We start from the raw sequence: 92,163 nt of genomic DNA, 5'->3' as shown, positions 1-92,163 counted from the left end.
AGGTATGAAGCTAACTACTACTAATATGTCGAGGGCTTAACTTAATCTAAGATGTTCAACGCAAAGTAATTCTTCTGTATAGTTTTGAAAGAGCAATCTTTCAACTGAATATCTGGTGGCGATGCCTGAATGGATCCACCTGTTCCCATTCCGAACACAGTAGTTAAGCATTCAGAGGCCGAAAGTACTTGCCTGGAGACGGGCTGGGAGGATAGGAAGCTGCCAGTTTGATTCCTCGATAGCTCAGTCGGTAGAGCGTCTGACTGTTAATCAGAATGTCACAGGTTCGAGTCCTGTTCGAGGAGCCAATTTTAAAAATAATCTGGGGAGCCCCCCATAACTAATTGGGGTATCGCCAAGTGGTTAAGGCACGGGACTTTGACTCCCGCACCGCTGGTTCGAATCCAGCTACCCCAGCCATGTTGGTTCACTAGCTCAGTTGGTAGAGCACCTGACTTTTAATCAGGTTGTCCCGGGTTCGACCCCCGGGTGAGCCACCAATATAGATAGTATTCCCCTTTTATCATGACTCACTAGCTCAACTGGCAGAGCAACTGACTCTTAATCAGTAGGTTCACGGTTCGATTCCGTGGTGGGTCACCATTTATGGGCGATTAGCTCAGCTGGGAGAGCGCTTGCCTTACAAGCAAGATGTCGGCAGTTCGATCCTGTCATCGCCCACCATATTATGGCCCCATAGTTTAGTTGGTTAGAACGCCGCCCTGTCACGGCGGAGGTCAGGAGTTCAAGTCTCCTTGGGGTCGCCACTTGATTATAACGCGAAAGCGTTTATAATATAAATTTTCAACTTGTTTTGATGAAATGCCTCGGTAGCTCAGTTGGTAGAGCAGGGGACTGAAAATCCCCGTGTCAGTGGTTCGATTCCGCTCTGAGGCACCATTTATCAAGCTGGTGTAGCTCAATTGGTAGAGCAGCTGACTTGTAATCAGCAGGTTGGGGGTTCAATTCCTCTCGCCAGCTCCACTTAGCTTTTACGCGGGTGTAGCTCAATGGTAGAGCTCCAGCCTTCCAAGCTGATCACGTGGGTTCGATTCCCATCACCCGCTCCACTTTATTGAATAAGCTGCCGGGGTGGCGGAACTGGCAGACGCAACGGACTTAAAATCCGTCGGTTGGAGACAACCGTACCGGTTCGATTCCGGTCCTCGGCACCATTTTCCCTTATTTCGCTAAAAATTATATATTGCGGTCGTGGCGGAATTGGCAGACGCGCTACTTTGAGGGGGTAGTGTTCACAAGACGTATGGGTTCAAGTCCCATCGACCGCACCATCTCTTGACAAATCCATATAATTGATATATAATACAAACATGCGGTCGTGGCGGAATGGCAGACGCGCTAGCTTCAGGCGCTAGTGGTAGCAATACCGTGGAGGTTCAAGTCCTCTCGACCGCACCATTTTTTTATCTAAATGAAATTCATGATACGCGGTTGTGGCGGAATTGGCAGACGCGCTACTTTGAGGGGGTAGTGTTCACAAGACGTATGGGTTCAAGTCCCATCAACCGCACCAGTTGAACTTACAGCTCAAGCTTAACGGCTTGGGCTTTTCTTGTTTTTGAAGGAGGATTAGGAATGAATTTGAAAAGGATATGTGCATCGCTATTGCTGGGCTCTATAGTCATGCTGAGTGCCTTTTCGGCAGAGGCTGGCAGCGGCCGTTTTGGCGTTGAAGCTGCTCCTGGCTACTGGCTTTCACGTACTACCCATGCCCAGGAAGTTATCCTGACACCGGAGCAGATTTCTGCCCAGAATCAGGACTTGCAGCTGCGGGATACCTCTCTTATAGACCTCACAGCCTCTCCTGACCGTTTGCCGGGGCGGGAGGTAAGGCAGCATATCATGGCTGCCATGCAGGACTTTTGGCAGGAGAAGCTGCCTGAGGAGTATGTGGGAGGAGAATTGCTTACCTGGGACAGCTGGCAGCAGGCCCGCAGGAACTGCAAGCTGGTTGATTTGCCAGAGGAGGCAGAGGCAGAGTATGCTGTCACCGTCCAGCGGGCTGCTCTGCGCTTGTTGCCTGTGTCTGAGGCTTGGAATGACGAGCCTGATGAGCATTATGACGACCTGCAGGGCACGGTGCTGGACCCGGCGGAGGCGGTGCTGATCTGGCACAGAAGCCTTGATGGAAAGTTTGCTTTCGTGCAGGCAGAGGATTACCAGGGCTGGGTGAGCCTGGACAGCCTGGCTCTGGCTGAAAGAGAGGACTGGCTGAGATATGCAGCTCCCGCTCAGGTGGCTGTTGTCACCCAAAATCGCAAGACTTTGGAAGCGGGGGGCATTTCCCAGCTCTATCAGCTGGGGGCAGCGATTCCTCTGGGCAAGGTCCATGGCAGCACCGGCAGCCTGGAAGCGGGGACGAGGGGCCTGCTGCTTCCTCAGCGGGACGCTGAAGGCTGGCTTTATATAGACAACTGCCCTGCTGATTTTGATGAAACCCTCCACGAGGGCTATCTGCCCTGCACCCGCGGTAATTTCATCGCCATGGCCTTCAAATGCCTTGGCGATACCTACGGCTGGGGTGGGCAGGATAATAGCGTGGATTGCTCCTCCTTTGTGCAGGATGTTTATCACACCATGGGCCTGAAGATTCCCCGGGATGCCGATCATCAGGAACTGGCACTCTTGAAGCAGGTGAAAATGGGCGGCCTCTCCACAGAGGCACGTTATGCAGCGCTGCGACAGCAGGCTGAGCCGGGAGACCTGCTTTTCAAACCCGGCCATGTGATGATGTATCTGGGCACGGATGCCAGCGGCACACCGCTCTGCATCCACAGCACCAGCGGTTATTTCATCAATGAAGGCACTGGCCAGTATGTGCAGGGAGTGCTGGTGTCGGATCTGACCTATCATAACTCAGCTGGGGAGGAGGCCATAGATGGTCTGACGAGTTTTGCAGGGGTGTGGCATTGAGGCGTGTTGATAAATTTCCTTATAAGGTGTATACTGTAAACTTGTAAACGTTCTTTACCAGAATACAGTTAGCAAAGGGGATATGTCAAAGTGTTCAAGCCACATAAATTAGCCATCATTGGGCTGGGCCATGTGGGCTCTGCTGTACTGGCCCGTGCCATTGCCTGCCAGCTGGCAGCAGATATCGTCTGCATTGATATCAAGAAGGAAGTGGCCCATGGGGAGGCAGTGGATGCGGTGCATTCCCTGTCCTGCGATTACGTGCCTGGGATTCGCGTCCATTCCGGCGGTTTCGAGGAGTGCGCTGATGCAGATGTGATTATCTGCGATGCCGGTCCCAGCATCCTGCCAGGGCAGAAGATGGACAGGTTGACCCTGGCCAAGGAAAACATCGGCGTTATCCGTGAGATCATGGGCGAAGTCACGAAATACACCCGCGAGGCTGTCTTTATCATGATTACCAATCCTCTGGATATCACTACCTATGTGGCAGCCACGGAGTTTGGCTATCCCGAAGGACGGCTTTTTGGCACTGGCACCACCCTTGAAACCATGCGCCTCAAGAGCATCATCGGCAGGCACTACAAGGTGGATGCTTCCTCTGTCCAGGGCTATATGATGGGGGAACACGGCAACTCTGCCTTCCCTGCCTGGAGCACTGTCAGCATCGGCGGCGTGCCCCTCTCGCAGCTTGACGAGTTTTACGACCATGAAGGCAAGCTGGATTTGGAAGAAATCGGCCAGGAAGTTGTGAACACTGCCTATGATGTAGTGCAGTCCAAGGGCTGGACCAACACGGGCATCGCCATGGGAGCCTGCCGCCTGGCCAAGGCTGTGCTCTTTGACGAGCGTGCCGTCTGCCCGGTGTCAATGCCTCTCCACGGGGAGTATGGCCTCCATGAGGTGGCCCTTTCCATGCCAAGCATCATTGGCCGTCACGGCGTAGAGAAGCGCATCCCCCTGCATCTGCCTGCTGAGGAAGAAGAGATGATGAAAAAGAGCGCTGAGAGCGTCAAGGCCGTGATGAGGGCCAATGGGGTAATTGATTGACGAATGTTTTTTGAGCCTTCCCTCCCCAGGGGAAGGTTTTTTATTGCAAAAAAAGCCCCGGCAGGGCCATGCCTTGCCGGGTTGAGAGAATTGAAAGAAAGGAGAAAATGAGAATTAGGGAAATATGGTAATTGGAGGACGGCTTAGTATTGGAACTTGTGCAGGGAATCCTGCAAGTTCTGGGCCAGTTCTGCCAGAGCCTTGGAGGCACTGGCAATCTCGCCAGCAGAAGCGCTCTGCTCTTCGGAAGCGGCAGAGACGCTTTCCATTTCCTCGGCCACCTGGCGGCCCTTGGAGGAAATGCTGCCAGATTTCTCGCTGATATTGCTGGCATCTTCGGCCACAGTCTGCAAATCGTTGATCATGCGCTGGGCGCTGGAAACCACGCTGCCGGAAGCTGTGCGGATGGCCTGGAAGGCATCACGCAGCTGCTCCACAGAGGCTGAACCTTCCCGCACTGCCGTACTGCCCTTCTTCATGGAGCTGACGGCGTCGTCGGTATCTTTCTGAATACCTGCAATGAGGGTTGTAATCTGCTGGGCGGCAGTCTGGCTGGCTTCAGCCAGCTTCCTGACCTCGTCTGCCACTACGGCGAAGCCGCGGCCATGCTCGCCTGCCCGGGCTGCCTCGATGGCGGCATTCAGGGCCAGCAGGTTGGTCTGTTCGGCAATGCCGGAAATGGTTTCCACAATCTGGCCGATTTCCTGGGAACTCTGGCCCAGTTTGTCCACCGTGGCGGCAGATTCACTGACAATCTCCTCTACAGAGAGAATCTGGGATACGGCGTTCTCGATGGACTTGGCACCGGACTCGGCTTCGTCATTGGAGGACTGAGCCTGGCGGGCCACGTCATTGGCAGCTGCGCCCAAAGTGTCTACGGCCTGGCTGGAATGGTCTACAGATTCCTGCATGACAGCCAGGAGCTGCTGCTGTTCCACCACGGCTCCTGCGGAGCTGGTGACGTTCTGGGCCACCTGCTCGGCGGCCTGGGCAGACTGGCCGGAGGAAGCATTGAGCTCCTCGGCGGCAGCTGCCAGCTGCTCGGCAATGCGGCCGGTGTTCTTCATCATGGCATTGAGGGCTACGCGCACGCCCGCCACGGCATCGGCCATTTCACCGAATTCGTCACCACGGATAATCGAGCGTTCCCTGTCGCGGAAATCACCTTCCTTGAGGCGTTCGCAGGCGCCGATGGTCTGGCGCAGGGGATTTACCACTTCGCGGGTGATCCAGAGGGCGGAAACCACGAGGACGATCAGGGCTATGATGCACTCTGCCAGCATCTTGAACTTGGCAGCTTCGCTGTCCTCATCGTTCTTGGTATTCAGGGCCTCAGCTGACTTGGTGGCGGCATCAGCCAGCTCCTCCAGGTCCTTGGCTACCTTGGTGGCCTCGTTGGCATGCTGGTTGTAGACATTCATGCCCTCGTCCTGCTGTCCCGAGAGGGATAGACTGGTGGACTTCTGCAGACTGGCTTTCATGCTGTTCCAGTCCGTCAGGGTTTCTTCGAACTTCGCCTGCACATCTGTGTTGCCGGCGGAAACTTCCTTGAATTTGGCCAAAGCTTCATCGGTGCCCTTCACACCTGCTTCGAACTTGCCGGCCAGATCTTTCATGCGCTCGGGCGTGACGGTTTTGTTGGTCATGATGACCGTCATGGTCTGGGCAGAGCGCATACCCTGGCGGGCATCGCCCAGATGGCTGAGACTGCGCACATCCACCATATACATTTTTTCCATGTCTATCTGGGCTTCCAGGATAGCGGAGTAACCTGAGAAGCCGATAAAGGCCATGCCGACGAAAGCGATGACGGCCAATATCAGCAGTTTGTAGGCTACTTTGAGATTGTCCATGAAACGCATTTAAAATCCCCCTTTTACGTCTATTTATTTTGTAATAGACATATTCGTCAAAGGGGGATTTTTTCCTGCTATATAGTTTTTTTCTATCGGACTATTTTATTTGGTAATGTAGAGGCCTACTTTCTTGCGTGCCTTGGTGAGGGTGCGGCTGGAAATCTTCGTGGCAATCTCTGCTCCCTGCTTCATGAGACGCTCAAGCTCAGCCTTGTCGCCCATGAGTTCATTGAAGCGCTCACGCACGGGGCGCAGCTCCTCAGCTACGGCTTCACCCACAGCGGCCTTGAAGTCGCCGTAGCCTTTGCCTGCAAATTCGCTGGTGATGCCGTCGAGACTCTTGCCCGTGATGGCAGAGTAAATAGTCATAAGGTTGTTGATGCCGTCCTTGCCCTCACGGAAGACCACTTCCATCTCGCTGTCGGTGACAGCCCGCTTGAACTTCTTGATGATGACATTTTCTTCATCGAGAATGGAGATGGTAGCGTTGGGGTTGGTGTCGGACTTGCTCATCTTGGAGGTAGGCTCCTGCAGGCTCATGACCCTGGCACCGAGCTTGGGGAAGTAGCCCTCAGGCAGCTTGAAAGTCTCCCCGTAAACATGGTTGAAGCGGGTGGCGATGTCACGGGTGAATTCCAGGTGCTGGGTCTGGTCAGCCCCTACCGGCACATAGTCTGCCTGATAGAGCAGGATATCCCCTGCCATGAGGGAAGGATAGGTGAAAAGGCCCGCATTGATATTCTCCGGGTGCTTGGCGCTCTTGTCCTTGAACTGGGTCATGCGGCTAAGCTCACCGAACTGTGAGCAGCAGGCCAGGATCCAGCCCATTTCTGCATGGGTGGGCACATGGCTCTGGACGAAAATAAGGCTCTTTTCCGGGTCGATGCCGCAGGCCAGGAGCAGGGCAAAGGCCTGCAGGGACTGCTGTTTCCTGAGTTTCGGGTCAATGTGTACCGTCAGGGAATGAAGGTCGGCGATGAAATAATAGCATTGATAGTCTTCCTGCATCTGCTGCCAGTTTTTCACTGCTCCCAGGTAGTTGCCAAGGGTGAAGACGCCCGTGGGCTGGATGCCGCTGAGGATGATTTTTTTCTTTTCCTGTGCTTCTGACATAGCAATTGCTCCTAACTATCAATAATATATGAATTCAAATAAACTAAAGTCTAGCATAGTCTATTGTCGTTAATTTGTCAATAAAACTGAAAAGTGCAAATAGAGGTGTAACAGGTGGAAGGACGGGGCAGGATATGGTAGAATGGGGAAGTGTCTTATATTAGTTGAGTAGTGAATTTTTCCATTCGGGAGATTTACGCTTCTAGCAGACCTTACCTCCACCGCTTGCGGGGGAGGGGGACCGTCGAAGACGGTGGAAGGGGGATTATATATGAAAAGCGGAAAAATAATGGCTGCCCTGCTGGCGGCAGCTGTGCTGGCGGCACCGGGGAATTTCGCTCTGGCTGAGGAGGCGACACCTGCTGTTTCGGCAGAGACTGAAGCAGGGCAGGGGCGTCTGTATGAGAGCCAGGGGCTGAAGCTGCGGATTCCTGAGGAATACGATGAGCTGCTGCTGAAAGATACTACCGCCCCGGAGGGCAGCTTCTTTGCCGTTTCTGAGAAGGCTTCTGTGGAAGCTGCCCAAAAGGCAGGGGAGACTGAGTCAGGCGCTGGCTGGATTTTCAGCCTGGGTAGGTTGACGGCAGAGCAGCTCCACGAGAAACTTCGCCATGATATGTCCGGGGCTGAGCTGATTGCCAAAGATTCAGAGGGCGGGTACTACATTTACTACCACCCCACTGATGTGCGCTATGTGCGTGAAAGCCAGGAGGATATGGTGCGTGACCAAAGGCAGTGGACCAAGCTGAATGCCTGGGGTTGGGATTATGTGCACGGTGATTTCATCAAAGACAACGGCCTTACGCCTGTGACTGCTGATAACAGCAATATTGGCATCTATCTGGCCAATTTCATCTACGGCCAGCCGGAGGCCTATACTCTGGGCAAGAATGGTGAGGCTCCCTCCACGGCAGATGGTTTTTCTCCGCTGCCCTACGTTGAGAAACTCCTTTACGGGGCCAGCTACAGGAGCGCCAAAGATATTCAGATGCGCAAGTTCAAATACTACACCCTGGTGCTGCCCAGGGAGGGTGTGCGGCTGGATTTCTTCACCGGCAAGGACGGGGAAAACTATGTGCAGGAAGTGCATGAAGGATGGACCAACTACCTTTACCATGCCACTTATCAGGACAAGAGCTTGAAGGCCTATAATGTGATGGCAAAGTGGCTGGAGGACCTGAAGGCCTATCACGAAAAGACCGGTACGGCAGCTACCCTGGAAGCTGCGAGTGCCTGGGGAGAACCAAAGAAAAATAAAAAATAAAAAGAGAGGGAAATGCTTCGGTGTGAAACATTTCCCTCTCTTTTTAGCTTTCCAGTGGGCAGCCTGCAGCCTTTGGGGGAAATTCTCCCCGGCTGGCTGTATGCTGGCCCTCAAAGAGTGCCTGGCTCATGCGGCGGGCCAGTTCCTCCTCCTCAGCGGCAGCAGAGAATACCAGCCCTGCTTCAGCGGGAAGCAGCTGGTTGAGTTCTCCGGCTTCCGTGATAGCCAGCTGCAATCTGTGCTCCTTGTCCTTGCGGAAGGAGTACTTGCGGCGGGTGGCCAGCCATTCAGTAATCATTTCGATGTTCTGGAAGGAGGCGTTCTTGTTGTAGTCCTTGTAGACCTCTGCAGCCAGAGCAGCTGCCTGCTGCTTGTCCTCGGTGATGCCAAGCAGGGAAAAGGTCTGACGGCCTTCTTCGGTAATCAGGGAATTCACTATATAAAACATGGAATCTTCCTTTCTTTTAGCGTATACATTTATTGTAGCAAACTGATTAATCATGTCAATAAGGGGAATATATCAGATGTATACACTCTGTGGACATTGTGGTCGAATGTCCTTATTGATATACATGATTACAAAAGCAAAAAAAACTTTGTTTTATTTTCAGGACCATGTTCACAGAGAATGAACACCAAAGGCACAATCAACTTTTTATAATCCATACTTGATGCACATTTGTGCATAATATATAGAGAAGATAGGCCCAAAAGCCCAATATTAACAGTCTTTACAGTCACTTGGCCTTTTATTGTGCGTAAGAATATGGTAAAATGTCCATCAGTGTGATACATATTAGATTCCGGGAGGAGCAAGACACTCCCGCAGAGAGATTGGAGTTTTACTTATGTCAGATGCACATCCTATTAACAGGAAGAGCGCATTCAATATGCTGTTCTTCATAGAGTTCTGGGAGCGCTTTGGCTACTACGGCCTGCAGGCCGTGCTGGCTATGTTCTTCGTGAAAGCGCTGAACATGGGGGACGCGCAGTCCTTCATCGTCTTCGGTGCTTTCTCCGCCATGGTGTACGGCTATGTGTCCATCGGCGGCTATATCGGTGACAAGGTGCTGGGCACCCAGCGCACTATCGCCCTGGGGGCTATTGTCCTCATGATTGGTTATGCCATTATGGCTTTTGCTGCCAGTGGCGACCAGGTTGAGGAGTACCTGGTATTCGTGGCTCTTGGTGCCATTGCCTGCGGCAACGGTATCTTCAAGGCTAACCCTTCCTCCTTGCTGTCCAAGATTTATGAGGGTGATGAGCAGCATCTTGATTCTGCTTTCACCATGTACTATATGGCCGTGAATATCGGCTCCTTCTGCTCCATGCTGCTGGTGCCTATCGTCGGCTCCATGTATGGACTTTCCCTGGGTTTCTCCATCTGTGCCATGGGCCTGGTGGTGGCTATCGGCGGTTTCTTCAGCTTCCGCTATCTGGTGAAGGGCGTTGATTCCCCCGCTGGCAAGGCACCTTTGTCCGCTACGAAAATGGCTCTGGTGGTAGCCGGTGTCATTGTCATGACCTTCGTTTCTGCCTGGATGCTGAGCCATCTGGAAGTGGCTCATGTGCTGCTGTGGGGCATTGCTGCTCTGGTGTACGGCGTGTTCTTCAAGATGATTTTCCAGTCCCGTGGGGCTGAGCGCAGCAAGATGATTGCCGCCCTGATCCTCATTGTGGAGGCTATTGTCTTCTTCACCCTGTATCAGCAGATGCCTACTTCTCTGAATTTCTTCGCTATCAACAACGTGGAGCACAGCATCATGGGCATTGAGATTCCCGATGCACAGGTGTTCCAGACGCTGAACCCCTTCTGGATCATGCTGGCCAGCCCCATCCTTGCCTGGATGTACAGCCACTTCGGCGATAAGGGCACTGACCTTTCCATGCCCGCCAAGTTCGCCCTGGGCATGTTGCTGACGGCAGGTTCCTTCCTGGTGGTTGGCTTCTCTGCCAAGTTTGCCAGCGAGGCCGGCATTGTGTCTGCCTGGTGGCTGGTTGGTTCCTACTTCCTGTCCTCCATTGGCGAGCTCCTGATTTCCGGCCTGGGCCTGTCCATGATTTCCAAGCTGGTGCCCCAGCGCCTGCTGGGCTTCCTCATGGGGGCCTGGTTCCTCACCACCGCCATTGCAGCTGTGCTGGGCGGCAAGGTAGCAGCTCTCACCGCTGTGCCAGAGGGCATGACGAATTCCGTGGAGACTCTCGGCATCTACACCGGCGTCTTCACCGATATCGGCCTGGTGACTCTGGGCGTGACGGTAGTCATGGCCTTCATGGTGCCTGTGCTGAACAAGCTCATCAACAAGACTGATGAGGCAGAAGAAATTCTTGCCACGAACAACTAAAATATCATACAGAAGCATGCGAAAGCCCCCGGATTTGTTTTTCCGGGGGCTTTCAGCGCTCTTTATTGTAATTACGCTTCCTTCAAATTGTGCTCGACAGAGGCTTCGTCTACTGTCCTGAACCTGTCCACAATGGTGGCGCAGGCAGCGTCGCCGGTGATGTTCACGGCGGTGCGCAGCATGTCGAAGATGCGGTCAACACCGAAGAGGATGGGCAGGGCATCGATGGGGATGCCGCCGGCTACCAGGACGGCCACTACCAGAAGCGTGGGGCCGGGAACGCCTGCCTGGCCCACAGCGCCCAGGGTGCTGGTGACGATGATGGCGATGTACTGGGGCAGGGAAAGCTCCATGCCGTACATCTGGGCGATGAAAGTGGCGGCCATGGCGTAATAGGCGGCGTTGCCGTTCATGTTGATGGTGGCGCCCAGAGGCAGGGCAAAGGAAGTGGTTTCTTTGGATACACCAAGTTCTTCACGTACCGTGTTCATGTTCAGCGGCAGGGTGGCGATGGAAGAAGCGGTGGAGAAAGCAAAGACCTGCACTTTCCACATGCTCTTGAAGAACTGCTTGTAGTTGGTGCACTTGGAGAACATGGCCACAGTCCCGCCAATCATGCCGTAGGTGACGATGGCCAGCACTGCCACGTACAGCACGATGAGGTATAGAATCTTGGTGAGCACCGCATAGCCGAAGGTGCCCGTGGCGTCAGCCATGAGGCAGAAGACGCCGATAGGTGCGGCATACATGATGCCGGTCATGACCTTGATGAAGAGCTCAGTGAGGTAGTTGAAGAAACTCAGCACGAAATTCTTCTTGCTTTCCTCAAGATGGGTGGCGGCAAAGCCCATGAACAGAGCAAAGACGATAATCTGCAGGATATTGCCTTCCACCAGAGCCTGGAAGGGATTGGTAGGCACGAAGCCCAGCACCGTATCCCAGAAGCCGGGAATATGAGTGCTTTCTTCCATGTGTTCCACCTGGATGGCAGCCTCAGAGAGTGCTGCCATCTCGATACCGCGGCCCGGCTGGAAAATCTCGCTGGCAGCAAGGCCCAAAGCCACTGCCACAGCCGTGGTGATGCCGTAGTAGCCAAAGGTCAGAAGACCTATCTTCCCGGCGCTGCTGGAGTTTCCCAGAGAGGCAGCCCCGCCAATCAGGGAAAAGAGCACCAGGGGTACAACCACCATCTTGATGAGGCGCATGAAGAGGTCGCCCATAGGCGCGAACATATGGGCGTTCGGCCCCATGATGAGGCCCACCACAGCGCCCAGCACCGTGGCGATGATAATCCATAGCCCCAGCTTGTCAAGGTTGGTTTTCGTTTTTTCTGACATGAAATTCCCTCCCAAATTTTTCTCGAAACCCGTTCTTACGCACGAAGCCGCATACATATCCTATGGGACATATATGCGGCTCCTTTGCGCGGTTTCTATGTTTACATTTTAACACTTTCGGTTTAAGATGTCTACTACTGAGAGAATTTTTTGAATGTATACATATAAGATGGACTTTTTCAGCAAATTACCATTTCCGTCAGGAAAACCACGGCACAGCAGGCCGCAGCTACCTTGAAAAGGCTGGCGCCCCACCAGGCGAGAAGCAACCCTGAGAGCAGGGCGAGAGTGCCGCTGACGGGGCTCTGGGTGGCCTGAGTCATGGCAGGGAAGGTCATGACGGCCAGGGTCACATAGGGGACATAGTAAAGGAAGGATTTCAAAAAGGGGCTTTTTACCTCTCCCCGAATCAAGGTCAGGGGCAGGATGCGGATGGCCAGAGTCACGGCGCTCATGACCAGAAGATATGTGAATATGCTTGGCTCCATCATGCAGCCTCCTTGTGGGGGAAGAAATAAGCGGCCAGGCCTGCAATAAGCACCGTGAGGATAATGGTGCGGGTGCCGGCGGACAGGTCAGAAATCATAGGGGCAAGGCTGGCCCCGAGGCTCATCAGCATGCTGATGACGATGAGGACGGCGATGATGCGGTCATTTTTCCCTTGGGGTACGATGACCCAGATAAACATGCCGTAGAGGGCCACAGACAGGGCCGATACAGCTGACAGGGGCAGCACAGAGCCTGCCATGATGCCCAGGGCTGTGCCCACGGACCATCCGGGCAGGGCCACCAGCATGGCCCCGTAGTTGTAGTAGGGATTCAGCGGACCGGGCCGGGCAATGGTGATGCCGAAAATCTCGTCCGTCACATCAAAGGCCACCAGGATGCGGTGGTAAAGGGGCAGGTTTTCCGGGCATTTCTGGGACAGCACAGTGCTCATAAGCATATAGCGGGCATTGGCCACCAGGGTGAGCACTGCCATAGTGAGGAGCGTCCCCCCCGAGGCGATGACGGTAAAACCAGCGTATTCCCCCGCCGAGGCATTGTTGAACAGGCTGGCAAAGAAGCCTTCCAAAGCGTTCAAGCCAGCATTCTTGGCGGCAATGCCCAGGGTAAAGGAAACCACGAAATACCCCAAAGCAATAGGCAGTCCGTCCCGCATGCCCTCCAAAAGCACCTGCCGACGGTTGATAGTCCATTCCGGCTGCATTAAAAATCACTTCCGTTTGTAAAATTTACAATATATTATCCTAGTATAGAGTAAAGAAGCGCCCTTAGCAAGAGCGCTTCCTTACATTGTATTATTTTCCGGGGAAGAACAGGGCGAGAGTTTCTTCCTTGGTGGGCTTCCCCTTATATGCTCCGATAATGAAGCAAATCAGGGAAACCGCCAGTCCCAGCACAATCCTGTGCAGGCCGAAGGGGGACCAGTTCAGGGCTTCGGCAAAGGCGGTTGCCCATTCGGCTGAGGTGAGGAGCAGGAGCATCTTGCCCAGCATGGGCAGGACGTAGATGAAAGTGCCTCCTGCCATGGCGAGAATTGCTCCGGCTTTGTTGGCTTTGCGCCAGAAGAGGCCCAGGAGCAGTACCCAGAAGAAGGCTGTCTCCAGTCCGCCGAAGGCGAACATGTTGATGATCCAGATGAGGGAGGGCGGGGTAACGGCGATGAAGAACACCAGCACGCCGATGACGCCTGTAGCTGCCATGGACAGCAGCCTCAGTTTCTTATCCGAGACCCTTTCCCCATTGGCCTTCTTGGCATGGAGGTAGACGTCCTTGATGATGGCGGAGGAGGCCACTATCAGGAGGCCTGAGATGGTGGAGATGGAGGCCGCCAGGGGGCCGATGATGGCAAAGCCTACGAGAGAAGGCGGCATGGCGGTGACAATGGTCTTGGGGATGATGTTGTCCACGCCGCCGTAACTTTCCAGGGGGCCTGTCAGCACTCCGTGAGCCAGGATTCCCGTGAAGTTGATGCCGATATTCATGAAGCCCACGACAACAGTGCCAATGAGCATGGCCTGATGGAGGCCCTTGGTGTCCTTGTAGCTGATGCCGCGCACCACGGACTGGGGCAAGGCGATGGTACAGATGCCCACCAGAATCCACTGGGTGAGGTAGAGGGTCAAAGGCATGTGGCCTGCCGACAGAGGCTCGAACATCTCCGGATGGTCAGCGTGGAGAGTGTTCATGATGTTTTCATAGCCGCCGCCTGCCTGCAGCACATAGTAGAGCAGCAGCACGATGCCCACCATCATGACAATGGCGCAGCAGGTGTCCGTGAGGGCCACGGCCCGGAAGCCGCCGATGGCTGTGTAGAGTACCACTGTGAGGCCGAAAAGCAAGAGCCCCATCTCATAGCTGTACCCTGTGACGGCGGCAAAGAGCTTGGCTCCGCCCACGAACTGGGCTGTCATGGTGGCGCAGAAGAAGAGCACGATGATGAAGGCCGCAAGGCCTGCCAGCCTGTCGGAGTTAAACCGCGCCCTGATGATGTCCACCACGGTGACGGCCTCCAGCCGCCGGGACAACAGGGCCACCCGCTTGCCGTAGACACCCAGTACCAGGAAGATGGCTGTCACCTGTACTACCGCCATGTAAATCCAGCCAAAGCCTATCTGCCAGGCCATGCCCGGACCTCCCACGAAGGAGGAGACGGAGCTGTAGGTGGCTACGGTGGTCATGGCCAGCACGAAGCCGCCCAGATTATGATTGCCGATAAAATAATTTTTTACAAAGCCCGTGCCGGAGCGGGAGCCTTCCCGCCGCACATAGAAGCCGATGCCGATCATCACGCCCATGAAAATCAGCAAGGGCAGCAAGGCAGATAGATTTCCCACTGCAGTCACTCCTTAGTCTCTTTCTCAATATAATTCTTGTCAAAGGGCTGTGAAAGGGCCATGTCCTTGAAGATGAATTTCACCAGTATAAAGGTGAGGAAGATTGCCAGCAGCCATATCCCAACGGTGCCGGCCACCGCCCACAGGGGCAGTCCGAAAATCAGCGTATCGGAGCCAGAAAGTCCAAAACCCAGCACGCACCACATGATGATGAGCAAGAGCAGCACCAGCCCCGTGGCGCCCGCCTCCCGGCAAATCTGCCTGTATTTTTCTTTAGGGGTCATAATTGCCTCCTTATGAAATTAAGTCAGGGGCAGGCAGGAGGCAAAAGCGTAACGTGTGAAATTTTGCCGCCTGCCTGCCCCGAACGCTTCAGCATGAAAAAAGCGCCTCATAGGCGCTTTATATTTTAACCCAAATGTCCTTTTTTTTCCACATTTATTCCCCAACGTTGAAGAATAACTCTATTTCCACCGCATGCCCTGTGCCGACGCGGCGGAAGTTCAGGGAGCCACCCATCAGCTCTGCCAGGTGCTTGGCGAAGGGGAGATCCAGCGAAGGCATCTGTCCCTCAACTTCGATATTGGCATGAGAGACCAGGGAGGCTCCCAGAGGGTCGAAAAGATGCTCGCTTTCGGGCAGGTCGAAGTCTGTGACGCTGTCGGAAATCTGCAGCCAGGTGACCACGCGCCCTTCTCCTGAGCGGATGGCTTCGGCGGTGAAGTTGATGGTGCACCCTTCTGGCAGATAGCTGGCAATGCCGTGGGCCAGATGCCCAAGCATGGAACAGAATTTACCCCGGTCCACGATGATGTTCTGCTCGTGCCAGCTGTTGATATCCAGCAGCAGATGCTGGTGGCTGGAGGAAAAGAAAGCGCGCATGGTGCTGATGGCTTCTTCCAGCAGTTGGCGGCTGGACACAGACTCCTGCTTCAGGGTCAGTTCCCCCAGCTCCAGATCGGCAAAATCTTTTAGATTGGCAATGGACTTCAGCAACAGGCGGCTTCGGGCTTCCAGACGGCTGGCTGCTGCATGGGCCGAGTTTATATCCTTGCTTTGGGAAATTTTCTCCGTCAGCTCATTGATGTCTTTGGTGGGAGCTTCCAGATATCTCACATAGCGGGAAATGAAAAAATGCTGCCTTTTGATGACCTGCCTGGCCGTTTCAGAGCGCACACGACTGGCCCGGCTTTGCTCAGAGAGCACTGCCAGGCGCTGGCCTCTGCGCCACCGCTTGTAAAAAATGACGGCAGCCAGACAAAAAGCTGTGTTGGTAACTATCAGTAGAATGATGATAAGCGTAGCTGCAAAGTCCATAGGCATTACCTGACCTCAATCCTTGTCTGCATTTTTTTCCTTGCTGGTCCCTTCCGGGGAGGGGGCTTCTTTGGCTACATAGCAGTTGCGGCCATTTTCCTTGGCCTCGTAAAGGGCCTGGTCAGCCCGGTCGTAGGCGGTGAGGAAGTCGTCGAAGGTGTGGAGCATGGTGGCACCAATGCTGATGGTCACAGGGGCTTCGATGCCCTCGGAGGCAGCTGCCACCGTGACGCTGCTGTTCAGCCGCGAGCAGAGGCCGTTCAAAAAGCCGATGCTGGAAAGTCCCGGCAGGTAGGCGCAGAATTCATCACCGCCCAGACGGCCAATCACATCATTTACCCGCAGACTTTCCCTCAGTACTCTGGCCACAATGCGCAGCACCTGGTCTCCGGTCTGGTGGCCGTAGAGGTCGTTGAATTTCTTGAAATTGTCGATATCCAGAATCAGGAAAGCTCCCAGGTCGTACTCATTGAAGTCCGACATGGAGTCGGACAGCAGCCGCCGGACGGTGCCGCTGTTGTAGACATGGGTGAGGCCGTCGATTTGGGCATGGAGAGCCAGATGCTCCTCCCGGCGGGCTTCCTGGGTGACATCTGTGAGAATGCCGATGATGTAGTCGATTTCTTCATTCTTTGTATAGTAGATGCGGTTGGTGACCCGGTAGGTGCCGGAGGCACCGTTGGGCTGGGTTAGCTGCATACGCTGCTGGTCAGCTTCCGGGGTCATGGCCTCCAGAAGCGTTTGGTAGGAAGTTTTCTGACCGCTTTCTTCATGGCAGGCCTCCGTGAAATTGTCAATGAGCTCCGGCAATCCCAGGAGTTTTGCACAGGCGGCGGAAAGCCTCATGGTGTCCTTGCGCATATCAAAGACAAAAGTGCAGAGGTCGGTAAAGGTTAGAAGATGCCCCATGCCTTCCTTGAGTTTCCGCTCCCGTTGGATTACCCGATGGAAATAATATACCGTGCCCAGCAGGGAAAGCCCCCAGAGAATCATGATAAGGAAGATGAGCAAAGGTATATGGATTTCTGTAGGCATCATGTGCATACCTTCCTTCTTGGGAGACATCCTGCAAAATCCATTCACGTGCATATTCGTCAAAAATCGGCCTTTTCCTGCCCGTTTCTTCCTTTTTATTTCTTTGAGGGATAGATGCGTTCATGGAGGTGGCTGGACCGCAGCACATCATCCATGGCTTCTTTGGCCATGTTGAAAGCAGTGCCCATGGCAGAGCTTTCGTCGTCATAGAAGCGGGAAGCACCTTTTTTCACCACTTCATCGGTGCGGGCATCGTAGACATAGAGCATCACCGAGGCGTAGCTGTGGTAGATCGTGCCCCTGTGCCAGCTCATGCGCTGCCATTCCTGGTAGCCGTCCAGTATGGGCAGGACCACCATGTCGGCCTTCAGCCGGGCGGCCAGGGGGCGGAGCAGTTCCTTGTCTTTGGCTTTTGCCCCCATTTCCTGCCGGACAGCCCTCATGGCAGAAAACAGTTCCTCCTCCGGTAGGTACTCCACCGTCTTGAGGTAGCCGTTAAGGGGCACATGGGTGGCCCGTGAAACCTGCGAATTGAGAGTCATCAGCACATCGGCAGGACACCAGGCCCGGTCGATGACTGGATATTGTGCCAGCCGCAGGGGGGCGGCGGAGGCGAGGGAGGAAAGGCTTATGAGAAGCGTAACAAGTAACGGTAAAATGAAACGTACCTTTTTCATGATGAACACCTCGACTTAGTGGATAGCCTTCTTCTTGAAGCGCCCGCCTATAATGTCATGGACGGCGTTGATGGTGACGAAGGCATTTTCGTCTTTTTCAAGCACGATTTCCTTCAATTTGTCAACTTCCAGCCGCGTCACCACGCAGTAGAGCACTTCCTTGCTCTCCCCGGTGTATCCCCCTGCTCCGTGGAGCAAAGTGACGCCGCGGCCCAGGCGGTCATTGAGGGCTGAGGTGATGTCATCATGACTGTTGGTGACGATCATCACCGCGTAGGACTCGTCCAGACCTTTGATGACCACGTCAATCATCTTGGAAATGACGAAGTAGGCCACCAGTGAGTACATGGCCTTGTCCCAGCCGTACAAGAGGCCTGCGCTGGAAAGGATGAAAAGGTTGATGAACATGACCACTTCGCCCACGGAGAAGACGGATTTCTTGTCCATGATGATGGCTACAATCTCCGTGCCGTCCAGGCTGCCGCCTGCCCGGATGATGAGGCCCACCCCCAGGCCGTCTATGATGCCGCCGAAGATGGCAGCCAGGAAGGGGTCAGTGGTTAGGGGAGGGATGGGTTCCATGACCTTCGACCAACCGGACAGGAAGAGGATGGCCACCAGAGTGGCGATGGCGAAGTTCTGGCCTATCTGCTTGTAGCCTAAATAGAGGAAGGGCAGGTTGAATAGGATGAGGAAGATGCCGATGCTGAAACCGGAAAGGGTCTGAGCCATGATGGATAGGCCCACCACGCCGCCGTCAATGACTTCGTTGGGGATGAGGAAAATCTCCAGCCCTACGGAGGCAATGAGGGCGCCTATGAAGATGGTGAGGTACTTCTTGAAGTAAAAGGAGGCTTTGCGGTGCTGTACTATCTTTGGCTTGGATTCGGTCATAGGGTCACGCTCCGTTCTGTAAAAGGTTTTCTTCTATAATACATTATACCCTAAAATGTTACGTTTCGGCCTTACTTTTTCTTTGGCGCAAAGAAAAAGTAACAAAAAGAAAACCGGACCTGAATAACTTCACGTTATTCAAAGGTCCGCGGGCGCCCATCCGTGGGCGCCAGGGGCGTGGGGAGCACCAGCAGGGACTCTGGACGTTTTTTGGATGAGGATGGTTGATTTTGCTTGTATGTAATCGTTTATACCAAAATTTTGCTTGCTTTCTCACGGTTTTGATTGACTTTGCTTATGTTTAGCTATATGATATTAATAACAAAATACATTAAAGGGGGGAAACTTATGCTCACGGAAGAGCGTTATGCAGCTATCCTGCGACTGCTCACAGAAAAGAAGGCTGTGACAGTCACGGAGCTCACTCGCCTTCTCAACACATCGGAATCCACCGTGCGGCGTGACCTCACCAGCCTGCACAAGAGCGGCAGGCTCTACAAGGTCTACGGAGGCGCCACCGCCATCGACAATCGCTACTCCGCTTCGGAGGAGGATATGCGCACCAAGAGTTCCCTCTTTACGGAGGAAAAGGTGGGCATTGCACGTCTGGCGGCAGGGCTGGTGAAGCGCCGGGATTTTGTCTATCTGGACGCAGGCTCCACCACCCTCCAGATGATTGATTTCCTGACGGAAAAGGGAGCCACTTACGTCACCAACGGCCTGCCCCATGCCTCCAAACTTTCCGCCAGAGGCTTCAAGGTCTTTATCCTGGGAGGGGCCATGAAAGCTACCACGGAAGCAGTGGTGGGCAGCGGGGCTATCAGAAGCCTGGAGGCGTACAATTTCACTAAGGGGTTTTTCGGCACCAACGGCATCAGCACCCAGTCCGGTTACAGCACGCCGGATGCAGACGAGGGTGAGGTTAAAGGGGAAGCCCTGAAGCGCTGCAAGCACGCCTATGTGCTGGCAGACCGTTCCAAGTTCAACAGGATTGCTCCCATTACCTTTGGCAGCATTTCCAGCGCCACCATCATCACAGGGAAGCTGGAAGACAAGAAATACCGGGACTTCACCACGGTCCTGGAAGATGGGGAGTAAATCGAGGAGGAAGCATAAATGATTTATACAGTTACTTTCAATCCGGCACTTGACTACATCGTGCGCTTGGATTCCTTTGCCGCAGGGCAGATCAACCGGGTGAACTACGAGCAGGTCCTGGGGGGCGGCAAGGGCATCAACGTGTCCATCGTCCTGGGCAACATGGGCATCAAGTCCACGGCTCTGGGCTTCCTGGCAGGCTTCACCGGCGAGGAAATCAAGCGCCAGCTGGAGGGCTTCGGCGTGGCTCATGACTTCGTGCAGCTTCCCGAGGGTTTCTCCCGCATCAACGTGAAGGTCAAGGCCGACAAGGAGACGGAAATCAACGGCCAGGGCCCCAAAATCAGCGAGGAGGCACAGGCAGAGCTCTTTGCCAAGCTGGACAAGCTGGTGGAAGGCGACACCCTGGTGCTGGCTGGTTCTATCCCCAACACCCTGCCGGATGACATTTATGAGCGCATCATGAGCCGCCTGGACGGCAAGGGTATCCGCGTGGTGGTTGATGCCGAGAAAGGTTTGCTCTTAAAGGTTCTTAAGTATCATCCTTTCCTCATCAAGCCCAACAATCACGAGCTGGGTGATATGTTCGGCGTGAAGCTCACCACTGACGAGGAAATCGTCACCTACGCCAAGAAGCTCCAGGAGCAGGGGGCCCGCAACGTGCTCATCTCCATGGCTGGCGACGGCGCTATCCTCCTGACCGAGGACGGCCGCCACTTCAAGAGCCCGGCCCCCAAGGGCAAGCTGGTGAACTCCGTAGGCGCAGGCGATTCCATGGTGGCAGGCTTCATCACCGGCTGCCATGAGAAGCCGGAAGACTTTGAGCACGCCTTCTACATGGGCGTAGCCACCGGCTCCGCCTCCGCTTTCAGCGAGAACCTGGCCACCAGGGAAGAAGCTGAGGCCCTCTACAAGAGCATCCGCAGCTGATTGTAGAAGAAGCAATGAAAGGGTTGACCATACCTCCACCGCTTGCGGGGGAGGTGGCAGCCCGAAGGGCTGACGGAAGGGGGAATCGAAGCCGAAGCGTTGCTTGCTCTCGTCCCCCCTTCCACCACCTTCGGTGGTCCCCACACCAGGGAGCCCACCGGGCTCCCGCGCTTACGCGCCCCCGCAAGCGGGGCAGGTAAGGCCTGCTACTGCGTTTCTTTACTAAACTTCAAGTTTCCTCATTATTATGTTCTCATATATTTTTTAACAAAGGAGAGATATCATGCGTATCACTGACCTGCTCAAGAGCGAGTCTATCCTCCTCGGAGCACAGCCGGCTGATAAGAATGCAGCCATCCGGCAGCTGACCGACCTGATGGAAAAGGGCGGCAACCTCACTGACAAGGAACAGTACATGAAAGATGTGCTGGCCCGCGAGGCTTCTGGCACCACCGGCCTGGGAGACGGCATCGCCACTCCCCATGCCAAGAGCGCTGGCGTCAAGGCCGCAGGCCTTTCGGCCATGACCGTGCCCGCAGGCATGGACTTCGAGTCCATGGACGGCCTGCCCTCCCGCCTGTTCTTCCAGATTGCCGCTCCGGACTCTGCCAATGACGAGCACATGGCCATCCTGTCCAAGCTGGCTACCATGATCATGGATGCTGACTTCAAGGAAGCCCTCATTGCCGCCAAGTCCAAGGACGAGTTCCTGAAGCTCATTGACGACAAGGAAGACGGCAAGTTCGTGGCTGCCGGAGCTGAGCCTGTGGCAACAGCTCCCAAGGCTGACCACATCCAGGTGCTGGCTGTCACTGCCTGCCCCACCGGCATCGCCCATACCTTCATGGCTGCCGAGTCCCTGGAGCAGCACGCCAAGAAGCGCGGCATCTCCATCAAGGTTGAGACCAACGGCTCCGGCGGCGCCAAGAACGTCCTCACTGTTGAGGAAATCGCCGCTGCTGATGCCATCATCGTGGCTGCTGACAAGAACGTGGCTATGGCCCGCTTCGACGGCAAGCCCACCATCATCACCAAGGTAGCCGACGGCATAAACAAGGCTGACGAGCTCCTGGACAAGGCTATGAGCGGCAAGGCTCCTGTGTACCATGCCACCGGCAGCGACGAGGCTGAGGGTGCAGCAGATACCGCAGGCGAGTCTTTGGGTCGTCAGGCATACAAGCACCTCATGAACGGCGTCAGCCACATGCTCCCCTTCGTGGTGGGCGGCGGTGTGCTCATCGCTTTGGCTTTCCTCTTTGATGCTCCTGAGCCGGCTGCTTCCTTCGGCAGCAACACCCCCTTCGCCAAGTTCTTCATGAGCGTTGGTGGCGCAGCCTTCGGCTTCATGCTGCCGGTATTGGCTGGTTTCATCTCCATGTCCATTGCTGACCGTCCTGGTCTGGCTGTGGGCTTCGTGGGTGGCGCTCTGGCTGGTACCACCGGTTCCGGCTTCCTTGGTGCCCTCCTGGCCGGCTTCCTGGGCGGCTGGATCGTGAACCTCCTCAAGAAGGCTTTCGCTAATATCCCCGCCAGCCTGGACGGCGTGAAGCCCGTCCTCCTCTATCCCTTCTTCGGCATCCTCATCATGGGCTTCATCTCCATGTACATCATTGCGCCTCCTGTCAGCGCCATCAACACCTGGCTCACTGACACCCTGGCCAACATGGATCCCTCTGCCCGTATCCTCATGGGCATCGTAGTGGCCGGCATGATGGCTATCGACATGGGCGGCCCCATCAACAAGGCTGCTTACGTCACCGGTACCGGCCTCCTGGCTTCCGGCGAATACCATGTGATGGCTGCTGTCATGGCAGGCGGCATGGTTCCTCCTCTGGCCATCGCTCTCTGCACCACCTTCTTCAAGAACCGTTTCACCGAAAGTGAGCAGAAGGCCGGTGTCGTGAACTACGTCATGGGTATGTCCTTCATCACTGAAGGTGCTATTCCTTTCGCAGCTGGTGACCCGATTCGCGTGATTCCCTCCTGCGTCATCGGCTCCGCTGTGGCAGGCGCCCTGACCATGGCCTTCGACTGCACCCTCCGTGCTCCCCACGGCGGCATCTTCGTAGTCCCCACCATCGGCAACCCGGTGATGTACCTCGTCGCCATCCTCATTGGCGCCGTAGTCGGCTGCGCAGTGCTCTCCGTGCTGAAGAAGCCCCTGAACAAATAATTTGATACCTTGAAAGCAAAGCCTTGCGAGACTATGAACTCGCAAGGCTTTTTTTCGTTCAGGGCAGGATAATGGGGAGGGGGAGCGAAATATTTCATCTGTGTTGGTTAGGAACTTTGCAGGATAGGGGAGATGATTCACATGCCGTTAGTTAATAAAATCATCAAAGACCGCATCTGTTTTGTGACCATGCAGAACGGGAAGCATTACAACTGTCTCAGCGAAGAGATGTGTGAGGGGATTGCGGAGGCGCTGCTGTTTGCCTATAACAGCGAATGTGTGGGCATTGTGCTGCAGGCAGAGGTGAACAAGGGCGTGTGGAGTGCGGGCCACGATATGCACGAACTGCCCCAGGATGGCAGCGACCCCCTGGCCTTTGAAGTTCCCATGGAGAGATTGCTGCGGGATGTGCAGGATGTGCCTATTCCCGTGATTGCCTGCGTGGATGGCACGGTGTGGGGAGGAGCCTGCGACCTCTGCCTGTCCTGCGATATGATTGTCAGCTCCAAGAATGCCACCTTTGCCATCACCCCGGCCAAGATTGGCATTCCTTACAATGCCTCAGGTCTCTTGCACTTCATCAATCAGCTGGGCATGAACAAGGCCCGGGAGATGTTCTTCCTGGGGATGCCCATCGAAGCGGAAGATGCACTGAACGTGGGCCTGATAAACCGCGTGACTGAAAAAGACGAGCTGGAAGAGGTGCTGGAAGAACAGTTCCTCAAGCCCCTGCGCCGCAACAGCGTCCTGTCCATCAGCGCCATCAAGCGCCAGTTCCGCATCCTGAGCCGTGCTTCCACGGTCATCAGCGCAGAAAGCTTCGAGCGCATCAACGCCTATCGCCACAAGGTCTATGGCGGCGAGGATTACAAAGAGGGCATCAATTCCTTCTTTGAGAAACGGGAGCCGAAATACAAGGGAAAAGCATCGGACCTTGATTGACATACAGAATAAATTCAGTTTGCAGGGCAGGAAAATGCTGTGGAGGGGGAGAAGTATTCCCTATTGTGAATTATTTTCTAAAATTAACAGCCCAACTGAATGAGAAAATGGGAAATTATGCAGCACTTTGCAACAATCGATTTGCATAAGCAGCAGGGAGGTTCGCAGATGAAATCTTACAGGAAACATGCAAAAGCAGCAGTGATGACACTTATCCTATGCAGCATCTGGGGGACGGCTTCGGCTGAGAGGCTGGACATGACCCTTGAGGATGGGGTGCAGATGGCGCTGGAACGCAACTATGACATCGAGGAAAGCGCAGCGGATCTGGACAACGCATACTGGGCGCTGAGGGAAGCCCGCAGGAAGACCGGCCCGACTTTGTCCTGGGCCTTTGAAGGGGATGCCGTAGGGGGCAAGGCCTATGAAGACTGGAAGAACCGCCTTTTCACCAATCAGGGACAGGTCAGCATGCCCATCTATAGCGGCGGCAAACTGGAAAACAACATCAAGGCAGCCAGGATGGGCCTGTCCGGGGCAGAGCTGACTCTGGAACGCACCAGGCAGAGCATCCGGGACACGGTGGCTCAGGATTATTATGAAATCTTGAAATGCAGGAGCCAGGTTGGAGTCTACGAAGAATCTGTAGGCAACCTGCAGGCCCACCTGGAAAATGTCAACAACAAATATGAGGCCGGTACAGTGGCTATGGCAGATGTGCTGAGTTCAGAAGTGAATCTGGCCCAGGGCCGGCAGAAGCTGGTATCGGCGCTGAGTGATTATAAAGTGGCTGTAGCTACCTTCAACAAGGAAGTGGGACTGCCTCCAGAGACAGATACCAACGCCCTTGACAAGCTCACTTATGAGCGCTTCCTCCAGGAACTGCCGGAATGCGAGGCTTATGCCCTGTTGCACCGCCCGGATCTCTTCCAGAAGGAATACAATTTCTTGGAAAAAAAGGCCTACAAGGAGGCCGCCAAGTCAGGCTACAGGCCCACGGTGGATGCAAGCGCCAGCCGCAGCATTGCGGGGGATGGCCCTTTCAAAAGCAATCGGGACAGCTCTGACAGCTGGAAGGCCGGCATTTCTGTCAATTGGAATATCTTTGACAATCAGGTCACCAAGGCCCAGGTGAAGCAGAAAGAGGCCTCTGTGCGTCGCGCTGAAGCAGAGCTTCAGGACAAGCTCAGTGATGTGAAGCTGGAAGTCCGTGAGGCTTATGTGAAGCTCAAGGCTGCCGAGGAAAATATCAATATCATGGCAGATGTGGTGAACAAGGCTGAGGAAGATTACCATATCGAAGAAGCACGTTATGCCGCAGGTGTGGGCACGAACCTGGAGCTCATGGATGCCCAGAACAAGCTGGTGGAGGCCAAAGGTGAGTACATCAATGCCCTCTACAGCTATAATGTCAACAAATCCAGCCTGGAAAAAGCTATGGGCGTGAAAGTGGAGCTGGATGTGGAGCCTTATCGGCAGGCACTTTACGAGAATAGCGAGAAGGGAGACAAGAAGTGATGGTAGCATATGGGAAAAAATCCGCAGCCTTGCTAAGCTCAGTGGTGCTGGCAGCCAGCCTTTTCCTGACGGGCTGCGGAGAGGAACAGGCACCGCCGCAAAGCAAGGCGTCAGTCAAGGCCATGAAGGTCATGAAGCAGGATACGCCGGTTTCCTATGCTTATCCGGGGCAGCTGGAGGGCACGGATGAAGTAGAGGTCCATGCCCGGGTGTCCGGCAGCGTCATGGAGAAATATTTCCAGGGAGGGGCCGAGGTGCATGCAGGCCAGCCTCTGTACCGTCTGGATTCCCGCCAGTACGAGTCTGCTGTGCTGGAAGCTCAGGCCAGCCTGCACAAGTCACAGGCCACTCTGAGAAATGCCCAGGAAGATCTGGCACGTGATGAGATGCTCTGGGCCAAAAAGGCCGTTTCTGAGCAGACCCTCACCAGCCAGAGGGCTACGGTGGCAGAGTATGAGGCAGAAGTGGAATCTGAGCGGGCAGCGGTGAGGAAGGCCCAGGAAAATCTCGACGATACCATTGTCTATGCCCCCATGGACGGCAGGCTGTCTGTGGATGATGTGGCAGTGGGCACTTATGCTACCGCTGGCGGCACCACGCTGGTGACCCTGGGCTCCATAGACCCCATCTATGCCAAGTTCAGCATCAGTGAGACTGAGTACCTGAACCTCCTGGCCAAGGCCATGGAAAAAGACGGCGACCCCGATGCATCTGACGAGCCGATGCCAAAAGTCAAAATCACTCTTTCCAACGGCCAGGTGTATCCTCTGGAAGGCGATATCATCGCGGCTGACAAGGGATTTTCCAACAATTCTGGCTCCCTTACCGTCAAGGCTCTTTTCCCGAATCCTCATGGTGTGATGCTGTCCGGCATGTTTGTCCGTGTGGGGCTTGTGGGCGTGACGGCAAAAGACGCTATCCTTGTGCCCCAGCGGGCCGTGCAGCAGTTGCTGGACGAGACCTTTGTGCTGGTGGTGGGAGATGATGGCAAATCTGTCTCCAAGAAAGTGGAACTGGGAGAGAAAGTTGGCAGCTACTATATTGTGAAGAAGGGCGTTACCACTGATGATACGGTGATTGTCGATGGCCTGACCAACCTTCAGTCAGGCAGGGAACTGGATGTCACTATGGTGACGGCAGAGGATATGGGCTTCTCCCTGACTGAATCTGCTGACATCGTAGACAAGTCATAAAGGGGGGCGGCAATCGTGGCACGATTTTTTATACATCGTCCTATTTTCGCCATTGTTATCGCCTTGATCATCGTCATCCTGGGCGTTGTGTCCGGCCTTAGCCTGCCAATCGCCCAGTACCCTCAGATCAGTCAGCCCACCATAAACGTGAGCACCACCTATACCGGGGCGAATGCTGACGTCATCAACCAGACAGTGGCCCAGGTCATCGAGCAGCAGGTCAACGGTACCCAGGGGATGGACTACATGAACTCCACTTCCGACGACAGCGGCAGCTACAGTCTGGATGTGAAGTTTGAGCTGGGTACGAATTCGGACATGGACACAGTGCTGGTGCAGAACAATGTGTCCATTGCCCAATCCAGCCTGCCGTCGGATGTGCAGACCACCGGCGTCACTACGAAAAAATCTTCCAGCGATATGGCATATATGTTCACCATGCTTTCTCCGAACGGCACCTTCGACCGCACGTTCCTGATGAATTATGCCAACATCTATATCGTGGATAACCTCAAGCGCATCAAGGGTGTGGGCGACATCAGCACCTTTGGCTCCACGTATTCCATGCGTATCTGGCTGAATCCTGATAGATTGTCTGAGCTGGGACTGACCATCTCTGATGTGAAAAACGCCATCAGGGAGCAGAATGTCCAGGCACCGGCAGGCACCATCGGCCAGCTGCCTGCGCCGAAAAACCAGGAGAAGCAGTATACAGGCAGTGTGGAAGGCCAGCTGGTCACGCCGGAGCAATTTGCCGACATCATCCTGACGGCGAACAGCAACGGCTCCTATGTGCGTATCAGGGATGTAGGCCGGGTGGAAACGGGCGCCAAGTCCTCTGCCATGATTTCTGATGCCAACGGCGCTCCCAGTGCCGGTTTTGGTGTCAAGCTGACGGACGATGCCAATGCCCTGGAAACCATAGGCCAGGTTGAAAAAGTGCTGGAGGAAGCCTCCAAGAATTTCCCCGATGATATGGAATACCGGGCTGTCATTGATAACAGCGAGTTCATCAATGAGTCCATCAGCGAAGTGGTGCAGACCTTCAAGGAAGCGCTGATGCTGGTTATTGTCATCGTGTTCTTGTTCCTGCAGAGCTGGCGGGCCACGCTGATTCCCGTGCTGGCCATCCCTGTGTCTCTGGTAGGTACCCTGGCCAGCTTCATACTGTTGGGCTTTACTATCAACACTCTGACCCTTTTTGCCATGGTGTTGGCCATCGGCCTGGTGGTTGACGATGCCATCGTGGTGATTGAGAACGTGGAATCCCACATGAAGAGGGACGGCCTTGGGCCGGTGGAAGCAACTGAAAAAGCCATGGACGAGGTGCAGGGGCCTGTAGTGGCCATCGCCTTCGTGCTGGCGGCCGTGTTTATCCCCGTTGCGTTCCTTTCCGGCACCACCGGCGTGCTGTACCGTCAGTTCGCCCTGACCATTGCCGTATCCATGGGTCTTTCCGCCTTTGTGGCTCTGTCCCTTACCCCGGCGCTTTGCGCTTTGCTGATGAAGCCACATGACCCCAATGCCAAGAAGGGACCCCTTGATAAGTTCTTTGATGCCTTCAACGACTGGTTTGACCGCACGCAGAACCGCTATACCGGCATCGTAGGCTGGTTTATCGGCCATGCCAAGGTGGGGGCAGCCTCCCTTTTGGTGATATGCGTTCTGGCAGGCTTCTTCTACAGCAAGCTGCCGTCAACCTTCGTCCCGGACGAGGACCAGGGGTATTTCATCGCCGCGGTGTCGATGCCGGATGGCACTTCCCTGAACCGTACCTATGACACTATGACTGCCCTGGAAAAGGAAATAGGCAACCTTACCGGCGTGAAGAATGTCATGAAGATTTCCGGTTATGATATGCTTTCCAGCGGTACCAAATCAAATGGCGGTACTTTTTTCGTGGGCCTGGAAAACTGGGATAAGCGTACCACGGAAGATCTTTCACTGGAAGGCATCGTCGGCAAGGTGAATGAACTGGGCAAGAACCATCCCGAGGCCAGTGTCATGGCTATTGTCCCCCCAAGCTTGCCAGGTGTGGGCATGGTGGGCGGCATCTCCATGGAGCTTCAGGACATGACGGGTCACACGGACAAGGAACTTGATGCCATCACCAAGGAAATCCTGGCGGCTGCCAACCAGCGGCCGGAACTGACGATGGCCTATACCACCTTTTCTGTGGATTCCCCCATTTGCAAGTTCGAGGTGGACCGTGAGAAAGTCAAGCAGCTTGGCGTGGAGCTCTCTGATGTGTTCACGGCGCTGCAGGTGAATTACGGCGGTGCCTATGTCAATGACTTCGTGCGGTTCGGCCGCAGCTATTACGTCATGCTGCAGTCCGATGCCCAGTACAGGAACGAGAGCGAGGCTCTGAAATTCTGCTATGTGAAAAATATCTATGGGACCATGGTGCCCCTGGACAGCCTCCTGATTCCCAAATTCTCAACTTCCACTTCCGTTATCTCCCGTTTCAACGGGGTGCGCAGCATCAGCATCAATGGCATTGCAGCGGAGGGTTACAGCTCCGGTCAGGCCATGGCTGCCATGGAGGAAGTGGTGAAGGAGAAGGCCGGCAGCAGTTTCGCTGTTGAATGGTCCGGTCAGACCCGCGAGGAGAAAAAGTCCGCCGGTACCACCGGCAAGGTCCTGGCCCTTTCGGTTGTCTTCGTATTCCTCTGCCTGGCAGCTCTTTACGAGAGCTGGAGCGTGCCTTTCGCCGTGCTGCTGACTGTGCCGACGGGCATTTTCGGGGCGTTCTTCGTCCTGTTCAGTTTGCTGATGATCGGCGGCATGCGCGGTCATGCGAACATGGGACTTTTGAACAGCGTCTATGTGCAGATCGGTGTCATCATGCTCATGGGTCTGGCAGCCAAGAATGCCATCCTCATCGTGGAGTTCGCCAAGGCCAGAGTTGATGCCGGCATGGAGCCGGTGAAGGCTACCATCGAGGCAGCTGGCCTGAGACTCAGACCTATCATCATGACCTCCCTGGCTTTCATCATCGGCTGCCTGCCTTTGGCCATGGCCTCTGGCGCAGGTTCTGCAGCCAGAAACGGCATGGGCACGGCAGTGGTAGGCGGCATGCTTTTCGCTACCTCCCTGGGTATCTTCCTTATCCCCGTAATGTATTGCATCGTCGTCTGGCTGACGAACAAGCTGAAAGGAAATAAGGAAGCTGCTGCCCAGACGTCTAAATAATCGGGAACAGAAATTCATAGAAAAAGGGCCTCCCTGTGCCAGGCTTTTGGCATAGGGAGGCTTTTGGCATAATCAGCAAAGGCCTTGTACGTCACATAGAGGCCCTGCAGATCGAAGAGGGGCTGGCCTGTGCACAGGGTTTCCATGTCGATGAGCATGAGGTCTTCATGGCAGAATAGCACATTCTTCATCTGGAAATCACCATGCACCACATGCAGGTCATCAGGCAGGGCCTTTCCCGGAAAGTCCTGTGCGCTTCAACAACTTTGGTGAGTCCTGTCATTTCCAGGATATCATATACTTCCCTGGAGGTTCTGATAATGGTAACAGGCTCATGATGTTGCACCTTTTCTTCTTTGATTACTTGCAGGAGAATACGCAGTCCTGCCGAGGAAACGAAGGTCAGGTTCTGGGCATCGAAAACCAGCTTCCTATGCTTTTGGGCGTTCCGCTGTCGGGCAATCTCCTGTCCTACAGCCATCGCATTGAGGGTATTGATCTGGCCCTCAAGAGGAATGATCAGCATGGATTCATCCATAAAAATACCCCCTTCCAATGCTGGTCTGTCTTAAGTAGGTTCTACCCGGTTTGGCATAATTCCTGCTTTGGGTTGTGTGGAAAGGAATCAGGAGGCTGTTCGCCAGGAATTTTATGGACTATTTAAGGGAACAGGAGGAAATCTGAGCAGGAAGGTAGAAGTTAGTAGCTGGGATAAAGCTGAAATTTGGTTGGCTGGCTTGGGAGCAGGAGGGTTCACGGCCAGGAAGATAAAGGAGGCAATGGAAATGGCTGTGAAGTGGAATCTGAAGAAGGCTGCCGGGGTGCTCATGGGATGCATGCTGGCGGGGGCTGTGCTGGCTGGTTGCGGGTCTGCCGGGGACAGTGGCAAGAGTTCGGCAGAAGGGCCGGTGAAGCTGGGCATGCTGGCAAACATGAATATCAGCGAGCAGCAGCAGGCGGAACTCCTGAAGCAGATAGGCGAGAAGGGCAATTTCCCTGTCAAGATGAGGTATGACGTCACCTATTATGACAGCTTGAATGCTCTGCAGATGGGGATAGAATCAGGCAGCGTCAAGGAAATGAGCACGTATCAGAGTGTGGCGGATTACCTCAAGGCCAAGAACGGCAAGTTTGATGAGACGGACTTTGGCCAGATGAAGATGGCAGACAGTTTCTGCCTGCTGCTGCGGAATGAAGATAAGGAACTGCTGGAAAAAATAAACGATAATATCAAATATATGACTGAGGATGGCACTCTGCATCTCTTCGCCCAGAAGTACATCGAGGGTGTGAAGGCAGGCCAGGAGCCTCCCTCTGTGCCTATGGAAAAGGTGGAGGGGCGCCCCACCCTCAAGGTAGGAGTCACAGGCGACCTGCCGCCCATTGACCTGGTCCTGGCCAACGGACAGCCTGCGGGCTACAATACGGCTGTGTTGGCAGAACTGGGCAAGCGTTTGAAGATGAATATCGAAATAGTGCAAGTGGAGAGCGGCGCCAGGGCGGCTGCTCTTTCGGGCAAGACTGTTGACGCTATTTTCTGGGCAGTGATTCCTGCTGATGATTTCAGCATCCGTAACAAGGACTTTGACCGCCCCAAGGGAACGGTCACCAGCGACCCCTATTTCAAGGATGAGATTGTCCACCTCGATATGAAGAAGTAATATTGGGCACACTAGATATCTGCCGGGTGGCTGCCGCCCGGCAGATGCTGATTAAAGGGGAGTCTGGCATGGGGCGCAAAAGCTATGAATTTTCAAAAGCCAGTTACTCAGACACCATGAAATGGCTGGAGGAAAGCCTGTCGGAAATGAAGGTGTCCCAGCAGGAAATCCTGGTGGCAGAACTGCTGCTGGAAGAAACTTTCCTGCGGCTGGAAGAAGCTTCGGCGCATCCGGAGGAATTTTTCGGAGAGGTGACCCTGAGGAAGCGCCTGGGTGATGTCAGCTTATATTTTTCTGCCAAAGGAGAAGCATGCAATCCCGTTGTGGGACTGGAGGAAGTTCCGGAGGATAAGGAAAAGTTTTATAACATGGCTATCCTGAAAGCCCATAGGGAAGATATGAGCTATTCCCGGAGGAACGGGAAGAATATCGTCTGTATCCGTGTGCATGCGTTCAGCGGCAAGGCTGCTCTGTACACTATGGCCGGCATGGCGGCTGGTTGCCTGATAGGGGTCTTGCTGAAGCAGCTGCTGGCGCCTGAGGCCTGTTCGTGGCTGGTGGCAAATATCTTTTCCCCTGTGGAGAACATGTTCATCCATGCCCTGATGATGCTGCTGGCTCCCATGATCTTTTTCTCGGTGATGTCGGGACTGGTCAGCATGTCTGACGCCACGGAAATTGGGCGGCTGGGGGGCGAGCTCATAGCTGTATCCCTAGTTAAGCTGGCAGCCAGCATAGCCATAGCTATAGGTTTTGGCATATGGCTGGGGGCACTGCCGGAGCTTGGGGCTATGGTGGGCTCTGTAGCTGCTGATAGCACAGCGACACTTTCGGTCAGGGATGTGATTGTGGGCATCATACCGGAAAACATAGTTTCTCCCTTTTCCTCCGGCAATCTGCTGCAGGTCCTTTTCCTTTCCTGTTTCTTCGGTCTGTTCCTGGTGAAGTCTGGCGAGCGGGCCGCTGTGGTAAGGGGGGGCATCGAGTTCCTCAATAGGTTCATCAATGATATCATGAAGGCGGTCATGGTTTTCATGCCTCTGGCGGTGGTAGCTTCCATGGCCAAGATGATGCTGAATACGGATTTTTCCATGCTTTGGGACTATGGCAGGGTCATTGGGGTGAATTATATAGCACAGGCACTGGTGCTGCTGGTGTTGTGTGTGTTTGTGTCTGCGGTGGGCAGGTGCTCGTTTGTGCCTTTCCTTAAGAAGATAGTAGTTTTCCTGGTGCTGCCTTTTTCCATTCGCAGTTCCAGTGCCTGCATGCCGGAAATGATGAAATTTTGTTCCGAGAAACTGGGCATAGAGGAAAAACTCCCCATGTTCTCCCTGCCTTTGGGCTTGCAGATAAATATGACCGGCAGCGCTGCCTATATCGTCATTCTGGCGCTGTCCATGCGGCTGACCTTCGGGCTGCCCCTGGATGCGGAGTTCCTGCTTTCATTCTTCTTTGCAACGCTGCTGCTGACCTTTGCCTTTCCCAGTGCGCCTGGGTCGGCTGTTATTCTGCTGGCCTCCGTCTTTGAGATGGTAGGGGTGCCGGAGGCGGCTATCATGCTTTTCGTAGGCATTGACCCCATCCTGGATTGCATGCGTTCGGCTATCAATGTGGCAGGCAATATTTCCTCATCTTTCATGCTGGCACGGCTGGAGGACAAGGTGGATGAAAAAATTTATCAAGGGAGTTGAGACAGCATGAAAACTAGTAAGATTGTGGTAAGCAGCAAGGGCAGCGGCATGGCAGCAGCCCTGGATGAAGTAGAGGCCTTCAGCAAGGAGATGGGCTTTGACAAGCGCAGCACTCTGCGTGCGCGGCTGCTGGCTGAGGAAACCATGAGCATGGTCAGGGCTATAGTGGAGGATTTTGAGGCGGATTTCTGGGTGGAAAGCACAGAGGGCTGCAGCTGCGAAATGCACCTGCTGGCTGTGGCTGAGCTGGATTACAAGAAAAGGCAGGACCTCATTGATGCCTCCACAGAGCATCGCAACGAAGCGTCCGTAGGCATCATGGGAAAAGTCAAGGACTTCATAGAGGGATGCATGTTCTACCTGGGCAGCGGCAGGACGGAGCCTTTGGGAGATTATCATCTGACAGGATGTGTGAGCTATGAAGAGATACAGATGTGGTCCTTGCAGCAATACCGCCTGTGCCTGGAGCAGGGGCAGTATGAGGGGGACGATGCAGATGAACTGCTGGATGAACTGGAAAAATCCCTGGTAGCTAACATTGCCGATGATGTGCGGGTGTCTGTGCAGGATAACAAGGTAGAAATGGTCATCCGCAAGAACTTTTGAATTGCCTGGATTATGCGGAGGTGCAGAGCGGCAAGTAGAAATAGATGCCTGCCGCAGCATTATAAACAAAGCTGGTGTCCCATCAAGGAAAGGAAAATCCTGCATGAAAAAGCTATTGCTGGTTGTCATATCATTGCTTCTTATGAGCACCTGCCTGGCTGCACCTTTGACTACAGAGGATGAGGTGGCCCATGGGCGCATTGGCACCTGGCCGGGGGCCATGGCGGAGGAATGTGCCCGGGCGAGGTTCCCGGAGGCTGAGATAGTTTATTTTGAAACTGTGGCAGATATGGCCCAGAACCTCAGGCAGAAAAAGATAGAGGCCTTTGCCATGAACCGCATTTTTGTGGACGAGTTGATGGCTTCCGGGCAAAATGACGTGGAAATTTTGGGGGATTCCCTGGGCAGGACCGGCTTCGGCTTTGTATTTCCCAACTCGGAAAAGGGCGGCAAGCTCTGCCGTGAGTTCAATGCTTTCCTGCAGGAAAGCCGGGATAACGGCAATCTCTACGCCTGGCAGAACAAGTGGCTGGCCGGGGAGGGGGAAGGCCGGGCGTTGGAGGATATTCCTCTGACCGGGGAGAATGGCAGTCTGAATATCGTGATGAACCCGATTTTTCCTCCCATGCTCTATATGCAGGACAATAAGATCTCAGGCTACGAGATGGAGCTGTGCATGCACTTCTGCGCGAAGTACGGCTATGACTGCAAGGTCACCGTGGCAGCCTTTGAGACGGGCATGGCAGGGGTGAGCACGGGGCAGTTTGACCTGGGGATCAGCGCCGTGGAATGCCGGCCGGAGAGGGAGGAACACTTCCACTTCTCGGACAAGACCTGTGAGGCCGACTGCGTGCTGGCAGTCCGCTCCGACGGAGGCGCGGGGTCGGGGTTCCTGGCCGGTCTCAAGAAGAAGCTCCACGACACCTTCATGCGGGAGAGCAGGTGGAAGCTTTTTGCCAACGGCCTGGTCACCACTGTAGTCATTACCTTTGCCTCTGTCCTCATAGGCACGGTGCTGGGTTTTGGGGAGTGCTTCGCCTATCGGGAGAAGAAGCCATGGCTGAACAAGGGGCTGGATTTCCTCTCCGGTCTCTTTGCGGGGATGCCCACGGTGGTTTTGCTGATGATTTTCTACTACATCGTCTTTGGCGGCTGGGATGTGAGCGGCACTATTGTGGCTATCGCGGCCTTCTCTCTGCTCTTTGGCTTCTCCGTCTTTGAAATGCTGAAAAATGCTGCAGCCAATATTCCCAGGGGGCAGACAGAGGGGGCTCTGGCTCTGGGCTTTTCGGAGCGGCAGACCTTTGTGAAATTCATTATCCCTCAGGCGGTGCGCCATGCTTTTCCCACTTATCAGGCGGAAATCGTGGGGCTTTTGAAATCCACCGCCATTGTGGGATATATTGCGGTGCAGGATCTCACCAAGATGGCGGATATCGTCAGGGCCCAGACCTTTGATGCCTTTGCGCCGCTGATTGTCATCACTGTCCTGTATCTGGCCTTTGTGTGGCTGCTGCAGAAAGTCACGGGCATGATCCTGGGGAAACTCAATCCCAAGTCCCGCACCAAAGAAGAAATCCTGCGGGGGGTGACACCATGAGTGAGAGCCTGCTGAGAATCGAGCATTTGCAAAAAGCCTATAGCAATGTAACTCCCCTGAAGGATGTGAATCTGACGGTAAGCCCTGGGGAGGTCATCTCTATCATAGGCCCCTCTGGCACAGGCAAGTCCACCTTGCTGCGCATGATCAACCGGCTGGAAGAAGTTACCGCCGGGAAAATCTATCTGCAGGGGGAGGATATCACTTTGCCTGGCTGCGATATGAGCCGGGTGCGCCAGAGAATCGGCATGATTTTCCAGTCTTTCAATCTCTTTCCCCACCTGACAGTGGTGGAGAATATCATGGCAGCTCCCCTTGATTTGAAGAAAATGTCCAGGCAGGAGGCCTATGACAAGGCGAAAGAACTGCTGGCAAGTGTGGCCCTGGGGAGCAAGGCCTTCAATTACCCTGATGAACTTTCCGGCGGCCAGCAGCAGCGGGTGGCCATCGTCCGGGCTCTGGCTATGGAGCCTGAGCTCTTGCTGCTGGATGAGCCCACTTCGGCGCTGGACCCCACCATGACAGGGGAGGTGGAGGCCGTTATCCGCAAGGTAGCCTCCTCCGGCGTCACCATGATGATGGTGACCCACAGCATGGAACTGGCTCAGAGAGTGTCCAGCCGCATCCTCTATCTGGATGAAGGGGGCATCTACGAGGAGGGCACCCCGGAGGAAATCTTCGGCAATCCACAAAAAGAGCGCACCCGCCAGTTCGTAGGGCGGATGAAGGTGCTGGAAATCCACGTCGACTCCCAGGACTTCGATTTTTACGGCTGCAATGAGAGCATTGCCTTCTTCTGCCGGAAGAATGACATTCCTTTGGGCATGAACTACTCCATGCTGCTGCTGTTCGAAGAAATATGCGTGCAGATTTTGCTTAAGCGTATTTTGATGCCTGACATCAGATGGGTGGCAGAATACTCAGAAGCTGAAGAGCAGGTAATGGTCAGGATTGACTACAATGGAAAGCCCTTCGATATCAGGTTCAGCGATAACGTTCTGTCACTGGGACTTATCCGCAGCATGGCAGATATTGTGGAGTATGAGTTCAGGGAAGGGGAGCCCTTGGGCAACCGCTTGTTATTGGCGGTCAGGAAAAGGTGAAGGATGGATATGCCAGGCGTATGTGAGCGGCTTTGAAGGGCTGGTACTGGAAGTGGATAACTTGATGAAAAGGCTTGAGGTTGGCATGGAAGAAAAGAAGAAAAAGCTCATATCGCTGCTGGAAAGCTACGGCAGCGCAGCCGTGGCCCTGTCCGGGGGCGTGGACAGCATGACTTTGGCCAGGGCGGCTTATATGGCCCTGGGGGACAGGGCTGTGGCGGTGACGGCGGCGTCTGAGCTGCTGTCAGAGGAGGAGCGCAGGGATGCCCGGGCTGGGGCTGAGGCTGTTGGCATCCGTCATGTCATATTGGAAGCAGATGACCTTGCCCTGCAGGAAATCAGGCGCAATGACAGGGAGAGGTGCTATTTCTGCAAGCGGCACCGCATGGAGAAGATGCTCTCTTGGGCGAAGCAGGCAGGCTTTGCCGTGGTGGCGGACGGCTCCAATGTGTCGGACAGGAGCGACTACCGGCCCGGGGCCCGGGCGTTGCAGGAGCTGGGCATTCGCTCCCCTCTGGCAGAGTGCGGCTTCAATAAGGAGGATATTCGCAAGTTGGCGAAGGAGTGGGGGCTGGCTGTCTGGGACAAGCCCAGTGCCGCCTGCCTGGCCTCCCGGGTGGCCTATGGCCTTGAGCTGACGCCGGAGCGCCTGCAGCGCATTGATATGGCAGAAACCTTCCTCAGAGAGCTGGGGGTCAAAGGGCAGCTGAGAGTGAGGGACCACGGGGATCTGGCACGGATAGAGGTGGCAGAGGAAGCCTTTGGCCTGGTGGCAGAGCAGAGAGCAGGGATTGCTGGCAGGCTGAAGGAATTGGGCTTTGCCTATGTGACTTTGGATATGACAGGCTACCGCATGGGCAGCCAGAATATTAGCCTCCCTTGAAAAGGGGAGGCTAGTTCATTTTTGCTGACATTTATCCTTTATTCTGGATTGTTTGTTATTTTTAAGGGCTGTAAAATATATATAACCTAAGAAACAATAGGCATTCGGAATGGAGGAGAGGTCAATGAGTGTTGCCATTACGGCAGACAAAGTGGTGAAGCGGTACGGGGACCTGACCATCATCCCCCAGCTTACAGAGGGGATCAAAAACGGGGAATTCTTTACTTTGCTGGGACCTTCTGGCTGCGGCAAGACCACCCTGTTGCGCATGATTGCGGGGTTCAATACCATCGAGGGCGGGCAGATTCGCTTCAATGAGCAGGTCATCAATGATATCCCTGCCCACAAGCGCAATATCGGCATGGTGTTCCAGAGCTACGCCATCTTCCCTCATCTCACCGTGCGTCAGAATGTGGAGTATGGCCTGAAACTGCGGGGCATCCCCAAGGATGAGATGAAGGAAAAGGTGGACAAGATCCTGGATGTGGTGCAGATTACCGAGTACCAGGACAGGCTGCCGGAAAGGCTCTCTGGCGGACAGCAGCAGCGTGTGGCTCTGGCCCGCGCCATCGTCATCCATCCCAGCGTGCTGCTGATGGATGAGCCCCTTTCCAATCTGGATGCCAAGCTGCGTGTGGAAATGCGCTCGGCTATCCGTGAAGTTCAGAAGCAGGTGGGCATCACCACCGTTTACGTCACTCACGATCAGGAGGAGGCTTTGGCTATCTCGGATCGCATCGCCGTTATGAAGAAGGGCGTGATCCAGCAGACTGCCTCCCCTCATACCATCTACACCAGACCTTATAATGTGTTCGTGGCTACCTTCATCGGCCACTCCAACCTGTTCAAGGGACGCATCGAGGAGCAGGGGGGCGGCAAGGCTGTGGTCTTTGCCGACGGCTTTGTGCTGCCCATGACGAACCTTTCCCAGGAAGCCAAGGTGGGGGACGATGTGACCATCGCCGTGCGCCCCGAAGAATTTGCCATCTGCGGCGAGGGTGAGGGCGTGAAATGCACCATCAAGACCAAAGTCTTCTTGGGCAAGTACATCACCTACGGACTGGAGTTCCCGGAGGATATGCTCGTCCCTGACCAGCCTGCCATCGAGTTCAGTCAGGACCTGGGCCATGCGGAAAAGGTATTGGAGAAGGGAGATATAGTCTATCTGAAGCCCAATGCTGCCAAGATCAATGTCTTCAGAGCTGACGGCACCAAGAGCCTGATGGAAGGTGTGGTGGAGCATGAATAAGAAATTCCAGTGGGACTTCTGGGCATGGATTACCCTGCTGTCCATCGTGGTTTTCGGCCTGTTCCTCATGTATCCCCTGTTTTCCCTGTTTGCCAGCGCCTTCCAGGACGCTATGACCGGGGAATTCACCATGTCCAACTTCGGCCTTTTCTTTGAGCGGAAGTATTACTACCAGTCCATGATCAACAGCTTCAGTGTCACCACCTGCGTGACGCTCCTGGCGGTAATCATCGGTACGGCTCTGGCCTATTTCATGACCTTGTTCAAGGTGAAGGGCAAGAGCATCGTGGAAATCTGCATCATCATTTCCCTGCTGTCACCGCCCTTCATCGGGGCATATTCCTGGATTTTGATTGGCGGCCGCAGCGGCATCCTGACCCAGTGGCTGGCCAGTATCGGCATCGACTTCCCCTCCATTTACGGCTTTGCGGGAATCCTGCTGGTGCTGACTCTGAAGCTCTATCCGTTCATCTACCTCTATGTGGCTGGGGCCATGAAGAATATCGACTCGGCCCTTATCGAGGCGGCGGAAAGCCTGGGCTGCAGCGGCATCAAGAAGGTGGTCACCATCATGCTGCCGCTCATCACCCCGACTATCCTGGCTGGTTCCCTGATGGTCTTCATGAACGCCATGGCAGACTTCGGTACCCCCATGCTCATAGGCGAGGGCTTCAACGTCATGCCGGTCATGATTTACTCCGAGTTCATCAACGAAGTCGGTGACCAGGCCAACTTCGCGGCGGCCATGGCTGCCATCATGGTGCTGATCACTTCTACTATATTCATGCTGCAGAAGTATGTGGTGAATAAGAAGTCCTTTACCATGAGCTCCTTGAGGCCTCTGCCTGTGGGGGAGATGACGGGCATCAAGAACGTCATTATGCATGTGGCTATTTACCTCTTAGTGGCGTTGTCTATGATTCCCCAGCTGGTGGTCATCTACACTTCGTTCCTGAAGACCAACGGCTCCATTTTCGTGGAGGGCTACTCTCTGGACAGCTACCGCACCATCTTTGAGTCCCTGGGCACGGCTGTCAGCAACACCTACGCTTACAGTACGGCGGCTATGCTGATGATTGTCTTCCTGGGCATGACGGTGGCTTATCTCACTACCCGCAAGAAGAGCTGGCTCACGGATGTCATTGACACCCTGACCATGTTCCCCTATATCATCCCCGGTTCTGTCCTGGGTATCACTTTGCTTTTGGCTTTCAATGAGGAGCCCATGCTGCTGTCCGGTACGGCCATCATCATCATCATTTCCCTGGTGATACGCCGCCTGCCCTACACCCTGCGCTCCAGCTCCGCTATCCTTTATCAGCTGAGCCCCAGCCTTGAAGAGGCATCCATAAGCCTGGGGGCATCTCCTGTGAAGACCTTCTTCAAGATCACGGCAGTCATGATGCTGCCCGGGGTCATGAGCGGGGCCATCATTTCCTGGATTACCGCCATCAATGAGCTGAGTTCCTCGGTAATCCTCTTTACAGGGGCCACCAAGACCATGTCCGTAGCCATCTACACGGAGGTCATCCGGGCCAGCTACGGCACGGCGGCAGCCCTTTCTACCATCCTTACGGCAACAACCATCCTGGCCATGGTGATCTTCTTCAAAGTCTCCGGCCGCCGGGATGTGACGTTGTGAGTTGCAACTCATTATATCCTATTAACAGCTGTTCAATTAAGGAGGTTTCATCATGAAGCTGAAAAAGATCCTGGCAAGCCTGTTGGGCGCCGCCATGCTCACCACCTGCTTTGCAGGCTGTGGCGGCGGCGGGGACAAGGCAGCGTCCTCTACCTCTGCCACCGCTGACAGCGGGGAGAACAAAGTAGTTATCTACTGCCCGCACCCCCTGGCCTTCATCAATCCCCTCGTGGAAGAGTTTGAGAAGCAGAGCGGTGTGAAGGTGGAAGTAGTGGCAGCCGGTACCGGCGAGCTCTTGAAGCGCGTGGAATCCGAGAAGGCCAACCCCCTGGCAGATATCTTCTGGGGCGGTTCCCTCTCCACCATGAAGCCTAAGGCAGCCCTCTTTGAGGAATATCGTTCCGTCAACGAAGACCATGTGCAGCCGGACTTCAAGAACGTGGAAGGCTCCATCACCCGTTTCACGGATATCCCCAGCGTCATCATGGTGAACACCAACCTCATCGGTGATGTGAAGGTGGAAGGCTATGAGGACCTGCTGAATCCTGCTCTCAAGGGCAAGATTGCCTTTGCAGATCCCTCCAAGTCCTCCTCTTCCTATGAGCACATCATCAATATGCTCTACGCCATGGGCAATGGCAACCCGGACAACGGCTGGGATTATGTGGAGAAGCTGGCCAAGAACCTGGATGGCAAGCTCCTCTCCGGTTCCTCCGCTGTATACAAAGGTGTGGCTGACGGCGAGTATGCCGTGGGACTGACCTTCGAGGAAGGCGGCGCCAAGTACGTGGCTGACGGCGCTCCCGTGAAGCTGGTCTACATGAAGGAAGGCGTCATCTCCAAGCCGGACGGCATCTACATCATCAAGAATGCCAAGCACATGGAAAATGCCAAGAAGTTCATCGACTTCATCACCAGCAAAGAGGCTCAGACCCTCATCACCCAGAAGCTCCATCGCCGCAGCGTCCGCGATGATGTGGATGCACCCGTAGGGCTCCTGCCGAAGGCTGAGATCAAGTCCATCACTGATGATGAGGAAGTAGTGAACAAGAACAAGAAGGCATGGCTGGATAAGTTCAAGGATATCTTCACCAGCGTGCAGTGAGCAAGTTTTTGCAGGGCGGGGGTCATTTGGCCCCCGTTTTTCTGTTATACTAGGGATAGAGATTTAGGAAGGGAGCTCCGTTCATGCACCGTTATTTTGAATCACGCTTTCATAGGGCGCTGGCCTGGTATGCTTTGGTGCCTGTGCTGGTTATGACTGTGCTGGGGTCGGCGTTGATGCTTATCAGCTGGCAGTATTCTGTGGTGCGGGTCAGTGATACTTCCAGGGAGTTGGCGGCGGCTGTGCTGACGGATGTCAGTCAGGAATTTCTCTGGTATTCGGCAGAGGAAGCGGAGTTCTTTGGGCAGGAGAAGGACTTTTCTAGTTGGGGCAAAGTCCCCGCGAAGCGGGCGGAGGCCTATGGGCAGCTCTATAGGGATACGGGGCACAGGAAGATTGACTTCTACCTGCTGGACAGGCAGGGCCAGCTGGTGCTGGGCAGCCGGGATTACCTGCCGGACTATCTGCTCCATGTGGGGCAGGGGTGGGGCATTGCCTCCAGGCTTGAAAAGGAGCCGGGGCTGCCAAGGCAGGAGTTCCTGCAGGAAGCGGAGGGCAGCCCCTGCGATTTGGTCTGCGGTCAGGCGGTGGAGCATGGCGGACAGGTGGCAGGCTACCTCTTCTACGTCCTGCCTGAAGCTTATCTCAGCCAGCTGGCAGGGGACGGCCAGGCGGATATCTTTCTGGTGGACGAGCTGGATAACGCCCGCCTTTTGCGCGGCAATGAGCAGCTGACGGATTTCCGCAAGCTGAGAGGGGAATTCCTGGACCAGGAAAACGGGCTGGTGTTTTTGGAGAAAAACATCTACTACGAAACCAGCAAGCCCGTGAATTTTGCCGGGGGCAGGTACAGGGTCTATGTTATTTCCAACGTGTCTGACCTTTTCGTGCGTTATGCCATCGGTGCAGGGGCGCTGCTCTTGGCGGTGTTGCTGATGATTCCCCTGCTCCTCAGGAGCATTGCCCGGGAGAGCCGCCTGACGGCCCAGGCGGTGGACAACCTTACGGCCATTGCAGAACTCAAGGAGCTGGAATCTCAGTTCAATCCCCATTTCCTGTTCAACACTTTGGAAAACATCAAGTTCATGGTGCGCCTGGACCCCGCGGCGGCGGTGGAGATGATTATGGCTCTGTCGTCGCTGCTCCGCTACAGCATTGGCAGCGGGGGGCGGCAGGCTGAGTTCCGGGAAGACCTGAAGTATCTGGAAAGCTATATGAAGATCCAGCAGTACCGCTTCGGCAGCCGTCTGGATTTCCAACGCTATATTGACCCCAGAGCCATGGATTTTGCCATTCCCAAGCTGCTGTTCCAGCCTTTGCTGGAAAACGCCATCAAGTATGGAGAGGACGAGGAAGGGAAGCTGGCGATTTCCTTCAAGGTCAGCGTCACAGACAATCAGTTGATGATACTGGTCAAGGACAAGGGCAGGGGCATGGAGGCAGGGAAGCTGCAGGAGCTCCTGGAACTGCTGCAGTCCCAGTCCAATGAGACTGACCACAGAGGTTTGTTCAATGTGCAGCGCAGGGTGCAGCTGCTGTATGGGGAAGAATACGGGCTGCAGATTGCCTGCCCCCCGGAGGGCGGCACGGAGATTTCCCTGAGATTGCCGGGAGTTTTGAAAAAGAAGGATGAGGTAGAAGAAGATGGGTAAATTCACAGGCAAACTTATCATTTCTGACTTGGACGGAACCCTGATTCCCCGCGGAGGGAAGATTTCCGTGGAGAACCGAGAGGCCATCAGGCATTTCGTCAGCGAGGGCGGCCTCTTCGCCATTGCCACAGGCCGCACCCCTGAGGCGGCTGCGGGCTATGTGGAGGGCCTGCCCATCAATGCCCCCGGAGTGTTCTTCAACGGGGCCATGCTCTACGACTGGCAGGGGCAGAAAGTGCTGAAGACCCTGCCCCTGACTGCAGGAGATGAGGAGAATCGCTGGCCTGCCTTTGCCAGGGAATGTCTCAAGCGCTTTCCCGAGGCCTGCCTGGAGGTCTACACGGCGGACAACTGCCATGTGGTGACCCCGGAGGCCAACGATGACCCCCGGCTGCCCTTCGAATACTACCGCTATGACCACACAGAGCTGGAAACTCTGGTGGATACGAAGAAAACCCCCTGGCTGAAATTCTTTGCCTGCGACAAGCATGAGCATCTGGAGGAGTATGTGAAGCTGGCAGAGGAAATGGGGGTGGCACAGCTGGCCAACGGCTTCTATTCCGAGGACAATTACTACGAGTTCGTGGCCAGGGAGGTGTCCAAAGGCTCTATGCTCTCCCATGTGAGGGAAATGCTCCCCGGCATTGAGATCATCGCTTGCGGTGACTACCTCAACGACAAGGAAATGCTGGAAGCGGCGGACATTTCCGTGGCACCGGAGAATGCTCACGCAGAGATAAGAAAAGCTGCCAAACTGAAAGGGCCAGCCGTGGAAGACCATCTTATTGCATGGCTGGTGGAAAAATTGTGAGGGGAAGAAAGTCATGCTTGACTTGGTAATAGTAGAAGACGAAGAAATCATTCGCCGGGGCCTGGTCTGCACCATTGACTGGCTGAAACTGGGGGCCAGGGTGGTGGGAGATGCAGGCAACGGGAAGGAGGCACTGGCCCTTATCCGGGAGAAACAGCCTGATGTGGTGCTGACGGATATCAAGATGCCCGTCATGGACGGCATTGCCCTGACGGAAGCTCTGAAGGCTGAGGGCAATAAGGCTAAAATCATCTACCTCACCAGCTATGCCGACTTTTCCTATGCCCAGCAGGCTTTGAGGCTGGAAGTCAGTGACTACCTGCTGAAGCCTGTCAATGAAGAGGACCTGGCCAAGGCCCTGCAGAAAATTGAAAAACAGCCCGCAGCTCCCCAGCAGGAGGAGCTCTCCTGGGATGAGGGCCTGCGGGCTGCCTACCACACGGGCAATCCTTACGTCCAGTCCGTCCTCAAACGGATTGAGGGGGGGTATCAGAAGCGTCTGAGCAGCGAGGCGCTGGCTGATGAACTGGGCGTTTCTGCCAGCTACCTTTCCCGCAAGCTGAAGGAGGAAACAGGCCAGACCTTCGGCAGCCTGCTGGCCCAGTACCGCCTGCAGAAAGCCATTGAGATGCTGCAGGCGGGCACCTGGAAGGTCTACGAGATAGCCGAGGAAACAGGCTTTGGTGACTACAAGAATTTCTCCCAGGTATTCAAGAAATACCTGCATACCACCCCCAAGGCCTTCATGCAGGAGATTACCGGGGGATTGAAGCTGGAGTGAAAGTACAATCAGCCTGCCCTTTGGAGTGCTCCTGGTCCTAGTTTTAGGATTTGTGGCAGGAGACCGGTAATTGCTGGCGAATATTTGTCATATTGGGATTACGCCCATTATAGGCAGGGATAGCGCAGGTTTTTCCGAAGGAGCACCAGAATGAGAAAATCAAAAAAATTGGCAATCATGGCAGCCATGACAGCAGGGGTGGCTTTTGGCAGCCCTGTTGAAGCCTTTGAGCCTGATAGTGTAGATTTTGGCGGCAGGCAATTTATTGACTTTGCCTTTTTAAATACAGGGGAAAAGATTTCAACGATAACTGATGATTCAGGGTCGGGGTACGCACTGCCACTGAGTCTCAGGGACGCGACAAAATCTGCCACCTCCTACTGGTCAGAAATGCTGGGGCCCAGGTCGAGATTCACCTCTCCCTGGCAGATTATAGTTGTAACTCAGGACAACTACCAAAATGCCAATGCTATCACAGCTTCAATTAAAGACGGAAATACGGTTCATGATAACTATGTTGCCCAAATGTTGCAGGGAAAAATAAAGCTTGATTACCTGGATATTGAAAAATTGAAAACGAATAGTACCGATGAGGTGGGCACCTATGCTTTTTCAACCATCAGCATAGGACAGCATTTCGGCGCCAATCGTGACGGCGCTCCTGAGGGGTGGTGGGTAGATTCGGACACGGTGCTTCCCACCAATGAACAAGCCGCTGATTTTGTCGGCTGCTTCCGTCATGAACTGGTACATGCCCTGGGGGTGAGTGCCAGCATAGAGTATTGTGACTGGAACGGAAAGGAAGCAACGGAGAAGGTTACCTATGTCGATGGCGTCAGCAGGCTGGCCTTGGTCAGATTTACAAATACCGAAGACAAGGAATTTTGGAATCGCCATCTGGTGGACCAGAACGGAAATCATGGCAAGCCAGGTATGATGATCGTGTCTACTGAAGGTTTTAAACTCTTAAAGGCAAAGAATCCAGACCTTAAGGAATCTGATTGCTTTATTGTAGACCCTGGGAATTTTGCCTATTTTGTAGGGGACAATGTAACGGATGCTCTGGCAGGGGCAACCTTCAACGGCGTTTCCGGCATACCTACCAATGCTTTTGAAATGAAAAGAAATGGCAGCGCCTATAAGGAAGATTTTGAAGGCTCCCACTTCCAGACAGCAGGTGTGCAAAGCCATCGTTCGTATACCAACTATACCGCCTTTATGGAGGTGGAGTTGGCGGCCCTGCAGGATTTGGGCTATGATTTCGACAGAAAGGCGTATTTTGGGCGTTCTGTTTATGGAAACGGTTTGACAATCGACAATACCCAGGGATATTCTGCGAGAAATTCTAATGGCACGGCTTATCTTGAAAATACTTACAGTCAGGTTCCTCTGGGAATTGGTCTTCACGTCTACGGAACGAATAACAATATCACCCAGTCCGCAGATATTTTGACGCAAGGCGCTGGAGCAACAGGCATCCGGGTGGACGGCGAAGGGAATACGATAAATGTACCCGCATCAACTGAAATCCATGGGGACGGTTATAGAGGGAAGGGCATCTTATTTGCCTATGGATGCCATCAAAATCTCAATTTGGCGGGAAATGTGACGGCCAATGGAGCAGGCGGCAATGCGGTGGAATTCAACTTTGGCTCGAGCTCCAATGGAGCTCTTGATGAGTACCGTGGCTCCTACATTCGCTACAGTCGTGGGGTCAGTGCCTACACTGGCGAAATCACCAAGGCTGAAAATAAAGTTCTGAACGATATGAACAGCAACACTTACAATGCCTCTGCCGATGAATTGAAGGGAGAATTGATTACAGACTTCAATTTGTCCGGCAAAATTTCCGGCAGGGAAAATGCAATCTATATCGGCAGAAATGCCTTTGTCAAAAATATCAACGTGAAAAAAGGGGCAGAAATAAGCGGCGCTATCACTTCTGATTGGAAGCATTTTTCTGAAGAACAGGGAATTTTCGATACTGAAAAAAACACCACCTATCAGGAAAAAAATAGAGATACCAATGAAGTGGAGACAAAGAACGGAATCATCAAGCCCCTGATGATTCAATATAACGGAGGCGAGTACGCTTATGCCGACTATATCCCCGACTTGGTGACTAACTTGAACTTTGATATGCAAGACGGGGCCATGCTCTATCAAGGAAATGTCAGTGGCTCCGACAATATGAAGATGAACGTGAAGAGTGGCGATCTGGTATATACGGGAACGGCAGATGTTGTTAATGTAAATGTTTCAAAAGGAGCCGGGCTTTTCGGTGGAACATATACAGTAAATGATATGACCTCACGCATGGCAGATGGCTTTTCAGATGATACCACGGGCAAGTTCATTAACCACGGCACCATTGGCGCATACTCTGGCGATACCAGCATGTCCATTAAGGGAAATCTCGTTTCTGATGGTACTTTGAGCGCTTACGGCGGCGGTTCTCAGGGTCATATCTCCGTCAGTAGTACAGCTAAGGTGGATGGCTCCACGATTTCTGCCACTAATGCCCTGCCTGACGAAACCTTGACCGTGCTGAAGGCAGGGGCGGTAACAGGTACCTTGGCAAATCCTGACGGAAAGCTCTACGCCGCCACGGGGATGCTCTCGACAACGGGGGCCATAGAAGGAAACACCGTGAAGGTAAGGACATATTCGGCCAACAATCTTGGAGAACTGACGGCAGAGCAGGCTGAGGTCTATGATGCCATGGAAACTATGCAGAAGAGCCTCCTGGGTGATGCCCGGAGAAATGAGATGCGCAGCCTTTACAGTCTTAGTCCATCAGCTGCCAAACGTGCCTTCACGGAAATCAGTTCATCCAGCGCCCCGCAGATGGCCTCCCTTGTCCAGCAGAGCACTGTTGCCAGCCGCGTGATTTCCGACCGCCTGAGCACAGCCTTCTCCACCCGGCCTGTAGAGGTGACCTTTCCGGTGAGTCATTTTGCGGATGGAGGAGAAGAGAAGGGCATCAAGATGCGTGCGGAGCTCCCCCTGGCACAGGATAATAATGCCTGGGTAAAGTTCACCAAGAATTGGGGCGACCTCAGGGGCGGAGCAAACTATCATGGGAGCGCCGTATCAGGAGGATATGACCGCATGCTGAACGAAAACTGGCGGGGGGGCGTATTCCTGAGCTATCAGACCATGGGACTTGGCGCCCCGTCCAGCAGGAGCGATATCTACGATACCAGGTTTGGCGTTTACGCGGGCTACCACAAGGATGCCGCCGATGCCTATCTCTATGCGGATTATGGCTGGACCCGGAACAAGCTGCGTCGTGGCGTAGGCTTGTATGGCCTTGGAGCAGAGGCCAGGTACAACTCCCGTCTGGTAGAAATCGGAGGAGAGTATAAGTATGACCTCCATGCAAATGATGGCAGGACCTGGCATGTCAGCCCCTACGTCAACCTCCAGCTTTCCTGGCTGAACCAGAAAGCCTACGCGGAAAACGGAGCGGGCATCTTCAACCAGCATGTCGCAGGGAAGCACAACACCTATTTTGCGGGACAGCTGGGGGTGGAATTGAAGCGTTATCTGAAGCGTGGCAGCTACGGCATGCGCCTTGGAGTGAAGCATGCCTTTGTCGGAGCAGATCCTGAGCTTTCCTTCAGTTATGAGGGCAATGACGACCGGTTCTATACCCTCAGAAACAATCAGGATAAGACCCACTTCATTTTCTCCCTGTCCGGAGAGACCGAATTTGCCAAGGGCTGGTTCCTGAATGGCGAAGCCCAACTCCAGAAGGGGGCCCATGACAAGGACATCTTCGCGTCTGTACAGTTCAAGCGTGTGTGGTGAGGGCGATAGGGAGTGTCAATCCGGTAGAATCACCAAATAATAAATCCCCGGATTGACTGGCAGCCTGGACCATAAGCGTCTGTTGGTAAAATCAACGTAAGGAGTTTTCAAGCTATGAAGAAAATCTTATTTGTCTGCCATGGCAGCATACGAACTTGAACTCTCCAACCCTTGATATTACAGGTTTCGTGAGCAGGGCATACTTGTATTTACAACTTTTTTACAACTTTTGGAAGCGAAGAGCCTTGGCTATGGCATACTGAACAATTGTGGTATAATCGTAGGTAAGAAGTGAGGTGCCAACAATTGGGCGACAAGGATTCTGTAACCAAAGAGTACATGAAGCAGCCTGACCGCTTTGCGGACCTGTTCAATGGCTTCTGCTATGGCGGGGAGCAGCGTATTCAGCCGGGAAAACTGAGGGATATGGACACTGCAAGCATTGTCCTGCCTTATGGTTCTGCTGGAGCGGTACTGCCTGAGCAGAAGGCCAGGGATGTGCTGAAGCTGGCTTTGAAAACAGACGGCAGGGTGGCCTATTGCATACTGGGCGTGGAAAACCAGTCCAAAATCCATCTGGCAATGCCAGTGAGAAACATGCTTTACGATGCTATGACTTTGACGGAGCAGGTTGCAGCCACGGCCAGTTCCCATAAAAAGGCGCGTGACCACGGCAGGGATGAGGCTGAGTATCTGAGCGGCTTCCACCGTGACGATAAAATCTTGCCAGTCATAACCATAGTGGTATACTGGGGCGCAGAGGCATGGGATGCGCCAACTACCTTGCGGGAGATGTATCCTGAGGGGATAGACGAGAGTGTACTGAGGTACGCCAATGACTATAAGGTGAATTTGGTTGCTCCGGCCATGATGACAGACCAGCAGTTGGATATTTTCAAGTCTGACTTGAAGGATGTGCTGAAGTTCATCAAGCACTCCGTCAGCAAGGCGGAGCTGGCCCAGCTGGTAAATGGCAACAAAGCTTATAGATCACTGGATAGACTGGCAGCCCAGATTATAAGCGTCTGTGCTGGCCTGAATTTCAACCTTCCCGTGGGAGAGGAGAGGATTGATATGTGCAAGGCGATAGATGATATGCTTACTGATGCCCTAAATGAAGGAATGGACAAGGGGCGTAAGGAGGCTACCAATGAGGGAATGCTCAATGTCATAGCTATGGCAAGAGACTATAATCTTGGCAAGGAGGCGGCCGTACAGCAACTGGCAAAGCGATATCCTTTATCTCAGGATGATGCGATGTCTTTTGTAAACCAGAACTGGTAAGTGGCAATGAGTAAAATGTGCAAGGCATTGGAAGATATGATTACCGATGCCCGTGATGAGGGGATTAGTAAGGGATACAACGCGGGTATTGATGAAGGACGCAACGAGGCTACTAATGAGGGGATGCTCAATGTCGTCGCTACTGTAAGAGATCTTAATTTCGGCAAGGATGTAGCTATACAGCAACTGGCAAAGAGATATACCTTGTCTCAGGATGATGCTATGTCTTTTGTAAATCAGAATTGGTGATTGGTAATGAGCAAAATGTGCAAGGCAATAGAAGATATGCTCACCGATGCCCGTAACGAAGGTCGAAATATAGCCATCAACGAGGGAAGGCTCAATATCATAGCCATGCTAAGAGAACTCAACTTCAGTAAAGACGTAGCGGTTCAAGAGCTGTCTAAGCGGTATAATATGCCTCTGGAAGAGGCTGCGTCCTTTGTGGACAACAACTGGTGAATTATTCTAAAGGAAAGTGGTGCCCCGAACCTAAGGCTGGTTCGGGGCATTGCTTTTTTATGATGCTATATTTTGCTCTGCTCCCGGATGTAACGCTGGATGCTTTCCCTGGGGATTTTCCAAATCCTGCCTATGCGGAAGCCCTTTATCTGATTTGAAGCCAGCAAGCTGTAAGCAGCATTACGACCTATCATCAGCTCCTCGCAAAGCTCGTCTACGGTGATTAAGGATTCGCTGTTGTTTTCCATGATTTGATGCCCCCTAATTTTAATGCTTTATAGTCATGTCTGCAGAAATAAAGAAAATTACTACAAAGTCTGGAAGGGCAGATTTCATCTTGAGAAATCATTGTTGCTCATACGGGAGGCAACATAATCTTTGATGCTGGATTCAGGTATACGCCAAGGACGGCCCTCTGCGTCTTTGAAGGCTCTTAGAGACTTGGTATGGATTAGACGGTACACATTATATGCGCTGCATGAGAGAACGCATGCTGCTTCGGAAACCGTTAATATGTTCTTTTCTATGTTCATTATCTAACACCCTTTCATGGTTTCTGGAATTGCTTACTATTATGTTAGTTTCCGTAGCGTTACCTTTGATTACCAGTGAGGCGAAGCAGAAAGCAATGAGGGGAAGAGACAAAGAATTTAGGCTCTCCCCCTCTGAGCTAAGATGTATAAAAGTGAAAATCATTAAAAGGGGAGAGCCTAAATTCTGTGGCTCTCCCCGAATTGCTATTTAGGTTGGTACAGCTTTAGGGCCGGAAGGGTGAGCCGTCAGGATCACCCTTCCGGCCCTATCCCTTTATTGGAAAAATTTTATTGCTGATTCATATACTATACGTGGGACGGGGCACTGAAATGTCTAGGATATAGTTGATTTTACAAATTACTTTACCTACGGTAAGAAAACTAAACCCTGGGTGGCTGGACTTTTGTACGATTATTTGCAAAAATATTAATAATGTAATTTGAATAGGAGGTGAGATGGTTTGCAGGAACTGGAACAGAGCTATAGAACCATTGGTGACAATGTATATAGATTCCGTGTTTTACAACATATGACGCAGGAGGAGTTGGCAGAGTCATCCAATGTAAGTGGCGCATATATTAGCCAGATAGAGAGAGCAAATTTGCATAAGGGGATTACCTGCACTGCTATGATAAATATAGCTAGGGCATTAGGGGTTCCAGTTTGTGTCTTGATGTCTGAGAAGCCCTGCCAGCATTATTTGGATTATTTAAGCAGCGCAGCGGCGCATAGGCTTGCGGATGAATGTGTTGTAGCTTCTAATTCTACATAAAAAAATAAGTTGATACGATCTGGTTATTTATTATTTTAAGAAAAATTACAATAAAGAATTTGCAGTTTAGATACGGTATGTGGTATTGGGTGTTAGGCGCTAATTGCTACATATCATTTTTTTATAGCTTGACAATTGAAATTATGTTTTAGTTAAGAGGTGGAGACAATGACAGAAGAAGAGTATTATAACATGTTATTGTTAACAGATGAAGAAGTTGAGGAAGTTCATAGTAAGCATATGAGAAGCTATTACAGTGCAGTTGAGGAATTCGGGAATAAAACATCATTGACAAGCACTGATATGGGCTTTTTGATGGTTGCAGCTGTGTTACAAACGTTGAGATGGGTTTTCTTTGGTAAAGATATGCAACGATTTGAAAAAGCCAGTGATGCAGATAAAACTTTTAGAAGTATAGGAGAGAAAATAAATAATGATTATTTACCTGCCACCGTAAGGTCAATAGGGGAAAGTCTTATTTCTCATACAGTACCGTATGATGCAATTAAACGTTCAGAAAGATTTATAGGTATTTACGATGATATGCCAGGTTTGAGTGGAACCAATCACCGATATAAGGCGATTGGACACGACCCATTAGCAGGGTTGATTTTTGGAACAGCAAATATTGCTACAAATACATTAACTGTCAATGATTGGACATCGGCATTTCCTTCATATCATGTGAAAGAACAGAGAATAGATGGAAAGACAGATTTATATCATGTAATGAAATGGACAGGAGAAATATTACAAGATAAACCAGAAGTTATAGGTGCAGCACTGGCAAGACAGGTAGCACATTGTTGTACAGATATGTTTACGACACAGGGGTTACCAATCCCTGTAATAAATGTCATATCACCGGAATTCTCGGGTTTTTTAGTAGGGCAACAGATAGATGTTTGGGGTACAACAAAAAGTGCATCTATGGCAATATTGATTAATAAACTAATCGAAATGTGTCATCGCTTATTCTATAATCCGGGAGAAGATTTGAAGTTGTATGAAGTGAGAACACGGAAAATACTTACCTATTCAAATACATTGTCATCACTGATAAACGTAGGTTATGTTGGAGCAACGAGAAATGTAAAGAAGCTTGATGTAGGTGGTATTTTGGTCACATTATGGAGATTGCTTAACGATAAGGAGAAGATAAGAAAGATAAAGAGAGAATTTGTGAATATGACATTAGATGGAGAATTAAAAAAAGAAGAAGATGAAGTAAATCAGCAATTAGCAAGATGGGGATTCTCTATTTAATTTGAAGTAAGGAGTGGGGAAGAATGGGTGTAATTAAAACTGTAGCAAGAGGTGTTGGTGGCGCAGCAGCTGCTGCAATATTGGCACCGGAGGCTATTGGCCTGGGTGTGGCGGCTGCTGCAGGAGCTGTGATTGCTAATGTTGCAGGAGCTATTAGTGACGATAGTATTGCAGATGAGCATTACGATAAGGGATATGGTGATGGACATAAACAAGGTGTACGAGATGGAAATGTTGCTACAGCTAAGAAGTTTTCTAAGATGATGGCTGAAAAGTAATAGATACAGATGCACAAGATATGATATGTCATAAGTGAAATCTATAATGTGGTTGCCTAGGACAGCGAGTTTGATTGTGTAAGAAAATTTTTTTGATTTCAAACATATACCATATTCCAGTAGAAAAGCACGGGCTGATTGAGTCTGTGCTTTTCTGCTATGAAAAATTGATGTCTATCCTGTCACCTAAAAAGTTATGGAGTTGCATCTGCCTGTTAGTAGGTGCTGTGGATATGGTGGACTGTGCTTTCGCTGCTAGGTGATATGAGAATCTTAGCAGGTGTTATGTTTGTAGGAGAAATAGCGAATACTATAAAAAGGCTAAGGAGGGATGACGGATGTTAGATTAGGAATTGAAGGATGAACTGGAACGATACATCGTCCAGAATGAACAGTAGTAAAAGATTTGAAGATGAACCAGAAGAATCTCCTAAAACATCTGTGGTTGCCTTGTCAGGAAGAGCAGTAGCTGCGATAAGCGAAGACTTTCTCAAGGGGATAGGCTACTTGGCATCTAAGTTTCAGATGTCTTTTTCTAAAAAACTTATGTGGTGGATAAAGGAGCACAAGCGCAAGCCGGTAGAGATTTATAGTGCAGTGGGGATAACCAAGGGGCACTTTGCAAAAATCCGCAATAATATACATTATCATCCGACAAAGGAAACTGTACTGGCCTTCGTCGTAGCATTGCATCTGTCTATGGAGGAAGCGGCCGATCTGCTGAAGCGGGCAGGATATGCCTTATCAGATAGCTGCTTGAGTGATATGATTGTGGCATATTTTCTGGAGGCGAAGCGTTATAACATAGATGAGGTCAATGAGGCTTTGTATAGGCATGACTGCAAGCCTTTGACAAACTGGCGGGATTGCAAATAAAGTGCCAAAAGTTGCCTGTCAGGATACCACTTTGCTCGGAAATCTTCGTATGATATAAGCATAGAGATATTGATTAGCAGTAAGGAGGATATTTCCATGACTTGGGCAAAGAATGGATTGCTTTTGGCTGTAGGCGGTTTGGCAGGATTGGCGTTGGCAGCTATACTGGATGCTTCTGATAAAGAGGCTGAAAAGGCCAGAGATGATGCAGACGCTTTGTATAGTCTGATAGAAGACATTCGTAGCGAGGCAGAGTGGGCCATGGAGGAATGTGTCACCGATGAAGATAGGGAAAATGTGTATGCCAAGGTAAGAGATTCAGTACATAATCTTCAGGTGGCACTGCAGGAATGCGGCGAAGCAATCAATACTAATCTACGAAAACAGGCAACGGGAGCACGAAGCCGGGAAGAGGTTGAAAAATCTATTGAGAGCATAGTGCAGGAATTTAAAGTGAAGACTGATAAATTTGATTGATTGTAGTGGAGAGTGTAAATATTGTGGCGGGGGACAAAGAAATGGAGAATAGCTGGCTGGATAAAGGTAGGCGAGCCTATAGTTTAAAGCAATATGATACAGCGCTGGACTGCTATGAAAAGGCAATTGCTGAAGGTGATATTCAAGCGATGTATCTGGTAGCCTGTATGTATAAGTCAGGCATTGGTGTTCCTAAGAGCTTTTATAAATCTAAAGAGTTGTTTAGACGTGCTGCTGACGCAGGGTATCAAAAGGCGAGAAATGCAATGGCTTTTTACTTCAATACCCCGAGTGTTCATCGGAAGGGATATGTTGAAGAGGCTTGCAGGTTAAGAGAAAAAGGAAAATATAAGGAGGCAATTGAAGAATTTCTTGCCATTACTGATAAAAGTTTTGAACCAGATGAATATACTGCTGAGAGTATGTACTGGATAGGCATGATGTATAAATGGGGGCAAGGTGTACCTAAAGATGAAGTGATAGCAAAAGAATGGTTAAAGAAGGCAGCCGATAATTCTAGTTGGAAGGCTATAAAAGAATTAAAGTTGGATGAATGTGTGCCGGAGGTTATATACGAGAATAATTGTGCTAAGGCAACTGTGTATATATATCACAATATTAAGGAGGATATAAGTAAGAATATATCTACGTTGATGGAATTAGGTGAGTCCTTCAAAGCAGATATAAAGTTTAACTTTCAAGGGCATTGTGTAGCCCTTGAGAATTTACAGACGATGTATATTCGCTCGATGATAGAATCAATCTTTCCTGGTGGGATAAGACCCTTTGTATGGAAACAGGGAACAAAGCTGGATATACTTGCTGAGGGTGAGGATGCGAAAGAAGCGGTAAAAAGTATAGTGGAGTTGTTTTATAGCAGGTTTAGTGAGGAATATCTCGAAAAATTGATTTCACAGGAAAAGATAAAACGGCCAATATCGGAAAACAAAAAAACTATCAATACAGAACACAAGGCTTTTGATGAGACAGAATTTTTAAGTCAATGTATGCACGAGTTCGCAGATATCCGTAAGGGGTTCAATCTGAATGAAGATACATTAATGAAGGCAAAAGAGAATCCAATACTTCATAGATTGCTTGCACCGGTAATAGAAGGATGTACTGAGCATGGTATTTTGAAAATGAAAAAGAACAATAGAATAGATTGTGCGCAGTATAATTTTGATTGTATAGAATCTACTACACCGCCAACGGTAATTGATGATACAGCTGACATGGTGAGTAGTATGTCTAGATATTACTGTAAAAAATGTTATAGGCTACGTGTTAAAATGGAAAAAATGAATCTTTTAGATGAAGTAATTAGGATTAAAGATTAACTGTTAGTTGCGAGTAATAGGCTGGTTATTTACTGTTTGGAAAAGTATATGAGTTAAGGAAGTTGAGATGATTGAATGATTTCAAACTGAAAATGGATGATTTTGACTAATGAGGGAGGAGGCATAAAAGTGGAATTCTTTGATGAGATAGAATACAAGGAATTTGATGAAGCTGAGTTTTTAAGTCAATGTATGCAAAAGTTTCCGGATATTCGCAAGAAGTACAATCTGGATGAAGATGCATTGAGGAGAGCCGAACAGAATCCAACACTTGAGAGTTTTGTTGCTTCGGTAATAGAAGGATGCACTGAGCAGGGCATACTGGAAATGAAAAAGAAATTGCCTGAATGGGAAAAGGAAAGAGAGAAGCACAGACAGAAATTTCTGTTTTGTGGTATTATGTGCTTTACTCCATTTTTAAGGATAGTTGACCTAACTGCTGAGGCGGTCAGCAGTATTTCCAGCTATTATGAAGAAAAATGCGGGAGACTGTGTGCCAAATTGGAGCAGTTGGAGCATTTTGATGAAGTAATCAGGAGCAAGGAGAAACTGGCAAATGTTGGTGATGTGCCAGCTATGCTCTTCTTGGGAAAAGCCTATGAGAAGGGAAAACTTGGTAGATTGGTAGATCATGAAAAAGCTCGTTCATACTATCAGATGGCTAAGGAGACATGGGAAGGTGATTTATCAAAAAGGTATATGGACTGGCTTGAGCAGGCTGTAAAGGATAGTGGCTTGGAGAGAATTGGTCGTCTAGGTCGTGAATATATTGCTGGGTCATTTGCGGAAGCTGCTAGAAAGAATCCAAATGCTAAGTTGAAGCATGAGATAAAATGGCTGAATAAGGCGATAAAGGCTGGTGATGGCTGGGCTGCTTTTACTAAGGGGAATATCTGCTTTTACGGTTATGGGCGCTGGAAAGAGCGAAAGAAAGAGGCGTATAATAATTATATAAAGGCATCAGAATCGAAGGAATCGATATACCCGTTGGAATTAGAGAAGATGTCTTTCGATAGAACAAAGAGCATAGATTATAAAATTTTGGAAGCATATCTCCGTGTTTATCAAGAATGCCTGGCATAGAAAAGTGTAGGTGGGCAAGGAAGGTGGGAGGAGGAATTTAAGTATGTTATCAGATGTACGTGTTATACCCTTTGCTCAAGAAATTCTTCATAAAAATGTTTGTTTTGGCAGTGGTATTGAAGACTTGATGAACATAACTGATATGTCACACCTATCAGATGGAATGGACGAATCGGACGAAATGTCTCTGTATTACATGACGGTAGTTGGAGAAGTGCTTATCCCTTGTCATGACAGGTTAAAAGAGATAATGTGCTCATTCAGGCAAAAGAAGCTGTACGATCTTTGTATTACTTACCGCACAGATGGTATTACCTTTGGTGAATTGTGCGATTTCATTACAGGAAGCGACGATCAGGCTAAGAAATATGGCTTACAGATAAAAAATATAAAAGTAGCACAGTCAGCGTTTAAAAAAATTCTTGCTCGTCATAACGTAGAGAGTGTGGGTAATATACATGAATTCCTGCCTTCCGTTATATGGACGGATGGCAATGTGGACATTTGCCTTTCGGGGGATAGCAACAATTGTATCATGTTGGAAACCTACCTTACAGAAATAGGTAGTATGACTAAGCACTTCACTTTCTTTATGGATAACTTATCTGATTGCACAAAGGAAAATATTGAAAATGCCTATAATGTAAATACTATTTTGGACTCAGATTCTGCGACTGATGATAAAAGGATATTTGGATTGAAGGAATACGATATATCTTACAATAATTACGTTAAACATCAAATAATTAATGCCTGCTTAAAACGTATTAACAGTTCGTCTACTTCTACATCGGAATGCATCGAGTTGATACGTGAAATGCGTATGGTGATTAAAGAAATATAAAATTGTGCATCGGCTATAAAAGTGATGTAATTTAGAAAACACGGCAATCTAAATGAGAATGGACGGCTGTTAGTATTGAGGTGATGGGAAATGTTTTTACACGAAGCTGAAATACCTTAGCTTGAAAGTGTATGAGAAAATTGGCGCAGAAAAACCAGCCTCTGAAAAATATAGTTTTTCAGGGTTCACGCATGCTTACGCCAGGCCTTTACGTGTATGACGGATATTATTGCGAATAACCTAATATACCACATCATGGAAGAGTGATGGCGTCCTTCTTCCAGTAGCCCGTCAATCTTTATGCGTTTGTTGGCCCGTTCAGCAGATGTGCGCTTGTTGTAGATTTGCTTCCATTGAGGTGAACCGCGTGGAGGATCGCAGAACAGCCGTGGATTATCCTTAAGGCTTATATGCACAACACGACCATAAGTGGATTTGGTACAGCGCTTGTCGCACAAGCATAGCCTTTCTGCGTATTTTGTCTTCGGACAAATATATTTGGCTCTGTGCCGTTTCTTATCAGTGCCATCAGGTTTCAGGGGAAGTCCAAGAGGACAGATTGGCACACCGTCATCACTTATTGTATATCCCTTCTCCTCAGCTGATTTGGTACCACGAGGATTCAAGTCTATGAAGGGGGTTATGCTGCTTTTGCTGCACATTTCGTACACAGCAGTTGCATCGTGTGCGGAATCAAGGATCAAAGCGGAAATATTCCAGTCCGCAAAGAACGCCTTGATGCAGGCAAGTCCGTGTAGCATGGCAGGAAGGTCGTGGCGGGATGCACGCTCCAGGATAGGGAAGACAGGCAATCCGGAGTTAGCATCCGTGAAGAGATAGAGGTTATAGCCAAAGTAAAAGAAATTTCTGGACGAATCCCAGCCCCAATTGGCATCGGGCTGGGAGAACCAGCGCTTGTGGTGGCAACTGTCGATGCCCTTTTTATAGCAATCGCACATCGAGTGGCTTCGCTCACGGTTAGAAACCTGCACTGGAGTGCCGTCACCGGCCAGAACCAGTTTCCTGACATCCAGAAGATCTTTGTGAATCGAACCGGCCAGGAATACCCTGTTGTAGATTTCACCGATGATGTGCAGCTTGGTCATGAGGATACCTCCGGCACTGTGTCCATCAAAAAACTTGATGACGGTGGCAGCATGATCTTTGTCGAAGGACGGAGACTTTTCGCCATTGCTCTTTCCTTTAGGCGGTTTCTTCCTGCGGTAGCGCAGGTGAGGCAAGAAATTGTTGCCTCCTGGCCATAGGCGATGGAAGAAGTCATAAAAAGCGCCGAAGGATGGGGTATGGTCGGGTGAAAAGCCTGATAGTATGGCCAGAGACTCATCAGAGCGCAGACGTTCAGCCCAGCCAACAAGAGAGTTAGACTTAAGCCAGACGGAAAGCAAGTAGGAACGCAGCATAGAGGAAGGTAGCCATGCAGGACGACCTTCCGCTGAGTAAAAAGGGACGCATAATCTCGTCAACCGGTGAAAGGTCAATAGCCAGGAGGTTGACTGCCAGCTTGTGCTTCTTCTTGTCGAAGCGTTTGAGGCGACTGTTGTGAATGCGTTGGGAGAGGAGCTGCCTATAGGCAGCGTGGGAGCCGATTTCAGGCAATCTCAGCATGATGTTCACCTTCTTTCAAGTACTATTGTACATGTGAAACATCAAACTGAGATGGGTGATACTCATTCGCAACAGCATTTTTTCCATAAATTGTGGGGGCACATTGAATAATGTGCCATGGCTCAAGGCAGACAAATAGAGGGCTTTGAGTTTTCTAATTTACATAAGTGCATAGAGGGGGGGATGTTTTTGAAAGTGATATTTTTAGATGTGGATGGTGTGCTTAATTCAAAGCAGGATGGAAATTCAATCAAGTTGCGGACAGATTCTCATTTCCGATTGTTGCAGGAGATTGTCAAAGCTACAGGAGCCAAGATTGTTTTGTCCTCATCGTGGCGGGCTGGATTCGCTAAGGCAAGAAATACGCTTTCAAACAGGTTAGGTGAATATGGTCTGGAGATTATGGACAGCACGCCTGTGCTGTCCGGGTTATCGTGCCGGGGGGATGAAATACGTCAATGGCTTGATGATAACAGAAAGTTGGTTGAAAGATTCGTTATCTTGGACGATGATGATGATATGGAAGAGTTCACAGGTACAAATCTTGTGCAAACTGATTCGGAGATTGGATTGCAAGAGGAGGATGCTCTTAGGTGTATTGAAATGTTAAATTCATAAGCTGACAAAATGACAAATTTCAACTGCATATTATAAAAGTGATTCCGGCACAGGCTCTATTGCCTGTGCCTTTTCTTATGCGAAAAAAGGAGGCATTTACATGAAACAGGGGAGAACCTTAGAAGAGCTGGGAACGGAGCTGCAGAGGCAGCGCAATGCTCGGCAAGATTTTGTAGCAGATAGTCGTACTTTGACCTTTGCAACAGAGGATGGTGGCTCCAGGCTGTCTATGAGGGGCAAACTGCTGGACTTTGGCGTGAATCCTTTGGCCCACCAGCAGATTTCTACGCGGCTGGGAATACCATTGAGATACTACCAGCGGATGCAGAAGGAAGCGCCGGTATTGTTGGATTCCAATGTCAATAACTGGCTTCAGCAGAGCCGCGACCGGCGTATGCTCCGTATCATGGATGGCAATGTGAGGGCTTTTCTCTCTGACCGCTACCGCCGTTTGGACAATCTGGAACTTTGTGCAGCAGTATTGCCTATCATCAAGGACATGAAGGGGGCTGTCATCGAATCTTGTGAGATTACGGACACGCACCTGTACCTCAAGGTCATTAACCGCCGCATGAAGGCAGAGGTGACGGTGGGGGATGCAGTACAGGCAGGCTTTGTCATTACTAACAGCGAGGTGGGTTTGGGCAATCTGACTGTGGAGCCTATGATTTTCCGTCTGGTCTGCAGGAATGGCATGATTGTGAAGGATTTCAGCCAGAAGAAGCGTCATGTTGGCAGGCAGGTGGAAAACTATGATACGGCCTATGAGCTGTATAGCGATGAGACTCTGGCCCAGGATGACAAGGCTTTCTTTATGAAGGTAGCCGATACAGTGCGCTGCGCTGTGGATGAGAGTAAGTTCATGCTGACCGTAGGGAAAATGCAGGAAGCTATGCAGATTCCCTTGGAGCATCAGCCCATGGAGGAAGTTCGGCTTTTAGCGGATAGCTTCAATCTCACCGAAAATGAGCAGGGAGATATTTTCAGGCAGTTGTTCCTAAGTGGGGATAACACCCGCTATGGCTTGCTGAATGCTGTTACCGCAGCTTCTCAGAACGTGGCAGATTATGAGCGGGCAACAGAATTGGAGCGTATTGGCGGTGAAATTCTTGCTTTGCCGGGGAAGAGTGCTGCGCCACTGGCACTTCCCGGAGGCAATGTGACACCTTTTAGAAAGGAGATGGCATCATGAAGGGGAATGATGTTTGGTTTGCGCTTGCAACGGAGGCGTTGGGAGTTTTGCTCAAGTGGGGTGCAGACAAGCTTTCCGAAGATAGGGACAGCAAAGGCTGACGTGATAAGTTGGTTGTGGGCATGGCGTAGGTCATGCCCTTTTTTGATGCTGTTTTGCAACTAGACTGCAGGAGGGAACATAAATGGACATTGAGATTGCAAAAATCGTAGAGAAGAACAGACGTAATATCTGGAAAGCAATAGAAGACTACGGTACCTATACCAGTGAAACAGGGGTACTTGAAGATATTACAGATAAATTCGTTGACCGGCTGGCCAGGGATAATGCCTACGCCAAGATGGAGCTGCGCCAGCTTTTCCGTACTTCGCCGGTCTGGAACGAAGAGCTGGATGCTTTGGTTATCAACGGCACCCGCACCCATAATCCCGACTATGAGCGCATAAGAAGCCTTGCTGATGACATACTGGCTCCTGCGTTTGATGGCAGTGATGAAGAAAGGCAGGGACTGCTGAGCAGGGCTGTGAACTTCTTTGCCATTGAGAAGGGGGACAAAACTCACTACATTGAAGCCATCCGGGCCTTGTCGCCCAGAGCCTATGCCCCACACAAGAAGAGGAGCCGCATCTTCAAGGCTCTATGTGATGCGCTGGGGATTTCTGACGATAGAGCCGGAAGTGATTTTCAGAGACTGTTTGCCCAGTTTGCTGATGAGCTTTCTGCCAAGAAGATTGACTTCAAGTTCTTTGTGTCCTTGAACCCGGCCCATTTCCTGACCATGAGCAACCCGAAGGATGATGACAGGGGAAGCACCCTCACAAGCTGTCACTCTCTTAATTCTACGGCCTACAGGTATAACAACGGCTGTTCCGGCTATGCGCGGGATAACTACAGCTTCATTGCCTTTGTGGCGGCTGACCCTGATAACCCAGAGACGCTGAATAATCGCAAGACCATGCGCCAGGTTTTTGCCTATAAGCCAGGCAACGGGGTTCTGCTCCAGAGCCGTCTGTACAATACGTCTGGGGGAACCTATGGCGTGCAGGCTGAAGCAAGAATCTATCGAGATCTGGTTCAGAGGGAGCTGTCTCAGCTGGAACAGGCTGCCAATCTTTGGCAGACCTACAATTACTTCAATAATACACATTGCAAGATCAGCGCCGGTGTTGGCTTTGGTGGTTACCCAGATTGGATGTATAAGGGCTTTGGAGCAAAAATCAGCATACGGCAGGATAAGGCTGATAGCTTTGAGCCCTTCTACGTTGGTACTTACGGGCTTTGCATCTGCTGCGGAACTGAGATCAACACCAACCTGTATTGTGAGGACTGTGGGGAAGAGGATGAAGATGAGGAGGAAGGTACCTCTCGGTGTGACTCCTGCGGTGAGTATTTCGGGGATGTGTATCCCGTGTCTAATAGCGAGGGAACCGTTATTTACGTCTGTGCCAGCTGCCGTGATAGGTATTATGCCTACTGCTCCGAATGTGGCTGCTACTATCCTCAGAATGAGGTAACTGGGGAAGAAAACGGTGAACGTGTCTGCTGTCATTGTATGGAGCGCCGGGAAAAGGAGAAAGAGGAAGCAGAGAGGGAGCTGGTGGCATGATTACCTTGGAAGATGTGATAAGGCTCTCCCAGAGAAATTTGTTCAGTCAGCTGAAAAAGCTATATGAAGGTAATACTGTTGCTTGTGTGGGGAAGTTCCTGCTGGTCAAGGGCGAAGCACCCGTATTACTTGTGGCTCATTTGGACACTGTACATCGAGAAAGGGTCAAGACCATCTGCTTTAGTGAAGATGGCAATATCCTAATGTCCCCTGAGGGCATAGGCGGCGATGACAGGTGTGGTGTTTATGGTTTGGTCAGGGCCTGGGAGCAGTCAGACAAGAAGCCGTGGCTATTATTTACGTGTGATGAGGAAAGAGGTGGTGGCGGGGCCAAAGCCTTTGTCCAGTGGTATGGTGCGAAGAAGCTCCCAATGGAACTGGAGAACATCAAGTGTATCGTGGAGCTTGATCGCAAGGGCAAGCAGGACGCTGTCTACTATGATTGTTACAACCAGGAATTTGAAGACTATATTTCCAGCAAGGGATTCCAGACTGATTATGGCACCTTCAGCGATATCGTCCTTATTGCTCCGGCCATGGGGATGGCAGCAGTCAACCTGTCTGCTGGCTATTATAACCCGCATTCGCAGCATGAATACATCAATCGGAGCCAGTTGGAGGCTGTGATTGAGAAAGTCGGGGAAATCATTGAAGAGGCATCGGGCGAGAATTTCCCACGGTATGAGTATTTGGAGCAGGAGCATGGGTATTACGTTCCCTCTGATGTTCCTTGGAAATATAAAGACTTATACAACAGGCTGCTGGACTATTGTTACCCGGAGGAAATAGAGGAATACCGCTGGGCATACGGAGACGAAGTGCTGAAACCACTATATGAGCATGTCTCTGGGATGCCGTATAGTAGCCCAAGGGGAAGCGGCGGGAAAGGACGTGGCGCTAATGAGCGAACTGGGGCAAAGAGCAAGATTTCCCAAGCAGCACCTGATGCATTGGTTCGTACAGGACCACTATTATGAAGATTTATGGCAGGAGGGTTGAAGATGCCAGCGACAAAATTCGTATGCCCCAGTGGGCGAAGTATTACCATCAAGCGCTGTCTGGCTGCTTGTCCTGAGAAACAACGGTGCATGTTTCTGCCCACCCTAAGAGCTGTGGCAGAGTCCCTTGATCGTGGGATTAAGGGAGCAACCGTGACAGAGCTGATTGGTGGTGTGCGGGAAATCTATCTGAAGAAAAAGACCAGCTATGCCGTAGCTCCACAGGATGTCCTGTATTCCCTTCACGGGCAGGCTGTCCACACCATACATGAGGGGCACACCTCCGGGGAAATACTCGGGGAAATACGGCTGAAGGACAAGGTTACCAGCGGTAAGTTCGACCTTTATGGGAAAATCATCGATGGGGAGGAAGGTGTGCTGGGCGACCTCAAGGTAACCTCGTCTTACAAGCTGGCTAAAGCTTTGGGGATCTATAAGGTTGACGTGCCTACAGGTGAGGTCTACAAGACGGGAGCCAGGAAGGGGAAGCCCAAGACTCGCAAGGAGTTCCGTTATGATGGTGTGCGCCATGTTTGGGATTGGGCGGTGCAACTCAATTACTATAGGCTGTTGCTGGAGCAATCTGGGTTCGAAGTCAAAAAAATGTTTATACAGGCCCTTTGCCGTGACTCATGTCTCAAGACAGCTGCAGAGAGAGGCATAGACAAACAGGTCTACATCATACCCATCAACAGAATCAGTGACCGATGGCTTCTGCGGTATTTTGGCAAGAAATCTGAGATGCTCAAGTCAGCTCTGCGCACAAGGACACTACCGACGCCATGCTCGATAAAAGAGACTTGGCATGGTAAGAAGTGCCTGGAATACTGCGAAGTGAGGGGTAAGTGCCCTCATGCTGCGGCTATGGCAGATCTGCTGAAGGTGGGGCAGGTGGGCTAAAACAATTTGCAAGGTCATATACAACTAGGAGGAAGATCGAGATGGCAAAAACGACAAATAAGAACATAGTTACGTTAGAAGGCGAGGGTTATCTTGCCTTGAAGAACTTCGATTTTAATGAAGCGATGGTTGAAGAAATGGAAGGGCTCAACGCATTCTTCGAGAGAATAAAGATGCCTTCGGGAGAAACTACTCTTTACCAGCTGCCTTCAGAAAATCCTGAAGACCCGGAGTTCGCTAAGGAGTTCTCGGCAGTAATACTGTATCATCATCCGATAAGAGCTTACTTCAAAACTAAGTTCAATGGAGCAGCCAATCCTCCGGACTGTGGCAGTCTTGATGCTGTTACGGGCTTTGGTGATCCTGGCGGTGATTGCAAGAGCTGTGTATACAATGAGTATAGCTCTGGTGAGAATGGTGCCAAGGCTTGCAAGGAGCGCCATCGGCTCTATCTTTTGAGAGAGGGAGAGATGTTCCCTGTGATGCTTTCGTTGCCTACTGGGTCGTTGAAAGAACTTAGCCGGTACTTGATGCGATTGCTTACTAAGGGGATTAAGAGCAATGAGGTGGTTACAAGATTCTCTTTGGTAAAGGCTACCAATAAAGGCGGCATTGCTTATGCCAAGGCATGCTTCCAGCTGGAGCGCAAACTGGCAGCAGAGGAACTGCCATTGGTGGCAGGGATGTCAGAGCAGATTAAGCTTATTAGCCGTAAGGTGGGCTTTGAGGATGTAGATGCGGAGCCTGCGGTGCTGTCAAAGGGGGAGATTAAAGACGTTGTGATTGAGCAAAGTGCATAGCAATTACTGTAGGGGGTGGCATAATGCCACTCCCTATGGATTTTAAGGAGGGTATTAAGATAGACGTATGAATACTCGATAATATATAAGTAGAGTTATTGGGGACTGTGTCAATTGTGCTGGTTGTGTCAAAGAATTACAGTTTCTAGGAGAAATAGTTCCGTTGAGGATTAGATATACGCTGGCTGTATTACCAATCGGTATCCTGCATATGGTATTATTTTTCAGTATCATATTATGATTGACGGTGGTGGAGATGCGCTATGAAACAGTTTGTGACATCAAATATTATTGCAAGTGAAATGATGGTTCCTGGTTTATTTACTAAGGAGCAGTTTTTTGCAATGTGTGAGGAATTAAGAAAACTGAGTTTTTATGGTAAGGTGATATTTGAGGTTAGATTGAAGATTGAATCTAGTGGAAGTGATGCCGTTGGTGCGGATATTTATGATGGATATGTGATGGATAAAATCAAACAACTTTTAATAGAAGTCGGAGAAAAAGATATACCCGGGGTAAAAATACTAGAAATCTATAATGAATGCATAAAGATTAGGACATGCAAGGATGATACGATAAAGGCACTGAATTCAATATATCCAGTAATGGGAATGTGGCAATCGAAGGAAATTGACGATCTGATTAAATATTATAAAATTGTGTTAGATAAATTTTCGGCATTAGAATGTGTGCTGCCTAAATATTTATATCATGATGTTATTAAAGAAGGGCTTAAGAAAATTTGTAAGGATATGGAACTTATACGAGGAAAAATTATACATAGTAATGTTATTGGTGGGGATGATGCTAATACAGGAGCAAAAAAAGATTTGATGATTTTATTATATCCAGAAGGATTGGTGAACGCTGAGTATTATTATAGCTTGCATAAACATGTGAATGAAAGCATTTTTAAAACATTGGCAATGATTAACCCGGGGAGATATAGAGAACCTGATGATGATGCGTACACAGATGCTACGTTAGCAAAAGAATTACTGGCAAGAAAGTTTTTAGAAGAGGGAAAATATATATGTGAAGGTGGTTCTATAACCTTCCCAGACGATAATGAGAATGATTGTGAATATGAAATGCCGATGTACGAGGAATTATATGTGTATTGCAGTAGTGATGATAAGGAAATGATGCTAGGGAAAGAGCTAGAGAGGATATTGGAATCGATAAGAAAAGAAATTAAGATTGTAACTGATAATATAGGTGGAGTGTTTGGTGTAAATTTAAAAATAGATACAACGAAAGATTTGCAACAAAAGAAGGAATCGATAATAGCGAAAAGGATATTTCATAGATATTCTAGATTTTTTATTGAAACTAACAAGGGTATGGAGAACATCACAAAGAAGCGTAAGAAAGATATATTTCGCGTGTTGAAATCTCCATCGTATGAAAATAGCATAAGTGGATTGATGACTAATTCTACTGAAAACGGAAAAATGATGTTTTGTGCTAAAAGTGATTTGTTAAAGAGTAGTCTGAAAAATAAAGAGCTACATGACAAAATGCTTAGGATAGATGAAAATGTTCCGTTGCCGTATTTGTTCTTTGTTGAGAGTGTGGAGAAGCTGAAAAAATTGTTCAGGTTTGATGGATTGACTGCTAGGGCGGCTTATGATATGGATAGGGAGTTGTTCATTTCGTTGAGTGAAAAAAGGGAGATGATGCATAGGTTGAAAATGGAGTTTTATAATATATATTCTGGTTGCTATGAAGAGGATGAGAAAATCGGAAAGTTAGAACAAATATATTTCAAGATGGTAGAGCATGAGTATATTGGGATAATACGGGATATAAAACTTATGTATATAAATCTAGAGAAGTGGCTGTCTAAAATACCAAAAGAATCTGTTGAGTATCTTTTGGATAAACAGATGCGGATTGATGATGGAGAATTGGCAACAAGAGATTTCGATTTTAAAAAGGAAATTAGAAAATATAGAAGGGATATAGCTACCATAATAGGCACAGATGATATAGAGAGTAGTTGTAAAGAAATATATAGATATGCAGATAGATACTATGATATGTGGGCCACAATGCTTGAATTGTATCCCAAGAAAAAATGGGGACAAAATAATTTTTCATATGCAGACCTTGGGACTATGGTGGCGCTGGTTCAAGTTGAGGCAATGCTGAGGAAGAAGAAAATAAAATTCCAATATAAATATTCATATAAGAGTGATGCTGGTAAAAATGTGACGCTGAGTAACTACAGAAATGCATACCTAGATAAAATGATATCCAGGCATGTGGTGATGGATTTGCTATCTTGGCAGATTTTGTGTAACTTTGGGTTTGGTAAGAGTGTGAAAAAGGCGTTCAAAATAATTATAAGGTTATGCAAGGTTTATGAAGAGCTCTATATGGAGAACAGATTTCACTGTTTTGCGGAAAGGGCACAAGGACTAGAGTTTGATGCTAATTTGTTTACCAATATGGAAATCGAAAATATTCACCATAAATTAAGGAAATATTGTGCTGATTCTTATAATGACGCGAGGAGAGAAAAGCGAACCTAGTTGTTTGGGGAGGATTTTTATAATCGATTAGATGTTTTCTTCAATAATGTGATAGAAGCCACCAGTGTCAATTGGTGGCTTTTGTTGTGCGCCCAGCCTGGAGACACTCTAATGGGGGAAGTACCAAGATTGCCCGGTAGTGGAAAAGTCATAGCTGAACAGCAAGGAGGTTCATCAACAACGTTATGCTGAATGATCTAGATAAATGTTAGCTTCTACTCGACGTGCGTTCAGTATGGGAGAACTTCTTATATACATGAAGAAGGCAAAGCGGTAGGCTGCGTGGCGGTCAGCCGGGCCCTAAGGCCAAGCTGACCGCCGAGCAGCCTCGCCGCTTTGCCGTAGGCTCGATGTCACATCTAGGGTCGCTATGGAATATTCATACCTAATATATAGAAGCTTCTTGGCAGCAAGTTCGGTAGCGCACGGAAAAAGTTCGGTTGAGTCCGGAGAAATCGAAAATTGGGTAGAGGCATTTTTACAAAATTGCCCAGTCAAATCCTCCGATTCCGGTTTTTTGACGTAGTAAACTGTAAACAAGCTGATCGTTGGTCAGCGAATATTGATTAAATCTATCCGGAAGGAGAGGTTACTAATGAAGAAAGACGACGTGACAATGCTGCTGAGGCAGTTGAAGGAGAAGGGGCTGTACCGCAACGATGGCAGGGGCTTGCTATTTCGGTACAGCACGTCAAGGGGAATCTGGGTGGCACTGACCCCTTTGACGGGGAAACGGTATCTTTCTATGGATACAGCTAAGGAGGCGCCGGGGCTGCGCATAGGTGAGCTGGATGAGCTGTTCCGGGAGCTTCGTGAAAACGTCCAGTTCACTGAGAAGGGGCTCTCCGAAGAGGCTTATACCTCGCTGTTGGCAGTTGGCAATGGCGTCGTAGATCTGAAAACAGGTGAGCTGCAGGAGCATAATCCTCAGATGTATCTCCGCCACTCACTGAACTTTAACTACAAGGCAGAGGTGACTGCTTTGCCACCAGACAGCGCATGGCACAACTTCGCCAGGACGTCTTTGGGCATTGACAGCCCTAATGCTGATGCCACTGGTAAATGGAAGTCGTTTACGGAGGCTGTTGTCTACGCACTTAGTAGCCTGCCAAACGCGAAGAAAATGATTGTCCTCATAGGTCATGCCAATTCGGGGAAGTCTGTTGTCCTTGAGTTCATTGAGGACGTACTCGGTGAGGAAGCTTGGATGCCTATGACCTTTGATGATATGGGGCAGCGGTTCCGTGGGAGTTTGATGGAACGCATGCAGCTCTTGGTCTGCGACGAGCTCCCAACCCGCCCCCTCAAAGGACTCGATGTAATCAAACGCATAATAAGTGGCAATCCCGTCATCATCGAACAGAAGGGGGCTAACCCTAAAAAGTATAAGCCGAGATCGAAAATCGTTTTTGCGGCTAATAGCCTCCCTTCATTGGGCGAGCCGGACGTTGGAGGCGGTTTCGCTACGAGGTTGCATTTGATTCCTTTTACCAGGCGTGGTAATGGTAATGACCTCGAGTTGCTGAGTAAGCTTTGGGCCGAAAGGGATGTTTTCTTATCCGTGGCAGTAAAATCCATGCCAGAGTTTATTGCCAGAGGGGAGATATTCAGTCAGGTTCCCGAGGCTGATAGAATTTTGCAGGAGTTCAAGGCTGATGGATTCTCGCTGGAGACTTTCATCAAGGAATGCTGTGTTAAGGAGGAGGGCAACTGGTTATGCCTCTCAGAGTTATACGAGCGCTACCTGCGCTTTTGCAATGACAACCTTGTGAGGTCTATAACAAGGCATGACCTGAATACGTCATTGGCTCAGCTGGGTTATACCTGCCAGCGCAAACGTATTCCTGATCATCCGAATGCTGTCGTTTGCGTGCAGGGGTTGAAGTATAGGCAGGGGAGTAGTGAGGGGAGTCCTTCGGATGAGGCTGCTCAGGCCAAGACGAAGGTTGTCGCTATGCGCAAGGAGGCTTGAGTAGCATGAACACGGTTACGGTGAAGCTCGAGGAGGATCTTCTGAGCGAGCTGGATTCTCTGGCCCAGAAGAAGGAACTTACCCGCTCTGCGGCAATCCGTCAGGCATTGGAAGAGTACACGACTGGAGTACAGGGTCAGTACTTAGGAATTCCACCGGAGGTTAAAGACCGGGTGGCTTTTATGATGCTGCTTCTTATGGATGGTACGCCGGATCAAGACTGGGAACTGGTTCGAGAGGAAGTGTTAGGACTATGGACAATTGTCCAATCATAAAGTTTGTTAACTACAGGGTAGCCTCAGTGGAAAGGGCAAAGAGACTTTCCCTATACCTTAAGCAGCTGACGCGTACGGAGCCTGATTACATCCTTTCCAGATATATTTCCAAGACCAATAGTGCCCATAGCCTTAGGGTTATAGAAGATAGATGGCATCCGCTTGGGGATAGGAGCTTTAAGCAGGGGATATTATCCTTTGGAGCAACCTGTGAAGAATTGCGGCCTACCAAGGCTTTGGGGGTTACCCAGGAAATCCTTGAGTACTTCGTAGACTTTCCGTGGCTGGCGGCAATTCATACTAATAAACCCGAACACATCCATGCGCATTTCCTTTTGGGTATGACTAATGTACGTACGGGGAGGAAGTATTCTCAGAGTCCCCAGGAGTTGAGGAGGTTTCGGGAGCACTATAATGTAGTGGCTGGCAAGAACTCACTGCCATTGCTAAAGGATAAAGGGGATTTGGGCAGGTCCTTGTCCTGCGACGTCTCTCCTAAGGCGAGCAAATGTGCCGCCGCTGAGGAAGGGGGTGATGAGATTGAGGAGATGGTGCCTTGGGCTTGCAGCCCCCCGCCAGCCATGCCGGTAAGCACGGTAGCGTTTGCTCCGCTGGTATCGAACCCGCTGGCGGTCTTCGGTGAACGGTTTAGAAATGATTTTGCCAGCTATTTCAGTCTGGGCTATATGAATTGGAAAGGATGATATTTTATGGAGTACAGTCTCAATGCACAACAGTATGAACAAAACGGACAGAATGGCTATCCCCCTGTCAGCAACGTGGTCCTTTATGTGGATCTGGCAAAGGTTTTTGACTCCTATGCGAACGGCATGCAGATGGCTTTCCAGATGGGACGGCAGGCTAAGACAGATGAGCTCTGCTTGACGCCGGGGCAGAAGGTGGCGAGGCCGTCGCTTCCTCCGGCCGCTTCGGGCAAGAACTACCTTGGGGTGTACGATCACTATGCATATGGGGTTTACGATGATGAGGCCAAGTATAGCAACTCGCTTGCCCACTGGCATGGAGCTACGCTTAACACAAGCGTATTCCCTAGCTATGAGGAGGCACTGTCGTATGCCCGTAACGGTGTCGCAGCGAGCCGTGGGGTGGATGTGGGAAGCATCCAGCCACTGACGAACAGGCTGAACTGGAGACAGCAAGCTTAAGGCGGTGGTGGCAATGAGGGTGAAAATAGCACCGGAGGACAAATTCTGCCTAACCCTAGATGAAGCTGCGGCTTACTTCAACGTGGGGGTCAAGCGGCTTGCCAATCTGCTTGATTCTCCGGAAGGGGCAGAGCTTGCACTCATGGTCGGCGTGAAACGCCTTGTCAAACGGAAAAAAATGGAAAACTTTATAGATAAGGTGACGGCCGTATAGTAGCAGGGGGCCTTGGCATGCTATAATGGGAGTGCCAAGGCTCTTCCTATACATGGAGGAGCAAAATGACAAGAAGACGAGACAATAAGAAGCGCATCCTTCGCAAAGGCGAGGGTCAGCGTAGTGATGGCAGGTACTACTTCAAGTATCAGGATGCCAAGGGGGATACTCACTTTGTCTACAGCTGGAAGCTGGAGCCTTATGATATTCCGCCTGTAGGCAAGGAGTCAGAGCTTTCGTTGCGGGAGATGGAGAAAAAAATCATCCGTAATTTGGAAGATGGTATCCTGGGCTATGACAGCAAGATTACCGTGCTGGATTTGGTGAAACTGTATCTCCAGCAGAAGGTTGGGGTTCGCCATAACACGCAGGCGAACTATAACTTTGTTGTCAATATCATTAAGAAAGAAGCCTTTGGTTCCATGCTGATTGGCCGTGTGAAGCAGTCTGATGCAAAGAGATGGCTGATAAAGCTGCAAAGGGATGGCCGTGGCTACAGCTCAATCCATTCCATAAGAGGCGTTGTCAGGCCGGCGTTCCAGATGGCGGTAGAGGATGATATGCTCAACAAGAATCCCTTCCAGTTTGAGCTGGCATCTGTGGTGGTGAATGACAGTGTTACCAGGAAGGCCATAAGTCGTGAGGATCAGCGTAAATTTCTGGCCTTTGTGGCGCAGGATAAGCATTTCTCAAGGTACTATGATGCTATTTTCATCCTTTTCAACACTGGTCTCAGGATATCTGAGTTCGTAGGGCTTACTATTAAGGATGTTGATTTGGGCACCAAGCGGCTGACGATAGACCATCAGCTGCAGAGGAAGCGCAATATGGAGTACATCATAGAGAAGCCAAAGACCGAGGCCGGCAACAGGGTTATTCCCATCAGCGATGCAGTATGTGCTGCTTTTAAGCGTATCATTGACAAGCGGCCAAAACCGAAGGTGGAGCCGATGATTGATGGTCATGCTGGTTTCCTGTATTTGGACAAGAAGGGCGAGCCTATGGTCGCATTGCACTGGGAGAAGTATTTTCAGCACATCTGTGAGAAGTACAACTCCATCTACAAGGTGCCGATACCGAAGGTTACACCTCATGTATGCCGTCATACCTATTGCAGCAACATGGCTCATTCTGGCATGAATCCCAAAACGCTGCAGTACTTGATGGGGCATTCGGATATAAGCGTAACTCTCAATACTTACGCTCACACGAGCTTCGAGCTGGCTGAGCAGGAATTGAAAAAAGTGAATGGAATCGAGTTGTAATTCGGTGAAAAAGGGCCGGATTTACAACTTTTTTACAACTTTTGATGTCGTAGATTTGCGATTTTATGCGGGAGTGTGCCGCCTTATCAAAAAGACAATAATGGCTGTGCAGCCTTATATATCAAGGGACTAAGGAGTTTTCAAGGTATGAAGAAAATCTTATTTGTATGCCACGGCAATATTTGCAGGTCAACCATGGCCGAATTTGTCATGAAGGATCTGGTCAGGAAAGCAGGTCTGGAGCAGGAGATAGGGGTGGATTCCAAGGCTTGCCGCACGGATGAGCTGGGGAATGATACTTATCCCGGTACCAAACGGGCGCTGAAGGAGCATGGGGTGCCCTTCACGCCCCGGCAAGCACGGCAGATTACCCGGGCGGATTACGAGGCTTGGGACTATATCGTCTATATGGATGAGGAAAACCACCGTGATCTGATGCGGCTGACGGGCAAGGACCCTGAGGGCAAGTGCAGCTCCCTGCTTTCCTGGGCAGGACTTGACCGGGAGGTGGCTGACCCCTGGTATACCGGGGAGTTTGAGACTACCTATCAGGATGTGCTGCTGGGATGCAAGGCCATGCTGGAGAAAATAAAATAAAGCAAATAAAACAGAGCAGCTTTCTCTCAGGTGGGAAAGCTGCTCTGTTTTTGTCGTTTTATGCACGTTTTTACTTGTGACTTTACGCTTCCGGCCCAAGCTCTATGACCTCCAGGCCCTGGTTGCGCATTTTCTGCAATTCTTCCTGATCGGCACCTTCGCAGGTGATGAGGGTGCTGATGTTGCTGATGGGGCCGGAGAGGAAGTTATGCTCCTGGCCTATCTTGCCAGTGGGAGCCAGCACATAGCAGGGTCCCTGGCAGCGGCGCATCATCATGTCGTTGATGGCCGTCTCAGGCAGCACGGAGGTGGTGAGGCCTCCCTCTACGCTGATGCCGCCCACACCCAGGAAGACCTTGTCTGCATTGATCTTGGTGAGGGTCTGCAGGGCGAATTCGCCAATGAGGGTCTTGCGCCGCTGGTAGATTTCGCCGCCTGTGAGGATGATGCTCACCCCGGGAGCATGGGGGTAGCCGATGACGCCGGTATTGTTGGTGACTATGATGACATGCTTGTCTTTAATGTAGTCAAGCATCAAAAGCGCCGTGGAACTGGAGTTCATGAAGATCGTATCCCCATCATTGATAAGGCCTGCTGCATAGCGGGCGATGGTTTCCTTCTGTTCCCTGTCCACAAAGGCCCTGTCCTTGGAAGTGGTGTCTTCTTCGTGGAGGGTTCCTTCCAATAACTTGGCGCCGCCGTGGAATCTTTCTACTAAATGCTGCTGCTCGAACATATCCAGGTCCCTGCGGATGGTAGTGGGGGAGACCCCCAGCTTTTGGGAGGCAGTATCCACGTCGATGGTCTTTCTTTCTTTTAATAGTCTGAGCAAGGCCTGCTGGCGCTTGAAGACTACACTCTTGCTGTTCTTCATATATAATGGCTCCTTTCGCCACGCTTTTTGCTTTTATATGTTGCTTCTGTCCATTCCTTTGGGACCTTACCCACATTATAACCCTTTATATGGAAAATATCAATATAAACGAGCATAAAATATGCAATAAAATTTGTCGGATGATTTTTTTATGTTTTTTTATCAAATTGGGTATTGACTTGAGCATAAAATAAGCGTATGATAAGCATGTAAACAAAAACAAGCGAAAAAATACCCTATATACGATTTGTTTGTGAAGCTGTTTATGAGCAGTTTGAACAGTTTAGGATTAGGAGGCAAAACAATGAGCAAGATCAGCGAGATGACCAGAGACAGCTGGATCAAGAGCACCTTCCCCGAGTGGGGCACCTGGCTGGTGGAAGACATCGAGAACGCCGTCATCCCCGAAGGCAATGTGGGTATGTGGTGGCTGGGATGCACCGGCATCTGGTTCAAGACCCCGGGCGGTGCAAATGTGACCGTTGACCTCTGGTGCGGCAATGGCAAGCGCACCCACGGCGATGGCAAGATGAAGGTCGGCCATCAGATGGCCAACATGTGCGGATGCCGCTCCATGCAGCCGAATCTCCGCAACGTGCCCTTCGTCATTGACCCCTTCGCTTTCAAGCAGGTTGATGCAGTGCTGGCCACCCATTATCATCAGGATCACATGTCTGCTGAGTGGGCTGCCCACGTCATCAACAGCGGCATGACCACCACCGATGAGAACGGCAAAGAGATACCGGTTCCCTTCATCGGCCCCAAGAAGTCCGTTGAGACCTGGGTCAAGTGGGGCGTGCCTGAGGAGCGTTGCCAGATTGTGAAGCCCGGCGACGTCATCAAGCTGAAGGACATCGAAATCGTTGCTCTGGACAGCTTCGACCGTACCTGCATCGTCACCACCGACAGCACTGGTCCGGACCGCGAAGAGCTCACTGATAAGTGCCCCTCCGACATGGACGACAAGGCAGTCAACTACCTGCTGAAGACTCCGGGCGGCAACATCTACCACTCCGGTGACAGCCACTTCTCCATCTACTTTGCAAAGCATGGCAAGGATTACGACATCGATGTGGCCTTCGGCTCTTACGGCGAGAACCCCATCGGCATGCAGGACAAGATGACCTCCATCGACGTGCTCCGCATGGCTGAGAACCTCCAGTGCAAGGTCGTTGTTCCCATCCACTGGGATGTATGGACCAACTTCCAGGCTGACTGCGAGGAGATCAAGCTCCTCTACGATTTCAAGAAGGATCGCAACGAGTACAAGTTCCATCCCTTCTTCTGGCAGGTGGGCGGACATTACACCTATCCCCAGGATAAGGATAAGATTTACTTCCATCATCGTCGGGGCTTCGAGGATTGCTTCGAGCATCCCCAGAACATCCCCTTCCGTTCCTGCCTGTAAGATTCCGAAGGGAGATACAGATAAATGTTCAAGGAAATCGTTGAGAAAAAGCATTTTTCCTTCCATGAAGGTTTCGATGACTGGCGTGACGCCGTACGGGCTGCCTGCGCACCCCTGCTGGCTGACGGCACCATCGAGAAGGAATATCCTGAGATCATCATCGAGAAGGTGGAGGAGCTTGGCCCCTACATCGTCATCGCCCCGAACATCTGCATTCCTCATGCAGAGCGCGGCCGCGGCGTGAACGATACGGCTATGTGCTTCATGAAGACCGAGAAGCCCGTGTCCTTCGACCCGAACGACCCGGACAAGGATGCCCGCATCTTTGTAGTGCTGGCAGCCACTGATGACGAGGTGCATCTGAACAACCTCATGCAGCTGTCGGAAACCCTTTCCGACGAGGCAATCGTGGACAAACTCTTGCAGGCCAAGACGGGGGATGACCTCTTGGCAGTCGAGGGATAGGTGAAAGGCAGACACTGCTGATGGAAGACTGCTTTTGCAAGTCAGTTGAGCGTCAGTAAGTGAGGGACATGGGGATAGCATAAGCGGAACGTGTGGAATTTTACCATAAATCTTAGTGAGCGCAAGGCGTGCTCTGCACCGCAGAGCGCGGCGCAGCGGGAACTTAGATTTTATGGTAAAAGTCCAAGTGAAGCGATGCTGTCCCCATGGCCTGAACGCCTTAGTATGGGCAAAGTAGAGAAAGTGGGGAAATACAGGTTATGGAAATTTTGCTTTCCGTCTGGGAATTTTTCCAGAACAACATCCTGACGAAACCGGCCTTCTTCATAGGTTTTATCGTCTTCGCAGGTTATGCACTTCTGGGCAAGAAATGGTATGAATGTCTGGCAGGCTTCATCAAAGGTACTGTCGGCTATATGATCTTGAACGTAGCAAGCGGCGGCTTGGTAGGCAACTTCCGTCCGGTGCTGGCAGGTCTGAAAGACCGTTTTGAACTTTCCGCAGCAGTTATCGATCCTTATTTCGGTCAGGCAGCAGCCCAGGCCTCCGTTGAGAACATCGGGCGCTCCTTCTCCATGATGATGATGGTGCTTCTGATCGCCTTCACCATGAACATCCTCCTGGTGCTCTTCCGCAAGTACACCAAGATCCGTACCCTTTTCATCACGGGCCACGTTATGGTGCAGCAGTCCTCCACCGCCCTCTGGCTGGTGCTCTTCTGCTTCCCCGGCCTCCAGGATCCCCAGGTCGTCGTCATGCTGGGTATCCTCCTGGGTACCTATTGGGCAGTTGCTTCCAACCTCACCGTTGAGCCTGTAGCAAAGCTCACCGAAGGCGGCGGCTTCGCAACTGGTCATCAGCAGATGTTCGGTATCTTCATCGTTTCCAAGATTGCCAAGAAAATCGGCAACCCCAAGAACTCCCTCGAGAACCTCAAGCTCCCCGGCTTCCTGTCCATCTTCAATGAGAACATGGTTGCAACCGGTGTGCTCATGACCATCTTCTTCGGTACCATCATCACCATCCTTGGTCCGGACCTCATGCATCAGATTGATAAGGGCTTCGGTGCCAAGCAGAACTTCGGTTTCTACATCCTTGAGAAGTCCCTGAACTTCGCCGTTTACCTCACCATCCTGCAGCTTGGTGTCCGTACCTTCGTATCCGAGCTCACCAACTCCTTCCAGGGTATTTCCGAAAAGCTGCTGCCCGGCTCCGTGCCTGCAGTAGACTGCGCCGCTACTTACGGCTTCGGTCACCCCAACGCTGTGACCTTCGGCTTCCTCTTCGGTGCATTCGGCCAGTTCCTGGCTATCATGGGCCTGATTGTGTTCAACAGCCCCATCCTGATCATCTCCGGGTTCGTTCCTCTGTTCTTCGATAACGCAACCTTTGCAGTGTTCGCAAACCGTCTGGGCGGCATCCGCGCAGCGGCTATCATCCCCTTCTTCAGCGGCATGATCCAGGTGCTGGGCGGCGGCTTTGCTGCTTATCACTTCACCACCGGTAACTTCGGCGGCTGGCATGGCAACTTCGACTGGGATACCGTATGGCCCATCATCGGCGTCATCATGGAGAACCTGCAGTATGTAGGCGTAGCAGCGGTGGTAATCCTCCTGCTGGCTATCCCGCAGATTCTCTATCAGCGGCATAAGGACACCTACTTCGTCATTGCCGAGGACTTCGACAAGTACAAGGAAATCATGGCCAAGAAGCAGGGCGTGCCTGTTGATCAGGTGGTTATTGACTAAATTCCTTCATAAAAAATACTTTTATGGCAGGAATAAGCCCGCCTTGTGGCGAATAGTAACTAAGCTATATAGTATGGGGAGGCCGCCGGGCCTGGCGGCTTCCCAAATATAAAGGAGAGTGCATCAATATGTTAAAAGTTATTGCAGCATGCGGCAGCGGTATGGGTTCCTCCCAGATCATCAAGATGAAGCTCGAGAAAGTCTTCAAGAAGCTGGGCTATCAGGCAGAGATTTATCATACCAACGTTGGTGATGCAAAGTCCCAGGCTAACAACTACGATGTGGTCTTCTGCTCCGAGTCTCTGGTAGGCACCTTCACCGGCAGCAAGGCTACTGTGATTGGGCTGAAGAACCTCCTGTCCGAGGCTGAGATGACGGAGAAGATCGAGGCAGCTAACCTGCCTAAGTAAAATTTAGGTCTTTAATTAGTGGAGGCCGCCGCATGAAAGGTGGCGGCCTCTATTATTTTTCGCCTTTTTTGCCGCATTGCGGCCTACTTTTTCTCTGGTGCAGAGAAAAAGTAGCAAAAAGAGACTGCGGACTGAAATCACATCCTATGATTTCCGCGTCCGCGGGGCCCATCCATGGGCCCTGGGGTTCGGAAGTTCGAGAATTCGTGGGTTCGAGTTTTTTGGATTTGTGAATTCGAAGGAGTAACGTAGATAGTAGGCCTTACCTGCCCCGCTTGCGGGGGCGCGAAGCGCGGGAGCCCGGTGGGCTCCCTGGCTGGGGACCGGCGAAAGCCGGTGGAAGGGGGGCCTCGGGGTCGAACAATGAAATTAGAGCGAGGTGCTTTATGAGTACATATTTATTAGGACTTTACGAGAAGTCCATGCCGGGAACGCTTTCCTGGAAGGAAAAACTGGAAGCTGCCAAGGCTGCGGGCTTCGACTATGTTGAAATGAGCATTGATGAGACGGATGCTAAACTTGCCCGTCTTGACATGAGCGAAGCTGAGATTGAGGAAATCAAGGCTGCCATGAAGGAAACCGGTGTGCCTTTTGGCTCCATCTGCCTCAGCGGCCATCGCCGCTTCCCCCTTGGGGCTACCAAGGCTGAGGATCGGGCACGCAGCATGGAGATCATGGAAAAGGCCATTATCCTGGCTGCGAAATTGGGCATACGCACCATCCAGCTGGCTGGTTATGATGTCTATTATGAGGAAGGTTCCGAGCAGACCCGTGCGGATTTCATCGAAGGGCTGAAGAAATCTGCTCTTCTGGCTGCCAAGTATGGTGTGCAGATGGGCTTTGAGACCATGGAGACTCCCTTCATGGACACTACGGAAAAGGCCATGGAGTATGTGAAGCTGGTGGATTCTCCGTACCTGGGTGTGTATCCCGACTCCGGCAACATCACCAATGCCAAGCTGATCTATGGCGGCACTCCTTCTGAGGACCTGCAGACCGGCAAGGGCCATCTGGTGGCTGTGCATCTGAAGGAAACTGTCCCCGGCAAGTACCGTGAAATTCCTTTCGGCACTGGCCATGTGGACTTCCAGGCAATTGCTGATACCGCCTTTGCCCTGGGGGTAAGGCGCTTCGTGGGTGAGTTCTGGTACAAGGAAGGCACCGACTGGGCAAAGATTCAGAAGGAAGCTAATGACTTCCTCAGAGGGTATCTGGATAAAGCAGAAGCGAAATTCTAATATAAGTTTCGGCTGTTCATTTTCTTTGGCGCAAAGAAAACGAACCAAAAGAAAACGTGGCCTTGCCTTTCATCCATGAAAGCCAACGGCCACGGAACGCCCATCCATGGGCTGAAGTTTGAGAACTCTTAGGTTGATGTTTAAGGAGTGCATAAACATGAAAGCAACTAAAAAAGTCGTAGGCGAACTGGAAAAATGCTATTCTCTGGCTGTCCTGAACTATCAGGGCAAAGACCATTTCCTTTGTGCTGCTGAGAAGCAGAATGAGTGCTACCTGATCTCCCTTGATGGTGAGATTGAAGATACCGTCTGGGAAGGCCCCGGCGGGGTTATGACCATGATCCAGATGCCGAAAGGTGCTCCTGACGGGCAGTTCCTGGCTACCCGCAAGTTCTACTCTCCTAATGATGGCAAGGAAGCTTCCATCATCATCTGCACCCCGAAGGGGAAGGGTGACTGGGAGGTGCGCACACTGTGCAAGCTGCCTTTTGTGCACCGCTTCGGTATCCTCCAGTCCCATGGCAAGAACTATATCATTGCCTGCGCTCTGAAGTCTGATGCTGAGTATCGCGATGACTGGCGCTTCCCGGGCAAGGTCTTCGGTGCTGAGCTGCCCACGGACCTGTCTGCTTATGGCGACGGCAAAGAGCTGGAGCTGAAGGTGCTGAAGGAAGACCTGCTGAAGAACCACGGTTACTATGTCCATGAGGATGGGGAAGGCCAGACCTCTGCCATCGTTTCCACGGACAACGGCGTGTTCCAGTTCGTGCCTCCTGCCAGCGACGGAGCTGACTGGACCATCGAGACCCTCACCACCGATGCTGCCAGCGACGGCCTCCTGGTTGACTTGAACGGCGACGGGGTAGAGGAGCTCTGCACCATTGCTCCTTTCCATGGCGACACGGTGAACATCTACCGCAAGGAAGGCGGCAAGTTCGTGCTGGACTACACCTATCCCGAGAAGCTGGAATTCCTCCATGCCATCTGCGCTGACGTAATAAACGGAAAACCGTACTGGTTCCTGGGCAACCGCAAGGGCAACCGCGACCTGCTGGCTTTCTCCTATGACAAAGAGCAGGGCTACCATGCCGAGAAGCTGGATGAAGGTTACGGCGCAGCCAACGTGCTCATGTATCATCTGGGCGACAAGAACATCCTCATGGCTGCCAACAGGGAGAGCAATGAGATAGCAAGATACGAAATTTCGTGCTAAAAGCTTCCTTATTATATATAAGCACGAAAAATATTTTTGCCCTTCTCGCCCCTTCCACCGCCTTCCCCGTTTCACGGGGCAGGTAAGGCCTGCTAGCAATTTTTGCTCATAAAAAATATTATTCGCTATTTTGTCCGAGCACACTTTGTAGTATAATGTAAAAGGCGTGCAAATGAGATAGAACAATCGGGAGGAATTCAATATGTTAGAAGAACTCAAGAAACAAGTCTATGAAGCCAATATGCTTTTGCCGAAGCATCACCTCATTACCTTCACCTGGGGCAATGTCTCCGGCATTGACCGCGAGAAGGGCCTCTTTGTCATCAAGCCGTCCGGAGTGGAGTATGACGAGTTGCGTCCTGAGGATATGGTGGTAGTTGACCTGGAGGGCAAGAAGGTTGAGGGCGATCTCAATCCTTCCTCCGACACCGAGACTCACCGCATCTTCTACCAGAAGTTCCCCAATATCGGCGGCGTGGTGCACACCCATTCCCGCTGGGCTACGATTTTTGCACAGGCTGGCCAGGGTGTGCGCGCCTATGGTACAACCCAGGGGGATTATTTCTACGGGGAGATTCCCTGCACTCGCGATATGACCGAGGAAGAAATCAAGGGCGCTTACGAATACAACACCGGCGTAGTGGCAGTGGAGCGCTTCGAGAAGTACGGCATCAACCCGGACTATGTGCCTGCCGTACTGGTGAAGAACCACGGCCCCTTCACTTGGGGCACAGATGCCTTCAACGCAGTGCACAACGCAGTTGTGCTGGAAGAAGTGGCCATGATGGCCTTCCACACCCAGCTGCTTACCGGCGACCGTGACCCCATGCCCCAGGTGCTCCTGGACAAGCACTTCCTCCGCAAGCATGGTCCGAATGCTTATTATGGGCAGAAGAAAAAATAACTTGAGATGAAGACAGTCCCTGCTTGACATTTTGCCATGCAGGGACTGTTTTTGGCTTTGATTCAGTGATAAAATATAAGTTACTTGGGGCTATTCCCCAGAGCGAACGCGGCATATGGTTAATGTCGTTATCATTGATGCATAATGATGGTCAGGCTGGTCGAGGTTATGCCTTGACGTAAATCGAGCCGAAAGGGTGTGGTGCTTTATGCATCACAAGAAATATGGGCAAGGCACTTATTGCCTTAGCTAAGAAGCCTGTAGCAGCCAAGATAGTGGAGAGATTTTCGTCTCCCATTGCGGTTGCGCTGTGGGCGGTTGCCGTTTTGGCAGTCGTTTTCGTAGCGTATATTGCCTTGGTGTTGTTGGGCTATGCGGATATCCAGCCACTATTGCTGGTGATTGAAGCGTTCCATTAAACCCTCGACGGCATTCTGGGCATGAAAAAACCGCCCTGCCAGGGGCGGCTTTCGGGATGTCGGTGGCCATCAGCGTCGAGACCGCTGTTTGTATGGCCGAAATTTTTAGACCAACCAACATACGTCTAGGCGACCATCTTTGTGGTTCGCTCTTTTTTTATGTCTCAATTATAGCACCATTATCCATTTTTTTCCATAGGTAATTTTGGATGTTTTGTGTGCCCGTATCACACGCATAACATTAAGCACACATTAAAATCGCTCTTGTCAAGTAAAAAATATGATGATAAAATTACCTTGTAGTTTCTAATATAACTGAATAACGCGAAGGAACCAAGTCGTGGCGGCTATGAGATAGCCGAGCCGGCAAGTTTACGACTTCGGATGTGTCAACGCAACTGGAGTATCGCTGGTTTTATGATGGAGCCTGGAGCCATCCTGCCCTATGAAGCAGGAAGGCATAGAGTGTGGAGACGAAATGCTCAGAGGCAAAAGGATCTGGATTAAAACGAAGGGGCGGTTATTATGAAAGCTGCGCAGCGTGTGTTTTTCTTTCTGGTCATGACAGTGGTTCTTGTAGCAGCAGCATCCCCCGCTTCTGCGTCCAGCATTCAATCTGAAGTGCTGTACTATGTGAACGTGGAGAGAGTAAATGCAGGACTGCAGCCTGTAGTGCTCGATGGGAATATGATGACTGGCGCCTCTATCAGGGCGAAGGAAGCTCAGGTGAGCTTTGCGCATCAGCGTCCCGACGGGAGCGATGTGAAGTCGGTTATGAACGGAAACTGCGGCTGGTTTGGCGAGAACCTGGCCGTGAGCCAGGCGAATGATGCCCAGAGAATCGTGAAGGCCTGGATGGGATCACCCACCCACCGCGCAAACATTCTGAACCGCCACTACGTCCGCATGGGCGTGGATTGCACGATGGGTTCAGACGGGCATTACTACTGGTCGCTGCTCTTCGCTGGAGAATGATCAGTAATCCCAAGCTAAGTAGTTTAGGGCTATAGCAAAAGTTGCTATAGCCCCTTTTCTTTTGTAATAATAGATGTGCAAGTACACCGAAAATGGGCACGCACAATGTAGCGTTGAAATTTAGTTTTGTATAGTGATTTTGAAAAGAGGGACTATTTCACTAAATTTACTACTTGCAAAATTGTATACCTGGGTTTATAATTGCATCCATGGTTAGAGAAAGATTAAAATTTGGAACAAGGACGTAAAAACTCGTAATTGATTTTTTCTGTCGTATTGTAAAAGGAGTAAGCAAGAGAAATGGGGAGTATTGCCAAATTAAGGAAAAAGCAAATTGGCATCTTGGCTGTTGCGATGATGACTGCGGCTTCTATGCCTACGGCGTTCGCTTTGCCGACTGGTGAGTATGAAAAACAGAATTTAACCGCCAACGATAGGGATGTGGTCTATTTTTCAGAGCATCGAAAAAATATGAGCGTGGAACTGCCTTTTTACAATGAAAGGTGCGGACAGGTGGTGCTTTACGGTACCTATGCTGTCACCCTGGAGGCGGACAAAGTGAAGATGGAACCTAAGATGAAGGTTTCGCCTGAATCTTACCAGCCGAAGAATCAGTACCTTGAGAGCGAGGAAGCGCTTGAGACTGAAAAGGGCAGCGTCAGGTTCCACATTACCTGCAATGGCTCCACCTTGGACATTTATCCTGCGGACGAGGTTGCCAGAGAATTTCTTTTGGGCTATGATGACAAGAATATGGAAATAGAATCCCAGGCGCTCTACGAGGCCTTCAACCATATGGGGGTCAATCTGGAGGAATTGGACGGGGTTTGCACTCATTTTGAAAGTATGAAGGTGAGCTCCTTTCGTCATTAAGCCAAGTGCGGAAGCAGCCGCTATATTAAGAGACCTGGAGGGCCGTAGCGGCGCTGTCAAAGTCGCGGAAGTGGATGACTGCATCGTGCTGGATGCAGAGGCGCTGACGGTCTGCCCTGACACGGATTGATATTTAAAGGGAATATTGGGAGGAAGAATTTAATTGTTAACATTTCATAAAGGGCGTGAACTGAAGAAAATCTCCGCCACAGCAGCTCTGGGAATGCTCATAGGAGGTTTGTCCCTGCCCGAGGCTCAGGCAGCTGAGCCTGCTATCGTGCTGCCTCCTACGGCCGGAGAACTGGCCGGGGAGCAGCAGGACAAGCGCGAGGCAGAGGGCATCAGACTTCCCGGCGGCAAGGCAGAAGTAAACGCTCCCGAGGAACGCCCCCAGCTTGATCTGCCTGATGAGCTGAAGGTAGATGTGAAGGGCTTCAAGATCACGGGACAGGATATTTTCCCAGAGGAGAAGCTTCAGGCTATTTTGGCTAAGCGCAAGGGGGGCCTCATGTCCTTCAAGGATTTGGAGGCAGGGGCTGATGATCTGGCGGCCTTCTTCCGCAAGGAAGGCTATGTGGCGGTGAAGGTTTTCCTGCCGGTGCAGAAAATCACGAATGGTATAGTGGAGTATGCCATTGTGGTGGGCCGTTTTGACCAGCTGACGGTGAGGAATCATACGGATATCCGCCAGCGAGCAGTGAACCGTGAGGTGCGTTGCTTGCAGCCGGGCGAGTATTTGACCAAAGAGAAATTGCAGAGGGCAATCTGGCTGCTGTCTGACCTGGCGGGGGCCGATGCCAAGGCTACCCTTTCCCAAGGTTCCGAGCCGGGCACTGTCCATGTGGAGATAGATCTAAATAAGCACAAGGGCAAGCAGGGCCTCATTACTGTGGACAACTACGGCAACCGATACACGGGCTACGGTGAGGTCAGCATTGACTACGACTTTTTGAACCCTGCCAAAGAGGGCGACCACTTTGCCGTGGGAGGGCTGGTGACGGGCCGCCATATGAATAACTATGGCATGACCTACGTCACGCCTCTGATTACCGACGGCCTGAAGCTCTCCCTGGGCTACAATGTGTTGCAGTACCATCTGGGCAAAGAATATGACATCCTGGATGGCCGGGGCACCGCCCGCACGGTCTCCCTGGGCCTTGACTACGCCATACGCCGCAGCCAGAAGTACAACCTCTACACGGGCCTGCGAGGGGAATTCACCGCGCTGAAGGATGAGTACAGAACCCTGGGCCTCACCTATGCTGACAAGACCGGTAGCGCAGGGGTGCTTTCCCTGTATGGTGATGAAACAGACCGTCATGGCACCACTTGGTGGAGGATTGAAAATAAAATTGGACGTGTGACTTTCAACACAGCGGAAACCGAGGCCTTTGCCGCAGGCTCCCGCACCGAGGGACGCTTCTATAAGCTGAAGGGGTCCCTTCTGCGTCGCGAAGATATTTCCCCTAGGGCCTATGCTCTATTCTCATTCCGTGGTCAGTACAGCGATCACAATCTGGACAGTAGCGAGCACATCAGCTTGGGGGGCTTCAATGGCGTGAGAGCCTATCCCCAGAGCGAGGCCTCCGGAGATTGCGGCTACATTGCCAGAGCGGAGTTAAGATGGCTGCTGCCCCTGAAGAAAAAGGATCAGCAGCTGCAGTTGGCCACCTATTTTGATCACGGTGGACTGCGCATAAACAAGGACAAAGGCACCACGGGCGGTATCAACTACCGCCATCTGGAAGGTATAGGCATTGGCCTTATATGGTCCCGCTGGGAAGACTGGTTCATTCGTACAGACTACGCCTGGCGTCTGGGCTCTGAGCTGCCCACCAGCGACACAAGCCATCCCGGCGGTCATTTTTGGATTAGGGGTGGCGTGTACTTCTAAGATTTGCATATTGACCCCAGGTATTTTTCTTGGGGTTGTTTTATTAGCTGGAAAAAGCTAAGTGGTGGGTATATAATGATGGCGTTGTTTGTATTACAGGAGTATTAGAATCGAAAGGATGTACGGAAGCATGAGTTGTGTTGCAAAATATAGGAAGCGCAGGCTGGCTGTGCTGGCGACAGCTCTCACGGCGACGGCGTGGATGCCGACGGCATGGGCAGAGGTGGCACCTGATGCATTGCCGAAGCTCCAAATGGTGGAGTATGGGGAGGTAAATGTTCCCGAGCCTGATGGCAAAGAGCTGAATATAACGATTGGCGGTGCTGACAAGAAGGGCATCATAAAGTGGGATACGTTTGATATCGGCAAAGATTCAGCGGTCAATTTCCTGGGTGAAAAGGGCTGGATGGTGCTGAACCGCATCTATGACAATAAGGCCTCTGAAATCTATGGCACTCTCAGGGGCGAGGGCGGTTCAGTCTTCTTGATAAATCCTCACGGTATTACCTTTGGTGCAGGCTCCAGCGTGGATGTGGGCAGCCTGGTGGCCAGTACCCTGAGTTTTAATTGGGACAAATTCAAACAGGGTGTGTTTGTAACTGACAAGCAAGGCGATAGCAAAGGCGTTATAAAAATCGAGGACATGGCTACTATCAATGCCAGCGATGGCTATGTGGCGATCTTTGCTCCCAAGATATATAATCATGGCACCATCACGGCCAATGATATAGCCATGGGCTATGGCAGCCAGGTCAGTTTCAGCTATGCAGACAAAATCAATATGAATATCAAGGTGTCTGGCAATGATGTAATTGACACCGGCAATGAAAATGGTGTGCTGATCAAGGTCAATAATATCAATAAGCTCGTCGCTGACAGTCTCATCAAGAATGATGGCACAATCGAGGCCGGTGGCATAGGTAAGGATGCTGAAGGCAATGTGACGCTGGTAGCGGCCACGGTGGAGCCGGGCAGCGGTATCTCTGCTACGGGCAATCTCAACATAGCGGCTAAAGATATATCCTTGGCCGAGAATATTTCTGCCAGCAGGGATATTCTAATGGCGGCTAACACGGTGATGGCAACAAATATTAAGGCTGATGGCGATATCAGCGTGTATGCAAAAAACATAACGGCCAACGGAAATGTTACTGCCGGTGGCAATATCAACATGCTGGTCGCTAAGGTGCCTGAAGGGGAAAATATTTTTACCGCTAAAAAAGATAGCATGCTGGGTGACAAGAATACGGAAACTATAGTAAATGTGACTGGAAATATAACTGCCGGTGGAGATGTCAACCTAGCGGCTAAAACTATTAAAGCAGCAGGTGTTACTTCTGCAAATGGTGCTGTCAATGGACGATCTAATGATATAACTTTCAATGATAATGTTAAGGCAGCAGGCGATATCACCATATCATCTGTCAAGGTGACTACAAAAGAGCTTGCTGCCGATAAAGGCAATATCAGCCTGTCGGCTACTGAAAAGGTGACGGCAGGAAATAATATTGTATCTACTAGCGGCAATGTCGATGTGACAGCTAAAGAGATAGAGACTGATGGAGAGGTGTCTGCAGCTGGTAATATCAAGCTGTCTGCTAATAATAAATTGACGGCAGAAAATAATATTGAGGCTGGTGGCAATATCAGCCTGGCCTCTGAAAACATAGCGGTCAAGGGGGATGTTTCCGCTGGTGGCGATATCAGCCTGGCATCTGTCATGCTGACGGAGGAACAGAAAAATTTCTCCGAGTATGATAAAGATTTGATGGTCGATGAGCTAACGGCAGACGGGACTATCCATGCTGACGGCGATATCAGCATCGCAGCTGACAATGTGCCGATAGAAAATGTTAAAGCTGAAGGCACCCTCAGCCTGATGTCCAAGACCATCAAGGTAGATACAAATGATATTTCCGTTGATGGAGATATCAACCTGACGGCTAATGAAGTAACTGTCAATGAAGACAAGGGTATCTATTCTGACGGCAATATCAAGCTGACGGCCAACACTATGGTGGTTGAAGGCAAGCTTTCTGCCAAAGGCGATATAGACACCACTGCCACCCAAAGCCTGCAGGTGCGTGACAGCGCTGATATCCATTCCTACGCGGAGGCGGGGGCAGGCACCTGGAATATAACGGCCAAGAATGTCACCATCACCGAAAACCCGGACGGGCAGGAGGACAATAAAAACCCCAACAGGGTCAGCAATACAGTCCTCAGCAAGGCGCTGGACGATACCAATGTAAATGTTTTGGCAACCCCTGAGAAACCGGAATATTACTCCGATATTATGGTGGAAAAAAATATCGTGAAAAAGGGTGAAACGCCTACCGCGCTTACCCTTACTGCCGGAAGGAATATCAGCGTGGATGCATATATTTCTTCCGAAAACGGCCCTCTTGATATCACACTGAACTCCAACAACCAGGAAATGACCAATTCCCAGCGCGAAGATGGAGCCTCCATCATCAGAGCTGATATCAACACCAATGGCGGCAGCTTCACTGCCACGGGAACAAACGGCGTTTACTTTGGCCTCGGCCTTGACAAAAATGGCAACGAAATCGTAGAGAATACCAAGATCCTTGTAGAAGGCGAGGAAAGCGAAGCGCCCACCAGGAAAGTCATTACCAAGGGCGGCGATATCACGCTGCAGGGCAATGAAGTGCTGGTAGGTACGGGAGGTACTGTGCGTCTCGATGCTGGCAGCGAGGGCAATGTGACCATTGCCGGCAAGGTGAACTCAGCCAATGCCTACTACGATGGCGGCGATGGCAATACCAAGCTCACCTGGAGCGAGGCCAGGAAAAAAGCAGATCCTGACGGCACGGGAAAAACCCATCTGGCCGTCATCACAAGCGTGCTGGAAGATGCGGTGGCAACTTCCAATATAGCCAAGAACCACGCCCAGAATTCCCAGGCCTTTGTAGGCGGCCATGTGGTGAATGTTAAAGCTGACAAAGAAGGCTATGCAGTGGACAATGATGGGAACAGGATCAAGTTCTCTTTAGACGAGAAGGGCAACCCTGTCATTACCGGCATACCTGTGATTAATGAAGACAAGGACGAAAAAGGCAAATATGAAGTTCTGAAGGTCGGGGAAGGCACAGACCTTGAGAGCAAAGGCTGGTATAAGATAGAGACTGCGGATGGCGGAACCAAGTATGCTCATTTTTGGGCCTGGGTGGAAGGTGCTGAAGCCGGAAAGGTTTTCTTTGTGCAGACCATTGGCGAAAACACGATTGGGTCTGGCAAAGATGGCGACATGGAAAATGTCGCTGAGACCAGTGAAAAGGGAAGGGCGCATAGTGATTGGTTCAAAGAGCACGGCGATGATGTAGCAACCGGCGTGAATGACACGAAGTACTACACCAATTTCGCACCGCGCCAGCCTGATGCCGATAATGGACAGGACGGCGCCAATGGCACCGGCACGCAGATGGCCTTGGCCATCAACTATGACACCCATTTGGGCAGCAAGAACATCCTTTATTCTCAGTGGAATGACGTAGGGGATACCAAAAAGCAAGATTCCCACTATATCGTGGAGAAGAAACTAACTAATACCTCGCTGGAGATTAAGGGCAAGGATGTGGAGCTGGGTGGCACGGTAGGCTATGACAGGCTGCTGGAAAATGTCGTTGTTGATGCCTCTGGCAAGGTAAGCCTGAATGATACTGTCAATGCAGCTAATGATGTGCATGTAGATGCCATGGGCGATGTGAAGGCCAGCGCTGTTAAGGCAGGCAATTTGATTCACTTGGGGGGCGAGAATGTTACCCTGGGGGGCACGCTGACCTCTGAGGCAAAAAATACGGACAGTGCCATAGAAATCTTTGCTCAGGAGAAGTTTGAGAACAAGGCTGGCCAGTATGTCATGAATTTGGGCGAAGATAGCAACAGCCACTGGAAGGTTTACTCAAACACGCCCTACGAGGACGATTTCGGCGATCTCGACAGCGAAAAATATGCTGTATGGGGCTGGAACGGCAAGTCCAGCACATATGCGGAAGGCAACCGCTATATCTTCAAATATCGCCCCACCCTTACATTCAAAGCGAACCAGCCGGATAAGGATGAATATGAATACAATGAAACTGTGGCCAAAGTTGGTTATACAGTGGAAAATGAGCTGGAGGGCAAGTTCACCGGCAATTTCAAGGATGGGCAGGTGAATGAGGAGGGAATCAATGTACTCTTCACAGAGGATAGGCTAGATGTGAAGGAGAAGCTGGCTAAGGTTGACACTGACTCTGACGCTTATGCAGAAGGCGAAAAAACCGCTGGTACGCATTATATCAATGTTGTTTACGATGGGGATAAAAGCATTGTAGATACTGAGATTGCACCTGGGTATGTGAATGAGATGGTACACAGCAGTTTGAAGGTGAAATCTAAGCCTGAATCCGAGCCTGAGCCGCAGCCCGAACCTGAGCCGCAGCCCGAACCGGAGCCGCAGCCTGAGCCTGAGCCGCAGCCCGAACCTGAGCCGCAGCCCGAACCTGAGCCGCAGCCCGAACCTGAGCCGCAGCCCGAACCGGAGCCGCAGCCTGAGCCTGAGCCGCAGCCCGAACCTGAGCCGCAGCCCGAACCTGAGCCGCAGCCTGAGCCTGAGCCGCAGCCCGAGCCGCAGCCTGAGCCGCAGCCCGAGCCTGAGCCTGAGCCGCAGCCTGAGCCGCAGCCCGAGCCTGAGCCTGAGCCCGAGCCCGAGCCGCAGCCTGAGCCTGAGCCGCAGCCCGAACCTGAGCCGCAGCCCGAACCTGAGCCGCAGCCCGAGCCGCAGCCCGAGCCCGAGCCGCAGCCCGAACCGGAGCCGCAGCCCGAACCTGAGCCGCAGCCTGAGCCTGAGCCGCAGCCTGAGCCTGAGCCGCAGCCCGAGCCTGAGCCTGAGCCGCAGCCCGAGCCTGAGCCTGAGCCGCAGCCCGAGCCGCAGCCCGAGCCGCAGCCGCAGCCCGAACCTGAGCCGCAGCCCGAACCTGAGCCGCAGCCCGAGCCGCAGCCCGAACCGGAGCCGCAGCCCGAACCTGAGCCGCAGCCCGAGCCCGAGCCGCAGCCCGAGCCTGAGCCGCAGCCTGAGCCTGAGCCGCAGCCTGAGCCGGAGCCGCAGCCCGAACCTGAGCCGCAGCCCGAACCTGAGCCGCAGCCCGAGCCGCAGCCCGAGCCTGGGCCGCAGCCCGAACCTGAGCCGCAGCCTGAGCCACAGCCCGAGCCTGAGCCGCAGCCCGAACCGGAGCCGCAGCCCGAGCCTGAGCCGCAGTCCGAGCCGCAGCCCGAGCCTGAGCCGCAGCCCGAACCTGAGCCGCAGCCCGAGCCGCAGCCCGAACCTGAGCCGCAGCCCGAGCCGCAGCCCGAGCCTGAGCCGCAGCCCGAACCTGAGCCGCAGCCCGAGCCGCAGCCCGAGCCCGAGCCGCAGCCCGAACCTGAGCCGCAGCCCGAGCCTGAGCCGCAGCCCGAGCCGCAGCCCGAACCTGAGCCGCAGCCCGAGCCTGAGCCGCAGCCCGAGCCGCAGCCTGAGCCCGAGCCGCAGCCCGAGCTTGAGCCGCAGCCCGAGCCGCAGCCCGAGCCCGAGCCGCAGCCTGAGCCGCAGCCTGAGCCGCAGCCCGAGCCGCAGCCTGAGCCCGAGCCGCAGCCCGAGCCTGAGCCGCAGCCCGAGCCCGAGCCGCAGCCCGAGCCTGAGCCGCAGCCCGAGCCGACTCATGTTCGTCCTGCGCGTACTAGTACGCCGATTACTCCTGCAACGGTGGTAATCACGGAGAACATCATCACCTCTCCCTCCGACCCCATAATCCCCGCCGTGAAGCCCTTGCTGACTTCCCTTACTACCACCCCCCTCTCCGGCTCCGCCTCAATTGTGGAAGCTCAGAAGGGGCAGGATGCCAGCGCTGACAGGGTATTGGGTTTGCAGACTGCCGAGTTGCCGGTATTCAATGTGAAGCATGGCAAGGTGGCGCTCTACGGTACCTATGATGTCACCGTCACTCCGGATAAGGTGAAGATGGAGCCTACGGCCAAAGTCCTGCCGGAGCCTGACCAGGAGAAAAACAAAAACCAGTACCGTGAGTATGAAAAGGAACTGGCCACATCCAACGGCAGTGCCAGGTTCTTCCTCACCTACAATGGCTCAACCTTAGACATCTATCCTACGGATAAAACTTCCGCAGGCATCCTGGCAGCAGGAGATGGGAAAAAGAATGTGGAAGTCGAAACCCAGGCACTCTTCGCTGCTTTTACTGAAATGGGCATTACCCTGGATGACCTGGATGGCGTGTATACGCACTTTGAGCAGAAGAACAATTAAATAGAGTGGTAATCCTAGCCCTCCCCATTGGGGAGGGCTTTTTCTTATCTGTAAATTTCCTGTAAATTAGGGTATAATATACTACATCATTGGAGAAATGGGAGGGTAAGTCATGCGTATTGTGGTGGTTGGCGCGGGCAAGCTGGGC

79 protein-coding genes, 13 tRNA genes, 2 rRNA genes and 1 pseudogene (2 of these 95 only partly in view) are annotated in these 92,163 nt (G+C 51.4%); 77 read left to right on the top strand and 18 right to left on the bottom strand.

Annotation, left to right across the window (positions count from 1 at the left end; all coding sequences use genetic code 11):
• The 17 genes from P159_RS0104150 to P159_RS0104070 all read left to right on the top strand — a co-directional run.
• Window positions 1–44: ribosomal RNA gene (locus P159_RS0104150) — 23S ribosomal RNA — on the top strand; it begins 2,869 nt to the left of the window's first position.
• A 67-nt stretch (window positions 45–111) separates the two neighbouring features.
• Window positions 112–228, top strand: a 5S ribosomal RNA gene (gene rrf, locus P159_RS0104145).
• A 4-nt stretch (window positions 229–232) separates the two neighbouring features.
• Window positions 233–308 (top strand) — tRNA-Asn (locus tag P159_RS0104140).
• A gap of 37 nt (window positions 309–345) precedes the next feature.
• Window positions 346–420: transfer RNA gene (locus P159_RS0104135), tRNA-Gln, on the top strand.
• Between the two features lie 4 nt (window positions 421–424).
• Window positions 425–500, top strand: a tRNA-Lys gene (locus P159_RS0104130).
• A gap of 27 nt (window positions 501–527) precedes the next feature.
• Window positions 528–603: transfer RNA gene (locus P159_RS0104125), tRNA-Lys, on the top strand.
• A gap of 5 nt (window positions 604–608) precedes the next feature.
• Window positions 609–684 (top strand) — tRNA-Val (locus P159_RS0104120).
• Window positions 685–690: 6 nt separating this feature from the next.
• Window positions 691–767: transfer RNA gene (locus P159_RS0104115), tRNA-Asp, on the top strand.
• Window positions 768–824: 57 nt separating this feature from the next.
• Window positions 825–900: transfer RNA gene (locus tag P159_RS0104110), tRNA-Phe, on the top strand.
• Window positions 901–908: 8 nt separating this feature from the next.
• Window positions 909–984, top strand: a tRNA-Thr gene (locus P159_RS0104105).
• A gap of 12 nt (window positions 985–996) precedes the next feature.
• A tRNA-Gly gene (locus tag P159_RS0104100) sits at window positions 997–1,070 on the top strand.
• A 16-nt stretch (window positions 1,071–1,086) separates the two neighbouring features.
• Window positions 1,087–1,175 (top strand) — tRNA-Leu (locus P159_RS0104095).
• Window positions 1,176–1,206: 31 nt separating this feature from the next.
• A tRNA-Leu gene (locus P159_RS0104090) sits at window positions 1,207–1,292 on the top strand.
• Between the two features lie 41 nt (window positions 1,293–1,333).
• Window positions 1,334–1,419, top strand: a tRNA-Leu gene (locus P159_RS0104085).
• Between the two features lie 29 nt (window positions 1,420–1,448).
• Window positions 1,449–1,534: transfer RNA gene (locus P159_RS0104080), tRNA-Leu, on the top strand.
• Window positions 1,535–1,596: 62 nt separating this feature from the next.
• Window positions 1,597–2,934, top strand: a complete 1,338-nt coding sequence (locus tag P159_RS0104075; RefSeq protein WP_037376865.1) for an NlpC/P60 family protein — start codon at window positions 1,597–1,599, stop codon at window positions 2,932–2,934.
• Between the two features lie 90 nt (window positions 2,935–3,024).
• Complete coding sequence (locus tag P159_RS0104070; RefSeq protein ID WP_029541693.1) at window positions 3,025–3,984, top strand: L-lactate dehydrogenase; 960 nt, start codon at window positions 3,025–3,027, stop codon at window positions 3,982–3,984.
• A 143-nt stretch (window positions 3,985–4,127) separates the two neighbouring features.
• Here P159_RS0104070 and P159_RS0104065 read toward each other — a convergent pair whose 3' ends face one another.
• Both P159_RS0104065 and trpS read right to left on the bottom strand, forming a co-directional pair.
• The gene (locus tag P159_RS0104065) at window positions 4,128–5,846 is read right to left on the bottom strand and encodes a methyl-accepting chemotaxis protein (RefSeq protein ID WP_029541691.1); all 1,719 of its coding nucleotides are present in this window, start codon (window positions 5,844–5,846) and stop codon (window positions 4,128–4,130) included.
• Window positions 5,847–5,942: 96 nt separating this feature from the next.
• Window positions 5,943–6,953: a tryptophan--tRNA ligase gene (gene trpS / locus P159_RS0104060; protein ID WP_029541689.1), complete on the bottom strand. Its 1,011-nt coding sequence runs from the start codon at window positions 6,951–6,953 to the stop codon at window positions 5,943–5,945.
• 271 nt (window positions 6,954–7,224) lie between these two features.
• On the opposite strand from trpS, the gene P159_RS0104055 reads away from it, so the two are divergent.
• On the top strand, window positions 7,225–8,217 hold the full coding sequence (locus P159_RS0104055) for a hypothetical protein (protein WP_029541688.1): 993 nt from the start codon (window positions 7,225–7,227) through the stop codon (window positions 8,215–8,217).
• 43 nt (window positions 8,218–8,260) lie between these two features.
• On the opposite strand, the gene P159_RS0104050 is transcribed toward P159_RS0104055, so the two are convergent.
• The gene (locus P159_RS0104050) at window positions 8,261–8,665 is read right to left on the bottom strand and encodes a hypothetical protein (RefSeq protein WP_029541686.1); all 405 of its coding nucleotides are present in this window, start codon (window positions 8,663–8,665) and stop codon (window positions 8,261–8,263) included.
• A gap of 400 nt (window positions 8,666–9,065) precedes the next feature.
• Between P159_RS0104050 and P159_RS0104045 the strand changes: the two genes are divergently transcribed.
• Window positions 9,066–10,562 carry an oligopeptide:H+ symporter gene (locus P159_RS0104045; protein WP_029541683.1) on the top strand — a complete coding sequence of 499 codons (1,497 nt, stop codon included), beginning with the start codon at window positions 9,066–9,068 and terminating at the stop codon, window positions 10,560–10,562.
• A gap of 71 nt (window positions 10,563–10,633) precedes the next feature.
• Here the strand turns inward: P159_RS0104045 and P159_RS0104040 are convergent, their stop codons facing one another.
• The 9 genes from P159_RS0104040 to P159_RS0104000 all read right to left on the bottom strand — a co-directional run bounded on the left by P159_RS0104040 (window position 10,634) and on the right by P159_RS0104000 (window position 18,662).
• The gene (locus tag P159_RS0104040; protein WP_029541680.1) at window positions 10,634–11,899 is read right to left on the bottom strand and encodes a dicarboxylate/amino acid:cation symporter; all 1,266 of its coding nucleotides are present in this window, start codon (window positions 11,897–11,899) and stop codon (window positions 10,634–10,636) included.
• Window positions 11,900–12,078: 179 nt separating this feature from the next.
• Window positions 12,079–12,387 carry an AzlD domain-containing protein gene (locus tag P159_RS0104035; RefSeq protein ID WP_029541677.1) on the bottom strand — a complete coding sequence of 103 codons (309 nt, stop codon included), beginning with the start codon at window positions 12,385–12,387 and terminating at the stop codon, window positions 12,079–12,081.
• Window positions 12,387–13,109: an AzlC family ABC transporter permease gene (locus P159_RS0104030; RefSeq protein WP_029541675.1), complete on the bottom strand. Its 723-nt coding sequence runs from the start codon at window positions 13,107–13,109 to the stop codon at window positions 12,387–12,389. Before P159_RS0104030 ends, P159_RS0104035 begins: the two co-directional genes overlap by 1 nt.
• A 91-nt stretch (window positions 13,110–13,200) precedes the next feature.
• Window positions 13,201–14,748 (bottom strand): sodium/pantothenate symporter, encoded by a 1,548-nt coding sequence (gene panF, locus P159_RS0104025; RefSeq protein ID WP_029541673.1) that lies wholly within the window; start codon window positions 14,746–14,748, stop codon window positions 13,201–13,203.
• Window positions 14,745–15,023, bottom strand: a complete 279-nt coding sequence (locus P159_RS18355) for a YhdT family protein (protein ID WP_037376864.1) — start codon at window positions 15,021–15,023, stop codon at window positions 14,745–14,747. Before P159_RS18355 ends, panF begins: the two co-directional genes overlap by 4 nt.
• 154 nt (window positions 15,024–15,177) lie before the next feature.
• Window positions 15,178–16,062, bottom strand: coding sequence for a HAMP domain-containing histidine kinase (locus tag P159_RS0104015; protein ID WP_029541667.1), 885 nt, complete (start codon window positions 16,060–16,062; stop codon window positions 15,178–15,180).
• Window positions 16,063–16,071: 9 nt separating this feature from the next.
• Entirely contained in the window at window positions 16,072–17,094 is a 1,023-nt protein-coding gene (locus tag P159_RS0104010) for a GGDEF domain-containing protein (RefSeq protein WP_029541664.1), read from the bottom strand.
• A gap of 92 nt (window positions 17,095–17,186) precedes the next feature.
• Window positions 17,187–17,768: a hypothetical protein gene (locus P159_RS0104005; RefSeq protein ID WP_029541662.1), complete on the bottom strand. Its 582-nt coding sequence runs from the start codon at window positions 17,766–17,768 to the stop codon at window positions 17,187–17,189.
• A 15-nt stretch (window positions 17,769–17,783) separates the two neighbouring features.
• A complete protein-coding gene (locus P159_RS0104000; protein ID WP_051650098.1) occupies window positions 17,784–18,662 on the bottom strand; it encodes a YitT family protein in 879 nt (292 codons plus the stop codon).
• A 348-nt stretch (window positions 18,663–19,010) separates the two neighbouring features.
• On the opposite strand from P159_RS0104000, the gene P159_RS0103995 reads away from it, so the two are divergent.
• From P159_RS0103995 to P159_RS0103965, 7 genes are all read left to right on the top strand, one after another.
• Window positions 19,011–19,760, top strand: coding sequence for a DeoR/GlpR family DNA-binding transcription regulator (locus P159_RS0103995; protein WP_029541654.1), 750 nt, complete (start codon window positions 19,011–19,013; stop codon window positions 19,758–19,760).
• Window positions 19,761–19,778: 18 nt separating this feature from the next.
• Complete coding sequence (gene pfkB / locus P159_RS0103990) at window positions 19,779–20,690, top strand: 1-phosphofructokinase (RefSeq protein ID WP_029541653.1); 912 nt, start codon at window positions 19,779–19,781, stop codon at window positions 20,688–20,690.
• A gap of 283 nt (window positions 20,691–20,973) precedes the next feature.
• Window positions 20,974–22,863 carry a fructose-specific PTS transporter subunit EIIC gene (locus tag P159_RS0103985; RefSeq protein WP_029541652.1) on the top strand — a complete coding sequence of 630 codons (1,890 nt, stop codon included), beginning with the start codon at window positions 20,974–20,976 and terminating at the stop codon, window positions 22,861–22,863.
• A gap of 141 nt (window positions 22,864–23,004) precedes the next feature.
• Window positions 23,005–23,805 carry a methylmalonyl-CoA decarboxylase gene (gene scpB, locus P159_RS0103980; protein ID WP_029541650.1) on the top strand — a complete coding sequence of 267 codons (801 nt, stop codon included), beginning with the start codon at window positions 23,005–23,007 and terminating at the stop codon, window positions 23,803–23,805.
• Between the two features lie 168 nt (window positions 23,806–23,973).
• Window positions 23,974–25,323 carry a TolC family protein gene (locus P159_RS18350; RefSeq protein ID WP_051650097.1) on the top strand — a complete coding sequence of 450 codons (1,350 nt, stop codon included), beginning with the start codon at window positions 23,974–23,976 and terminating at the stop codon, window positions 25,321–25,323.
• A complete protein-coding gene (locus P159_RS0103970; RefSeq protein WP_037376863.1) occupies window positions 25,323–26,516 on the top strand; it encodes an efflux RND transporter periplasmic adaptor subunit in 1,194 nt (397 codons plus the stop codon). Before P159_RS18350 ends, P159_RS0103970 begins: the two co-directional genes overlap by 1 nt.
• 15 nt (window positions 26,517–26,531) lie before the next feature.
• On the top strand, window positions 26,532–29,711 hold the full coding sequence (locus tag P159_RS0103965) for a multidrug efflux RND transporter permease subunit (protein WP_029541649.1): 3,180 nt from the start codon (window positions 26,532–26,534) through the stop codon (window positions 29,709–29,711).
• A gap of 14 nt (window positions 29,712–29,725) precedes the next feature.
• Here the strand turns inward: P159_RS0103965 and P159_RS20470 are convergent, their stop codons facing one another.
• Entirely contained in the window at window positions 29,726–29,902 is a 177-nt protein-coding gene (locus tag P159_RS20470; RefSeq protein ID WP_185753597.1) for a hypothetical protein, read from the bottom strand.
• The gene (locus P159_RS0103955) at window positions 29,899–30,249 is read right to left on the bottom strand and encodes an STAS domain-containing protein (RefSeq protein WP_029541645.1); all 351 of its coding nucleotides are present in this window, start codon (window positions 30,247–30,249) and stop codon (window positions 29,899–29,901) included. The genes P159_RS20470 and P159_RS0103955 overlap by 4 nt, the downstream gene beginning before the upstream one ends.
• Before the next feature lie 247 nt (window positions 30,250–30,496).
• Here P159_RS0103955 and P159_RS0103950 point away from each other — a divergent pair, with 247 nt between their 5' ends.
• From P159_RS0103950 to P159_RS0103875, 16 genes and pseudogenes are all read left to right on the top strand, one after another.
• Window positions 30,497–31,372, top strand: coding sequence for a transporter substrate-binding domain-containing protein (locus tag P159_RS0103950; protein ID WP_029541644.1), 876 nt, complete (start codon window positions 30,497–30,499; stop codon window positions 31,370–31,372).
• Between the two features lie 2 nt (window positions 31,373–31,374).
• On the top strand, window positions 31,375–33,063 hold the full coding sequence (locus P159_RS0103945) for a dicarboxylate/amino acid:cation symporter (RefSeq protein WP_029541642.1): 1,689 nt from the start codon (window positions 31,375–31,377) through the stop codon (window positions 33,061–33,063).
• Between the two features lie 6 nt (window positions 33,064–33,069).
• A complete protein-coding gene (locus P159_RS21120) occupies window positions 33,070–33,669 on the top strand; it encodes a hypothetical protein (RefSeq protein ID WP_029541640.1) in 600 nt (199 codons plus the stop codon).
• 103 nt (window positions 33,670–33,772) lie between these two features.
• Window positions 33,773–35,269: an ABC transporter substrate-binding protein/permease gene (locus P159_RS18345; RefSeq protein WP_037376862.1), complete on the top strand. Its 1,497-nt coding sequence runs from the start codon at window positions 33,773–33,775 to the stop codon at window positions 35,267–35,269.
• Window positions 35,270–35,277: 8 nt separating this feature from the next.
• Window positions 35,278–36,003, top strand: a pseudogene (locus P159_RS0103930) (amino acid ABC transporter ATP-binding protein); the annotation flags it as partial.
• A 433-nt stretch (window positions 36,004–36,436) separates the two neighbouring features.
• Window positions 36,437–37,255, top strand: a complete 819-nt coding sequence (gene larE, locus P159_RS0103925) for an ATP-dependent sacrificial sulfur transferase LarE (RefSeq protein ID WP_037376956.1) — start codon at window positions 36,437–36,439, stop codon at window positions 37,253–37,255.
• Window positions 37,256–37,379: 124 nt separating this feature from the next.
• Window positions 37,380–38,504, top strand: coding sequence for an ABC transporter ATP-binding protein (locus P159_RS0103920; RefSeq protein WP_029541634.1), 1,125 nt, complete (start codon window positions 37,380–37,382; stop codon window positions 38,502–38,504).
• Entirely contained in the window at window positions 38,497–40,146 is a 1,650-nt protein-coding gene (locus tag P159_RS0103915; protein ID WP_029541632.1) for an iron ABC transporter permease, read from the top strand. The genes P159_RS0103920 and P159_RS0103915 overlap by 8 nt, the downstream gene beginning before the upstream one ends.
• 52 nt (window positions 40,147–40,198) lie before the next feature.
• Complete coding sequence (locus tag P159_RS0103910) at window positions 40,199–41,251, top strand: ABC transporter substrate-binding protein (RefSeq protein ID WP_029541629.1); 1,053 nt, start codon at window positions 40,199–40,201, stop codon at window positions 41,249–41,251.
• Between the two features lie 83 nt (window positions 41,252–41,334).
• Window positions 41,335–42,903: a sensor histidine kinase gene (locus P159_RS19100; protein ID WP_029541626.1), complete on the top strand. Its 1,569-nt coding sequence runs from the start codon at window positions 41,335–41,337 to the stop codon at window positions 42,901–42,903.
• On the top strand, window positions 42,896–43,714 hold the full coding sequence (locus tag P159_RS0103900; protein ID WP_029541624.1) for an HAD-IIB family hydrolase: 819 nt from the start codon (window positions 42,896–42,898) through the stop codon (window positions 43,712–43,714). Before P159_RS19100 ends, P159_RS0103900 begins: the two co-directional genes overlap by 8 nt.
• Before the next feature lie 13 nt (window positions 43,715–43,727).
• Window positions 43,728–44,495 carry a response regulator gene (locus P159_RS0103895; protein WP_029541621.1) on the top strand — a complete coding sequence of 256 codons (768 nt, stop codon included), beginning with the start codon at window positions 43,728–43,730 and terminating at the stop codon, window positions 44,493–44,495.
• A 150-nt stretch (window positions 44,496–44,645) separates the two neighbouring features.
• Window positions 44,646–48,308, top strand: a complete 3,663-nt coding sequence (locus tag P159_RS0103890; protein WP_029541619.1) for an autotransporter outer membrane beta-barrel domain-containing protein — start codon at window positions 44,646–44,648, stop codon at window positions 48,306–48,308.
• A gap of 306 nt (window positions 48,309–48,614) precedes the next feature.
• Window positions 48,615–49,592, top strand: coding sequence for an Rpn family recombination-promoting nuclease/putative transposase (locus P159_RS0103885; RefSeq protein WP_051650096.1), 978 nt, complete (start codon window positions 48,615–48,617; stop codon window positions 49,590–49,592).
• 15 nt (window positions 49,593–49,607) lie between these two features.
• Window positions 49,608–49,841: a hypothetical protein gene (locus tag P159_RS0103880; protein ID WP_185753595.1), complete on the top strand. Its 234-nt coding sequence runs from the start codon at window positions 49,608–49,610 to the stop codon at window positions 49,839–49,841.
• 6 nt (window positions 49,842–49,847) lie between these two features.
• Window positions 49,848–50,054, top strand: a complete 207-nt coding sequence (locus P159_RS0103875; protein ID WP_139283597.1) for a hypothetical protein — start codon at window positions 49,848–49,850, stop codon at window positions 50,052–50,054.
• 65 nt (window positions 50,055–50,119) lie between these two features.
• Here P159_RS0103875 and P159_RS0103870 read toward each other — a convergent pair whose 3' ends face one another.
• A complete protein-coding gene (locus P159_RS0103870) occupies window positions 50,120–50,302 on the bottom strand; it encodes a helix-turn-helix domain-containing protein (protein WP_029541608.1) in 183 nt (60 codons plus the stop codon).
• A gap of 746 nt (window positions 50,303–51,048) precedes the next feature.
• Here P159_RS0103870 and P159_RS0103865 point away from each other — a divergent pair.
• From P159_RS0103865 to P159_RS0103830, 8 genes are all read left to right on the top strand, one after another.
• Complete coding sequence (locus P159_RS0103865; protein WP_051650095.1) at window positions 51,049–51,360, top strand: helix-turn-helix transcriptional regulator; 312 nt, start codon at window positions 51,049–51,051, stop codon at window positions 51,358–51,360.
• Between the two features lie 168 nt (window positions 51,361–51,528).
• A complete protein-coding gene (locus P159_RS0103860) occupies window positions 51,529–52,626 on the top strand; it encodes a hypothetical protein (RefSeq protein WP_029541603.1) in 1,098 nt (365 codons plus the stop codon).
• Between the two features lie 23 nt (window positions 52,627–52,649).
• Window positions 52,650–52,904 (top strand): hypothetical protein, encoded by a 255-nt coding sequence (locus P159_RS0103855; RefSeq protein ID WP_029541600.1) that lies wholly within the window; start codon window positions 52,650–52,652, stop codon window positions 52,902–52,904.
• Window positions 52,905–53,264: 360 nt separating this feature from the next.
• Window positions 53,265–53,780, top strand: coding sequence for a hypothetical protein (locus P159_RS0103850; RefSeq protein WP_051650094.1), 516 nt, complete (start codon window positions 53,265–53,267; stop codon window positions 53,778–53,780).
• Between the two features lie 96 nt (window positions 53,781–53,876).
• On the top strand, window positions 53,877–54,257 hold the full coding sequence (locus P159_RS0103845; protein WP_029541594.1) for a hypothetical protein: 381 nt from the start codon (window positions 53,877–53,879) through the stop codon (window positions 54,255–54,257).
• A 41-nt stretch (window positions 54,258–54,298) separates the two neighbouring features.
• Window positions 54,299–55,597, top strand: a complete 1,299-nt coding sequence (locus P159_RS0103840) for an SEL1-like repeat protein (protein WP_185753594.1) — start codon at window positions 54,299–54,301, stop codon at window positions 55,595–55,597.
• Window positions 55,598–55,726: 129 nt separating this feature from the next.
• A complete protein-coding gene (locus P159_RS0103835) occupies window positions 55,727–56,680 on the top strand; it encodes a sel1 repeat family protein (RefSeq protein WP_029541589.1) in 954 nt (317 codons plus the stop codon).
• A 43-nt stretch (window positions 56,681–56,723) separates the two neighbouring features.
• Window positions 56,724–57,524 (top strand): hypothetical protein, encoded by an 801-nt coding sequence (locus P159_RS0103830; protein WP_029541586.1) that lies wholly within the window; start codon window positions 56,724–56,726, stop codon window positions 57,522–57,524.
• A gap of 185 nt (window positions 57,525–57,709) precedes the next feature.
• On the opposite strand, the gene P159_RS18335 is transcribed toward P159_RS0103830, so the two are convergent.
• Together P159_RS18335 and P159_RS19095 are read right to left on the bottom strand one after the other, a co-directional pair.
• Window positions 57,710–58,945 (bottom strand): transposase, encoded by a 1,236-nt coding sequence (locus P159_RS18335; protein WP_072004085.1) that lies wholly within the window; start codon window positions 58,943–58,945, stop codon window positions 57,710–57,712.
• Entirely contained in the window at window positions 58,911–59,150 is a 240-nt protein-coding gene (locus P159_RS19095; protein WP_051650017.1) for a hypothetical protein, read from the bottom strand. Before P159_RS19095 ends, P159_RS18335 begins: the two co-directional genes overlap by 35 nt.
• 195 nt (window positions 59,151–59,345) lie before the next feature.
• Here P159_RS19095 and P159_RS0103820 point away from each other — a divergent pair, with 195 nt between their 5' ends.
• The 14 genes from P159_RS0103820 to P159_RS0103750 all read left to right on the top strand — a co-directional run bounded on the left by P159_RS0103820 (window position 59,346) and on the right by P159_RS0103750 (window position 73,290).
• Entirely contained in the window at window positions 59,346–59,768 is a 423-nt protein-coding gene (locus tag P159_RS0103820) for an HAD domain-containing protein (RefSeq protein ID WP_318253504.1), read from the top strand.
• Window positions 59,769–59,868: 100 nt separating this feature from the next.
• Window positions 59,869–60,960, top strand: a complete 1,092-nt coding sequence (locus tag P159_RS0103815; RefSeq protein ID WP_029541582.1) for a DUF932 domain-containing protein — start codon at window positions 59,869–59,871, stop codon at window positions 60,958–60,960.
• A gap of 184 nt (window positions 60,961–61,144) precedes the next feature.
• Window positions 61,145–62,566, top strand: a complete 1,422-nt coding sequence (locus P159_RS0103805; protein WP_029541580.1) for a hypothetical protein — start codon at window positions 61,145–61,147, stop codon at window positions 62,564–62,566.
• The gene (locus P159_RS0103800; RefSeq protein WP_051650093.1) at window positions 62,563–63,543 is read left to right on the top strand and encodes a hypothetical protein; all 981 of its coding nucleotides are present in this window, start codon (window positions 62,563–62,565) and stop codon (window positions 63,541–63,543) included. Before P159_RS0103805 ends, P159_RS0103800 begins: the two co-directional genes overlap by 4 nt.
• Before the next feature lie 24 nt (window positions 63,544–63,567).
• The gene (locus P159_RS0103795) at window positions 63,568–64,464 is read left to right on the top strand and encodes a hypothetical protein (protein ID WP_029541574.1); all 897 of its coding nucleotides are present in this window, start codon (window positions 63,568–63,570) and stop codon (window positions 64,462–64,464) included.
• Between the two features lie 41 nt (window positions 64,465–64,505).
• Window positions 64,506–65,264 (top strand): hypothetical protein, encoded by a 759-nt coding sequence (locus P159_RS0103790; RefSeq protein WP_029541572.1) that lies wholly within the window; start codon window positions 64,506–64,508, stop codon window positions 65,262–65,264.
• Window positions 65,265–65,527: 263 nt separating this feature from the next.
• Window positions 65,528–67,801 carry a hypothetical protein gene (locus P159_RS0103785; protein WP_029541570.1) on the top strand — a complete coding sequence of 758 codons (2,274 nt, stop codon included), beginning with the start codon at window positions 65,528–65,530 and terminating at the stop codon, window positions 67,799–67,801.
• A 595-nt stretch (window positions 67,802–68,396) separates the two neighbouring features.
• Window positions 68,397–69,773, top strand: a complete 1,377-nt coding sequence (locus P159_RS0103780; protein ID WP_029541568.1) for a phage/plasmid primase, P4 family — start codon at window positions 68,397–68,399, stop codon at window positions 69,771–69,773.
• Between the two features lie 5 nt (window positions 69,774–69,778).
• The gene (locus P159_RS0103775; protein WP_029541566.1) at window positions 69,779–70,048 is read left to right on the top strand and encodes a CopG family transcriptional regulator; all 270 of its coding nucleotides are present in this window, start codon (window positions 69,779–69,781) and stop codon (window positions 70,046–70,048) included.
• Window positions 70,027–70,752 (top strand): hypothetical protein, encoded by a 726-nt coding sequence (locus P159_RS0103770; protein ID WP_029541564.1) that lies wholly within the window; start codon window positions 70,027–70,029, stop codon window positions 70,750–70,752. The genes P159_RS0103775 and P159_RS0103770 overlap by 22 nt, the downstream gene beginning before the upstream one ends.
• Before the next feature lie 6 nt (window positions 70,753–70,758).
• The gene (locus P159_RS0103765) at window positions 70,759–71,214 is read left to right on the top strand and encodes a hypothetical protein (protein WP_029541562.1); all 456 of its coding nucleotides are present in this window, start codon (window positions 70,759–70,761) and stop codon (window positions 71,212–71,214) included.
• 13 nt (window positions 71,215–71,227) lie between these two features.
• On the top strand, window positions 71,228–71,428 hold the full coding sequence (locus tag P159_RS0103760; RefSeq protein WP_029541560.1) for an excisionase: 201 nt from the start codon (window positions 71,228–71,230) through the stop codon (window positions 71,426–71,428).
• Between the two features lie 65 nt (window positions 71,429–71,493).
• Window positions 71,494–72,693: a tyrosine-type recombinase/integrase gene (locus tag P159_RS0103755; protein WP_029541558.1), complete on the top strand. Its 1,200-nt coding sequence runs from the start codon at window positions 71,494–71,496 to the stop codon at window positions 72,691–72,693.
• A 147-nt stretch (window positions 72,694–72,840) separates the two neighbouring features.
• Window positions 72,841–73,290, top strand: a complete 450-nt coding sequence (locus P159_RS0103750) for a low molecular weight protein-tyrosine-phosphatase (RefSeq protein ID WP_029541557.1) — start codon at window positions 72,841–72,843, stop codon at window positions 73,288–73,290.
• Between the two features lie 82 nt (window positions 73,291–73,372).
• Here the strand turns inward: P159_RS0103750 and P159_RS0103745 are convergent, their stop codons facing one another.
• Window positions 73,373–74,164: a DeoR/GlpR family DNA-binding transcription regulator gene (locus tag P159_RS0103745; protein ID WP_029541554.1), complete on the bottom strand. Its 792-nt coding sequence runs from the start codon at window positions 74,162–74,164 to the stop codon at window positions 73,373–73,375.
• A 304-nt stretch (window positions 74,165–74,468) separates the two neighbouring features.
• On the opposite strand from P159_RS0103745, the gene ulaG reads away from it, so the two are divergent.
• From ulaG to trkA, 13 genes are all read left to right on the top strand, one after another.
• Window positions 74,469–75,572: an L-ascorbate 6-phosphate lactonase gene (ulaG, locus tag P159_RS0103740; protein WP_029541551.1), complete on the top strand. Its 1,104-nt coding sequence runs from the start codon at window positions 74,469–74,471 to the stop codon at window positions 75,570–75,572.
• Window positions 75,573–75,596: 24 nt separating this feature from the next.
• Window positions 75,597–76,037 carry a PTS sugar transporter subunit IIA gene (locus tag P159_RS0103735; RefSeq protein WP_029541548.1) on the top strand — a complete coding sequence of 147 codons (441 nt, stop codon included), beginning with the start codon at window positions 75,597–75,599 and terminating at the stop codon, window positions 76,035–76,037.
• Window positions 76,038–76,297: 260 nt separating this feature from the next.
• Entirely contained in the window at window positions 76,298–77,785 is a 1,488-nt protein-coding gene (locus P159_RS0103730; protein ID WP_029541547.1) for a PTS ascorbate transporter subunit IIC, read from the top strand.
• Window positions 77,786–77,913: 128 nt separating this feature from the next.
• Complete coding sequence (locus P159_RS0103725; RefSeq protein WP_029541544.1) at window positions 77,914–78,195, top strand: PTS sugar transporter subunit IIB; 282 nt, start codon at window positions 77,914–77,916, stop codon at window positions 78,193–78,195.
• Window positions 78,196–78,581: 386 nt separating this feature from the next.
• Window positions 78,582–79,433, top strand: coding sequence for an L-ribulose-5-phosphate 3-epimerase (locus tag P159_RS0103720; protein WP_029541542.1), 852 nt, complete (start codon window positions 78,582–78,584; stop codon window positions 79,431–79,433).
• 157 nt (window positions 79,434–79,590) lie between these two features.
• Window positions 79,591–80,646, top strand: a complete 1,056-nt coding sequence (locus tag P159_RS0103715; RefSeq protein WP_029541539.1) for a hypothetical protein — start codon at window positions 79,591–79,593, stop codon at window positions 80,644–80,646.
• 202 nt (window positions 80,647–80,848) lie between these two features.
• Window positions 80,849–81,550 carry an L-ribulose-5-phosphate 4-epimerase gene (locus P159_RS0103710; protein ID WP_029541537.1) on the top strand — a complete coding sequence of 234 codons (702 nt, stop codon included), beginning with the start codon at window positions 80,849–80,851 and terminating at the stop codon, window positions 81,548–81,550.
• 224 nt (window positions 81,551–81,774) lie between these two features.
• On the top strand, window positions 81,775–81,969 hold the full coding sequence (locus P159_RS0103705) for a hypothetical protein (RefSeq protein ID WP_029541534.1): 195 nt from the start codon (window positions 81,775–81,777) through the stop codon (window positions 81,967–81,969).
• Between the two features lie 525 nt (window positions 81,970–82,494).
• A complete protein-coding gene (locus P159_RS0103700) occupies window positions 82,495–82,944 on the top strand; it encodes a CAP domain-containing protein (RefSeq protein WP_051650092.1) in 450 nt (149 codons plus the stop codon).
• 342 nt (window positions 82,945–83,286) lie between these two features.
• Complete coding sequence (locus tag P159_RS0103695) at window positions 83,287–83,817, top strand: hypothetical protein (protein WP_185753593.1); 531 nt, start codon at window positions 83,287–83,289, stop codon at window positions 83,815–83,817.
• 163 nt (window positions 83,818–83,980) lie between these two features.
• Window positions 83,981–85,711, top strand: a complete 1,731-nt coding sequence (locus P159_RS0103690; RefSeq protein ID WP_051650091.1) for a ShlB/FhaC/HecB family hemolysin secretion/activation protein — start codon at window positions 83,981–83,983, stop codon at window positions 85,709–85,711.
• 130 nt (window positions 85,712–85,841) lie between these two features.
• Window positions 85,842–92,015 (top strand): filamentous hemagglutinin N-terminal domain-containing protein, encoded by a 6,174-nt coding sequence (locus P159_RS20465; RefSeq protein WP_185753592.1) that lies wholly within the window; start codon window positions 85,842–85,844, stop codon window positions 92,013–92,015.
• 112 nt (window positions 92,016–92,127) lie between these two features.
• A protein-coding gene (gene trkA, locus P159_RS0103680; RefSeq protein ID WP_029541527.1) for a Trk system potassium transporter TrkA crosses the window boundary here: on the top strand, window positions 92,128–92,163 show its beginning. 1,308 nt of this gene lie beyond the right edge of the window; only the first 36 of its 1,344 coding nucleotides appear in the window; its start codon is at window positions 92,128–92,130; its stop codon lies beyond the right edge, outside the window.

The organism is Selenomonas sp. AB3002, assembly GCF_000702545.1.
In the GTDB taxonomy this organism is placed as follows: domain Bacteria; phylum Bacillota; class Negativicutes; order Selenomonadales; family Selenomonadaceae; genus Selenomonas_B; species Selenomonas_B ruminantium_A.
Note: the sequence above shows the minus strand (reverse complement) of the source record. Positions and strands in the feature narration are given on the sequence as shown.

Bases quoted from the DNA above. Each gene is read 5' to 3' on its own strand.
- P159_RS0104075 (WP_037376865.1), top strand. From the start codon at position 1,597: ATGAATTTGAAAAGGATATGTGCATCGCTATTGCTGGGCTCTATAGTC.
- P159_RS0104065 (WP_029541691.1), bottom strand. From the start codon at position 5,846: ATGCGTTTCATGGACAATCTCAAAGTAGCCTACAAACTGCTGATATTG.
- trpS (WP_029541689.1), bottom strand. From the start codon at position 6,953: ATGTCAGAAGCACAGGAAAAGAAAAAAATCATCCTCAGCGGCATCCAG.
- P159_RS0104055 (WP_029541688.1), top strand. From the start codon at position 7,225: ATGAAAAGCGGAAAAATAATGGCTGCCCTGCTGGCGGCAGCTGTGCTG.
- P159_RS0104050 (WP_029541686.1), bottom strand. From the start codon at position 8,665: ATGTTTTATATAGTGAATTCCCTGATTACCGAAGAAGGCCGTCAGACC.
- P159_RS0104045 (WP_029541683.1), top strand. From the start codon at position 9,066: ATGTCAGATGCACATCCTATTAACAGGAAGAGCGCATTCAATATGCTG.
- P159_RS0104040 (WP_029541680.1), bottom strand. From the start codon at position 11,899: ATGTCAGAAAAAACGAAAACCAACCTTGACAAGCTGGGGCTATGGATT.
- P159_RS0104035 (WP_029541677.1), bottom strand. From the start codon at position 12,387: ATGGAGCCAAGCATATTCACATATCTTCTGGTCATGAGCGCCGTGACT.
- P159_RS0104030 (WP_029541675.1), bottom strand. From the start codon at position 13,109: ATGCAGCCGGAATGGACTATCAACCGTCGGCAGGTGCTTTTGGAGGGC.
- P159_RS18355 (WP_037376864.1), bottom strand. From the start codon at position 15,023: ATGACCCCTAAAGAAAAATACAGGCAGATTTGCCGGGAGGCGGGCGCC.
- P159_RS0104015 (WP_029541667.1), bottom strand. From the start codon at position 16,062: ATGCCTATGGACTTTGCAGCTACGCTTATCATCATTCTACTGATAGTT.
- P159_RS0104010 (WP_029541664.1), bottom strand. From the start codon at position 17,094: ATGATGCCTACAGAAATCCATATACCTTTGCTCATCTTCCTTATCATG.
- P159_RS0104005 (WP_029541662.1), bottom strand. From the start codon at position 17,768: ATGAAAAAGGTACGTTTCATTTTACCGTTACTTGTTACGCTTCTCATA.
- P159_RS0104000 (WP_051650098.1), bottom strand. From the start codon at position 18,662: ATGACCGAATCCAAGCCAAAGATAGTACAGCACCGCAAAGCCTCCTTT.
- P159_RS0103995 (WP_029541654.1), top strand. From the start codon at position 19,011: ATGCTCACGGAAGAGCGTTATGCAGCTATCCTGCGACTGCTCACAGAA.
- pfkB (WP_029541653.1), top strand. From the start codon at position 19,779: ATGATTTATACAGTTACTTTCAATCCGGCACTTGACTACATCGTGCGC.
- P159_RS0103985 (WP_029541652.1), top strand. From the start codon at position 20,974: ATGCGTATCACTGACCTGCTCAAGAGCGAGTCTATCCTCCTCGGAGCA.
- scpB (WP_029541650.1), top strand. From the start codon at position 23,005: ATGCCGTTAGTTAATAAAATCATCAAAGACCGCATCTGTTTTGTGACC.
- P159_RS18350 (WP_051650097.1), top strand. From the start codon at position 23,974: ATGAAATCTTACAGGAAACATGCAAAAGCAGCAGTGATGACACTTATC.
- P159_RS0103970 (WP_037376863.1), top strand. From the start codon at position 25,323: ATGGTAGCATATGGGAAAAAATCCGCAGCCTTGCTAAGCTCAGTGGTG.
- P159_RS20470 (WP_185753597.1), bottom strand. From the start codon at position 29,902: ATGAAGAATGTGCTATTCTGCCATGAAGACCTCATGCTCATCGACATG.
- P159_RS0103955 (WP_029541645.1), bottom strand. From the start codon at position 30,249: ATGGATGAATCCATGCTGATCATTCCTCTTGAGGGCCAGATCAATACC.
- P159_RS0103950 (WP_029541644.1), top strand. From the start codon at position 30,497: ATGGCTGTGAAGTGGAATCTGAAGAAGGCTGCCGGGGTGCTCATGGGA.
- P159_RS21120 (WP_029541640.1), top strand. From the start codon at position 33,070: ATGAAAACTAGTAAGATTGTGGTAAGCAGCAAGGGCAGCGGCATGGCA.
- P159_RS18345 (WP_037376862.1), top strand. From the start codon at position 33,773: ATGAAAAAGCTATTGCTGGTTGTCATATCATTGCTTCTTATGAGCACC.
- larE (WP_037376956.1), top strand. From the start codon at position 36,437: ATGAAAAGGCTTGAGGTTGGCATGGAAGAAAAGAAGAAAAAGCTCATA.
- P159_RS0103920 (WP_029541634.1), top strand. From the start codon at position 37,380: ATGAGTGTTGCCATTACGGCAGACAAAGTGGTGAAGCGGTACGGGGAC.
- P159_RS0103915 (WP_029541632.1), top strand. From the start codon at position 38,497: ATGAATAAGAAATTCCAGTGGGACTTCTGGGCATGGATTACCCTGCTG.
- P159_RS0103910 (WP_029541629.1), top strand. From the start codon at position 40,199: ATGAAGCTGAAAAAGATCCTGGCAAGCCTGTTGGGCGCCGCCATGCTC.
- P159_RS19100 (WP_029541626.1), top strand. From the start codon at position 41,335: ATGCACCGTTATTTTGAATCACGCTTTCATAGGGCGCTGGCCTGGTAT.
- P159_RS0103900 (WP_029541624.1), top strand. From the start codon at position 42,896: ATGGGTAAATTCACAGGCAAACTTATCATTTCTGACTTGGACGGAACC.
- P159_RS0103895 (WP_029541621.1), top strand. From the start codon at position 43,728: ATGCTTGACTTGGTAATAGTAGAAGACGAAGAAATCATTCGCCGGGGC.
- P159_RS0103890 (WP_029541619.1), top strand. From the start codon at position 44,646: ATGAGAAAATCAAAAAAATTGGCAATCATGGCAGCCATGACAGCAGGG.
- P159_RS0103880 (WP_185753595.1), top strand. From the start codon at position 49,608: ATGTGCAAGGCATTGGAAGATATGATTACCGATGCCCGTGATGAGGGG.
- P159_RS0103875 (WP_139283597.1), top strand. From the start codon at position 49,848: ATGAGCAAAATGTGCAAGGCAATAGAAGATATGCTCACCGATGCCCGT.
- P159_RS0103870 (WP_029541608.1), bottom strand. From the start codon at position 50,302: ATGGAAAACAACAGCGAATCCTTAATCACCGTAGACGAGCTTTGCGAG.
- P159_RS0103860 (WP_029541603.1), top strand. From the start codon at position 51,529: ATGACAGAAGAAGAGTATTATAACATGTTATTGTTAACAGATGAAGAA.
- P159_RS0103855 (WP_029541600.1), top strand. From the start codon at position 52,650: ATGGGTGTAATTAAAACTGTAGCAAGAGGTGTTGGTGGCGCAGCAGCT.
- P159_RS0103850 (WP_051650094.1), top strand. From the start codon at position 53,265: ATGAACTGGAACGATACATCGTCCAGAATGAACAGTAGTAAAAGATTT.
- P159_RS0103845 (WP_029541594.1), top strand. From the start codon at position 53,877: ATGACTTGGGCAAAGAATGGATTGCTTTTGGCTGTAGGCGGTTTGGCA.
- P159_RS0103840 (WP_185753594.1), top strand. From the start codon at position 54,299: ATGGAGAATAGCTGGCTGGATAAAGGTAGGCGAGCCTATAGTTTAAAG.
- P159_RS0103830 (WP_029541586.1), top strand. From the start codon at position 56,724: ATGTTATCAGATGTACGTGTTATACCCTTTGCTCAAGAAATTCTTCAT.
- P159_RS18335 (WP_072004085.1), bottom strand. From the start codon at position 58,945: ATGCTGCGTTCCTACTTGCTTTCCGTCTGGCTTAAGTCTAACTCTCTT.
- P159_RS19095 (WP_051650017.1), bottom strand. From the start codon at position 59,150: ATGCTGAGATTGCCTGAAATCGGCTCCCACGCTGCCTATAGGCAGCTC.
- P159_RS0103815 (WP_029541582.1), top strand. From the start codon at position 59,869: ATGAAACAGGGGAGAACCTTAGAAGAGCTGGGAACGGAGCTGCAGAGG.
- P159_RS0103805 (WP_029541580.1), top strand. From the start codon at position 61,145: ATGGACATTGAGATTGCAAAAATCGTAGAGAAGAACAGACGTAATATC.
- P159_RS0103800 (WP_051650093.1), top strand. From the start codon at position 62,563: ATGATTACCTTGGAAGATGTGATAAGGCTCTCCCAGAGAAATTTGTTC.
- P159_RS0103795 (WP_029541574.1), top strand. From the start codon at position 63,568: ATGCCAGCGACAAAATTCGTATGCCCCAGTGGGCGAAGTATTACCATC.
- P159_RS0103790 (WP_029541572.1), top strand. From the start codon at position 64,506: ATGGCAAAAACGACAAATAAGAACATAGTTACGTTAGAAGGCGAGGGT.
- P159_RS0103785 (WP_029541570.1), top strand. From the start codon at position 65,528: ATGAAACAGTTTGTGACATCAAATATTATTGCAAGTGAAATGATGGTT.
- P159_RS0103780 (WP_029541568.1), top strand. From the start codon at position 68,397: ATGAAGAAAGACGACGTGACAATGCTGCTGAGGCAGTTGAAGGAGAAG.
- P159_RS0103775 (WP_029541566.1), top strand. From the start codon at position 69,779: ATGAACACGGTTACGGTGAAGCTCGAGGAGGATCTTCTGAGCGAGCTG.
- P159_RS0103770 (WP_029541564.1), top strand. From the start codon at position 70,027: ATGGACAATTGTCCAATCATAAAGTTTGTTAACTACAGGGTAGCCTCA.
- P159_RS0103765 (WP_029541562.1), top strand. From the start codon at position 70,759: ATGGAGTACAGTCTCAATGCACAACAGTATGAACAAAACGGACAGAAT.
- P159_RS0103760 (WP_029541560.1), top strand. From the start codon at position 71,228: ATGAGGGTGAAAATAGCACCGGAGGACAAATTCTGCCTAACCCTAGAT.
- P159_RS0103755 (WP_029541558.1), top strand. From the start codon at position 71,494: ATGACAAGAAGACGAGACAATAAGAAGCGCATCCTTCGCAAAGGCGAG.
- P159_RS0103750 (WP_029541557.1), top strand. From the start codon at position 72,841: ATGAAGAAAATCTTATTTGTATGCCACGGCAATATTTGCAGGTCAACC.
- P159_RS0103745 (WP_029541554.1), bottom strand. From the start codon at position 74,164: ATGAAGAACAGCAAGAGTGTAGTCTTCAAGCGCCAGCAGGCCTTGCTC.
- ulaG (WP_029541551.1), top strand. From the start codon at position 74,469: ATGAGCAAGATCAGCGAGATGACCAGAGACAGCTGGATCAAGAGCACC.
- P159_RS0103735 (WP_029541548.1), top strand. From the start codon at position 75,597: ATGTTCAAGGAAATCGTTGAGAAAAAGCATTTTTCCTTCCATGAAGGT.
- P159_RS0103730 (WP_029541547.1), top strand. From the start codon at position 76,298: ATGGAAATTTTGCTTTCCGTCTGGGAATTTTTCCAGAACAACATCCTG.
- P159_RS0103725 (WP_029541544.1), top strand. From the start codon at position 77,914: ATGTTAAAAGTTATTGCAGCATGCGGCAGCGGTATGGGTTCCTCCCAG.
- P159_RS0103720 (WP_029541542.1), top strand. From the start codon at position 78,582: ATGAGTACATATTTATTAGGACTTTACGAGAAGTCCATGCCGGGAACG.
- P159_RS0103715 (WP_029541539.1), top strand. From the start codon at position 79,591: ATGAAAGCAACTAAAAAAGTCGTAGGCGAACTGGAAAAATGCTATTCT.
- P159_RS0103710 (WP_029541537.1), top strand. From the start codon at position 80,849: ATGTTAGAAGAACTCAAGAAACAAGTCTATGAAGCCAATATGCTTTTG.
- P159_RS0103705 (WP_029541534.1), top strand. From the start codon at position 81,775: ATGGGCAAGGCACTTATTGCCTTAGCTAAGAAGCCTGTAGCAGCCAAG.
- P159_RS0103700 (WP_051650092.1), top strand. From the start codon at position 82,495: ATGAAAGCTGCGCAGCGTGTGTTTTTCTTTCTGGTCATGACAGTGGTT.
- P159_RS20465 (WP_185753592.1), top strand. From the start codon at position 85,842: ATGAGTTGTGTTGCAAAATATAGGAAGCGCAGGCTGGCTGTGCTGGCG.